Raw genomic sequence first — 115343 nt, 5'->3', positions numbered from 1 at the left:
CCTGCGCGTACACGGCGGCAAAACACGCGTTGGGTGGGTTAACTAAATCAATGGCAATGGAGCTGGTGCACCATAAAATCCTGGTCAATGCCGTGGCTCCTGGGGCTGTCGCCACGCCGATGAACGACATGAAAGAAGGCGACGGTGCGGGGAGCAAAATCCCGGAAATCCCACTAGGGAGAGCGGGGGATACCGAGGAAATAGCCAGCCTGGTTGCATGGCTTTGTTCAGAAAGTGCCAGCTACACCACCGGACAATCGTTTATCGTCGACGGTGGTTTTATGTTTGCCAACCCGCATTTCAAACCGAAAGGTTAGTCTTGCTGATTATTCTCGCGGTGTTTAAACCACAATCGCACCAGCCACACTAAGGCGACCACGCCGAGCAACCAAATCCAGTGCTTAACATGTTGGTCCAGGTTATGCAGCCATGGGCCAACGACTTCACCGCCCACATATCCGAGCGTGGTGAAAAGCGTTGCCCAAATTAATGCGCCAACGATGTTAAGAGGGAGGAATATTTTCGGGGGTAGGCGGCTGGCACCGATCAAAATCGGCCCAATCACCCGAAAACCGTACATAAAGCGTGAACCAATTACAAACCAGTAAGGGTGGCGGTTAATCAGCTTCTGCGCCTTAGTGATCTTCTTCTGATGCCTTTTAAAACGCTCTGAAATCGTGCCACCAAAACGCCTGCCAACCAGATACAGCAGTTGGTCGCCAATCATGCCGCCGAGCGCGACAGACAGCACCACAAGCGGGAATTTGAGCAACCCCTGGTGTGCTACAACGCCGCCTAGCAGTGTAATTGTTTCCCCTTCCGCCATGCTACCCACAACCAGTGCGGCATAGCCGTAATGCTCAATCAGATTATTAATATCCACAATGATGAATCTAACTCCTTGTTCTTTTACAACAATAGTATAGCGGTTGTTACGACACTTCTGTGTTTTGGCGTGGTGCAAGTCACAAAAGCACTACAAATAACAGGGGTTAAGTTGTTTATGTGAACTCATTCAAATTCTATTAATAACAATTGGTTTAATTTCAATTCGCAAAAATAAAACGATGGTTTAATTAATAAAGTACATTATTTCACAAGAAAGGATGCCTAATGTCTAAAAAATTGCTCCCTTTGGTTACGGGTTTATGTATCACCGGTGCCGCAATATTGTTTACTCCTTCTGTTTTAGCACAAGTTATTAAAGCAGCTGATGTTCACCCGGCAGGTTACCCGAATGTTGTTGCAGTAGAGAAAATGGGTGAAAAGCTTAAGCAACAAACGAACGGTAATCTGGAAATTAAAATGTTCCCTGGCGGTGTACTGGGTGATGAAAAACAGATGATTGAACAGGCACAAATGGGGGCAATTGACATGATTCGTGTATCAATGGCACCTGTGGCAGCCATTCTCCCGGAAATAGAGGTTTTTACCCTACCGTATATTTTTGAAAATGAAGATCACATGCATAAAGTGGTTGATGGAAATATAGGTAAAGAAATCGGTGATAAAATTACCAATAACCCTAAATCAAAATTAGTATTCCTCGGCTGGATGGATTCCGGTACGCGTAATTTAATAACTAAAAAACCTGTTGTAACGCCAGAAGACTTAAAAGGCATGAAAATTCGTGTCCAGGGTAGCCCGGTCGCATTGGCGACGTTAAAAGCGATGGGGGCAAACTCTGTTTCTATGGGCGTGAGTGAAGTGTTTAGTGGCATGCAGACCGGTGTAATAGACGGTGCTGAAAATAACCCACCAACATTTGTGGCGCACAACTATATGCCAGTATCGAAAAACTACACTCTGAGCGGCCACTTTATTACCCCTGAAGTATTCCTCTATTCCAAAATAAGATGGGACAAACTCAAGCCGGAAGATCAACAAAAAATCCTGACCCTCGCCCGTGAAGCGCAGTTTGAGCAGCGTAAGCTGTGGCAGGACTACACCCAGAAAGCAGTTGATAAAATGAAGGCAGGTGGGGTGACCTTCCATGAAATTGATCGCTCTTACTTCATTAAAGCCACGGAGCCTGTACGCCAACAATATGGTGAAAAACATCAGGCGTTAATACAGGCGATTGCCGATGCAAACAAGTCTTAGTTTTTAAACTTGACCTAATTAATTACTCTTAATTTATACACTCATCAGTACCCTGCCGGAAATATTCTGGCAGGTGCTGAGTTTTGTGAAGGTGGCGTATGGCTCGTTATTATTTACCATGGATGGATCGGCTTTATTTAACGGCAATGGCAGTTTCGGGTATTGCATTATTAACTATGACAATCATTATCCCCATCGGTATATTCTCGCGTTATGTCCTTAATCGTGGGGAGTCCTGGCCTGAGCCAGTCGCAATTATTTGCATGGTGACATTTACCTTTATTGGTGCCGCAGTTAGTTATCGTGCAGGTTCCCATATTGCGGTAACGATGATGACGGACAGGCTTCCAGACTTTATGAAAAAACTCTGCGCACGTCTGGTGGATATTTGCATGCTCTGTATGACCTTGACCATGCTTTATTACAGCTTTTTCCTATGTCTGGATTTATGGGACCAACCGGTCGCTGAATTCCCTATTGTTACCTCAGGGCAAACCTATTTACCTTTGCCTATTGGCGCATTTGTTTTATTGCTGTTTATTATCGAGCGGCTGGCATTTGGCTCTCAGGAGCAGCGCCCGGTGGTATTAATTGGTAACCACGGCTAATAACAAGGAGTCATTATGGACGCATTTATTTTATTAGCCTCTCTGGGAATATTACTGGCAATCGGTGTGCCAGTTGCCTTTGCCGTAGGTTTAAGTGCTATTGCCGGGGCATTATGGATTGATTTACCTTTAGAAGCGTTAATGATTCAAATAACCAGCGGGGTAAATAAATTTACTTTGTTGGCGATCCCTTTCTTTATTCTTGCCGGGGCGATTATGGCAGAAGGCGGTATTGCTCGTCGTCTGGTTAATTTTGCCTACGTATTCGTTGGCTTTATTCGTGGTGGGCTGTCGCTGGTTAACATCGTTGCTTCAACTTTCTTCGGTGCAATTTCAGGATCTTCTGTGGCAGATACCGCATCAATCGGTACGGTAATGATCCCTGAGATGGAGAAAAAAGGTTACCCGCGAGCTTATGCCGCTGCCGTGACAGCGAGTGGTTCGGTGCAGGCGATTTTGGTTCCGCCAAGCCATAACTCGGTGATTTATTCACTTGCTGCGGGCGGTACGGTGTCGATTGCCACACTTTTTATTGCAGGTATCGTACCCGGCTTGTTGCTCGGCCTTTCGTTGATGCTGATGTGCTTGTTCTTTGCTCATCGTCGCGGTTATCCGAAAGGTGAACGTATTCCGATGAAGCAGGCATTTAAAATTCTGCTGGATGCGTGTTGGGGCCTGATGACTGTGGTCATTATTCTGGGGGGCATTTTATCTGGTGTCTTCACTGCTACTGAATCTGCGGCTGTTGCCTGTCTTTGGGCATTCTTTGTGACCATGTTTATCTATCGTGACTACAAGTGGAGCGAGTTACCAAAACTTATGTTCCGCACGGTAAAAACGGTCACTATCGTAATGATACTTATCGGTTTTGCATCCGCTTTTGGCGCAGTAATGACCTACATGCAGTTGCCAGCGCGTATCACTGAATTCTTCACATCTATTTCTGATAACAAATACGTCATTCTTATTTATATCAATATCATGCTGTTGCTGATTGGCACGCTGATGGATATGGCACCAATTATCCTGATTTTAACACCTGTGCTTCTGCCAGTGACAAATGCGCTGGGTATCGACCCGGTACACTTTGGGATGATCATGATGGTTAACCTGGGGATCGGTTTAATTACGCCACCTGTCGGTTCAGTGCTGTTTGTCGCCAGTGCGGTGAGTAAGCAGAAGATAGAAGAAGTGGTGAAATCGATGCTGCCGTTCTATGCCATTCTGGTGCTGGTATTGCTGTTGGTAACTTATGTTCCGGCTATTTCACTGTGGTTGCCACGTTTCATGGGGATGATGTAATCACCTGAGAAAGCACACCGCCAGCATGGGCGGCGTGCTTTCTTGCTTATTGCTGCTCAGGTCGGAAATTTACCGACTTTTGTTTAAGCCAACGCTCACCTAAAGACAGTATCACTATCAATACAAACCCCGCTCCGCTGAATAAATGTAGTGAATACACCACTTTTGAGAACAGATGAGCCATAAAAATGAACGCCAGATATTTTCAGGTGATTAAAAAACAATCAAGCCGCTGTGCATTATACTTTGACTGTGCTCAATCGATTTTTTTGGCATGTCAGGAGGCGTTATGAGTCATGTCTGGGGGCTTTTTTCCCACCCTAATCGTGAAATGCAGGACATAAAACGCGAGAACGAAACGGTAACGCATCACTACACTCACCATGTATTAATCATGGCGGCCATTCCGGTTATCTGTGCGTTTATTGGCACAACCCAAATTGGCTGGAATTTTGGTGATGGTACCTTCGTTCAATTATCGATGTTTAACGGATTCTATTTAGGCGTACTGTTTTATGCCCTGATGCTGGCTGGTGTGGCCGTCATGGGGCGAGTCATCTGGTGGATGGCGCGTAACTACCCGCATCGCCCGTCGCTTGCTCGTTGCATGGTGTTTGCAGGTTACGTAGCAACTCCGCTGTTTATCAGCGGTTTAGTCGCATTGTATCCATTGGTGTGGTTATGCGTGCTGGTAGGGGCCGCAGCCCTTATTTACACCGGATACCTGTTGTATGTGGGTGTACCTGAGTTTCTTGGCATCAACAAAGAAGAGGGGATGAGTTTTTCCAGCTCAACACTCGCCATCGGCGTGCTGGTGCTTGAGGTACTGTTAGCCCTGAGTGTTATTCTTTGGGGTTATGGTTATCGTCTATTCTGATAATTGTTACGAATCAATAGTGGCAGGTTTCAGGGGCGTCAGCGTATTATGCTGGCGCCTCATCTATTCATACGCGCTGTGAAGAGATTCGAAGGGCACATTATTTTTTTGAATACTTACAGAAGTGTCACCATGCCGACAAAAATTCGTCTTTCGTTGCTCAGCCTTGCGCTGATGATTGCCGTACCATTCGCTTCCCAGGCTGCGAATAAAACCGCCGTACAACAGGTCAGTGCCGGGCAAGAGATCGCCTCTGGTAGTGCCATGATCGTCGATCTGCAAACCAATAAAGTTCTCTATTCCAGCCATCCTGATCTGGTACGCCCGATTGCCTCAATTACCAAATTGATGACAGCAATGGTGGTGCTTGATGCGAAGTTACCGATGGATGAAATGCTGAGTGTCGATATTAGCCAAACGCCGGAAATGAAAGGAATTTATTCCCGCGTACGCCTGAATAGTAAAATCGACCGTAAAGACATGATGCTGTTGGCATTAATGTCTTCAGAAAACCGTGCGGCAGCGAGCCTGGCACACCATTATCCTGGTGGCTATAACGCATTTATTCGCGCCATGAATGCGAAAGCAAAATCTCTTGGAATGACCCATACGCGTTATGTTGAGCCGACCGGGCTTTCGATTCACAACGTCTCTACAGCGCGCGACTTGTCTAAGCTGCTGATTGCCTCGAAGCAATATCCGATGCTCGGCCAGTTGAGCACCACTAAAGAAGATATGGCGACCTTTGCCAACCCGCCGTATACGCTGCCGTTCCGTAACACCAACCATTTGGTTTATAACAACAAGTGGAATATTCAACTGACTAAAACCGGCTTTACCAACAATGCCGGACATTGTTTAGTAATGCGCACCATGATTAACAATCGACCGGTGGCATTGGTGGTGTTGGATGCGTTCGGGAAATACACCCACTTTGCGGATGCAAACCGTCTGCGCAACTATCTGGAAACCGGCAAGGTGACGCCAGTTCCGGGCTCGGCCCTGGCTTATAAAAAGCAAAAAGCTGCGCAAATGGCGAGCAATAGTACGCAGAGTAATGCGCTTGACGATTAAGGCAAATCAAACGATACCCTAAATAATTCGAGTTACAGCAAGGCGGCAAGTGAATGAGTCCCGATGAGCTTAGTGAACTAAGTGATTCGGGCGAATGAGCGTAGCCAACAAAGCTGCAACTTGAAGTATGACGGGTATCATGGCAGCGTCCGATCTCCATCATTGAGCGGACGCTGCATAATCAACGTATCGCGCCATGCGCCGAGCTTGAACCCCACACTTCGCAACAACCCGGCCACTTCAAAACCCAACTGCTTATGCAGATGACACGAACCCGTGTTGTTTTCACCATCGCCAATAATCGCCACCATTTGCCGCCACGGGCCTTGCTCACAGCGCTCTATCAACATAGTCAATAACTCACGCCCTACACCTTGCCCTGTCATGCTGGCGTCGATATAAACAGAATCTTCAAGCGTGAAACGATAAGCAGGGCGCGGACGATAAACCGTCGCGTAGCAATAACCCACCACAATGCCGCTATGCAAAGCCACCAACCACGGCAACTCCTGAGCGCGAACGGCTTGCATCCGTTCAGCCATTTGAGCTTGTGTCGGGGGGATTTCCTCAAAAGAACCCCGGCCATGCAGTACATGCCATTCATAAATAGCAGTGATGGATGGGATATCATCGTTAGTGGCATCACGAACCTGTATCCGAGCGGACGGCATTGTTTCGAGGACAGACATTTCTCGCTCCTGTACGTAAAAAATCAAAGTGGCATGAGCTCACACCACTTTTCGCATTTTAATTTAGTACGAAAAACAAGCAAAAAACAGCCCGGGTTCTGGCAGTTGACAGTTTCACTTAATGGGGATCGTGGTGATGCGTATGGCTACAAGCCTGCTCTTCCCACCATTTTCGCTTTGTGGTCTTACCAATCCCAGGGTTCATGCTGTTGGTTGGGTCATTGGCCTTATAAAACTGTTTTAAGCTGTCCGGCGCTTCGTACAAATGCCCGACGTTATGCTCTGCCGGATATTGCGCACCGCGCGTGCGCAGCAACTCAAGCATCTGCTCCTTCAATGCATGTGCATCAACCCCTTTCTTAACAATGTAATCCTGATGGAAAACATGGCACATAAAGTGGCCGTAATAGAGGCTGTGGCTAATCTGGCTGCTGATTTCTGGCGGTAGTTGCTCAAACCATTCCTGGTCGTTACGACGCAGGGCAATATCGAGTGCCAGAATATCCTCCACTTCGTTGGCATGTACGGCGTGATAACGTACTGCTGCACCGGCCGCGGCAAAACGGTGTAAAAAGGCTTTCGCCCCTTCGGTTGGTGTGCAGACGAAAAAGCCACCTTCAGCCTGCTCGAAATAGCTCTCCAGCCATTTACGGGCCTCGCTAATACCTTCGCCAGACATCTTCAATAACAGGTGGTGTTCATATTTACCGCGCCACTCTTTCATCCGTGGTGGTAAGTGGCTTGGGCTCCAGCCGCTCAGGCGTTGCAATATGCGGTCAGTGAAGTGGGGTTTTATAAACGGGACTTTTTCAATCCACGCATCGGTGCGACCTTTCAAGGTGAAGAACAGCGGCATTTTATCGGTGCCGAGTTTATCGATCATCATGAAGGTGTCTTTGCCATACACTTCGGCAATATCGTAAATATCGCGGTGCATGTATTCGCCCGCCACCGGCAGGTTTTCAAAATTAGCCAGGATGTGGCGACGGATTTCAGTCAGCACTTCCGGTTTATTGGTACCGATGTAGAACACTTCGTTTTGTTTTTCTGCCACAAAAGTATCGAGGCGCACAGCAAATACTGCGAGCTTTCCAGCGCAGCCAGAGGCTTCAAACAGGCGGCTTGGGTCGGCGTTAAAACGTGATGGTGTGTCAGCATCCACATCACGCACGCGCTCGGCGTAATCTTTATCGGATGCCTGGCGCTGGTCATGGAGCACATTTTCAGACTTCACACGCTCGTCATCGAGCTTGCCAAGGATCTGTTCAGGCGTAACACCCAGATCGATACCCAGATGGTTCACCAGCGTTAATTTGCCTTGTTCATCAATACGGGCGTATAGCGCCATTTCGGTATATGCCGGGCCACGTTTAACCAAAGAGCCGCCGGAGTTATTACAAATCCCGCCAATCACCGACGCGCCAATGCACGATGAACCAATCACGGAATGCGGCTCACGGCCCAGCGGTTTAAGGGCTTTTTCCAGCTGATATAGCGTACTTCCAGGGAAGGCCAGCACCTGCTTTCCGCCATCTAACAGCTGCAATTTATCCAGACGCAGGGTGCTGATAATGACAATTTCGCGGTCGTAATCGTTGCCATTTGGCGTTGAGCCTTCCGTCAGACCGGTATTTGCGGCCTGCATCAGAATAATTTTGTCGGTGCTTACGCAAATGCTCAGAACACGCCATAACTCGAGCAATGTGCCAGGGAAAACGACCGCTAGCGCATCGCCCTGGCCGGAACGAAAACCTTTACGATAGCGCGCCGTTTTTGCCGCATCGGTTAACACATGTTGGCTGCCCACCAGACGGTTCAGCTCATTTATGAATGTTTGTTTTTGGGATGGTGTAGGGTTAGACATTTATCCGCTCCTTGGGAAAATATTGACGACTACAAGCATAGCTCGCAAATCGATAATGAATCGTCTTAAACGTCCGGAAAATCAGCAGATAACACCGAGGCGACACTTCTTACAGCAGTAACCTTGTGGCACACTGCACGTCTTATCACTTCGTGCGGCCCTCTGTGGCGGCTTGAGCAAGAGAGTAATGTCGATGAAATGGCTCTGTTCTGTAAGTATTGCAGTTAGCCTTGCGCTGCAACCCGCGCTGGCTAATGAAATGTTTGGTCCACACCCGTTAACCCCGGAAGCGCGTGACGCATTCGTCACTGATTTGCTGAAGAAAATGACCACCGACGAGAAAATCGGCCAGTTACGATTGATCAGTGTTGGGCCAGATAACCCGAAAGAAGCCATTCGCGAGATGATCAAAGATGGGCAAGTCGGGGCGATTTTCAATACCGTGACTCGTCATGATATCCGCACTATGCAAGATCAGGTGATGGATCTTAGCCGCCTGAAAATCCCATTATTCTTTGCTTACGATGTGGTTCACGGTCAACGTACAGTGTTCCCAATCAGCCTCGGTTTAGCCTCCTCCTTCAATCTGGATGCCGTGAAAACGGTAGGGCGTGTATCGGCTTATGAAGCCGCAGACGACGGCCTGAACATGACCTGGGCGCCGATGGTGGATGTGTCGCGCGACCCGCGCTGGGGCCGTGTCTCCGAAGGTTTTGGTGAAGATACTTACCTGACTTCCATCATGGGTCGTACCATGGTTGAAGCGATGCAGGGCAAAAGCCCGGCAGACCGTTACTCGGTCATGACCAGCGTGAAACACTTCGCGGCCTATGGCGCAGTTGAAGGTGGCAAAGAGTACAACACCGTTGATATGAGCCCGCAGCGGTTGTTCAACGACTATATGCCTCCGTACAAAGCCGCACTGGATGCAGGCAGCGGCGGTGTGATGGTGGCACTGAATTCCCTGAACGGCACTCCGGCATCTTCCGACTCGTGGCTGCTTAAAGATCTTCTGCGTGATGAGTGGAAATTTAAAGGCATTACCATTTCAGACCACGGTGCCATTAAAGAGCTGATTAAACACGGTGTGGCGAGTGACCCGAAAGATGCGGTACGTATTGCGTTGAACTCCGGCATCAACATGAGTATGAGCGATGAGTACTACAGCAAGTACTTACCGGAGTTGGTGAAAAGTGGTGCTGTGCCAATGGCTGAACTTGATGATGCCGCGCGCCATGTGCTCAACGTGAAATACGATATGGGCTTGTTTAATGACCCGTACAGCCACTTAGGGCCGAAAGAATCCGACCCGCAAGACACCAACGCTGAAAGCCGCCTGCACCGTAAAGATGCTCGCGAAGTTGCACGTGAAAGCATGGTGTTGCTGAAAAACCGCTTGCAAACTTTGCCGCTGAAAAAATCTGGCACCATTGCCGTGGTTGGCCCGTTGGCTGATAGCAAACGCGACATGATGGGTAGCTGGTCTGCCGCAGGCGTTGCTGACCAGACGGTCACCGTTTTGCAGGGCATTAAAACTGCGGTTGGCGGAAACGCTAAAATCGTGGTCGCTAAAGGTGCAAACGTCACTGACGACAAAGGTATTGTTGATTTCCTTAATCAGTATGAACCAGCTGTCTCGGTAGATAAACGTTCTGCCAAAGAGATGATCGACGAAGCGGTGAATACTGCGAAATCTGCCGATGTGGTGGTTGCTGTTGTTGGTGAAGCTCAGGGGATGGCGCACGAAGCCTCAAGTCGTACCGATCTGGTGCTGCCACAAAGCCAGCGTGATTTGATTGCCGCGCTCAAAGCCACCGGTAAACCGCTGGTGCTGGTGATGATGAACGGTCGCCCGTTGGCGTTGGTCAAAGAAGATCAACAAGCCGATGCGCTGCTGGAAGCCTGGTATAGCGGTACTGAAGGCGGTAACGCGGTGGCCGACATTCTGTTTGGCGATTACAACCCGTCAGGCAAATTGCCGATGTCCTTCCCACGTTCTGTTGGGCAGATCCCGACTTACTACAGCCACCTGAACACCGGTCGCCCGTACAATCCAGAAAAACCAAACAAATACACCTCACGCTACTTTGATGAAGCCAACGGCCCGTTGTATCCATTCGGTTACGGCCTGAGCTACACCACTTTCAGCGTATCTGATGTGAAAATGTCTGCACCATCAATGAAAGCGGATGGCAAAGTCGAAGCCTCTGTTGAAGTGAAAAACACCGGTGACCGCGCAGGCGAAACCGTGGTGCAGATGTATTTGCAGGATGTGACGGCGTCGATGAGTCGCCCGGTGAAAGAGCTGAAAGGCTTTAAGAAAGTCTCACTCAAACCTGGCGAAACCCAGACCGTAAGCTTCCCGATTGATGTCGAAGGGCTGAAGTTCTGGAATGCGCAGATGAAACACATTGCCGAGCCTGGCAAGTTTAATGTGTTCATCGGGCTGGATTCTGCCCGCGTTAAGCAGGGCGAGTTTGAACTGAAGTAATCCCTTCGTCCTTGAATCTAATCCCAAATAAAGAGCCGGTTTTCCGGCTCTTTTCTTATTCTGCCCGCCTCGTTGTACCAACCTCTCAAAATTCGTCTAAACTTTTGCGACTCCATGATTTTTAAGCAAAGAAAAACAGCGAGGAAGCACGATGAACTTAGCAGCGCGTTGGAGCATGGCAGGGTTAGCATTATTAGCCGCAGGGGCACAGGCCGCAGAGCCAGTCAAAGTCGGCTCGAAGATTGATACCGAAGGGTCGTTGCTCGGCAATATCATTTTGCAGGTACTGGACAGCCACGGCGTGAAAACCGTCAATAAAGTGCAGTTGGGCACAACTCCAGTGGTGCGTGGGGCGATTACCGCAGGCGAACTGGATATTTACCCGGAATACACCGGCAACGGCGCATTCTTCTTCAAAGATGAAAAAGACGCCGCGTGGAAAAATGCGCAGCAGGGCTATGAGAAAGTCAAAAAACTCGATGCCGAAAAGAATCACCTGGTGTGGTTAACACCTGCTCCGGCGAACAATACCTGGACCATCGCAGTACGCAAAGATTTGGCCGAAAAAAACAAACTCACCTCACTTGACGATCTCAGCGCTTATTTGAAAAAAGGCGGTGAATTCAAACTTGCGGCTTCCGCTGAATTTATCGAACGCTCCGATGCGCTTCCTGCCTTTGAAAAAGCCTATGGCTTTAAACTTGAACAGCCGCAACTGCTCTCGCTGGCTGGTGGCGACACGGCTGTGACCATAAAAGCTGCGGCGCAGCAAACCTCTGGGGTGAATGCGGCAATGGCCTACGGTACTGATGGCCCGGTGGCGGCTCTGGGTTTGCAGACGTTGAGCGATCCAAAAGGTGTGCAGCCAATTTACGCGCCAACGCCTGTTGTACGTGAAGCGGTGCTAAAGGCTTATCCGCAGATGGACGAGTGGCTAAAACCGGTGTTTGCATCACTTGATGAGAAAACACTGCAACAGCTTAACGCCAGCATTGCGGTGGAAGGGCTGGATGCCAAAAAAGTGGCTGCTGATTACCTGAAGCAAAAAGGCTTCGTGAAGTAGGTTGCTGATCTTCTGGTGGATGTTGCTTACGCTAATCCACCCTACAGGTTGAAGTAGGCCGGATAAGCGCAAGCGCCATCCGGCAAGACAATAATTACAGGATGTCTGTTTGCTCAAAATTCATAATCGCGTTCTGTTGCTGCTGGTGATTTTGCTGGTGGTAGCGGGCGCAGTTCTGCCATTTATCAACTTTGCGCCTAACCGCCTGGTTTCCGGGGAATCTATCGCGCTTAGTCGGCTTCCTGAACATGTTGGTCTGATTCTCTCTCTTCCAGTACTTATTCTGGCATGCCTGACTCTGGCACCTTCCCGGCGACTGTCATTAACACTGACGCTTATCACGGGCGAGCTGTTTTTTATCGCCATTTTGTGGGTGACGGGGCACACCGCCTCGCAATTTGCTGAACAAGGGAACGCGCTTGCGCGAACGTCTCCCGGTAGCGGGCTATGGCTGTCTTTAACTCTGTGCCTGCTGCTTTGTGCCGATACCATCAACCGTCTGACTCCCAATGCGCTATGGCGTTTACTGCTCAATTTGCAGGTCTGGATCGTACCGGTAGCGCTGCTGTGGAGCGGGTACTTTGCCGATCTTTCGCTACTTAAAGAGTATGCCAACCGCCAGGATGTGTTTGATGATGCGCTAACTCGCCATCTGGCTTTATTGGCAGGGACTTTGCTACCCGCCCTGATGGTTGGCGTGCCGCTGGGCGTGCTGTGCTACACCCGTCAGGGCTGGCAGTCTCCGGTGTTCTCCGTGCTTAATGTGATTCAGACGGTACCGTCTGTGGCACTGTTCGGGCTGTTAATTGCGCCTCTGGCAGGGCTTGTTAAGTTAGCTCCGTGGCTCGGCTCACTTGGCGTGAGCGGGATTGGTGTGGCTCCGGCACTCATTGCACTGGTGTTATACGCATTGCTGCCGTTGGTGCGTGGTGTTGTAGCAGGCTTGCAGCATGTTCCACGTAATATTATTGAAAGTGCTGAGGGCATGGGTATGTCGCGCTGGCAGATTTTCTGGCGGGCGGAAGTACCGCTGGCGTTGCCAGTTTTGCTGCGTAGCTTGCGTGTGGTTTGCGTGCAAACCATTGGTATGACGGTGATTGCAGCGCTAATTGGTGCCGGTGGGTTTGGGGCAATTATATTCCAGGGATTACTCAGTAGTGCGCTGGATTTGGTCTTGCTTGGTGTGATCCCGGTTATCGCGCTGGCTGTCATCCTCGACGCGCTTTTTAAACTGTTTATCTCATTACTGGAGGAAAAACAGCCATGATCGAATTTGAAAATGTCAGCAAGTTCTTCCAGGGCGAAGCCGCTGTGAGTGACTTGTCGCTTAACATCAAGGAAGGCGAGTTTACGGTACTGATTGGCACATCCGGTTCCGGCAAATCCACCACGCTTAAAATGATTAATCGCCTGGTTGAACACGATACCGGGCGCATTCGCTTTGCCGGAGAAGAGATCCGCAATTTTGACGCCAAAGTGCTACGCCGTCGTATGGGGTACGCGATTCAGTCTATTGGGCTTTTCCCTCACTGGAACGTTGCGCAGAACATTGCCACCGTTCCGCAGCTGCTTAAATGGCCGAAAGCACGTATCAGTGCGCGTATTGACGAATTACTCGCTTTACTCGGTCTGGAAGCTGAGCAATTTCGTGACCGTTACCCACATCAACTTTCCGGTGGGCAACAACAACGTGTGGGGGTAGCGCGAGCGCTGGCGGCCGACCCGGAAGTGTTACTGATGGATGAGCCGTTTGGTGCGTTGGACCCGGTAACACGCGGTGCGCTTCAGCAGGAGATTATTCGCATCCACCAACTGCTTGGACGCACCATCGTGCTGGTGACGCATGATATCGACGAAGCGTTGACGCTTGCTGACCGCATTGTGCTAATGGACGGGGGAAAGGTGGTTCAGCAAGGTACGCCGCTGGAGCTGTTAACTCACCCGGCGACAGATTTTGTGCGCGACTTCTTTGGTCGAAGCGAATCAGGCGTGCGGTTGCTATCGTTGCGCCATGTTGCGGATCGCGTACGAACGCAGGAACGTTTAGAGGGCGAACCGATCGGTGAAACCATCACATTGCGTGAGGCACTATCGTTGTTTGTTGACCGCCAGTGCCAACAGTTGCCGGTAGTTAATCAGCAAGGTGAACCCTGTGGCGTACTGCATTTTAGTGATTTAGTGGGTGTTGAAGAGCGGCGAGGTGAAAATGCGCCTGTTACGTGACCCGCTACTTTGGCTGATTGCACTCTTTATGGCACTGCTGGTGTTGATGCCATACAGCAGCGCATTGTTCAGTTGGCTGTTTCCAGAGCTGGAAAGGCCGCTTTATCAGCAAGATAGTTTTATTGCGCTGGCGTTAAAACACTTCATGCTGGTCGGAGTTTCAAGCGTAGTGGCGATTCTCGTAGGCGTCGGATTGGGTGTTGTTGTGACTCGCCCGGCAGGGCTTGAATTCCGTTCACTGGTTGAAACCATTACGGCTGCAGGACAAACATTTCCTCCGGTAGCGGTACTGGCTATTGCGGTTCCAGTGATGGGGTTTGGTCAGCAGCCTGCGATTATCGCCCTGGTGCTGTATGGCTTGCTGCCGATTTTACAAGGAACATTGGCTGGAATTGGCTCAGTGCCGGAAGCGACTAAAGAGATTGCATTGGGCGCCGGGATGAGCCGCTGGCAGATGTTGAGAAAAGTTGAGTTGCCACTGGCAGCACCGGTGATTCTGGCAGGGATCCGTACTTCGGTGATTATTAATATTGGGACTGCGGCGATTGCATCAACCGTTGGTGCCAGCACTCTGGGCTCGCCGATAATCATTGGTTTGAGCGGTTTTAACACCGCCTATGTGATTCAGGGGGCTCTGCTGGTTGCGATGGCGGCAATTGTTATTGACCGCCTGTTTGAGCGTCTTTTGCGCTATATCACGCGTTATGAAGGATGACGATATAACCCATCAGCACCACGCCGCCAATTCCGCCGATAGCCATTACCAGCATGCCGCCCACCAAGGCTATTTTACTTAGTTTCATCTTTATGTCCGCTCCATACGTTACGCGGGAGATTATAAGATGAAGCAGGCTTGTTAATGAACTATTAACTTTGCCTTATGCGCGTTCAGTCGACTGTCCGTTGCTCATTAGTGGGAAAATTTGCAGTCCTGCACAGCGCCAAAGCTCCAGTTGGTCGAGCTGATTGGGGGTCGGTGTATCACCACACCACACCAGCAGTGTTTGTTGAGCAAAAAGCTCAGGTCGCAATTGATGGAGTGGATGGGCCAGCACATCAATGCGCCAACCCTGCTGGATTGCCATCCACGCAGCCATCCACAAGCGCGTGGTATCGGGCGTGTCCCAACCTACAAGTAACGCATCTTTGCCGCTGCGTTTACGCGCCGAGGCAAGGCACAGTGCAATGTAGTTGATCAGTGCGCCATCCAGGAGGCTCAGTAGAGTATTCAATGTGACTTGATGGCATTGCAGTCGGCGACGAAGGGGAGTGTAAAGCTGATGGACGAGGGTTTCTGCGGGATAATCACGGCCAATGTCAGCCATCCAGGTACGCAATCGGTTCGGGCTGCCGCTTTGCAAATGGTGGAGCAGCAGTTCCTGGCGTTCACGCCAGCCGCTATCCAGATCCTGGAGTTCGCCGCCCAATAAGGCTTTCACCTTGCCGACCTGAACGCCGTTTTCAATCCAGCGTTTGATTTCACGGATACGTTCGATGTCGTCATCATCAAACAAGCGATGCCCGCCATCCGTGCGCTGAGGTTTTAATAGCCCGTAACGTCGTTGCCAGGCACGCAACGTCACGGGGTTAATATCGCAAAGCACAGCCACTTCACCGATGGTATAAAGCGCCATGTTAAATCCACTGTCTGCCCGGGAAGCCCCCGTATAACTGTAGTCAGTGACGATAACTTTGGAGAACTATTTAGTCGTCGAAATACCAGTAGCCCTGATTTACCAGCTCAGTCAGCACGTTAACAAATTCCGGGTTCTCTAACGCGTCGCCCAGTTCTGTTTGACCAAGTGTGGTGTAACGGCACAATGCGTCCGCTGCTGCCGGAACAGGTACTTCCATTGCTTCGCTATTCACGAAGAACTCACCGTCAACATTCAGCACTCGTAAACCGCTCAGACGAGTCAGGCTTTCACCGCCCAGTAACGCATCAAGGATTTCATCTTGCTGATATGGCGGCTCTGCCGGAGCAACATCCAGTTCGTGGCGCGGTGTGGTAACAAAGCGGCCGAACCACTGTTTGAAATCTTCTGGCTGGCTGATGACTTCCATCATCATGTCACGCAGGCGATTAAGTTCGTAACCTTCAACTTTGCCAGGATGTTCGCGGACGGTTAAGTCAGGATCGCTATAGTGCTCGCCACCCAGATCGTTTTCCAACGCGTAATCAGCAAAACTACTGATCAAATCGCGGCCATTTGGCCCACGGAAACCAACGGAATAGTTGAGTGCAGTTTCGTGAGTGAAGCCATCGTGTGGGAAGCCCGGTGGAATATACAGAATATCTCCACGTTCCAGGTCTTGATCAATGATTGGCTCGAACGGATCAACATGCAACAACGCAGGATGTGGGCAGAACTGGCGCATTGGCAGTTTGTCACCCACGCGCCAGCGACGGCTACCCATGCCCTGAATAATAAACACATCGTACTGATCGATATGTGGACCAACACCGCCACCAGGTACGGAGAAGGAGATCATCAGGTCGTCTAAACGCCAGTCTGGTAACACGCGGAATGGGCGCACCAGTTCAGCAGATGGCGCGTGCCAGTGGTTTACAGCCTGTGCCAGCAATGACCAACCGGTTTCGCCCAGGTTGTCAAAATGCTCGAAAGGACCGTTGGCTGCTTGCCACTGACCGTTGGTATGGCTAACCAGTCGGCTATCCACCTCAGCTTCCATAGCGAGACCGGCTAACTCATCCGGGGTTATCGGATCGACAAAATCAGGAAACGCATTTTTTAAGATGACCGGCTTTTTTTGCCAGTATTTCTCTAAGAACTCAGGCCAGTCTAAATTAAGTTGATAATCCATTTTTTTGATACCAGTGGTGGATAAACGGGCTCGATTATAGAGAAGAGCGGCTACTGGCCGCCTTGTCATGAGTCAAGGCAAGCGGTAAGAGGGCTTAGAAAAAACAATACAGCCTCACGGTAAAAAGTGGGACAATAGTGGCTGTTTATACAGTAAAAGTGGTTTTTATGGCCTTGTCCTCCGCTCAAAAAGAGCAAATCGCCGCCTGGTATAAGGCGCTACAACAGCAGATCCCGGACTTTATTCCGCGCCCACCGCAACGGCAAATGATTGCCGAAGTGGCGAAAACGCTCGCGGGTGAAGCGGGGCGTCATCTGGCGATTGAGGCTCCTACCGGCGTGGGGAAAACGCTTTCATACCTGATCCCCGGTATCGCTATTGCACGCGGCGAGCAAAAAACGCTGGTGGTCAGCACGGCAAACGTGGCTCTTCAGGATCAAATATTCAGCAAAGATTTGCCGCTGCTGCGCAAAATTATTCCCGATCTGAAATTTACCGCCGCGTTTGGCCGTGGGCGTTACGTTTGCCCGCGCAATCTTGCCGCTCTGGCAACAGACAACGCCTCACAGGGCGATTTGCTGGCTTTTCTCGAAGACGAGATGGCGCCGACCAGCAAAGATGAACAGCAGCGTTGCGTAAAACTGAAAACCGATCTTGATGCCTATAAATGGGACGGGTTGCGTGACCACACTTCGCAAAATATTGAAGACGATCTCTGGCGGCGTTTAAGTACTGATAAAGCCAGTTGCCTGGGGCGTAATTGCCACTGGTATCGTGAATGCCCGTTTTTTGTGGCTCGCCGTGAAATAGACGATGCCGAAGTGGTGGTCGCCAACCACGCACTGGTGATGGCCGCGATGGAAAGTGATGCGGTGCTGCCTGAAGCCAAAAACCTGCTGCTGATTTTAGATGAAGGCCACCATCTGCCGGATGTGGCGCGTGACGCGCTGGAAATGAGTGCCGAAGTCACGCCGGGTTATAGCCGTTTGCAGTTCGATCTCTTCACCAAACTGGTCGAAACCTGCATGGCGCAGTTTCGCCCAAAAAGTCCACCGCCGCTGACCAATCCAGAACGTTTGACCAATCATTGCGACGAAATTTTTGAGCTGCTCAGCTCATTTAACAGCATTGTTTCATTGTGGTTGCCGGGCGAAAAAGAGGCCGAGCATCGTTTTGAAATGGGCGTGCTGCCCGAAGAAATTATGGTGATTTGCAAGCGGCTGGCAAAGCTGATGGAAGGGCTGCGCAGCCTGTCGGAGGCCTTGCTTAACGATCTTGGCGAAAAAACCGGAACGCACGATATTGTGCGTTTGCACCGTTCACTGCTGCACATGAACCGGGCGTTAGGCTATTTCGAAACGCAGAGCAAACTGTGGCGGCTTTCGGCAATGGAAAAGGCATCGGGAGCACCGGTGTCGAAGTGGGTGACGCGAGAAATCCGTGAAGGGCAGCCACATCTGTATTTCCATTGTGTGGGCATTCGTGTTTGCGATCAGTTAGAAAAACTGGTCTGGCGCAACGTTCCACATGTGATTGTGACCTCTGCAACGTTGCGCTCGCTGAATAAATTTGACCGACTGCAAGAGATGAGCGGGCTGGATGAAGATGCGGGCGATCGTTTTATTGCGCTCGATTCGCCATTTAACCATGTTGAACAGGGCAAGCTGGTTATACCGCAGTTAACCGTTGAGCCAACCATGGAAAATGAAGCCCAGCATCTGGCTGAGATGGCTGCATTTTTCCGTGCCGAACTGGCGAAAGGCGAACACAAAGGCATGCTGGTGCTATTTGCCAGCAACCGTGCGATGCAGGTATTCCTGACGCATGTCACCGATTTGCGCCTGACATTACTGGTGCAGGGGGATATGCCCCGTTACAGACTGGTGGAGCTGCACCGTAAACGCGTTGAGCAGGGCGAAACCAGCGTGCTGGTTGGTTTACAATCCTTCGCTGAAGGGATTGATTTAAAAGGTGATTTACTCAGTCAGGTACACATCCATAAAATCGCTTTCCCGCCTATCGACAGCCCAGTGGTGCTCACTGAGGGTGAATGGTTAAAAACCCTGAAACGCTATCCTTTTGAAGTACAGAGTTTACCCAGTGCTTCATTTAATCTTATCCAACAAGTTGGACGTTTAATTCGTAGCCATGGCTGTTATGGTGAGGTAGTGATTTATGACCGCCGCCTGTTGACCAAAAATTATGGTCAACGTTTACTGGGTGCGTTACCGGTGTTTCCGATCAGTCAACCCGAGGCGCCAGCAGCTAAACTGATTGATACCACGCCGAAAAAGACGGTGCGGCGCAAACGTGTGAGCAAGAAATAGAAAGGAGAATCTGAGTGGATTACCGTAAGATCATTAAAGAAGTCGGGCGCGGTAAGAACCATGCTCGCGATCTGGATTTTGACACCGCTCGTGGCTTATATGCCCATATGCTCAGAGGTGAAGTTCCAGAACTGGAGCTGGGTGGAGTGCTGATTGCATTGCGCATCAAAGGGGAAGGCGAGGCGGAAATGCTCGGTTTCTATGACGCGATGAAGCACCACATGATTACACTTACGCCTCCAGCGAACAAACCAATGCCAATTGTTATTCCTTCTTACAATGGCGCGCGCAAACAAGCGAACCTCACGCCATTGCTGGCTATTTTGCTTAATCGCCTTGGATTTCCGGTGGTAGTACACGGCGTTAGCCATGACCCAACGCGTGTATTAACGGAAACCATTTTTACACTGATGGGCATTGAACCAACGTTACATGCGGGTCAGGCGCAAGCTAAACTGGATCTACATCACCCGGTTTATATTCCTGTCAGTGCGCTGTGCCCTCCGATGGAAGATCAGCTCGCGATGCGCTGGCGTATGGGTGTACGAAATAGCGCTCATACACTTGCCAAACTGGCGACTCCATTTGCAGAAGATGCCGCATTACGTCTTGCCAGTGTTTCCCATCCTGAATATGTCCCGAAAGTAGCAAAATTCTTTGCCGATATTGGCGGCCGTGGCTTGCTGATGCATGGAACAGAAGGGGAGGTGTATGCCAACCCGCAACGCTGCCCGCAGATTTCGCTTATCGACAGCCTCGGTTCGCGCGTAGTGAGTGAACGCCAGACGGAAGTCAGCGATGAAGAAGTGGTGCTGCCTGCTGGAAAAGACCCGGAAGTGACCGCCCGCTGGACTGAACGTTGCGTTGCAGGCGTTGAACCCGTACCGCAGTCATTAAAAATACAAATGGCATGTTGTCTTGTGGCAACGGGTGAAGCTACGACATATGAGGAAGGTTTAACCCGCGTTAATCAGGTCTTCTGATTCATGGGTGTTTGACAGAAAAACGACAAAAAAAGCCCGCGATAAATGGTCGCGGGCAACAAGGGTCATAACAGAGTCAAACAGGGTGGAGCAGAGCTCCAAAATGAGGGTGTATCAGGGCAATACAGCAGTCTTACTTGTAGATAACCGCAGTACCGCTCATTTTTCCGTTGGTGTTAGCAGAAGTGATTGAGTACGCTTTTGCGCCAGCTTGTTCTGCTTTAGAAGCCAGTTGCGCTTCCAGGCCATCCAGAGTGGTTGCGTTATCAGCGGAAACTACACCGATTTTGTACATGTTCTGAGCATCAGCAGCGCTGATAGATTGTGCAGCCATTGCACCGAAAGAAAGAGTGGTCAGGGCGATAGCGGCTACAGCATATTTGATGGTTTTCATAATTAATTCTCGCAGGTTATTCTGTTTAAAGTGACGTTGTTCCGTCGATGTGATTATGGTCACACTTTTGAGCAGAATAATAAATCGAATAGAATTGACCACCTTATTCAAAATTTTTGAAGCTAAGCTAACTCATTGAAATGAGTAATGATTAGCACGCGAATTATCATCTCTATTTATGTGACACAGATCCCGCTTCGCTTTTCGCATCTTTTGCTACTTTTTTTGCCATCACGCATCTGGTCTGTCCTGCAATCGCTTGCGCGCTATTTTAAGAGTGAAAAATAAAAAACGGCCCGAAAGCCGTTTTTTATCGATGGTTTACATCAATCCCAGAAGTTTAGGAATAAACAGGGAAATTTCCGGGATGTAGGTAATCATCATCAGTGAGACGAACAGGGCAGCGTAGAAGGGTAACAGCGGTTTAATGAGGTTCTGGATTTTAACTCCAGTGATGGAGCAACCGACAAACAACGCGCTACCTACCGGCGGGGTCAGCAAGCCAACGCACAGGTTCGCCACCATCATGATGCCGAAATGAACCGGGTCCATCCCCAAATCTTGCGCAATTGGCAGGAAGATTGGTGTGAAGATCAGCACCGCTGGCGTCATATCCATGAAGATGCCGACAATCAGCAGCACAATGTTGATCAGCAGCAGGATCACCAGCGGGTTATCGGAAATGCCCATCAGCGTGTCGCTGATCATGTACGGGATATCCGCGTTGGTCATCGCCCAGGACATGCCCACCGAGAAACCAATCAGCAGCAGAACAATGGATGTTGTGACCACTGAATCAAGGATCAGCTTTGGTAAATCACGCCATTTCACTTCGCGGTAGATCAGCACCGAGAGCACAAAGGTGTAAACCACCGCGATGGCTGAGGCTTCTGTCGCGGTAAAGACGCCGCCCAGAATCCCGCCCATAACGATGATAACTAACAACAAGCTCGGCAGCGCATCGAGAAACGCTTTGGCTGCTTGTGCGCAGGTTGGACGCGCTGATACCGGATAGCCACGACGTTTGGAGATAATCCAGCATACCAACATGACTGACAGGCCCATTAATATGCCCGGCAAATAACCGGCCATAAACAATGAGGCTACCGATACGCCACCCGCCGTCAGCGAGAAAACGATCAGCACGTTAGAAGGCGGGATCAGCAATCCGGTAATACAGGATGAGACGTTGACCGCCGTAGAAAACGCCGGGTCATAGCCTTCTTTGTTTTGAATCGGCGAAAGCGTGCCGCCAACAGCCGCCGCAGCAGCAACAGCCGAACCGGAAATGGAACCAAACATCATGTTCGCCAGCACGTTAACGTGGCCCAGTGAACCTGGAATGCGCCCAACCATTATTTGCGCGAGGTTGATTAAGCGGATGGCTATGCCGCCGCTGTTCATCAGCGTTCCGGCAAAGATAAAGAACGGAATTGCCAGCAGAGCAAAGTTATCCAGGCCGTTGGCGAGGCGTTGTGAAACGGTGATAATCGCCACATCCCACGGGAACATCAGCAGCATTGAAGAAACGGTGGCAATGCCAATCGCAAATGAAATCGGAACGCCGATAAAGACCAGCACGAAGAACGCACCAAATAAGGTGAGGGCGATATAAGTTTCCATTATTTCCCTTCCTTGCTGACCAGAGTGTGAGCGTCGGTCAGGATAAAATAGAGCGAGTAAAACATCATAATTGCCCCGCTTAATGGCAGCACAATGTAGACATATCCCATCGGGATTTGTAACGCTGCTGAGAGTTGCGAAGTGGCTAAGGTTTTTTCAATCAGTTTCAAGCCACCGTTGACGATAACCGCACCCGAGAACAGCAATACCAGCGTGTTGATGAGAATGCCGAGCAGCGGCTTTTTATGGTCTGGCAGCATCATTGCAAGAAAATCGATGGACAGATGGCGTTGTGCGCCAACGGTATAGGACGCACCTAAAAGACCGACCCAAATCATCAGAAAACGCGCCAGTTCATCGGTGAGGGTGCTGGGCTGGTTTAGTACATAGCGGCTGAAAACTTGCCATACTACGCAGAGAACCAGAGCGATCATCACCAACACCGAAAAAGTGGCAATAGTCCGGTCTACCGCAAGCTTTATGGGCTTAAGTATCATGTTTACATACCTGAAAATTAACCTGGACGAGCGGGCGATGACTTATCACCCGCTGAAACTTGCAGCTCTAAATTACTCAGCAGCGGATTCAAACTTAGCCAGCAAAGCCGCCTGTTTTGGATCTTTAGCGAAGTCGTCATAAAGCGGTTTTACTGCAGCACGGAATGGAGCTTTATCAACGCTCAAGATAGTTGCACCCATTGCTTTAGCCTGGGCACGCGAATCGGCATCGACTTTTTCCCACAGTTTTTGCTGGTAAGCTTCGGAATTTTTCGCGGCGTTAATCAAGATTTGTTGCTGCTCGGGCGAGAGTTTGGCCCAGGTTTTAGTCGAAATAACCAGGAAGTCTGGAATGGAGGTGTGTTCATCTTCGGAGAACACTTTGGCAATTTCGATATGACGTGTCTGAACCCATGACGGTACGTTATTTTCCGCGCCATCTACCACGCCTTGCTGCATGGCGGTATAAACTTCACCGAAAGAAATAGGAGTTGGCGAGCCGCCCATCAGTTCAACCATTTTTAGTGTGGTTGGACTTGCCTGAACACGAATTTTTAGCCCTTTTAAATCTTCAGGTTTGGTAATAGGTTTTTTAGCATAGAAACTACGGGTGCCTGCAACATAAGCTGAAATAGCAAAGAACCCTTTATCTTTTGTTGAGTCCATAATTTCTTTACCTACCTCACCAAATACCACACGATTAAAATGCGCCTGGTCTTTAAATAAGTAAGGTAAATTATAAATAGCGTAAGTGTTGTCGAAAGATTCTAAATCACTCGCAGAACCTTTGGTCATATCCAGTGCGCCATTTTGTAAAAGCTCCAGAGTTTCTCTGGCACTTCCCATCTGGCTGCTTGGATAAATACGAATACGCATATTGCCGTCAGAAAGTTGTTGTACCTCTTTGGCAAGTTCTTCAAAAGCCTGGTGTACAACGTGGCTGCGTTCCAGGTTGTGAGCGAGTTTTAAGGTTATCTTATCTGCAGCATTTGCACCTGTAGCACACAGTGTAATAAGTGAAGCGCAAAGTAATTGGCGAGGTAGAGTTAAAAGATTCATGGATTTTGCTCCCTGCAAAAATGTTAAGAAACGAGTAGAGTCAAACATTGCTGTATAACAGCTTATGATATTTGTCCGATAACCATACTGTTCCAACTTCACATTTTTTATTTAACCAGCGCGGTATTACTATTTTTTGTGTCCTCGCTCACTCTCTTTTTCTATTTTAGAAATGATTTTAATTTCACAAGCGAATTTACATGGTTATTAGAGGTGGAGTGTAAGGAATAATCGAGTAGATAGCTCGGGATTACTATATTTATAAGTTGTATGAATGATTGCAATTTATAAGAAATAATAAAATAACGGTCTCCAAAAAAGGAAACCGCTATTATTGATACCCACGGGATAACCCGTTGGGGCTATTTATAAATAGTTGCGCTACCAAACATCTTGTTCTGACCGCTAGCTGAGTTAACAACAAAGCCTTTTGCCCCTTCTTCTTTCGCTTTCTCTCCAAGCTTGGTTTGTAGATCGTCAAGGTTGCTTGCACCGGTGACGGTGACTGTTCCTGCGGGGCGAAGCTGACCGGTGTTTCCCGCAGACAATTCCTGGGCTGCCATGGTTGCAAACGGTAATGCCGCAAGGGTGACAACCGCAGAAAAATACAGAAATTTTTTCATAATCACATCCTCATTGCTTTTGGGGGATGATTAAAAAACCATCAACACTAAAAGTGTAGGTGCAATGTGGTAAACGATAGCCGCAAAAAACTGATGGACTTGTGCTTATTTTTTGAACAACAAAACTTGACGAAATACTTACAGATCAGTGAGATACAGGTTCATGATTTTGCTGATTTTATCGCGCGTCAGGGCGAATCATATCGAAGCGGTGAGTCTCATCTATCGTGTAATAAGCTGATGGCCCGCCCGCTCGTAGCACCGGTTTTGCCAGCGCGGTCTGGTAAATACCGTCTTTTAGCAGTGACTCGTCAATATGAACCGCGACCACTTCACCAAGCACCAGCCAGGTATCAATCGCCGTACCGTCGGCAGCTGTGAGCTGAATGCATTGCGACAGGCAGCATTCAAAGTTGACCGGGCTTTCGGCAACCAGGCTTGCTTTGACTTTACGTCCTGCAACGGCAGTTAGCCCTGCGCGGAGAAACTCATCCTCACCGTGGGGTATTGAGGCTGACGTTTCATTCATCTGTTCAGCCAGTTCACGGGTGGTGAGATTCCAGACGAACTCTTTAGTCTCAACGATATTGCGCACGCTGTCTTTCCAACCGCTGCTGGCGAAACCGATAATCGGTGGACGATAATTAAAACAGTTAAAGAAACTGTATGGTGCAAGATTGCGCGCGCCCTGCTGGTTATATGAAGCAATCCAGCCGATAGGACGTGGGCCGATAATGGCGTTAAGCGGGTCATGTGGCAAACCATGCCCATCGGCAGGTTCGTAGTAATAGCGTTTAGACATAGCGCACCTTATGTTGATTTATCTCAGGCGAAAATCACGCGGCGTATTTACCCCGCAGGGTTCACAGAGTATCTTACGCGCCCACACAAGGAGAAGCCGCAATGAAAACCCCTGACACCACTAAACCGGGTCTGCACCCACGCAACCGCCATCGTAACCGTTATGATTTCCCTGCTCTGACGCAAAGCAGCCCGGAATTGAGCGCATTTTTACGCCCTGGCCCGCATGGCGATACTACGGTTGATTTTGCCGATCCAATGGCGGTGAAAGCGCTGAATAGGGCGCTGCTTGCGCACTTCTACGGCGTGAAAGAGTGGAGTATTCCAGACGGTTTTCTTTGCCCACCTGTCCCTGGCCGTGCTGATTACATTCACCATCTGGCCGATTTATTGGCTGAAGGTAACGGCGGTGTGGTGCCATCTCAGGCTTCAGTGTTGGATGTGGGCGTTGGTGCGAACTGTATTTATCCACTGATTGGCCAGCATGAATATGGCTGGCGCTTTACAGGCACCGATGTGGACCCTGAAGCAATGCGCAGCGCCACGGCGATTATTGATGCTAATCCAGGGCTGTCACGTCTGATTCGTCTGCGTCGCCAGAAAACGCCGACTGCAATCCTTCCTGGTATTATTCATAAAAATGAGATGTTTGATGCCACACTTTGCAACCCTCCGTTCCACGACTCCGCACAGGCAGCGCGCAGCGGTAGCGAACGTAAACGCGTAAACCTCGGCCAGGATAAAAATGGTGCGTTGAACTTTGGTGGTCGTGAACAAGAGTTGTGGTGTGAAGGTGGCGAAGTAGCCTTTGTCACCCAGATGGTTAACGAAAGTAAAGAATTTGGCCGTCAAGTGCAGTGGTTTACCTCATTAGTTTCTCGTGGCGAGAATTTGCCTCTGATTTATCGCGCATTGCAGGAAGCGGGCGTTGAGAAAGTCGTGAAGAAAGAGATGGCCCAGGGTCAGAAGCAGAGCCGCTTCATCGCCTGGACGTTTATGAACGACGTACAACGTGCTCGTTGGGCCGCTACACGTTACAAATAGTCAGATAGTGGGATTGGCAGGTGGCAGTGCTCCCGCTGCTGCCTGTGACTCCTGAAGCGCCTGAGTGGCATCGCTGCCGGGTTGCATAACCTGCACGGTTTGTACCGGTGGGCGAATCCCTGCCGCATCAAAGTGTTTCTTCACCATCCCATCTAATGCAAATCGCACCGACCACTGCTTTAAAGGTTGTGTGGTGAATGATACGCGCACGGTAAAGGCCTGGTTGGTTAGACCAACAATCCCGGCAAACGACGGCTCACCAATCACCAGCTTGCGAATGTCATCCTGTTCCATCAGTTCATCTACGGCTTCTTTCAGAATTCGGTTTGCTTTTTCAACATCTTCCTGGCGATCCACGTCATAATTGGCGACAAACGAACCAATACCTCGCACAAAGTTGGCGAAGGTGGTAATCGATGACCACGGAATGATGTGGTAAGCCCCGGTATCCTGGCGCACGCCTACTGAGCGAATTGACATGCGTTCAACAGAACCTGTAATCGGCCCGATGGTGACTAAGTCACCGGTATTCATCCCATTTTCAAACTGAATAAAGACGCCAGTAATGATGTCCTTCACCAGGGTTTGCGCGCCGAAACTAATGGCTAAACCCAGTGCGCCAGCCCCAGCCAGTAATGGGGCGATATTCACTCCAATCTCTGAAAGCAAAATCATGATAGTGATGGTGCTGATAACCACCGCCAGAGCGTTACGGAACAGTGTCAGCAGTGTACGGGTGCGGGCACTGGGCATCGGTCGGCCATGAATATCTGACGCCAGGCGGTTTTCAATCAGGCTTGCCAGTAAAGTCCAGCCTATGGCGGAGAAAAGCAGAATTAACACGATGCGGATAATAATATCGATAGTTTTCTCACCGGCATCGTTGGAAATCCACGCCCACATATCAAACAGTCCCCAGGCGTTTAGTAGCAGCATGACCGCCACGCATACCGTCATAATTCGCGCCATTTTCAGGGCGGCGGAGATCCAGCCATTAAGGCGTTTTTGCAGTTCAGGATAGTTGCGCTGCACCTGTGGTGAAAGGTTGATGGTTTTCGCAAGCCAGCGCGACAACATGCCCGAGATAAACGCCGCGATACCGATAATCGCCAGACTATGCACAGACGCTGCCATCATCCATTTCAGACTGTTGCCCGGGTCGAACAGCGAAAAGAAAAACAACACAACGAAATAGGCGCTAGCCAGCCAGTGCCAGACCAGTGCAAAAGCACGAATAAACAGGCTAAAGAACGCCATTGAGCGGTCGGCTAGTTGAATCAGACTTTGCTGAATCTGGCGTTTGTTGTGGAAAATCAGATACAAAGCCCAAAGGGTGATGCAGAGCATAATCACCACATTGGCAATCGCTCCTACCTGTACGTTTACCTGATTAGAAATAATCGGTACCGCAACCAAAATACCGTAGCCTATCAAGCTGCTTAACCCCGCAAGGCGAAGATTCCAGTAATGTGCACTTTGATCTGGCACCGGAAATGGGCGTAGGTCAGGAAAGCGGGGGCAGAAAATTAAACGCAGGATGGCTTTGAAGAATTCAATCAGCGCAAAAGCATTCAGAAACAGCCCTTGTTGACGGGCGATAGTGCGATTTCCAGCGTTCATCATGTCGCTAAAGATCTGCCCGACGAAAATGGTCAACGCCAGCAATAACAGATCAATGATAAACGCACCGATGATCATCAGTGGCAGGTGAAACCAACTCGACCGGTCGCGATTCTTTTTGCGCCCCCATTTGCCCATGCGCGTCCAGACAGGCGTCATGCAGGCACGAATCAACAGATAAAAGGCAAAAACGCTTACGACGAGCATCGTAAAATGCGTCAGCGCATTATAAAAAGTTTGTTGATTGAAGGCCTTGTGTGGAGCACCGGTAATATTACGGTGTAGTTGGGCAAAGCGCTGGGCCAGCTCACCACCGTAGTGGCGGCTTACATCGGTCACATTTTCGAGAACCGTTTTGTCTTCACTCAGTTGTTCTGGTGGAACGATAGCGGGCACCGGATCAGGCGGCGGTGTGGCGGCTACTTTGCGCAATTGCCCAATCAGTTCATCACGCGACTGCGAGTTGTCCAGCACATCGGCCAGGGCTGAATAGGCTTTCTTTTTTTCTTCAAGGTTAGGTTCAGCGGGCGGGGTGGTCGCGTTCTGTTGAGCAGACGCGGCAACAGCCGCAGCCGGTAGAGTGACGGCCTGCGTTTGAAAGCTAAACATGCACAGCAGTAGCAAGAGTAGCGGCACGGCGTTCCTCCGAACTGAAAAGTCAGACAAAGGAATAAGTATAGAGCGCGGGGGTTGGTGGTCGGGAAAACAGGAATTATCTGGTGCGAACGTCGAACTGGTGTCGGATGACGCTGCGCTTATCCGACCTACGCCAAAGCTGACGCAGGGGGATAAGCGCAACAGGTTATCAGGAAACGTGCTGCAAGAATTCCTGCAAGCGCTGGCTTGGCGGGTTATCAATCAGCTCTTGCGGATTGCCATCCTCAGCGATGCGGCCTTTATCAATAAAGATCAGGCGTGAGGCAACTTTGGCGGCAAAACCCACTTCGTGAGTCACGATAACCATCGTCATACCTTCTTCAGCCAGATCCTGCATAACCTTCAGCACTTCGTGGCGAAGTTCAGGGTCAAGGGCTGAGGTTGGCTCATCAAACAGCATCATTTTTGGCTTAACTGCCAGCGCGCGAGCAATCGCTACACGTTGTTGCTGGCCACCTGAAAGCTCTGATGGATAGTGATGTGCACGCTCTGCGAGGCCCACTTTTGCCAGCAACTCTTTCGCCAGTTTATCGGCGGCATCTTTGCTTAAGCCACGCACACGAATCGGGCCAAAGGCGACGTTTTCAAGCGCAGTCAGGTGTGGGAACAGGTAGAACTGTTGGAACACCATTCCCGCTTCCTGGCGAATCAGGCGCTCATCAACTTTCGGGTCGTTGACCTTCAGGCCATCAACAAACAGGTCACCGCTGGTGATGTCTTCCAGTTTGTTGATGCAACGCAGCAGTGTAGATTTACCTGAGCCTGACGGTCCGATAATGACAACCACTTCGCCCTGTTTGATATCGAGGTCGATGTTATGTAGCACCTGGGTTTTACCAAAGTGCTTAGAGACGTTTTTAAATTCAATCATAGGATTTTCATCCTTCTTTCAAGGCGACGCAGCACGAAGCTCAGCACCAAAGTAATAATCAGATAGAAGACCGCAACGGCGCTCCAGATCTCCAGCGCACGGAAGTTCCCGGCAATGATTTCTTGCCCCTGACGGGTCAGCTCAGCCACACCGATAACAATGAACAGCGAGGTATCTTTAATGCTGATAATCCACTGGTTACCCAATGGCGGCAGCATACGACGCAGCGCCAGCGGCATAATCACGTGGCGAATGGTTTCACGCTTCGACAGGCCTAACGCAAGGCCTGCTTCCTGGAAACCTTTATGAATCGACAGCACCGCACCACGGGTAATTTCCGCAATGTAGGCGCCGGAGTTAATCATAATGGTGACGACGGCGGCGCTGAACGGGTCAATGCGCAGGTCGTTAAAGGCCATTGGTAGGGCGAAGTAAATAAACATCACCTGTACCACAATCGGCGTACCGCGAATCACTTCAATAAATACTAATGCGATGTGGTTGGCAATCCAGCCGCCGTAAGTACGGGCGAAACCGGCGACCAGACCAATTATCAGACCACCAAACAACCCGATGACCGAAATCAGCAAAGTCATTTTGGCGCCTTCAATCAAAAGCGGGATTGCAGGCCAAATGGCACTCCAGTCGAACTCCATGATGCATTCCTATTGTGTACCGTGGTTCAAAAATAGCAGGGGCGAAAATGGTCGCCCCTGAGTCACTCATAAAACTTTAGAATTATTATTTTGGCTCAGTGCCGAACCATTTTTTATAGATTTCGTTGTACTTGCCGTTCTCTTTCAACGTTTTCAGTGCGCCGTTCACTTTCACGCGCAGGTCATCGCTACCTTTAGGGAAGGCGATGCCGTATTGCTGTGCTTCCAGAGAGTCGCCAACAGCTTTGAACTTGCCCTGGCCTGCAGTTTTGATGAAGTACAGGATATTCGGGGTGTCGTGCAGTACTGCATCAGCACGGTTGGTGCCCAGTTCCATATATGCGTTGTCGATGTTCGGGAATTGACGCAGGTCTTTAGTTTTGATGTTGGCTTTCGCGTAATCAACAGAACCGGTGCCGCTCTTAACCGCAACCACTTTACCATCGAGATCTTTCACGCTTTTTACTGAGTCGTTGTCAGCTTTAACCATCACTAACAGGCCGCTTTTGTAGTAGCCATCAGAGAATTCGATCGCTTTTTTACGTTCTTCGGTAATGGTGATGCCAGCCAATGCCAGGTCAATGTTTTTGGTCTGCAGCGCAGGAATGATGCCGCTGAAATCCATTGGCTTAAGGGTGTAATCAAGTTTTAATTCTTTTGCTACCGCATCCCATAAATCGATATCAAAACCGACGTACTTGTCGCCTTGTTTAAATTCGAAAGGAACGAATGCGGTGTCGGTCGCTACGACCAGTTGCTTCTCAGCAGCGTGGGAAGAAACCGCAAAAGCCAGGGTGAGTGCAGCCAGTGAAACTTTCAAAATCGACTTCATAGCATTTCCTTGTTTATCCATGGGGCAATCCCCTGCATCAGTAAGCCGCAACATGGAAAAATCATGCCAGCTTTTCAAGCTACTGTTTTTGCAAGGATGTGAATATGTAACATTGCACAATAATGGTTGCAAGCGGGTTGCAGTGCACTGTATTGGTGCCCAATTATGGTGCGCGAAGTATTGCGAGAGGGCGAAGTGTAGTTTTACCGCATATTAAGGCGGCAAAACAATCGTCTGTTAACGATTGTGTGAGGTGATTATTACAATTGAGTAACTTATGCGGCAGGGGTAAACAATTTCATGCGCTAAAATAGTGCAACCATCCTCCCTAAAAAGGGAGGATGGAGTAACAAACTGCTAGCAATTATTCGATATTTGACTCGATAAACCACAGGAACTTATCCAAATCGCGCGATGCGGCGGTCAGAATATCAGCAGTATCTTCGTCTTTCGCTTCGCTAATTGCCTTACGCACATCGTTTGCCACAATCGCGTAACGGTCAGCCAACTCTTTCAGGTGATCCTGCACACTGTGAATATCCAGCGGATAGCTCTTCAGCGGAGTTTTGCTGTTAATGACCTGCGTGGTACCCAGAGCGACACCACCGAGCTGAACAGCGCGTTCTGCCATGGTATCAAGGTGGTCTGTGAGTGCTGTACGGAAGCCGTCGAGCATTTCATGGACGGCAATAAAGTTAGCGCCACGCATGTTCCAGTGCGCTTGCTTGGTAATTAACGACAAATCAATGAACTGAATGACCTGGCGATTTAGCAGCTCAACGGTAGCTTTCTTTTCGCTGTCTGCAACATCATTACGGGTATGCAGTAGGTTAGTAGATTTGGTTTTTACCAGTTTAGCGGTAGTCATAATCTTTCTTCCTCTTGATGTTATGTCTAATTGAATTACCGGAAATAAGTATAGCACCGGATTTTGATTTTAATGGAACAGGTTATACCTATCAGACAAATAGCAGGTTCAGGGTGGATTTTAGTAACTGATTGTTAGTAATGGATTTTAAATTTATTGCCGCGAGGCGTTACTGGAATAAAAAAAGCGTGATTATTAAATGGGAATAATTTTTGTTTGTATCTAAGAATAAGTCTAAATATAAAGACTTGATCGAGGGAGAATATTTACCGTGGTCACAATAACCACGGTAAATAATATGGGGAATTAATTTACGTCAACGCTGGTAATCTGAGCTTCACGTTTGATGGTCAGTGTTGAACCAATGGACGCTGCGATAATTGATAGTAGAGCAAGCCATTGTACAAGCGTCAGATGTTCACCAAGGAACAGCATGCCAGACAGCGCCGCAAGTCCAGGCTCCATGCTCATCAGAGTACCAAAAGTGCGTGTCGGTAAGCGCGTCAGAGCGATCATTTCCAGAGAGTAGGGCAGTGCCGTCGACAAAATTGCGACACCCAAACCGAGCGGTATTAGTGACCAGTGCCAAAGCGCTTCACCCGCCTGCCAGGCGCCAATTGGCACAAAGATAACAGCCGCGATTAACGACCCGAAAGCCACCGTTGCCGGGCCGTGATCGGCCCCCGCTTTTTGGCCGAACAGAATATAAATCGCCCAGCAGCCACCTGCACCCAAAGCAAAAGCGGCCCCCGCTAAGTCAACGCTCGAAATTGACTGCCCGAGCGGCAGCAGGAACCACAAGCCGAGTACCGCCAGAATTACCCAGACAAAATCAACGGCACGGCGCGATGCAAACAACGCTACCGCAAGTGGGCCGGTGAACTCCAGGGCGACGGCAATACCCAAGGGAACAGTCTGAATAGATAAATAGAAGAGGTAGTTCATTCCACCAAGAGCAAGGCCATACATCAGCAAGGGGAAACGTTGTTCTGCTTTAAAACGCAAACGCCATGGTTTGAAAATCACCACCAAAATTAGCGTACCCAACGCAAGACGCAGTGCTGTAACGCCCGGTGCACCAACCAATGGGAACAAAGATTTCGCAAGTGAAGCGCCACTTTGAATTGAGGTCATAGCAATTAAAAGAACGACGATGGGTAACCAAACTGGGGTTTTACGTGGCGATAGCGGCATCCTGCTTCCTGTCAGTCAGTGTCTAATTCGGTCAAGAAAATAAAAGTAACCCCAGTGTAAATGAATAAGTTATGGCTGGTTGAGAATTCATTGAAAAAAATAATTGTCTGATGCAGTACCATAACAGCCTGATTGCGTAAGTTTTGTTCAGAACAGTTTAAGAATTATCTGGATGACGATGTTGCGATTCATGCCAATAATTAGCGCGTTTTTGGTTAAAAGCGCTGCAAATTGAAGGGACTACGATGTAATGGAAATGTTCTGTTACAGGAAAGGAATCGTTAGACAACGTAAATGTCGCAGAGTTTCTTACACAATTTTGATATATTAAAAACTTAGAAGTTACTTGAAGCACATTTGAGGTGGATTATGAAAAAAATTGCATGTCTTTCAGCACTGGCTTGTGTTCTGGCCGTTTCCGTTGGTACCGCATCTGCAGCTAGCACCGTAACTGGTGGCTACGCACAAAGCGATATGCAGGGCAAAGCTAACAAAGCAGGCGGTTTCAACCTGAAATACCGTTATGAAAACGACACCCCGCTGGGTTACATCGGTTCTTTCACTTACACCGAGAAAAACCGCAGCGAAGCTGACGCTTACAATAAATCACAATACTACGGCATCACTGCTGGTCCTGCTTACCGCATCAACGATTGGGCAAGCATCTACGGTGTAGTCGGTGTTGGTTACGGTAAATTCCAGACTACTGGCGCAACTGATACAAACACCAGCGACTACGGTTTCTCTTACGGCGCAGGTATGCAGTTCAACCCAATTGAAAACGTTGCTCTGGACGTTTCCTACGAGCAGAGCCGCATCCGTAATGTTGATGTTGGCACCTGGATCGCAGGCGTGGGTTACCGCTTCTAATTTCACTTTAACTAGTGAAAATAAAAATCCGCCCATAGTGGCGGATTTTTTTATCTCTGCAATTTGAGTTAGCGTGTTTTAGTTTCAAACACATCCGTCTGCAAATGAGTATAGTCCACCTTCTTAAGCTTAAAGTTGGTGATGTAGACAGGCCCCGCATTCTGCTCAGAAATGAACTTGTACTTTGGCGTTAACTCTTTGGTTTTAATCCCCGTCCATGCCGAGAAGAAATTCAGGAAATCGTTCGCTGAACGCCGTGCTTTTATCTGGCGATGTTCTTTATCATCACTTGATAGCACCATAAACGGTACCTGGAAGTTTTGCTGGAACTCATCATCATGCGCCAGATATTGCACCTTGGTGCCGCGTTCTTTGATGGCAAGACCGTGATCGGAGAAGTAAGCCATCGAGAAACTTTCACCGCTATTTTGCAGCTGCTGATAGAGCTGTTTTAGCAGGTCGTCGGTTTGCGTCATGCTGTAGATATAACAAGAGGTCTCTTTCGACTGAACGAAATCTTTATATTTACCCTGTGTACGGTCGCAAGCCTGGGGATGTGAACCCATCAAATGCAACACAATCAGTTGCGGAGTGGTGCGAGGGCTAGCAAATACTTGAGCTGTCATTTTAAGCAGCGCTTCGTCACGGGTATTTTTATCCGCTTCAAAATCCCCACTTTTCAGGAACTGTACTTCATCAGCACGCTTGGCGATGCTGGCAATGGCTGTATCGTATTCACCAATTTGCCCCTGGTTTGAGAACCACCAGGTCTGGAAGCCAGCGCGGTTTGCCAGCGTAATAATGTTGTCCTGATATTGCGGTTTGCCATCAATGACGCGGTTAAGCGTCATGCCCAACGATTTCTGTGTGGAACCACTGGCTGATACATAATCCATGAAGATATTGCCATTCACCTGGCTTGCGAACGGGGTGTTATCCCAGTGACCGCCGAATGCACCTAACGCATCGCGACGCGCGCTTTCGCCAATCACCACTACATAAATTTGGTACTTCGGTTTAACCGCCAGCACATTCCAGGTGTCCTTCATTTGTGAGAAGGCCTGCATGCGGGTTTGCTCGTCGATTACTTCCTGGTTGTTAACCACCACATCTTTAACAAAGCGGAATACCGGATAACCAGAGTCTTTGATTTTAAACACGCCACCGTAAGCCAGGTTTTGTACTGGTGCGACAAAGAAGCAGACCACGCTCACCACCAGACATAAGCTGTCGAAATGGCACCATGCTCTTTTTTTCGGCGTGACTTTGCGACGCACGGCGATAACACCGAGCACCAGAATAAACACTGACACCAAATAGCTATACCACGGGAAAATAGTCATCAATTCCGTGGATTCTTCGAAGTTGGTCGAGTGCAAGGCAAGCAGGGTATTAAAGTTTGGCGAGCCGTAGGCCTGTCCAAAAGGGAAATACATTGCAGCAATCAGGCTACAAATCGCCAGCAAACCTTTTTGTAATTTGGGCGCGCTACGCCACAGCAGCATTAATACGCAACTAAATGCGACTGCATAGAGAATGCTAAATTCATAACCGAGTGCGAAGTTAATCAGTAACGACTGCAGGAAATAAAAGCCAGTCCACGGATTGAGCGCAATTGCGCGGGTCGTCAGGGTATCTTTAACCGTTAAATTCATGTTTATCGAGATCTACTAAACGCCATGCGAAAACCCTGGCGACGAGGGTAAGAACCTGCCTGACAGACGGAAAAGAAGGGAAACTGGACCGCATCTGCGAGCCGCTTCATGTGCAGGGCTGCAAGAAGATAGAGCGGGACGATAAGAAGATCAACTGATAACAGAAATGTGTTTTGCGAAGCGCGTTACAAAACCGACAAATGGTAAGGTTAAAGCGCGGCTAAACGATAAATTCAGAGTATCTACGGAAATGAAAAGTTACAAACACGCGGGGTGATATAAGCCAGACTGATGTGAAAGAAGGCAGGGCGACTGCCTATGACTTCGGTTTTTCGCCCTGCTGTGGTTTCCCGGAAACCCAATCACACAACATATTGAGCAGCATCAGCCGCACTTGAAACGGGGAATGTGTAAACACGCTCATACACCTCTTAAATTCGTTCATTTTTTCCTCCTCTTAACATCTGCTGCCCTTAGATCCTTTAAAGGCTGACTGCATTACATACAGATATAGCACAGGCTATATTGTATAGCTATTGCTAATTCGTTAAATTTTTGTGCTTGGGTGATGCTGGTTTACAATGGGGCCAAATGTCGTCATTGGACGATGCCGTACCACTGTTAGAGGAAGCATCATGAGCCGTACTGCGGGCCAAAAAAATAAACAGAAAGTGATGCCGTTGGTAAATGTTGAAGAGCATGTCGAAGGCTTTAGGCAGGTGCGGGAAGCGCATCGCCGTGAATTAATTGATGATTATGTTGAGCTGATCTCTGATTTGATTCGCGAGGTCGGCGAAGTCCGCCAGGTTGATATGGCCGCACGTCTGGGGGTCTCCCAACCAACAGTTGCAAAAATGTTAAAAAGACTCGCCTCGGTTGGGCTTATTGAACAAATTCCATGGCGCGGTGTGTTTCTGACTCCGGAAGGGGAGAAACTGGCGCAACTGAGTCGTGAACGTCATCAGATCGTCGAAAACTTTTTCCTCGCGCTGGGAATTAGTGCCGAAACTGCAAGAATTGACGCCGAAGGTGTTGAGCACCACGTTAGTGAAGAGACGCTGGAAGCATTTCGCCTGTTTAGTGAGAAGCGAGGATTCACGCAGTAATGTTGCTCAACCTTGTTCGGCCATTTGCTCGCGATCGCTTTCTTCATCTCTTGCTGCTTGTCGGTGTGGCGCTGAGTTTTGTTGCGCCCTTTCAGCCGAAGCGTTGGGTCCACGCTATCGACTGGCATACCATCATTACGCTCGCAGGTTTAATGATGTTGACCAAAGGCGTGGAGCTAAGCGGTTATTTCGATGTGCTGGGCCGCCGCATGGTGAAGCGTTTTGATAACGAACGAACCCTGGCGATGTTTTTGGTCAGCGCAGCGGCTCTGCTTTCTACGTTTCTGACCAACGATGTCGCGCTATTTATTATTGTTCCGTTGACCATTACGCTGAAAAAACTATGTGCGATACCGATTAGTCGACTCATCATATTTGAAGCCTTGGCGGTGAATGCCGGGTCGCTGCTCACGCCGATTGGAAATCCGCAGAATATTTTGCTGTGGGGGCGGTCGGGTTTATCGTTTGGCGAATTCACCTGGCAAATGGCCCCACTGGCGCTGGCGATAATGACCAGTTTGCTTCTGTTATGCTGGTTTTGCTTCCCTAATAAAAAGCTTATCTATCAGACTCACGATAAACGCCATGAGTGGCAGCCACGATTGGTGCTGAGCTGCGTGGCACTTTACGTTGTATTTATTGTTTCGCTGGAGTTAAAGCAGGAGAACTGGGGGCTAGCCGTGGTGGCGATAGGTTTTTTGCTATTGGCGCGCCGGGTGTTACTGAGTATCGACTGGAGTTTGCTGCTGGTGTTTATGGTGATGTTTATCGACGTTTACCTGATAACGCAACTGCCGGTATTACAACATGCACTGGCGGGGATTAATCAGCTTTCAAGTGGCGGTTTGTTTGCACTGGGCATAGGTTTATCGCAATTTATCAGCAATGTTCCATCAACCATTTTACTGCTCAATTACGTTCCAGTCTCAGTGCTGCTCGCTTTTGCGGTAAACATTGGCGGTTTTGGCCTGCTGCCGGGGTCGTTGGCAAATCTGATAGCTCTGCGCATGGCTAACGATCGCCGCATCTGGATACGCTTTCACTACTATTCATTGCCGATGCTGTTGTGGGCGGCTGCCATAGGTTACGGTCTGCTGGTGCTACTAAAGCAATTTTAGAACGGCAGAGGAGAGGGGCTTTGCCGCCCCTCGCTTCGTATTACGCGTTAAACGGCGCTTCTTTCTTCAGAACTTTTTCAATCACATCCAGCACACCTTGCTGGTTGCAATGCCCAGCCTGATAAGACGCGATCTGTTTGATTTTTTCAGGGGCATTTGCCATCGCAAAACCATATTTGGCCTGGCGCAGCATTTCTATATCGTTGCCGCCGTCGCCAAAAGTCACAACTTCGCTGTCATCAATACCCCATTTTTCCTGCAATATCCGCAAACCGTTGGCTTTATGGATACCAGGAATAATCAGGTCAATCGAGCCGTGACCACTGGTGACCGGCACCATCACACCGTCGAGAATTTCAGACAGGGAGCTCATGGTGTCATCTAACAGGCTATCAGGCAGATTCAGCGCGAACTTAAAGAACACGTCGTCCAGATTCGAGAAGTTTTCTACCAGCTCCAGGCGGTGATAGTAGCTACGCGCCATGGTGATAAAGGCGTCGTCATAACTTTTCAGGGTATAGCCGTTGCGCTTGCCGCAGGCGATGATATCCACATGCGGCAGTGTCAGCAGGTGGTCAATAACCGTGTTGAATTGTTGCTTTGTTAGCTCGCCATTGAAGGTGTCTTTTTCTTCACTCACTACCCAGCCGCCGTTATCGGCAACGAAAGAGATCTCGTGGGCAATCTCCGGGAAAAATGAAATCAACTGGAAATACTGGTTGCCGCTGGCGACCACAAAACGAATCCCTTGCTCTTTCATCTGTGCATAAAGTTCAGCAAAGCGTACGCGGTTGTACTCTTTGTTATCGTTCAGGAACGTACCATCCATGTCGACGGCAATTAATTTCACACTCATCGAACTCTCCCTTCAAGCGAATTAGTAACAAGATCTGTTGGTTTTGCGACGGCTTTCGCGACTAGTGCTGCGACGACCATCAAACTTAATACGACTAACATGGCAAGGCGCAGGCCGTAATGTTCACCGAGGAAGCCAAGCAGTGGTGGCCCCACCAGGAAGGCAATATAACCCGATGCAGCAACCACGCTTACGCGAGTCGCCGGATCTGGGCCGGTATCGCCTGCGGCCGAAATGGTTAATGGGAAACCGAGCGAGGTGCCCAATCCCCACAAAATGACAGAAATGCCCGCCACAAAGGCGTTATCGACAAAGATGATTAGGCCAATACCCAAAATACCCATCAACGCACAGGCTCGCACTACCGTCACGCGGCTATAACGGTCAATAAACCAGCCGCCTGTAAAACGCCCGACTGTCATGCCCAGAGTAAAGCCGACATAAATCATCGAGCCAGATGTTGGGTTAAAACCGTGGCCATCGACCATCAAAAGCGGCAGCCAGTCATTCGCTGAGCCTTCGGCGAATGCCATCGCCAGCACAATGGTGCCGATTAATATCAGCTGCAGATCTTTATAAAAGGGCGGGTGGGGCTCGTGTGGGTTTTCTGCATCTACGGCTGTGTTGCTCTTACCTACTCCATGCGGAATGGCAGTAATGGCAATAACAATTGGCGTAATGACGAGTAGGCCAATCACTAATAAGTGCCCATACGCGCTGAAATTGAGGGCGGTTAAACTCATACCGATACCCGCACCTACAAGGGTGCCCAGGCTATAGAAACCATGCATCATCGGTAGCACGGTCTTTTTCAGCAACCCTTCAACAATGGCACCTTCGACATTCATCGCGACTTCGGCTGATCCAAGTCCGGCTCCCAAAATGGCCAGGCCGAGTGCGAACAGCACAGGTGAGGAAAGGTATAGCGCAACGCCCATCACCAGCATGCCGGTTACCATTAATGTCATACCGCTGCGGATGATATTGCGAGTCCCAAAACGCTTAACCAGCCAGCCCGAGCATAAAATTCCGCTCATCGAGCCCACCGATAGGCCAAACAGCACAATCCCCATACCCGCAGTCGAAACACTTAACGTGTCGCGAATGGCTGGAGTTCGTGTGGCCCAGGAGGCCATAACCAGGCCTGGCAGAAAAAAGAAGGCGAACAGCGCCCAGGTGCGAAGTTGAGTGGATTTGCGGTTAGGAATGACGGCTGACATGGAAATACCGGTTGGCGGCGAATACAAATTACACTAGCAAGTTTGTGTACATTTGTACATATTGCCTGGTAAACTCTTTTAGTCAGTTATTAACGAGCGAAAAATATGAGCAAAGCCCCGAGGCGCAACGATCCAGACCGGCGAGAGCGTATTTTGCAAGCCACGCTGGATATGCTGGTAGAACACGGTATTAGTCATATTACCCACCGTAAAATTGCCGATGCGGCGGACGTTTCGTTAGGGTCAATGACCTATTATTTTGACGGCATCGAATCGCTACTGAGCGAAGCGTTCACGCAATTTGCATATCAGATGTCAGACGATTACCGCGCCCGTATGGAACAAGCTCGTGATCGTGACGAAGCCTGCGAAGCGATAGTTGATATGATTTGCGGGGAGAAAATTGCCACGTCGTACAATATGCAGGTGATGTATCAGCTATACGCTTACGCCAACCGTAACCCGGCACTAAAAATCATCATGCAGGACTGGATGTGCCGCAGCCAACAAGTGCTGGAAACCTTCTTTGACCCGATGACCGCACGCGCGTTGGATGCTTTTATCGAAGGTATGACGCTACATTATGTGACCGACAGGAATCCGCTGAGTCGTGAAGACCTCAGAAGAATGCTGGCGAAAATTGTAGGCTAGGGTTTGAATTTCAAACCCGTTATGTCGTTGTTGTGCCCGCCGTCATATTGACCACCGTTGCTGTCATTGCACCTGCATGATCTGACGCCAGAAATGCCATAAGTTCGGCTACTTGTGAAAGCGTTGGCAGGCGTTTCAACATGGTGCTTTGCGCCGCACCTCCCACCCACTGCTCCATGGATATCATCAGCAACCCGGTTCAACTTTTCCTGGCTGCGAGCGCCCAAATATACATGCGCCCCCTCTCGCGCCATCACATGCGCAACCGCGCTGCCGATGGCACCACTACCACCGAAGATCACAGCTACTTTGCCGTTAAGTAACATTTCGAGTTCCTCTTCACTAAATCGTACTATTCAAAATTATGGACGATGTACAGATATTGGCGCAGGTGATGGCGTGTCGGTTTCAGGAGGGTATCTAACTTTATGATTTAAAACAGAACTCAAATTTCAGGCAATAAAAAACCCATCAACCTTGAACCAAAGAGGCGGGGTTGATGGGCTCCACAAATTGGGGACATCAAAGAAAAGCAGTGGCACTAATTAAGACTTTGCCCCAGGCAAAAAGTTCGCACTGTCATAAAAAATCTTTTTTCTTTGTCTGCGGCACCGATCACAAACCGGGCCATATGATTACGATAAGCGTCCCCGCCAGCGTTAATAACACGTTAGCGATAGCGTAAGTCCCGGCGTATCCAAGGGCTGGAATGTTGCTGCGTGCAGTGTCGCTGATGATTTCCATCGCTGGTGCGCAGGTACGTGCACCCATCATTGCCCCAAATAGCAATGCGCGGTTCATACGTAAAACATATGCACCGAAAAGGAAGCAGATAACAACGGGCACCAGACTTACGATAAGCCCAGCAATCAACATTTGCCCACCAACGGCACCCAGGCCGTTGCCAATGCCACTACCGGCGCTTAGGCCGACGCCGGCCATAAATACCATCAGGCCGAATTCTTTCACCATATTCAGCGCCCCTTGCGGGATATAGCCGAAAGTAGGGTGGTTAGCTCGCAGGAAGCCGAGCATGATACCGGCGAATAGCAAGCCTGCAGCGTTGCCGACGCCAAAACTGAACGAGCTGAACTGGAAGGTGATCATGCCGATCATCAGGCCAATAATGAAGAAGGCGCAGAAGGCGAGCAGGTCAGTTATCTGGCTGTGAATCGAGATAAAGCCAATACGTTCAGCAACGGTTTTTACGCGGCGGGCATCACCGCTGACCTGTAAAACGTCACCTTTGTTGAGCACGATATTGTCGTCAATAGGCATTTCAATCTGGCTGCGGATAACGCGGTTGAGGAAGCAGCCGTGATCGGTCAGCTTTAATTGCCCAAGGCGGCGACCGACAGCATTGTGGTTCTTTACCACAATCTCTTCGGTAACGATGCGCATATCCAGCAGGTCGCGATCGAAAACCTCTTTACCGTTACGGAAACTTGGATCGAGGCGTGAATGCGCATCCGGGTAACCTACCAGCGCGATTTCATCACCCTTTTGCAGCACAGCGTCACCATCCGGGTTTGCCAGAATGCCGTTACGGCGGATACGTTCTATGTAGCAACCGGTCTGGCGATAAATGCCAAGTTCACGCAGGTTTTTACCATCAGCCCAGGCAACCAACTCAGAGCCTACGCGGTAAGCGCGAATAACAGGAAGGTAGACTTTACGTGCGGCATCGGTGTCCAGGCCACGTTCGCGGGCGATTTGTTGCGCGCTGGTCTGCAAATCCTGGTGTTGAAGTTTTGGCAGGTAACGTGCGCCAACAATCAGACTGACCAGACCGATAAGATAGGTTAGTGCGTAGCCGAGGCTGAGGTTATCGAGCGATGTCGCTAATTGGGTGCCAGCGGCACCCGAATGTCGCAAGGTATCACCTGCACCGACCAACACTGGCGTTGAGGTCATTGAGCCTGCGAGCATCCCCGCTGTGAGGCCAATATCCCAGCCAAAGAGTTTCCCCAACCCTAAGGCAAGCAACATGGCGGTTCCCACCATCACCAGTGCCAGCATCAAGTAATTCTTGCCATCGCGGAAGAAAATTGAAAAAAAGTTTGGCCCAGCTTCTACTCCGACACAAAAAATGAACAACATAAAACCCAGATTTAGGGCGTCTGTGTTAATGGAAAAATGTTGTTGGCCGAGTAATAAAGAGACTACTAAAACACCAATGGAATTACCTAGTTGGACTGGACCAAGGCGTAATTTACCCAGGCATAAACCTAAGGTCAGAACAACAAATAATAACAGGATGTAATTCCCGCTTAACAAATCTGCGACGTTTATATTCACGAAGGGTAACTTCTTGTTTACTAGTAACTTGTTGAAAGAAATGGTTTTTTGCGTTAGGGTTTCTACTAATTACGACGCAATTTAATGTATTTCTAGTGCATTAAAATATCCAGTGCGCAGACCTGATAATAGCCGTTAGTTTAATCTTTATGAAGTTTTACGGCTAGTAAGAATATTGTGCTAATTGCGCTACCTATTTTCTAGCAGGGATTGCTGAGACTTTATCTAACTGGGGCAAGGTTTCTGCGTGCAGAGCCGTAAATTTAAGTTCGATACAAGCGATCGTCAGGAGGATGTGTGTTCATGCGTGGACAACGTTGGTTCGGAGTCATTTGTTGCTTCGTGTTGTTTGTTGGTGTGTTTTTGTCTCAAAAGTTGAGTGCCGCCAGCAGCTACCCAGGTGATAAACATTCTGAGTGGGGATTGCTGTTTTTTATCCTTCCGGGTGTTATCGCTAGCGTGTTTTCACGCCATGGCCGAGTGATCAAACCGCTGATGGGCGCAGTACTGGCTTCACCGTTTTGTCTGTTAATCATTCACTTTTGGCTGTCGCCAACGCGAACGTTCTGGCAAGAAATGGCCTGGATGTTTAGTGCGGTGTTTTGGTGTGCTCTTGGGGCATTGTGCTACTTGTTTCTCCGTAGCGTGCTCCGCCGTCAGCGGCGATAAAAAAACCGGCTCAGTGAGCCGGTTTTTTTCTTTCTATCTGCTGCTTATTCTGCGTTCTGGAACAAGCTCAGGTGTTCTTTAGCGTAAGCTTCAAAATCAGTGCAACCGCCAATGTGTTTCTGGTCGAGGAAAATCTGCGGTACCGTTTCAACAGGTTTGCCTACGGTTTTTTCCAGATCGGCTTTGCTGATACCTTCCGCATGGATATCAACATAACGGAAGTTGAAGTCGTCACGCTCAGCGGTCAATTTCTCAGCCAACTCTTTAGCACGAACACAATATGGGCAGCCTGGGCGACCAAAGATTACTGCAAACATGGAATCTCCTTTATTTTTTGTGGCCGATACGTACCGGCGAATGGCAACTATAATGCCGCTAACTGTTGCGAATGGAAAGAAGGTGTTACCTGTTAATATAATACTCGCTACCTATACAGTCTGTGGAGACAAGCGGATGCGTTCACTCGGTGCGTTACCGAAACCTGTGTTAATCCTCGAAGTTATCGGTATCGCTTTTTTACTGCTGTCATATCTTTCCCTGAACGGTTACGTGACTTTATCCGCACCCTTTGGGAATGCCACAGCGGCTATCATCATGGTATTTTTAGGCATTGTGCTGATGCTCCCGGCGGCAGCATTTATGGTTTGGGCGATGGCTCAAAACGTTGCGCCGCTGCTGACCAAAGGCCAGGCCCCACTCGATAAATCTCATTCAGACAAGCCTAAGGATAAACACGATGACGCCGACCATTGATCTGCTGCGTTCACACCGTTCTGTGCGCCGTTTCACCGATGCGCCGATAACAGATGAACAGCGTGCAGCAATTATTGCCAGTGCCCAGGCGGCCTCCAGTTCCAGTTTTTTACAATGTACTTCGATTATTCGCATCACCGACAAATCCCTTCGTGAGCAACTTGTTCAGCTTACTGGCGGCCAAAAGCATGTCGCACAAGCCGCAGAGTTTTGGGTTTTTTGCGCCGACTTTAACCGCCATCTGCAAATCTGCCCGGAAGCTCAACTCGGGCTTGCGGAACAACTTTTACTCGGAGCGGTTGATACTGCGATTCTGGCTCAAAACGCCTTTACTGCGGCAGAGTCGCTGGGGTTGGGTGGTGTTTACATCGGTGGGCTGCGCAATAACATCGAAGTGGTAACGGAATTGCTGAACATCCCAAAACATGTTTTACCGCTGTTTGGTTTATGTCTGGGCTGGCCTGATGAAGATCACGGTATCAAACCGCGCATTCCAGCCGCCATGATCATGCATGAAAACAGCTATCAGCCGGTTGATGAAAACGTGCTGGCGGAATACGACGAAGAGATGGCGCAGTACTATCTTTCCCGTGATAGCAACGCGCGACGCGACACCTGGAGCGACCATATTCGCCGCACCATCATTAAAGAAAGCCGTCCGTTTATTCTGGAGTATCTGCACAAACAAGGCTGGGCGACTCGATAAACTGACTCGTCATACTTCAAGTTGCAGGGGTGTTGGCTGCACTCACAAACCCCAGTCACTTACTTGAGTAAGCTCCTGGGGATTTGCTCCCTTGCCGCCTACCTGCAACTCGAATTATTTAGAGTCTTCCTCAATATGGCACCGGCCACAGCCAATCAATACATTTTTACTATCAATCAGCCGCCCAAACGGTATTGGTTTTGCACCATTGTCAGTCGGTATAACTGAGTTAACGCTAACTCTGATTATTCGTCACATGACATGGAGCACCCGATGCCGACTCTTGATAACTCCCCGTACTACGCCGCAGATATTATCCGTTCCCGCATTAATGGCCTGGTGCCACGCGTGGCTTTCATCCTGGGTTCCGGCCTGGGTGAATTGGCTGAGAAAATCGAACAGGCCGTTGTTTTCCCTTATGACGAACTGCCTGGTTTCCCGGTAAGCACCGTTCATGGCCACGCGGGTGAACTGGTGGTCGGCACGCTTGCTGGTGTTCCCGTCGCCTGCATGAAGGGACGCGGTCACTTCTACGAAGGGCGCGGCATGTCGGTGATGACTAACGCGATTCGTACGTTCAAATTACTCGGTTGCGAAATTCTGTTCTCAACTAACGCCGCTGGCTCATTACGCCCGGAAGTCGGCCCTGGTAGCCTGGTTGCGTTGAACGACCATATTAATACCATGCCTGGCACGCCAACCGTCGGCCCGAACGATGACCGTTTTGGCGAGCGTTTCTTCTCCCTGGCGAACGCCTATGACGCGGATTACCGTGGCGTTTTACAGCAGGTCGCAAAAGAGCAGGGCTTCCCGCTAACTGAGGGCGTATTTGTTTCTTACCCTGGCCCGAATTTTGAAACCGCGGCTGAAATTCGCATGATGCAAATCATCGGTGGTGATGTGGTGGGGATGTCGGTGGTGCCTGAGGTGATCAGCGCGCGCCATTGTGGCCTGAAAGTTGTCGCAGTTTCGGCAATTACTAACCTCGCAGAAGGTCTTGGCAGTGTGCAACTCTCCCACGCGCAAACCCTGGCGGCGGCAGCACTTTCGCGCCAGAACTTTATTAATCTGATTTGCGGTTTCCTGGGCAAACTCGCCTGAGGCACTTCCAACACACTAGGTAAAACACATGGCGATTAACGGTATGGCGATTCAACCTCGCTTGAAAATCATGTTGTTTTTGCAGTATTTCATCTGGGGGGCCTGGCTGGTCACGCTGGGTTCGTACATGATTAATACCCTCGGATTCCGAGGGGCAGATGTCGGTATGGTGTATAGCACTAAGGGAATTGCTGCGCTGTTAATGCCGGGAATCGTTGGGATTATTGCCGATAAATGGCTGCCGGCGAATCGCGTCTACGCGCTCTGCCACCTGGTGTGTGCGGCAATGCTGGCCTGGGCTGCCAGCATTAATCAGCCGGGCCTGATGTTTTGGGTGATGCTGGGTAATGCGATGGCATTTATGCCCACAATTGCACTATCGAATACTATTTCTTATGCCAGCCTCGAAAAAGCAGGGCTGGATACTGTCAGCCATTTCCCACCGATCCGCGTCTTTGGCACTATTGGGTTTATTGCTGCAATGTGGACCGTGAGTCTGATGCGCTTTGAACTTAGCAATCTTCAGCTTTATATTGCAGCTGGAGCGTCATTAGCGCTGGCCCTCTACTCACTAACTTTGCCAACTATACCAGTGGTGAAAGGTGGGATCTCTCGTACTTGGGTAAGCCGCCTGGGGCTTGATGCTTTTGTATTGTTCAAGAACCCGCGCATGGCTGTTTTCTTCTTATTTGCCATGTTGTTAGGCGCGGTGTTGCAGATTACCAATACTTTTGGCAACCCATTCCTGCACGATTTTGCGCGTAATCCTGAATTTGCTGATAGCTTCGTGGTTCAGTATCCATCGATTTTGCTATCGGTTTCGCAAATGTCGGAAGTGGCCTTTATCCTCACCATCCCATTCTTCCTGCGCCGTTTTGGTATCAAGCAGGTGATGTTGATGAGTATGGTGGCCTGGGTGCTGCGCTTTGCGTTGTTTGCCTGGGGCGATCCGTCTGCATTTGGCTTCGTTTTACTGTTGCTTTCGATGGTGGTTTACGGCTGCGCATTTGATTTCTTCAATATCTCCGGTTCTGTGTTTGTTGAACAAGAAGTGGACTCGCGCATACGTGCCAGTGCTCAGGGGTTGTTTATGACGATGGTCAACGGAATTGGTGCCTATCTCGGTGCGATTCTCAGCGGATATGTCGTGGACTACTTCAGCGTTGATGGCGCCAAAGACTGGACCACAATCTGGTTGGTGTTTGCCGGATATGCGTTAGTACTGGCGGTTATCTTCCACTTTAGTTTCCAGTATCGCCACAACCCAACACTTAAGGCTTCGGCACCGGTCGCACATTAACAGTCGGCCGGATTACAGCGAGCAGCAGGAGTGCTAACGTATGGGGCTGCCAGAACATAGGGAGCCCCATGACTATTTCACAGCGAACATACCGTACAGACTTAAAACTTCTGCGCTATTTCCAGGCAGTGGCGGAAGAGTTGCACTTTGGCAAAGCGGCCTTGCGGCTAAACATGTCCCAGCCACCACTGAGTTTCCATATCAAAGAGCTTGAGTCTCAACTCGGTACCGTTTTGTTTATTCGCCATTCACGCAGCGTTGCATTGACACACGCGGGCGAAATCTTGCTTGAAGAGACCCGTCGATTGCTCGACAGCGCAAACCTTGCATTGGCCCGGGTAGAACAAATTGGTCGTGGTGAAGGCGGGCGCATTCATTTGGGAATTGTTGGTACGGCGATTTGGGGTGGATTACGTCTTGGGTTACAACAGTTTATCGCTGATTTTCCGGCCATTGATATTCTGTTTCGCGAGAAGTCGCCGGGAGATCAAATCTCCTTGATTGAGCGTCACGAAATTGACGCCGGTATCTGGCGCATGGAAACCAATCCTCCTCCGGGTCTACGAAGTGAAAAACTACATGACGCTACGTTCCTTGTTGCTTTGCCAGAAAAACATCCGCTGACGAAACAGGCTGCTATTGATATTGAGTCACTGCGCCATGAACCATTTGTCACTATGACTGCGGTGCATTCTGACTGGACGTTTTTGCAAGGTGTCTGTCGCGAAGCGGGTTTTTCGCCTCGTATTGTCAGAGAAGCAGTTGAGCCGCAGACCGTACTGGCGCTGGTCAGCATCGGTATAGGGTTGACTATTATGGCCGATAGTTACGCCCAGATGAGTTGGCCGGGTGTCACCTTCCGTCCGCTGACAAAAGCGATCCCAGCAGATCTTTATGTGGTGTACGATCCGCATCATTTGGCATCTACAACGCGTCATTTAATCGACGTGTTAAAGCAGTCGCCAGACACATTGCCCGTTCGTTGAAACCTGATGGCAGTGATATGATAGTTGCGCTGTCATTATTGGACTGGAAACGCTGAGGTGCAGGGTGAAAATCGCCATTTTATCCCGGGATGGAACGCTTTATTCTTGTAAACGTCTACGTGAAGCGGCGTCACGCCGTGGTCATGCAGTCGAAATTATCGATCCCCTTTCTTGTTACATGAACATCAATCCGTCTGCACCATCAGTGCACTATAAAGGCCGTCAGCTTCCTCATTATGATGCGGTAATTCCACGTATTGGCTCCGCGATCACTTTCTACGGCACGGCGGTGTTGCGTCAGTTTGAGATGTTAGGTAGTTACCCGCTCAACGAATCGGTTGCCATTACGCGCGCGCGGGACAAGTTGCGATCGTTGCAGTTGATGGCGCGTCAGGGGATTGACCTGCCGGTCACAGGCTTTGCTCATTCTCCAGATGACACCAGCGATTTAATTGACATGGTAGGCGGTGCGCCGCTGGTGGTGAAACTGGTGGAAGGCACCCAGGGAATTGGCGTGGTGTTAGCCGAAACGCGCCAGGCGGCGGAAAGTGTAATAGATGCGTTTCGCGGTCTGAATGCCCATATTCTGGTGCAAGAATATATAAAAGAAGCACAGGGCAGGGATATTCGTTGCCTGGTAGTGGGTAATAAAGTCGTTGCCGCAATTGAACGTCAGGCAAAACCGGGGGATTTCCGCTCCAATTTGCACCGCGGCGGGGTGGCGAATCAGGTCTCCATTACAGATCGTGAGCGAGAAATCGCCTTACATGCGGCGGCGACCCTGGGTCTGGATGTCGCAGGGGTGGATATCTTACGTGCTGAACGTGGCCCATTGGTGATGGAGGTTAACGCGTCACCTGGTCTTGAAGGTATTGAAAAGACAAGTGGAGTCGATATCGCGACATTAATGATCCAATGGATTGAGCAGCAGGCTCAGCCAGGTTTTTGCCTGAAAATTGGCGGCTAGACAGGGGTATCAATGCTATTGGTCGCATAATAATAGTATGGGGCGTCGTTTTTGCGTAAGCTATGGCGCGACTCAATCACTCCCTTTTAAAGAGGCTACGGCATTTATGGATTCACTCGTTGTCCCTACTCTGGACATCTTACGCCGCTGGCTGGACGAAATCGGTGTGACCATCTTCGAGTGCGATACATGCCAGGCGCTCCATCTGCCGCATATGCAGAATTTCGATGGTGTCTATGATGCGAAAATCGATCTAGTCGACGATATCGTCTTGTTTTCAGCGTTGGCTGAAGTAAAGCCATCTGCTCTGTTGCCACTGGCATCTGATTTGTCTTCTATTAATGCCAGTTCGTTAACCGTGAAAGCGTTCCTGGATATCCAGGACGACAATTTACCTAAGCTGGTCGTTTGCCAGTCGCTACAAGCGTCCGTCGGAATTACCCGCGAACAGTTTGCTGCCTTTGTAAAACAGAGCGAAGAGCAAATATCAATGGTGATTCTGGAAGCCTGCGCAAACCAACTGCTCTTTATCTCTGATGCAGATGAAGAACAAGAAGACGGCACAGTTATTCAAACTCACTTTCTACATTAATCGTTTCATTCTTAACCGCAGCGGCTACCATAACCGCTGCGTTCCGCGATTTTTTATTCTGCCTTAATAACATCCCTCCAGCATTATTCTCGCCAATACCGCCAGTTTTGGGCCACAGCATAGACGTTTTATTCATAAAAAATTGATAAAGGGCACTTTTTTACTTGGGCTATAGTCTCGAAGTCTGGCTACAGTTATTCTTGCGGGACGCTACAAGCGTGCAACATCTGCAGCAAGGCGTCTGTACTTTTTTACTGCAGTTTGCATAGAGATGCATGATTCTTGCATGTGCCAAAAGCGAGAAGAAAATGCGTAAAAGTATGATTGAGTAAATTATGCTCGCGAAAGCGGGAATTAGACTTTTTCAGAAGGAATCACATATGTTTACCCAACGTAAAAAATTGTTATCCGGTGTGGTGGCAGGTGCGCTGATGACAGCGCTAATGGCTGTTTCTGCTACCACATTTGCTGCGGAACAAAAGACGCTGCACGTTTATAACTGGTCTGATTATATTGCGCCGGATACGCTGGCAAACTTCACCAAAGAAACTGGCATTAAAGTGGTGTATGACGTTTTCGACTCCAACGAAGTGTTGGAAGGGAAGTTGATGGCGGGCAGCACTGGCTATGATCTTGTGGTGCCATCTTCTCAGTTCCTTGAGCGTCAGGCTCAGGCCGGTATTTTCCAGCCTCTTGATAAAAGCAAACTACCGAATTACAAAAACCTCGATCCGGAAATGCTTAAGCTGGTGGCCCATAACGACCACGACAATAAATACGGCATTCCGTACATGATGGTAACCACCGGTATCGGCTACAACGTCGAAAAAGTGAAAGCGGCATTGGGCAAAGACGCACCGGTTGATAGCTGGGATCTTATCCTGAAACCAGAAAATCTTGAGAAGCTGAAAAGCTGTGGTGTTTCCTTCCTTGATGCACCAAGCGAAGTTTACGCGTCGGTCCTGCATTACCTTGGCAAAGATCCAAACAGTACCGATCCGAAAGATTACACCGGAGCTGCGAACGATCTGCTGCTGAAACTGCGCCCGTCTATTCGTTATTTCCATTCATCTCAATATATCAATGACCTGGCTAACGGCGACATCTGTGTAGCGATCGGCTGGTCCGGCGATATTCTCCAGGCAGCAAACCGCGCCAAAGAAGCAAAAAATGGCGTGAATATTGCTTATACCATTCCTAAAGAAGGGGCGATGGTGTACTTCGATATGTTCGCAATGACCGCTGATGCGAAAAATAAAGACGAAGCGTATCAGTTCCTTAACTATTTGATGCGACCGGATGTGGTAGCGAATATCAGTAATCATGTTTATTACGCTAATGCGAACAAAGAGTCGACGCCGCTGTTAAACGCTGAAATTCGCGATAACCCGGGAATTTATCCACCGGCAGATGTGCGTGCCAAGCTGTTCACTCAGGGCGTGCAGTCTCCAAAAGTTGACCGTGTTATTACCAGAGCCTGGACTAAAGTTAAAACAGGCAAATAATACCCGTCATACTTCAAGCCGCAGATGCGTTGACTGCACCCGTGCGCCCCAGTCACATAGTTATCTATGCTCCTGGGGACTTACGGCCTGGTCGCCTTCCTGCAACTCGAATTATTTTGGGTATAAGTGTTATCTAATTAGATTTGCAACGCAGCGGTGCACCGAAACAGTGCATGTGCTCCAACACGGACAGAAGTGTTAAAACTTCTGTCCGTTATTAGTACGGCAACCGGGTCGTACCTCTATTTTGTTTTTGCCGGAGAGCAACATAATTGAACGACGCAACCCCTCGTCCGCACGCGAAAACTCGCAAAGCGCTCACCCCGCTGCTTGAAGTTCGCAACCTCACAAAGTCCTTCGACGGGCAACACGCCGTTGATGACGTGAATCTCACCATTTATAAAGGCGAAATTTTTGCGCTGCTCGGGCCATCTGGTTGTGGAAAATCAACCCTGCTACGCATGCTGGCGGGTTTTGAACAGCCAAGCGCTGGGCAAATCATGCTCGATGGCGTGGACTTGTCGCATGTGCCTCCGTATCAGCGACCGATCAATATGATGTTCCAGTCCTACGCACTTTTTCCGCACATGACGGTCGAGCAAAATATTGCGTTTGGTCTCAAGCAAGACAAGTTACCGAAGAATGAAATAGCTCAACGCGTGCAAGAAATGCTAACGCTTGTGCATATGCAGGAGTATGCCAAACGTAAACCGCATCAGCTTTCTGGAGGGCAGCGCCAGCGTGTCGCTCTGGCGCGTAGCCTGGCGAAACGGCCAAAATTATTGCTGCTTGATGAGCCAATGGGTGCGCTGGATAAAAAACTGCGTGACCGTATGCAACTTGAAGTGGTGGATATTCTTGAACGCGTGGGAGCAACCTGCGTCATGGTAACGCACGATCAGGAAGAAGCGATGACCATGGCGGGGCGTATTGCCATCATGAATCGTGGCAAGTTCGAGCAAATTGGTGAGCCGGAAGAAGTCTACGAATATCCGGCGACACGTTATAGCGCTGAATTCATCGGCTCTGTGAACGTCTTTGAAGGGCTGCTAAAAGAGCGCCAGGAAGATGGCCTGGTGATTGATAGCCCGGGGCTTGTGCATCCGTTAAAAGTTGACCCTGATATTTCCGTTGTCGACGGAGTTCCGGTGTATGTGGCCTTACGCCCAGAAAAAGTGATGCTTTGTGACGAGCCGCCAGCCGACGGTTTCAACTTCGCGGTCGGTGAAGTGGTACACATTGCTTATCTTGGCGATCTGTCGATTTATCATGTGCGCCTGAAAAGCGGCCAGATGATCAGTGCTCAGTTGCAAAATGAACATCGCAATCGCAAAGGGATGCCAACTTGGGGCGATGAAGTTCGTCTTTGTTGGGATGCTGAAAGTTGTGTGGTTCTTACGGTTTAAGGGGGCGAAATGAGCACGATGACTGAACGCCCGGCCGAGCCACCGGCAAGCGGTTTCAAATTGTGGCTTGGGAAAATGCAAATGCGTCATGGCCGCAAGCTGGTGATTGCATTGCCTTATTTGTGGCTGATTTTGCTGTTTATGCTGCCGTTCTTGATTGTCTTCAAGATCAGTTTTGCAGAAATTGCGCGATCCATTCCACCTTATACCGATCTGGTGACCTGGGCTGACGATCAGATTTCACTGGCGTTAAACCTGGCCAACTATCTCCAGTTAACCGACGATCCGCTTTATGCCGAAGCCTATTTGCAATCGCTGCAAGTGGCGGGTATTTCCACTATTTGCTGTTTGCTAATGGGTTATCCATTGGCATGGGCGGTAGCCCACAGTAAGCCATCAACCCGCAATATCCTGTTGCTGCTGGTTATTTTACCTTCATGGACGTCGTTCTTGATCCGCGTTTACGCGTGGATGGGGATTCTGAAAAATAACGGTGTACTGAACAATGTGCTGATGTGGTTGGGCGTTATCGATCAACCGTTAGTGATTCTGCATACCAATCTGGCGGTCTATATCGGTATCGTTTATGCCTACTTACCATTTATGGTGTTGCCGATTTATACCGCGCTGACACGACTCGATTATTCGTTAGTTGAAGCCTCCTTGGATCTGGGCGCACGTCCTTTGAAAACGTTCTTCAGCGTCATCGTGCCACTGACTAAAGGCGGCATTATTGCCGGTTCTATGCTGGTCTTTATCCCGGCGGTAGGTGAGTTTGTTATCCCGGAACTGCTCGGAGGGCCAGATAGCATCATGATTGGTCGCGTATTGTGGCAGGAGTTCTTTAATAACCGCGACTGGCCGGTGGCGTCAGCGGTGGCAATAACAATGCTTATCTTACTGATTGTGCCGATTATGTGGTTCCACAAATACCAGAATAGAACGGCGGGGGACCATGCATGAATAATTTACCGGTAGTGCGTTCACCGTGGCGCATTTTGATTTTGGTGATTGGTTTCACCTTCCTCTATGCACCTATGTTAATGCTGGTGATCTACTCGTTTAACAGCTCGAAACTGGTGACGGTATGGGCAGGATGGTCAACGCGCTGGTATGTTGAGTTGTTCCAGGACTCAGCAATGATGAGCGCCGTTGGGCTTAGTTTGACCATAGCGGCGGCTGCGGCCACGGCGGCGGTGATTCTCGGAACAATTGCGGCAGTGGTAATGGTACGTTTTGGTAAATTCCGTGGCTCGACGGGGTTCGCTTTCATGCTCACGGCACCGTTGGTAATGCCTGACGTCATCACCGGTCTTTCATTGCTACTTTTGTTTGTGGCATTGGGACACGCGATTGGTTGGCCAAGCGATCGTGGCATGCTAACCATCTGGCTTGCACATGTGACCTTCTGTACGGCGTATGTTTCGGTGGTGATAAGCTCACGTTTAAGGGAGCTGGACCACTCTATCGAAGAAGCTGCGATGGATTTAGGGGCGACACCGCTGAAGGTTTTCTTTGTGATAACCGTTCCGATGATCGCTCCAGCGATTATCTCTGGTTGGTTGTTGGCGTTCACTCTATCCCTAGATGACCTGGTTATTGCCAGTTTTGTTTCTGGGCCGGGGGCAACAACGTTGCCGATGCTGGTATTCTCAAGCGTAAGAATGGGGGTGAATCCTGAAATTAACGCATTGGCGTCTATAATTTTGGGAGTCGTCGGGGTTATCGGTTTAATAGCCTGGTGGTTTATGGCTCGAGCAGAAAAGCAACGTCTGCGCGATATCCAGCGTGCAAGGCGTACAGCTTAAATAATTCGGGTTGCAGGCAGCACCCTTGCAACTTAAAATCTGCAGCGATAATTCCCATAGTGCCGCGCAAGACGCGGCACTATGTCGTATGGAACACGAGGTTTGCGGAAATTTTCAGGAAACGAAGTCAAACACAAGCCAAATTGAACGCTCCCACTTTAGTGCTGGTGGCGGCAATTGCTATTCTTTCAACGCGAGTCCTCGATCTTATGTTGCTTTTCAACATGCTCGGGGTTCGTGGCGTTATTGATTTTGTTCACCGCAGTGTGCAAACGTGGAACTTGACGCTGATTTTTCTCGGCAGCCTGGTGATGCTGTGTATCGAATTACGTTGTGCCTTTGTCATTATGAAAGGGCGTAATTGGGGACGCTGGGTATTTCTTGCCACGCAGGTCATTGCAGTTGCATATCTGTGGTCGGCGTCGCTTGGTTGGGGTTACCCTGAGCTATTCAGTATCCCTGGTGAATCAAAGCGTGAAATATTCCGGTCGTTGATGACGCAAAAACTTCCCGACCTGTTAGTGCTATTTCTGCTGTTTATCCCCACGCGGAGCCGGCTTTTTTTTAAACTTCAATAACCGCGTAGTGCTACAATCTGTGCCCCCGGTTTTCAGGATTTAATTATGCATTGCGCGCTCTATCAGGCAAATCGCTGCCGCTCTTGTCAGTGGATTGAACAGCCGATTTCCGAACAGCTCACCGCCAAAATGAACGAACTTCAGCACCTGCTGGAGGGTATTGCGGTGCATGACTGGCGTGAGCCGATGAGTGGCCCTGAACAGGCATTTCGCAATAAAGCCAAAATGGTGGTCAGCGGCAGCGTAGAAAAACCATTATTGGGGATGCTGCATCGCGATGGAACACCGGAAGATTTAACCGAGTGCCCGCTTTATCCTGCCTCATTCCAGACTGTATTTGCCGTACTGAAGCCTTTTATCGCCCGTGCTGGCTTGACGCCTTATAACGTGTCGCGCAAACGTGGTGAGTTGAAATACCTGTTGCTGACTGAAAGCCAGAAAGATGGTGGCATGATGCTGCGCTTTGTTCTGCGCTCTGAAGCCAAACTGGAACAGCTGCGAGCGGCATTGCCGTGGTTACAACAACAGTTGCCACAGTTAAGAGTAATTTCTGCCAATATTCAGCCTGTACATATGGCGATTATGGAAGGCGAACTGGAAATTCCATTGACCGAACAACAGGCGCTGGAAGAACAGTTTAATGGTGTGCCGTTGTATATCCGCCCGCAAAGTTTCTTCCAGACTAACCCAACGGTTGCCACATCGCTGTATGCGACTGCGCGTGAATGGGTTCGCGAATTGCCAGTCAAACATATGTGGGACTTGTTCTGTGGAGTAGGCGGGTTTGGCCTGCATTGCGCGACACCCGATATGAAATTGACCGGGATTGAGATTGCCCCAGAAGCCATTGCCTGTGCACGTCAGTCGGCTGAAAAACTCGGTTTAACCGATATTCATTTTCAGGCGCTGGACTCCACGAAATTTGCGACTGAGCAACAGGATGTGCCTGACCTGGTATTAGTGAATCCGCCAAGACGTGGTATTGGACAGGCGTTGTGCTACTTCCTTAATAACATGGCCCCGAAATACATTATCTATTCAAGTTGTAATGCGCAGACCATGGCGCGAGATATTTCTTCACTGGCGGAATATCGGGTCGAGCGCGTGCAGTTATTCGATATGTTCCCGCATACGGCACATTACGAAGTATTGGTGCTGCTGGTGAGAGTGGCAAATTAACGTGGTGGATGTCGCTGTTAGCTAATCCACCCTTTAAAGCACCTGGCTTTGAGTCGTTCGGATTAGCCTAAGCGACATCCGATGTAAGTCATTACTCTTTACTGCGGGAACCACTGATCGCTAATCTTTTTGTAAGTCCCGTCAGCTTTAATCGCCACAAGCGCGGAATTCAGTTTGGTCAACAGAACCTGGTTGTCAGGACGCACTGCAATACCCAAACCTGTGCCAAAGTATTCTGCATCAGTAACATGCTCGCCAACTGTGCCTAATTGCGGGTTTGTTTTCAGCCATTCGTTTACCACTGCCGTGTCACCAAATACCCCATCAATACGGCCATTTTTCAGATCAATAATCGCATTCTGGTAGCTATCGTAAGAGACGGTTTTAATTTCCGGATGTTTGTCCTGGAGATATTTTTGGTGCGTGGTCCCATTTTCCATACCAATACGTTTGCCTTTCAGCTCTTCAAAGGATTTGAATGCACCTTTTTTGGCAATGACGACGGCTGAGTTAGCATAATACGGCGTGGTGAAAGAAACTTGTTTGCTACGCTCAGGCGTAATATCCATGCCGGAGATCACGGCATCGTATTTACGGAATTTCAGCGACGGAATCAAGCTGTCAAATGCATGGTTAGTGAAGGTGCATTCTGCCTGCATTTGTTTGCATAAAGCTTTAGCCAAATCGATATCGAAACCGACAATCTGATTGTTGGCATCAAGTGATTCAAATGGCGGATAAGTGGCCGAAGAACCAAAGTTGATTTTGTCTGCTGCAGCCACGTTGAATGCGGCTGTAGCGAACATTGCGGCCAAAATAAACTTCTTCATGTGTGTTGCTCCTGTCTGTCATGTTTTGTTGTATTCACCGTTTCCCGGCGTCAAAAAATCATGCCAGCATATGAATTTATATGCAAATAAAATGTATAATTATATTTCTACAGGCGTAAAAAAGGCGGGAAAGTTCCCGCCGTTTTAAGATGATGAATGGACGTTTAGTTACGTCGTTCAAATGCCAGTGCACGGCGTTCTATCACACGCATCAACAACGTTAATAGCCCGTTCACCACCAGATAAACCAGGCCCGCAGCCCCGAACACCATCACATCGTAAGTGCGACCATATAGCAGTTGCCCGTGGCCCATCACTTCCATCAGCGTAATGGTGTACGCCAGTGAGGTACTTTTAAACACCAGAACCACTTCATTCGAATAAGAAGAAAGTGCGCGTTTAAATGCATAAGGAAGCAAAATGGCGAGCGTATCTTTCTTACTCATCCCTAATGCACCGCATGACTGCCACTGGCCTTCAGGAATGGCACGGATTGCTCCGTAAAATAGCTGAGTAGTGTATGCCGCACTGTTTAACGACAGCGCAATCAACGCACACAGCCATGGCTCAGAAAGCAGGTGCCACAAAACCGGGTAGTTTTGAATTGACGGGAACTGACCCGGGCCGTAGTAAATCAGGAAGATTTGCACCAGCAAAGGCGTGCCGGTAAAGAGAGTGATATAGGCACGCACAACGTAAACCAGTACCGGTGTTTTCAGCGTCAGAACGATGGTGAAAAGCAGCGATAAAATCAGCGCGACCACAATGGATGCCGCGGTGAGTGTCAGGCTGGTATGCAGGCCTTTAAACAGCTCCGGTAAATACTCAAGCATCAGCCGGGTCTCCGTTCAAAACGCGTCGCTCTCAGGTCAATACGTTTGAGTACATACTGGCTGATGAGGGTGATCACGAGGTAGATCGCGGCGGCAACCACATACCAGGTAAACGGCTCCTGAGTACGAGTGGCGATACTCTTGGTCTGTAGCATCAAATCGTTAACGCTAATCAGCGATACCAACGCGGTATCTTTGAGCAATACCAACCACTGATTACCTAAACCCGGCAGCGCATGGCGCCACATTTGCGGCATCACCAGGCGGAAGAAAATGGCCGCCTTCGACATGCCTAATGCCTGGCCAGATTCCCATTGCCCAACTGGCACGGCTTTAAGTGCGCCACGCAAAGTTTGTGAGGCGTAAGCCGAGTAGAGCAGGGAAAGGGCAATGACGCCGCACAGGAACGGGCTGACATCGAAATTCTCAATCTGCAATTGGATAGGAATTTGCGCAAAACCGAGGTTGAGGACAAAACCATCTGAGAGAATCAGCAATAACTGGGAGGAGCCGAAATAAATAAACAGCACCACCAGGATTTCAGGCAGACCGCGTAGCACCGTAACCAAAGCTGAACCCAGCCAGGCTATCGGACGCCATTTCGCAGACTCCCATACGGCAAAAATCATCGCCAGAGCCAGGCCGATGATTAGCGCACAAACGGCAAGGCCGACGGTCATCCCGGCGGCGCTCGCTAAAGGAAACATTTCGTTCATTCAGATTACTTCTGGAACCATTTTTCGTAGATGGTCTGGTATGTACCATCTTTCTTCACTTTTTCCAGCGCGGTGTTGAACTTCGCCTGCAAATCAGTGTTGCCCTGACGAACAGCGATGCCCAGACCGGTACCGAAGTAGCCTTTGTCTGTTACTTTGTCGCCAATAGCGGCCAGTTTAGGTTCTGCTTTCAGCCACTCAGTCACCACAGCTGTATCACCAAATACCGCATCGATACGACCATTCTGTAGGTCCAGCTTAGCGTTCTGGTAGCTATCGTAAGGAACTACGGTGATTTCTGGATGTTTATCCATGATAAATTTCTGGTGCGTAGTACCGTTCTGCACGCCAACTTTCTTACCTTTAAGGGCAGCGATATCAGCAACTTTGCCTTTCTGACCGACAAACAGAGCTGAGTTGTCGTAGTAAGGGTTGCTGAACAGAACTTGTTTTTCACGCTCAGGCGTGATGTCCATACCCGCCATAATTGCGTCGATACGACGGAATTTCAGGCTTGGGATCAGGCTATCAAAAGACTGGTTGGAGAATGTGCAAGTTGCATCAATCTCTTTACACAGCGCATTAGCCAAATCGACATCAAAACCAACGATCTTGTTGCTGGCATCCATAGATTCAAACGGAGGGTAAGAAGCTTCCGTTGCGAAACGAATAGTTTGTGCAGCCGTCGCGGAAAGGCTCAGGCTGGCTAATAATGTGGCAAGCAGAACTTTTTTCATGGTTATTTTCCCGGATACATCAGTGTGACAGATAGAATTTAAACGCTTCGGTCTGTGGTTTTGCGAAGCAACTCGCATCACCTTGTTCGACGATGTGGCCATTTTCCATATACACCACGCGACTTGCGGTTTTACGCGCAACTTCCACTTCGTGGGTAACAATGACCTGAGTGATGTTGGTTTCAGCCAACTCACGAATAATGCTGACGATTTGTGCGGTGATTTCCGGGTCCAGTGCTGCGGTCGGTTCATCAAACAGCAGAATCTGTGGTTCCATCATCAATGCTCGTGCAATCGCGACACGCTGCTGCTGACCACCAGAAAGGTGGAGCGGGAAACGGTCCTGATAAGGTTTCAGGCGTAAACGCTCAAGCAGTTTGTCGGCACGAAGGCGTGCTTCATCTTTGCTGATACCCAGGACACGACAAGGCGCTTCCATCAGGTTTTGCAGCACAGTGAGATGAGGCCAAAGATTATATTGCTGGAACACCATGCCAACGTTGCGACGTAATTCACGAATGGCTTTATCGCCAGGCGCTTTTGCAAAGTCAAAATGGTTGTCTGCAATGGTGAGTTGCCCAGATCGCGGCATCTCAAGCAAATTGAGTACGCGCAGAAGCGAGCTTTTACCTGCGCCACTTGGACCAAGCAGCACCAGCGTTTCGCCCTGTGGGCAACTAAGGGTGATATCGAACAGCGCCTGATGAGCGCCATAAAAACAATTAATGCCGTTTAGTTGAATACTCATGCGCATAAGTTGAATAGCAATTGAAGCCGCAAAGGGTACCTTTAACAGAATAGTTATGCAATCTTTGTGCGTTAAAACCTAAAAATAACTACTGCCATGCATTAAAGGTAGCACAATATAGCGAGGCGGGAGGGAGGCAAGAATAAATGTCGGAGTTATGCAAAAATTCCAGACTATTTACAAGGGTTACCTTTCCCGCCTGATGGTGAATGTAAATATTAGTTTGTTTCTATCGCCTGACGCAGGCTACCTGAAGGTGCATGACTGTTCTCGCCTAAGTAACGCACGTCATCAACCGCCCAACATTGGCCCTCACGAATCATCAGCACTTCGTCTTGCCAGCTTTGACTGCCTTTCGTGAGTTTTACACGCAGCGGAATATTGCGTGCATCGGTATTAAGAATGGTTGATGCGGAGGCAACTTCGGCACTGTCTGCGCCGTCGGCATTGCTGGTGAACATATTGCTGCGCATAAACTCATTCTGCGCGTTCGGTGAAGTGCTGGCTTTTTGCATTTGTTGTGCCAGGGCGTCACTCATATAAGGACGTAAGCCGTTAATCGCGCTGCTGCCCTGCGTTTTATGGTTAATTTGGTAATCGTAAAACTGTTGCGCCACGCTATCCGGGCCACCATCAATACAAGGGCCGCTGCGGGTGCCAATGTCTTTAAAAGCGGGAGTGACGCTGGTGGTACAGGCCGTGAGTAACATCGCGCACGGAAGAAGAACCAAAACTGAGCTGCGCATTTTTATTTCCTTATCTTCTCAGGAGGACTAACTTAGCATAGCGTATCGCTGTCAAAATGCGTGGCGGCTTTATGCGCTAAGATGTTGATACAAAGAGAGGAGAAGCTTATGCAATTTACAACAACCCCTACGCTTGAAGGGCAGAGCATCACGGAATATTGTGGCGTGGTGACTGGGGAAGCGATTCTGGGTGCCAATATTTTCCGTGATTTTTTTGCTGGCGTGCGCGATATCGTCGGTGGCCGTTCCGGTGCTTACGAAAAAGAGCTACGCAAAGCGCGTGAGATAGCGTTTAGAGAATTGCAGGAGCAGGCAGAAAGCCTGGGAGCTAATGCCGTGGTGGGTATTGATATCGACTACGAAACGGTGGGCAAAGATGGCAGCATGTTGATGGTGAGCGTCACTGGCACCGCGGTGAAAACGCGTCGATGAAAGGTTGCTTAGCCGCATTTTTAATCGCGCTTTTGCTCGCGGGGTGTGCCAGCAAGCCTGAAGTTGCTGAAAAAACCGTTGTCGATAAAGGCGATTATATAGTCGACACCAGCCACAACGCGAGGAATGCCTATCCACGTGTGAAAGTGTTGGTTATTCACTACACCGCCGATGATTTTGCCGGTTCGCTAACCACTTTAACTGAACAAAATGTTAGTTCTCACTATTTGATTCCCGATACACCGCCGACATCTGGCGGCAAACCGGTCATCTGGCAATTAGTGCCTGAAAGTGAATTAGCGTGGCATGCAGGTGTGAGCTTCTGGCGCGGCGCTACGCGCATTAATGACACTTCGATTGGTATTGAGCTGGAGAATAAAGGTTTTACGCGCCAGGGCCGTGTAAAGCAGTTTTATCCGTTCAACCCAGCGCAGATCTCGGCGCTGGAGAGATTGGCGAAAGTGATTATCGCTCGTTATCAAATCCAACCGCAAAATGTGGTCGCACATGCGGATATTGCCCCGCAGCGTAAAGTTGATCCTGGCCCACTCTTCCCGTGGCAGCAACTGGCACAGCAGGGTGTTGGTGCCTGGCCGGATGCAAACAGAGTGGCCTTTTACCTGAATGGCCGTGGACCATACCAGCCTGTGGATAAGCGAGGTTTGCTCGATTTGCTATCGCGTTATGGTTATCAGGTGACGCCTGAAATGTCGTCGGAACAGCAAAAAAGAGTAATTCAGGCTTTCCAGATGCACTTCCGGCCAAAAGAATATTCCGGCCTGCCGGATGCGCAAACTGAATCCATTGCACAAGCGTTGCTCGAGAAATATGGCCAGGGTTAGACCCTGGCTTCGACTTGAAGGATAACGGGGTTAGCGGTGCAGCGTACCGTGGTCGCGCAGCCAAAGCGCGGTACGACGAATACCCTCATCAAGGGTGATAATCGGTTTATAGCCTAATTCGGTCTCAGCCCGAGTCGTATCCAGCGTTAAATCAAAATTCAGCTTCGACACACCATAGTGAGTCAGCACCGGTTCTTTTGCTGACTTGCTACCCAGACGCTCCATGCTGCGGGCAATCACATCCAGCATAGGGTAGGGCACGGAACGAATCCGGCATTTAATCTCTAACTCATCAATCAATTTCTGCACGATAACGCGTAGCGGGCGAGCTTCCATATTCGTGATGTTGTACGCCCGGCCTGACGGCTGCGTTTCACACTGCGTGGCAAGCCACATCGCATGCACCGCATTTTCGATATAAGTCATATCCACCATCGCCTCACCTCCGCGCGGCAACAGCACGCTGCCATAGTGGCGCATCATCTGCACCAGACGTGGGAAAAAGACTTTATCATGCGGGCCAAATAAGCTTTGCGGGCGCAGAATCGTGAAACGTGTATGTGGATTTGACTGCGCTAACAGTTGAATCACTTCTTCGCTGGCGGCTTTGCTGCGAGCAAATTCGTTAGCAAAACGCACCGGCCGAAACTCTTCGCTGATATTGCGATGGTGATGGTAATCAAAATAGAGCGACGGCGAGGAAATGTGCACGAAGTTGCGCACCCCCCAGGCAACGGCCCATTCACCTAAACGGCGAGTGGCGCGGACGTTGGCGAGATCGAATGCTTCCTGTGTTCCCCACGGAGAGGTAAAGCTTGAGCAATGCCAAAGCGTATCGACATCGGCCAGCATCAATTTGGCCTGTGAAGAAACCAGATCGGTCAGGTCTGCATGAACAAACTCTGCACCCATTTTTTCCAGCAGTTTGCCCATGGCCTCATTACGACCAGTTGCCCGAACGCTGATGCCTTTTGCGCGAAGAAATTCGACCGCGTTTCGGCCTAAACCGCTGGTGGCGCCCGTTACCAGTACCTTCATGTCGACCAACTCATGATAATTGAGATTTACGCTGCGCATTTTTCCGTGAAATGGCGGCGCTTGCAATGGGGAAAGCCAAAGATTAGGAGGAGTTAACGATGTTTCTCTGACAATTGTTCGCAAACCTGGCAAATCCGGCGGGCCATACCCCGAAAAATGAACAGATGAGCGGGGATCATTATCAACCAGTAGAACAAACCTGCGGTTCCATGGGGGTGCCACCAGGCACGAACATCCAGCGTTCGATACTTACCGTGGTCACGCAGCGTGAAGGAAAGCCGCCCAAGTCCCGGCGCTTTCATACCAAACAACAATGTAAGCTCTTTTTGTGGCTCAACAATAATCACTTTCCAACTATCTACATTGTCGCCTACTTCAAGCATTGGTCTGTCAGGGCGGCCTTTTGCCAGCCTGTGGCCCACCAGCAGGTCCATATAGCCGCGCGTTTTCCACAGAGCATTGCCAAAGAAGTAGCCCTCTTTTCCGCCTATCTGATTAACTACTTGCCACAAATCTGCCAACTCAGCGCTTGTTTTTAGCGTGCAGCCCGCTTGCTTGGGGAAGTAACCGTAATCTGGTCGCCAACGGGCAAATGCCTGGGCGTCATAACCCCAGTCCTGCGAATTAGCGAGTTTGTGTTCATCTTCAAGCGTTGCACGAACGGCATCATCAAAGGTAAGTAGCTTTTGCGGGATCAACGCGCGAAGTTCACGATCGTCAGCCAGCAGATCGTGCTTCAACCCCTGGATCAGCGCTTTAGCAATCGTTGGTGGCACCGAAGTGATCATGTTCAGGAACCAGACCGAGATCCAACTGGTCGGTAACGGAATGGGGATAAGAGGGCGACGTTTACCGCTAATTGCCATAAAGCGCTCGAACTGCTGCTGATAGCTCAGTACTTCCGGGCCGGCGGCTTCGAAAACACGGTTTTCCTGTGATGGATGATTGAGCAGTTCAGTTAAATAATGCAGCAAGTTTTCGAGTGCGATAGGTGTGGTGCGCGAGCGCACCCAACGTGGGGGCGTGAGTACCGGTAGGTTATAAACCATATCGCGCATGACTTCGAAGGCGGCAGAACCTGCGCCAACAATAATGCCAGCCCGAACTTCAGTTACCGGAACTCCAGCATCACGCAGGATATCGGCGGTGAGCTGGCGAGCGCGCAGGTGTGCGGAATCACCGTCACCTTCGGCAGCTTGCAGTGAACTCAGAAAGATAAGCTGTGTTACCGGATGTTCTCGTAGTGCATCACGCAAATTGAGCGCAGTCTGGCGTTCATGGGCAACAAAATCAGCGCCGTCGCCCATGCTATGTACCAGGTAGTAAAGGGTATCGATGTTTTCCAGCAGTGCGGGAAGCGTTCCCGGCCACTGTAAATCGACATGGCGACAAACGACCCCCGGCCAGGGTTGTTTCTCCAGCCACTCGACACGTCTTGCCGCAGCAGTAACATGATGCCCGGCAGCGGCAAGCTTTGGCACCAGATGCTGGCCTATATAGCCGCTAGCACCGAGCACCAGAATGTTTTGTGGCTGTGTCATCGTCCGTGACCTCTGTTTAGCGTTGTAAAAAAGTCTGCCAGTGAGAAACCACTTCGGCCAACTGCTCACGGTTCACATCAAGGTGAATCACCAGGCGAGTTACCGGGCCCGCACTCATCAAAACACCGCGTTCTTTCATGAATTTACCGAGGCTTTCAGCTTGTTCAACCGGCACGCGTACAAACACCATATTGGTATCCTGACGAGAGACATCAACACCGATTTCACGCAATTCGCCAGCCAGCCAATGAGCGTTGTCGTGATCCTCTTTCAGGCGTTGCACATTATTCTCCAGCGCGTATAAACCCGCCGCCGCCAGAATTCCTGCCTGACGCATGCCGCCACCAACCATTTTACGCCAGCGTGTCGCACGTTTGATGTACTCGTGGCTGCCGACTAACAGCGAACCGACCGGCGTTCCAAGTCCTTTAGAGAGGCAAATTGTGAAGGTATCGCAGTAGCGCACCACTTCTTCAAGCGTACAGCCATATTCCACCACGGCATTAAAGATACGCGCGCCGTCAACATGCAAAGCCAGGTTGTGATTGCGGCTAAATTCCCAGGCCTGCTTCAAATACTCACGCGGCAAAACTTTGCCGTTATGGGTATTTTCGAGGCTAAGCAATTTGGTGCGCGCAAAGTGGATATCGTCGGGTTTGATCTTCGCGGCAACTTTATCAAGCGGCAACGAACCGTCCGGGTTGGCATCAATAGGCTGCGGCTGAATACTGCCTAAAACCGCAGCACCACCGGCTTCGTAGAGATAATTGTGCGCAAGTTGACCGACAATATACTCTTCGCCACGTTCGCAATGGCTCAGCAGCGCTACCAGGTTTGCCTGGGTGCCGGTTGGCAAAAACAGCGCTGCTTCTTTACCGCTGAGTTTGGCGGCGTAATCTTGTAGTTCGTTGACCGTTGGGTCATCACCGTAAACGTCATCGCCAGTGGGGGCTGCCATCATACGTTTGAGCATTTCATCGCTCGGGCGGGTTACGGTGTCGCTGCGCAAGTCAATCACGGTGGGTCCTTATTATTGTTCAAAATTATCCTTACTTTTACCGGAACCAGTTGGTTTTCGCCAGTTCGATAACTTCATCACCGCGTCCGCTGATGATGGCGCGTAGCATATACAGACTGAACCCTTTGGCCTGTTCAAGTTTGATTTGCGGTGGAATCGCCAGCTCATCTTTGGCAACGACTACATCCACCAGCACCGGGCCGTCAATACTTAGGGCGCGTTGCAAGGCGTTATCCAGGTCGGCCGCTTTTTCAACCCGAATACCTGTGATTCCGCAGGCATCAGCGATTTTGGCAAAGTTTGTGTCGTGCAGTTCGGTGCCGTCTGTGAGGTAGCCGCCCGCTTTCATTTCCATCGCCACAAAACCCAGCACGCTATTGTTAAACACCACAATTTTGATCGGCAGTTTCATCTGCACGACCGAGAGAAAATCCCCCATCAGCATGCTGAAACCGCCATCGCCGCACATGGCGATAACTTGCCGGTCGGGTGCCGTCGCTTTTGCGCCCAGCGCTTGTGGCATGGCATTAGCCATCGAGCCGTGAGTGAATGAACCTATCAGGCGGCGTTTGCCGTTCATTTTCAAATATCGCGCGGCCCAAACGGTAGGTGTACCGACGTCACAGGTGAAGATGGCATCTTCATCAGCGTACCGGCTGATTTGCTGTGCGACATATTGCGGATGGATGACGCTGCCATCACCGGGTTGTGCCAGCTCATCGAGGCTTTCACGCGCTTCGCGATAATTATCCAGCGCTTTATCGAGGAAGCTGCGATCGGTTTTTTCTTCCAGAAGCGTAATGAGTGCCGCAAGTGTGGCTTTGATGTCACCGACCAGCGCCATATCAACTTTGCTATGCGCACCGATGCTGCCGGGGTTGATATCAATCTGAATGATTTTTGCATCGGTCGGGTAGAAGGCGCGATAGGGGAATTGCGTACCGAGCAGGATCAACGTGTCGGCGTTCATCATGGTATGGAACCCTGACGAAAAACCGATTAGCCCGGTCATGCCAACATCGTAAGGGTTATCGTATTCAACGTGTTCTTTGCCACGCAGCGCGTGAACAATCGGCGCTTTAAGCGTGGCCGCAAATTGCACCAGTTCTTCATGCGCACCTGCACAACCACTGCCACACATCAGCGCGATGTTGTCGTTATAGCGCAGCAATTGCGCCAGTTTTTTTAGCTCGTCATGGGGTGGCACAATGATCGTTTGTGGTGCAGGATACCAGTGCGTGCTGGCGGTTTCAGGTGCGGGCTTAAGGGCCACGTCACCGGGTAAAACCACGACCGAAACGCCACGGTTTAAGACCGCTTTGCGCATCGCAATCGCCAGTACCTGCGGAATTTGTTCCGGAGATGACACCAGCTCGCAATAATGGCTGCATTCGCGGAATAACTCTTCGGGGTGGGTTTCCTGGAAATAACCGCTGCCGATTTCGCTCGATGGAATGTGCGCCGCAATGGCCAGTACCGGGACGCGGTTACGATGGCAGTCGAACAGGCCATTGATTAAATGTAGGTTGCCGGGGCCACAGGAACCCGCACACACCGCCAGTTCACCTGATAGGTGGGCTTCTGCGCCTGCGGCAAAAGCGGCGACCTCTTCATGGCGGGTCGGCATCCATTGAATGGTGCCCATGCGATTCAGACTATCGCTCAGCCCATTGAGGGAATCCCCCGTGACACCCCAGATTCGTTTTACGCCTGCACTTTCAAGCGTTTTTGCAAGGTAAGCTGCTACGGTCTGTTTCATTGGTTCTCCTTGTCACGATTCAGTTAACGTAAACAAGCTTAGTCAAGGAAACAGAAGAGGCAGGGCAGAAAGTGCCACTCAGAATCTGAGCGGCACGAGTGGGATCAGGCGAGAACTAAATCACTTTGCGGATGGCAACAGCAAGCCAGTACGTAACCGTTGGCAATTTCTGCATCGGTCAACGTCATGGTGCTGCTTACGGTGTAATCACCAGACTCAACTTTGGTTTTACAGCTGCCGCACACACCAGCACGACAAGCCGCATTCACTTGCACTTTATTGCTTTCCATTGCCGCCAACAGCGAACTGCCTACCGGTGCGTAGAACTCGCGCAGCGGTTTTAACGTGGTGAACTTCAAACCACTTTCGACAGGTGCGGCGACCGGGGTAAAGAATTTTTCAGCATAAAAAGCGCTCACGCCCAATGCTTTGACTTCTTTCTCCACCAACTCCATATACGGAGCTGGGCCGCAGGTCATGACGGTGCGAGAGGCAATATCCGGCACGGTTGTCAGAATTTCGCGCGTTAAGCGCCCGGCGATAAAACCGTGCGTCGCGTTATTCTCGGCAACCAGTGTCATCGGATAATGACGCCATTCGTCGGCAAAAATCACATCTTCGGGCGTTCGAACGTTATAAATAACCTGTACGTCCGCCTGTGGGCGATGCTTTGCCAGCCAGCGGCGCATCGACATAATCGGTGTGACGCCACACCCTGCCGCCATCAGCAGATAGCGGTCGGTGGTGAGATTTTCACAGGTAAATTCCCCCTGGCCTTCAGATAGCCAGAGGTAATCACCGGGTTTCACATCCTTAGTTAGCCATGCGGAACCAACGCCATTTTCGATACGGCGGATGGTCAGCGTGACGAACGGGCTGAGTCCCGGCGTGGAAGAAATGGTGTAAGCCCGCAGTGTTTCATCACTATCACGAATACTTACCAGTGCGTACTGCCCGGCTTTGTATGGATAAAAATCGTGATTAATCAGCGAGAGCGTCCATACATCCGGTGTTTCCTGATGAATATGATGCACCTGCATACGGTACGGGCACAGCGGCGTTGGCATAGTCATGGCTTCTCCTTATGCGCCCATCAGCTGTTTAATATCTTCATCAACAGTCGTGATGGCGCGCAGGCCAAACTTCTCATTGAGCACAGCCAGCAGGTTTGGTGTCAGGAAGGCCGGTGTAGTAGGGCCGGCGACAATATTGGTCACGCCCAGCGACAGCAGCGTCAGCAGGATAACAATCGCTTTTTGCTCAAACCATGAAAGCACCAGGCTCAGCGGCAGGTCGTTAACGCCACAACCGAGTTTTTCGGCAAGCGTTACCGCAAGAATGATTGCTGAATATGCGTCGTTACACTGGCCGGCATCGATCAGGCGTGGCAGCCCTTCGATATCGCCGAAGTCCAGTTTGTTAAAGCGGTATTTACCGCAGGCAAGCGTCAGGATCAGGCAGTCCTTTGGCACGCTGGTGGCGAAATCGGTGAAGTAGCTACGCTCGCCGCGTTCACCGTCACAGCCGCCCACCAGGAAGATGTGGCGCAGTTTTTCACGGCTAACCAGGTCAATAAGGGTATCAGCGGCACCCAACAGAGTCTGGCGGCCAAAGCCGACGGTAATCAGGTGTTCGATTTCGCTATACGGGAAGCCCGCCATTTGCGTGGCCTGGGTAATGACGGATGTGAAATCGTCACCTTCGAGGTGACTAACGCCCGGCCAGCCGACAATGCTACGCGTCCAGATGCGGTCAGTGTAGGAGCCGACTTCCGGGTTGATGATGCAGTTTGAAGTCATCACGATTGGGCCAGGGAAGCGGGCGAATTCGCTTTGCTGGTTCTGCCAGCCGCTGCCGTAGTTGCCAACCAAATGTTTGAATTTGCGCAGTTCCGGGTAGCCATGCGCTGGCAGCATTTCGCCATGGGTATAGACGTTTACCCCAGTGCCTTCAGTTTGTTCCAGCAGGTTATAGAGATCTTTAAGATCGTGGCCGGAAATCAAAACACATTTGCCAGCGACCGGGCGCACATTCACTTGCGTAGGTGTTGGGTGACCGTATTTCTCGGTTTCGCCCTGGTCCAGAATGCTCATCACTTTGAAATTCATCTGGCCTATTTCCATGGAGCATTCAAGCAGTGCGCCCATGTCCGCAGGCCAGGTGCCGAGCCAAGCCATAATTTTGTGGTATTGCGCGTAGATGTCGTTGTCGTACTGGCCGAGAACGTGGGCGTGTTCCATGTAGGCCGCAGCACCTTTCAGGCCGTACAGGCACAGCAAGCGCAGGCCGAGAATATCGTCACCAATTTCTGCTTTGTCGCGGTTTGGCGCGAACTCAGCAGCCTGGCGCTGCAGGTCCCCCAAATCGTTGCTGACCAGTTGCAGTTCAGCCATTGGATTGGTGACGGTAATGTTTGGGTTAATCGCAAGGGTGCGAGTTTTCAGGCTTTCGCGCGCAACGATGGCTTCGCGGGCGTAGCCAACGATGCGTGGGGAATCGAAGTTGACGTTGGTCAGCGTTGAGAAAAAGGCACGCGGTGCAAAGTGATCAACTTCATGACTGATGATGCCGACTTCACGTGCGGCCAGTGCCCATGCAGATAAACCCTGCAGTGTTGCGATCAACAAATCTTGTAGGTCTGATGTTTCAGCCGTTTTCCCGCACATGCCCTGAGCATAAGAGCAGCCGTTGCCCGCAGGGGTGCGGATTGTTTGTTCACATTGCACACAAAACATGATCGTACCTTTTAAAGTTATATTTGATATACATGTTTAAGGTTATGCTCAGTGCCGCACAGGGAAAAGGTATTTCTGATACAACTTAAAAGGAGATTGATTTAGCGCAAATTTGGCGGCAGAAACCTACCGCCAATGAGGTATCAGGAAGCGAAAAATGCCATGAGAAGCGGGGTGAGTAAGCTGAGGATGAACCCGTGAACAATCGCCGCTGGAACAATTTCCAGCCCTCCGCTGCGTTGTAAAACAGGCAGGGTGAAGTCCATCGACGTTGCGCCAGACAACCCGAGTGCGGTTGAGCGGCTACGGCGTACCAGTCCGGGAATCAACATGATGGCAATTAGTTCTCGCGCAAGGTCGTTAAAGAATGCCGCACTACCAATTACTGGCCCGTAGGATTCCGTCATCAAAATGCCCGACAGTGAATACCAGCCGAATCCCGATGCCATCGCTAAACCTGTCTTAATTGGCAGGTCAAGAATAAAGGCGTTGATAACACCACCGGCAAGTGAGCTCAGTGCCACGACGACTGCCACGATCATACCGCGCCGATTAAGCACAATCTGTTTTAACGTCATACCGCTATTACGCAGTTGGATACCTACCAGCAGCAACAGGAATATAAGTGTGTATTCGCTGGCGTCGGTGGCGTGATGCAGAATTGGCCAGCCAGTCAGACCAAGCAGAAAACCCGCTATCACCACAAAGCATAATTTTAGTGATTCCAGCGCCATCGCAATTCGTGAAGGGAGTTTTTCTTGCTCGTGATTGTGGCGCCATGGCATGGAACGCTCAAGCCAAAGCAGTGCAGCAGCATTGCAGAGCAATAACACCACAACGGTGACCGCAGCGTAATGAAGGATTGCAAGCAGGTTACTTGCCAGGTTATCGAGAAATGCGAGGCTGATGCCCATGAAAAATAAAATCACATACACAATCCAGCTCAATAGGCGATTAATGAGCTTTAACAGACTGGTTTTTTTCAGAGGAATCAGATAACCGATAATCAGCGGCACTAAGATAATTAACAATCCCGAAAACATGGTGCGGACAATCCTTGCGATAGAAGTAACGACGTATGTCACACTACCCAAAGAAAGAGAATGAGTAAAGCTACGAAAAAAAAGGATTTTTATGCAGGTTGAGGATTTAGTGCAGGGCAAGTAAATACAGCGCCACCAGCCAAATTGAAGCCGGTGACGCTTGAATCAAATTAGTTACGTTTTTCCAGCAATGTCCGGTAGATAACGCCACCCAGGATACCGCCAATAATTGGCATTACCCAGAACAGCCACAATTGCTGTAATGCCCAACCGCCCTGGAAGATAGCAACGGCAGTACTACGTGCTGGGTTCACAGAGGTATTGGTGACTGGGATGCTAATCAGGTGAATCAAGGTTAACGCAAGGCCGATAGCAATGGGTGCAAAGCCCGCTGGTGCAAACTTATCGGTTGCCCCATGGATCACAATCAAGAAGCCACAGGTCAAGACGATTTCAATAATGATTGCTGACAACATGGAGTAATGGTCTGGCGAATGTTCACCATAACCATTAGACGCAAAACCGCTTGCTGCTGCATCAAAGCCACTTTTACCGCTGGCAACTAAATAAAGAATACCGGCTGCAACAATACCGCCAATCACTTGCGCCACAATATAACCAATAACATCTTTAGCTGGGAAACGACCGCCAGCCCACAAGCCCAGCGTGACTGCTGGGTTAAAGTGGCCACCGGAAATATGACCAACTGCATAAGCCATAGTTAATACGGTTAAACCAAATGCTAATGCCACACCAGCAAAACCAATCCCTAACTCAGGATATGCCGCTGCCAGCACAGCACTCCCACACCCACCGAATACTAACCAGAATGTGCCAAAGAATTCTGCCGCTAATTTCCTAAACATAACCACCTCTGCATTTCAAAAACAGTGAATCTCGGGTGATGTAAATAAAGGCATCTACCCGATTATTGTTTGTTACAACCGTTTAAGACGTAACGTAAATAATAAAAGAGCAGCAATGTTAATGAGTTCACTTGGTTAGAGCCACACTATAAAATCCTAAAAAATTGATTTAGGGCAATGAGATGGCATTCCTTTCAAGAATAAACACGTTGGAAGTATAGAAGAGTTTTTAATAAAGTAAGAATTGTCTTGTATTAAGCGCGCTTTTTATCAGTTGGTAGAATTACAAGTGATAACAATAAAATTATTTGTTTATTTTTGGAACGAATAAAAATGGAAAAATTAATAGTATCCTGCTACGCCACAAATAACTCGACGGGCTAACCTGCCGCCAGAGGGGGAAAGGTATATACTCGAGCTATGCAGGCTGTGGCGTGTAGCTAAAGGAAAGCATTAACCAATCTGGAGGGATTATGTTTCTCGAGCGTGTAGAAATTGTCGGATTCAGGGGTATTAACCGTCTATCGTTAATGCTTGAGCAAAATAACGTTTTGATTGGCGAAAACGCATGGGGTAAATCCAGCTTGCTGGATGCGCTCACTTTGTTGCTGTCACCGCACGAAACTCTCTATCACTTCGGTCGTGACGATTTCTACTTCCCTCCGGGCGATCTACAAGGCCGGGAGCACCATCTACACATTGTGCTGACCTTTCGGGAAACAGCACCTGGCCATCATCTCGGGCGGCGTTACCGCTCACTGTCGCCTGTATGGGTGGAAGGGAATGATGGCTTCCATCGCATCATGTATCGTCTGGTCGGTGAGCTTGCGGAAGATGGCACAATTCTGACGCTACGCAGCTTCCTTGATAACAACGGTCACTCCGTTGAGCTTGATGATATTGATACGCTTGCCAGGCAAATTATCCGTCTCAACCCCGTGTTACGCTTGCGTGATGCGCGATTTATGCGCCGCCTGCGCAACGATAGCATCCCGGTAATGCCAGAAACTGAGATGACGGCCCGTCAGCTTGATTTCCTCGCGCGTGAACTGGTTTCTCGCCCGCAAAATCTCACAGATTCACAGTTGCGCCAGGGGCTGTCGGCCATGGTGCAATTGCTTGAACACTATTTTTCTGAGCAGGGCGCTGTTGCGCATCAGCGGCTGTTACGACGTCGCTCGCACGATGAGCAACGAAGCTGGCGTTATCTGGATGTCATCAACCGCATGATAGACAAACCCAATAGTCGCGCTCATCGCATGATTTTATTGGGAATGTTTTCAACACTTCTGCAAGCAAAAGGAACCGTAGCGCTGGATAAAGACGCGCGCCCCCTGTTGCTGGTGGAAGACCCGGAAACGCGGCTACACCCTATTATGTTGTCAGTGGCCTGGCATTTATTAAATTTGCTACCACTACAAAAAATCACCACCACCAATTCCGGTGAATTGTTATCACTCACCCCGGTTGAGAATGTCTGTCGTCTGGTGCGTGAATCTTCGAAAGTTGCTGCATGGCGGCTCGGTCCTGGCGGGATGAATGCTGAAGATAGCCGTCGCATTGCGTTTCACATCCGTTTTAATCGGGCCTCATCACTGTTTGCTCGTTGCTGGTTGTTAGTTGAAGGGGAAACAGAAGTGTGGGTGATGAACGAACTGGCGCGCCAGTGTGGGCATCATTTTGATGCTGAAGGGGTGAAAGTCATCGAATTTGCACAGTCTGGCCTGCGCCCACTGATTAAATTTGCAAGGCGCATGGGTATTGAATGGCATGTGCTGGTTGATGGCGATGAAGCGGGCAAAAAATATGCGTCTGTGGTGCGCGGCATTCTGGAAAATGACCGCGATCAGGAACGCGACCATCTGACGACATTGCCTGCGATGGATATGGAGCATTTCATGTACCGCCAGGGATTTGCAGATGTTTTCCACCGCGTGGCACAACTTCCCGAAAATGTGCCGATGAATATGCGGCGCATTATTGTAAAAGCCATCCACCGTTCTTCTAAGCCTGATTTAGCCATTGAAGTGGCGATGGAGGCTGGCAGGCGTGGTATTGATGCTGTGCCTTCGCTGTTGCGAAAAATGTTCTCACGCGTACTTTGGCTTGCACGTGGACGTGCTGATTAGCCCGGTAGTTGCTTAAAACTGCTGCTCAATATGCGTTGTCATCTCATCTAACAAGCTGTAGCGGCGGCGATACTCCGCGCGTTTTTTGCTGGCGATATCCTCAAGGGGTTTGCGAGCCACGCTCAAAGGCATGCTAAAGAGACCTTCTGGCAATAACTCACCGCTCATTGATTGCCAGAAGCTGTCGTAATCGGCATGGATTTTATCTTTCTTCTTTTTCGCATAACGCCATGAGCGATAGATATGCGAGCTGTTGCTCACCGCGAGGATTTTTTTCGCGCCCAAATGGCGTGCCAGTTGGCAGGCAGCTTCAAGAACCAGGCGTTTTGGGAACAATCCGTGACAGGCTTTTGTGGCGACCTGGATATATTCATGGGGTACGTCGCTTTGAGCTCCCTGCAATCCGCCGATAAACAGTGTCTTTTGGCCCTGATACTGGCACAAAGTGAAGGTTAATCCGGCAAGCGAAATCCCATCCTGACGGGTGAAAGTCAACGTCGCTTCACCTTCTTTGTCGAGATTGGCGATGGCACAAAAATTCAGGTAGTAGAAGCATTCATCTTTACCCGTTATGGTTGCCAGATGCGCACCTTTTTCTGAGAAGTGCTGCTGTAGTAGGGCTACAGGCAGGGCATTGGTCAGTTCGTTGTAGTGGAAAGACAATGCATTCGCCACAGCCTTGCGGTTAAAATTCGTTGTTAAATAAGGGCGATGGGTTCGGCAGGGTAAACCAGGTTGCACGTTAAGCAGTTTTTCAAGCCAGGGCTGATGAGATAAATCGCTCAGTAAACGTGCCGTAGCCCATGGATTTGCCAGTGACCGCAGGACAAACTTGCGGCGGTAAGCCGGATTCTTCCATGCGCTACCAGGCGTCCACTGTCCCTTTGCCAGACAAAGAAATAGCTGCCAGCCATTAAGTTGCGGTGTTGAAATAAGTTCGTCTACGGTAATTGGCGACATGATTGAAACCTGGTTGATAAAGAATGGTGTAATTTCACCACTCTTAAGTTCAATGAATGTTCAATCAGTAGCCAGAGAGCCGTAGACTCGCGGTTTTTGTTGAGACTTTATTTAATTAGCCAGTCTGTTTGCAGGATACCTATGAGATTCAAGGGAAAAATAAAAAAACGTTATTGGCTTCTGGGCCTGTTGGTATTGCTGTTCGTCATTTGGCTCTGGAAGTTTCTGAATGCGCCAGCGCCGGTTTATCAGACCATGATCGTGCGTAAAGGTGAGCTGCAACAAAGTGTGCTGGCGACGGGTAAGCTCGATGCTTTGCGTAAAGTTGATGTGGGTGCGCAGGTCAGCGGGCAGCTAAAAACGCTGTCGGTAAACATCGGCGATAAAGTGAAGAAAGATCAGTTGTTGGGAGTTATTGACCCAGAACAAGCGCAAAACCAGATTAAAGAAGTGGAAGCGACATTAATGGAGTTGCGTGCTCAGCGGCGCCAGGCTGTGGCGCAGGCCAAACTTGCGCAAGTAACGTTAAACCGCCAGCGGGCGCTGGCCAAAACGCAGGCAATATCACAGCAAGATCTGGATACCGCAGTGACCGATCTTGAAGTCAGGCAGGCGCAAATCGGCACTATTGATGCGCAAATTAAACGTAATCAGGCGTCGTTAGATACGGCAAAAACCAACCTTGATTACACGCAGATTGTGGCACCGATGGCAGGTGAGGTGACTGAAATTACCACCAAACAAGGCCAGACGGTGATTGCGGCTCAGCAAGCACCGAATATTCTGACACTTGCCGATCTCGGCACGATGCTGGTGAAAGCTCAGGTTTCTGAAGCTGACGTGATTCACCTGAAGCCCGGCCAAAAAGCGTGGTTTACCGTGCTTGGCGATCCGCTAACACGCTATGAAGGGCTGCTAATCGATATTTTGCCGACGCCGGTTAAGGTCAACGACGCGATCTTCTATAACGCCCGTTTCGAAGTCCCGAACCCGAAAGGTGTGCTGCGTCTGGAAATGACGGCGCAGGTACATATTCAGCTTGGTGGCGTGAAAGACGTATTAACCATTCCGCTTGCCGCTCTGGGCGAGCCGGTCGGTGATAACCGCTATAAAGTTTCGGTTTTACGCAACGGTGAAACCCGTGACCGCGAAATTACTATCGGTATGCGTAATGACACCCAGGCGCAAGTTGCCACTGGCCTCACCGAAGGTGAAGAAGTGGTGACTGGCAAAAGCACCACCGGGAGTGCGCCATGACAGCACTGCTTGAGCTACGGGATATTCGCCGTAGCTATCCGTCGGGAGACGAACAAGTTGAAGTGCTTAAAGGCATCAATATCACGATTGAAGCCGGTGAGATGGTGGCGATTGTCGGGGCGTCAGGCTCTGGTAAATCCACGCTGATGAACATTCTTGGCTGTCTGGATAAACCCAGCAGCGGTAGTTACAAAGTGGCCGGGCAGGACACGGCACTCCTGGACAGCGATGCACTTGCGACGTTACGCCGTGAGCACTTTGGTTTTATCTTCCAGCGCTACCATTTGCTCTCGCATCTGAACGCGACCCAAAACGTGGAAGTACCCGCGGTGTATGCCGGTACGGCGCGGGTTTATCGTCAGCAACGTGCGCGAGCTTTATTAATGCGTCTGGGGCTTGCTGAACGTGTTGATTATCTCCCTTCACAGCTTTCAGGCGGGCAGCAGCAGCGCGTCAGTATCGCTCGCGCTCTGATGAATGGTGGGCAGGTTATTCTTGCTGATGAACCAACCGGTGCGCTCGATAGCCACTCTGGAGAAGAGGTGATGGCAACACTCAAGCAACTGCGTGAACTGGGTCATACCGTCATCATTGTGACCCACGATCCGAGTATTGCAGCACAGGCACAGCGTGTTATCGAGATTCACGATGGTGAGATTATCAGTAATCCTCCTTCTGTTATTCAACAGACTGGTGCACCGAAAGAGGTGAAACCACAGCCCGCAAACTCGGCATTTCAGCAAACACTTAGCAGTTTTCGCGAAGCATTTACCATGGCCTGGCTGGCGCTGGCGGCGAATAAAATGCGCACGCTGTTAACCATGCTTGGGATCATTATCGGTATTGCTTCGGTGGTATCGATAGTCATTGTCGGTGATGCGGCAAAACAGATGGTGTTGCAGGATATTCGCTCGATAGGTACCAATACGATTGATATCTATCCAGGTAAAGATTTTGGCGATGATGATCCACAGTATCAGCAAGCGCTGAAATACGACGACCTGGCGGCCATCAGCCAACAACCATGGGTCAGTTCAGCCACGCCTGCGCTTTCGAGTAATTTACGTTTGCGCTATGGCAACGTTGATGCTGCTGCCAGCGTGAATGGTGTCAGCAGCCAGTATTTTAACGTCTATGGTATGACCTTTAGCGAAGGTAACACCTTTAACGAAGAGCAGCTGGCAGGGCGCGCACAGGTGGTGGTGCTCGACAGCAACACCAAACGTCAGTTGTTCCCCGATAAAGCCAAAGTAGTGGGTGAAATCGTGCTGGTGGGGAATATGCCCGCGACGGTAATTGGTGTAGCGCAAGAGAAGCAGTCGATGTTTGGCAGCAGTAAAATTCTGCGTGTCTGGCTGCCGTATAACACCATGGCTGGGCGGGTGATGGGGCAAAGCTGGCTTAACTCTATTACGGTACGCGTTAACGAGGGTTACAACAGCCACGAAGCGGAGCAGCAGCTCAACCGGCTGTTGCAGTTACGTCACGGTAAGAAAGATTTCTTCACCTACAATATGGACGGCCTGTTGAAAACGGCGGAAAAGACCACACGTACTCTACAGATGTTCCTGACTTTGGTGGCGGTGATTTCGTTGTTGGTAGGTGGTATTGGCGTGATGAACATCATGCTGGTGTCGGTAACGGAGCGTACCAAAGAGATTGGTATTCGCATGGCGGTCGGCGCACGAGCCAGTGATGTCCTGCAGCAGTTTTTGATTGAGGCTGTGCTGGTGTGTCTGGTGGGAGGCGCGTTGGGGATTTCTTTATCTCTTCTTATTGCCTTCACTTTGCAACTGGTTTTGCCGGGCTGGGAAATTGGTTTCTCGCCGATGGCATTGTTAACCGCATTTGCCTGTTCGACTGCGACGGGAATTATTTTTGGCTGGCTGCCAGCGAGAAATGCCGCAAGATTGAACCCGATTGATGCGCTGGCGCGTGAATAATTTTAATCTGAGATATGACGATTGGTTATAGACCCGAAATAAAAATGCCAGCTTGCGGGCTGGCATTTTGACTGGGGGATGTACACAATGAAACAAAAGGTCAGGCGACCGCTGCTTCTAGCTCCAGAGGTACAATCAAGCTAGCGTGATTGCCTTTTGGCCCCTGATGTACATCAAACCTGACTGTTTGCCCGGCTTTAAGCGTTCTGTAACCATCCATCTTAATGGTGGAGTAATGAGCGAAGATATCTTCGCCACCGCCTTCAGGGCAGATAAAACCAAACCCTTTGGCGTTATTGAACCATTTAACTGTACCCGTCTCCATGCTTCTACATCCTTCGAAAATCTTATAAGTGAGATGGAATGAACCGGTGGGTGAGGGCGGGCTGTTCAAAACCTCGCCAACTCACGCTTGTACAATGTAGATAATTTAACCATGTCGTCAAGCGTTGCACGGGGGTGATCGATTGAAAATGAATCAAAAATTTGAAGCAGTTAACGCTATTGTGATTAATGTGACAGAGCTCTCTATAGCTAAAAGTTGTCACGTTTGAACTCAATGAGTCACGTTAACTGAAAGCGTATTACACTCAACCTATGGGCTTCGCCTTAATGATAACGGGCGATTTAACATGATGACGATTTGCAATGGGTAAGACGAACGATTGGTTGGATTTCGACCAACTGGTGGGTGACAAATTGCGCGAAGCGCTAAAACCACCGTCGATGTATAAAGTAATGTTAATGAACGATGACTACACGCCGATGGAATTTGTTATTGACGTGCTGCAAAAGTTCTTTTCTTATGATGTAGAACGTGCGACGCAATTGATGCTCACTGTGCACTATCAGGGTAAAGCTATCTGTGGCATTTTTACTGCAGAAGTAGCGGAAACCAAAGTCGCGTTAGTGAACCAGTATGCAAGGGAGCATGAGCATCCGCTGCTGTGTACGCTAGAAAAAGCCTGAAGAAGGCAAAATTTGGGGGAGGTGCCTATGCTCAATCAAGAACTGGAACTCAGTTTAAACATGGCTTTCGCCAGAGCGCGCGAGCACCGACATGAGTTTATGACTGTCGAGCATCTGTTACTGGCTTTGCTCAGTAACCCATCGGCTCGTGAAGCGCTGGAAGCGTGTAGCGTAGATCTGGTGGCGCTGCGACAGGAACTCGAGGCCTTCATCGAACAAACCACACCGGTTCTGCCAGCCAGTGAAGAAGAGCGTGACACTCAACCTACGCTCAGCTTCCAGCGCGTGCTGCAACGTGCGGTGTTCCACGTCCAGTCTTCTGGTCGCAGTGAAGTCACAGGCGCAAACGTGCTGGTGGCTATCTTTAGCGAGCAGGAATCCCAGGCAGCGTACCTGCTGCGTAAACATGAAGTCAGCCGACTTGATGTGGTGAACTTCATCTCTCACGGTACACGTAAAGACGAACCTAATCAGGCACCGGGTGCAGAAAATCCGGTCAATGAAGAGCAAGCAGGCGGGGAGGAACGTATGGAAAACTTCACCACCAATCTCAACCAGCTTGCACGTGTGGGAGGGATCGATCCGCTGATTGGCCGCGAGAAAGAGCTTGAGCGTGCCATTCAGGTTCTGTGCCGTCGCCGTAAAAATAACCCGCTGTTAGTGGGTGAATCGGGTGTCGGTAAAACCGCCATTGCCGAAGGGCTTGCCTGGCGTATTGTGCAGGGCGATGTTCCGGAAGTGATTGCTGATTGCACTATTTACTCGCTGGATATCGGTTCGCTGCTGGCGGGTACCAAATACCGTGGTGACTTTGAAAAACGTTTCAAAGCGCTGCTTAAACAGCTTGAGCAGGATCAGAACAGCATCCTGTTTATTGATGAAATTCATACCATCATCGGTGCGGGCGCTGCATCTGGTGGGCAAGTTGATGCCGCAAACCTGATTAAGCCGCTGCTCTCAAGTGGCAAGATTCGTGTTATCGGTTCAACCACTTACCAGGAATTCAGCAATATCTTTGAGAAAGACCGTGCTCTGGCGCGTCGCTTCCAGAAAATTGATATTACTGAACCAAGCGTTGAAGAAACCGTTCAGATTATTAACGGCCTGAAACCGAAGTACGAAGCGCACCATGACGTGCGTTACACCGCGAAAGCGATTCGTGCAGCGGTGGAGTTGGCGGTGAAATATATCAACGATCGCCACTTGCCAGATAAAGCCATTGACGTTATCGACGAAGCGGGTGCTCGTAGCCGCCTGATGCCGGTGAGCAAGCGTAAGAAAACGGTCAATGTCTCTGACATCGAAACCGTGGTTGCGCGTATTGCGCGTATCCCGGAGAAAAGTGTTTCAGCAAGCGACCGCGATACGCTTCGCAGCCTTGATGATCGCCTGAAAATGCTGGTGTTTGGCCAGGATAAAGCCATTGAGGCGTTAACCGAAGCCATCAAAATGAGCCGTGCCGGTTTAGGGCATGATCATAAGCCAGTGGGTTCATTCCTGTTTGCCGGCCCTACGGGTGTTGGTAAAACAGAAGTCACCGTTCAATTGGCGAAATCACTGGGCATTGAGCTGTTGCGCTTCGATATGTCGGAATACATGGAACGCCACACGGTGAGCCGTTTGATTGGCGCACCTCCAGGATACGTTGGTTTCGACCAGGGCGGCCTGTTGACGGATGCGGTCATTAAACATCCTCACTCCGTGCTGCTGCTTGATGAAATCGAAAAGGCGCACCCGGATGTCTTTAACCTGTTATTGCAGGTGATGGACAACGGTACGCTGACCGATAATAACGGGCGCAAAGCTGATTTCCGTAACGTAATTCTGGTGATGACCACCAACGCCGGTGTGCGTGAAACCGAGCGTAAGTCTATTGGCCTGATTCGTCAGGACAACAGCACCGACGCAATGGAAGAGATCAAGAAGATCTTTACCCCAGAATTCCGCAACCGTCTGGATAACATTATTTGGTTCAACCATCTGTCTACAGATGTGATTCATCAGGTTGTCGACAAGTTTATCGTCGAACTCCAGGTGCAGCTGGATCAAAAAGGTGTGTCTCTGGAAGTGAGCCAGGAAGCCCGCGATTGGCTGGCAGAAAAAGGCTATGACCGTGCAATGGGCGCTCGTCCAATGACACGTGTTATTCAGGACAACCTGAAAAAACCACTCGCTAACGAACTGTTATTTGGTTCACTGGTGGATGGGGGACAGGTGACGGTAGCGCTGGATAAAGATAATCAGAAACTGATTTATAATTTCCATAGCGCGCAGAAGCATAAACCGGAAACGGCGCACTAATTAATAATTAGTGCCGTAATAAAAAAAGGCCAGGTCAATGACCTGGCCTTTCTATTATTAAATTGTTCACGCCGCCTGTTTACCACGCAGCGCTAAATAAAACTATCAGCGACTACGGAAGACAATGCGGCCTTTGCTCAGGTCGTACGGGGTCAGCTCTACAGTGACTTTGTCACCCGTCAGGATGCGGATATAGTTTTTACGCATTTTACCGGAGATATGAGCGGTTACCACGTGCCCGTTTTCCAGCTCAACGCGGAACATGGTGTTAGGTAACGTATCAAGTACGGTACCCTGCATTTCAATATTGTCTTCTTTGGCCATCTAATCCTCGAGGGTATCACTACCATAGTTTTGAACCGGCAAGATAATGCCCAAGTTCACGTATCATGTAAAGAATTGTTGGTGAAATCACCAGCGAAAGTGCAATTTGCGCATTACCCAAAACCCAACCAAAAGCTGCACTATTGGCGCTTATGATGAGGGCTGCGAAGAGATAAACGATGGGCTGTCCCTGTTAAAGCTAATCCCAAACGGCGGCGGGGTAATGAGCAGAGCTCACTCTGCGGGGCTAATTATAACACTCTTAACAGTAATGTGCCGTAAACATTATCGCTACGACAGGATTTGTGGCACCCAACAATAAGATGCCAGATGTTGTGGACGAAATATGGACAGATGTTCCAGATACTCACGGCGAGGAATTTCAATTGCTCCTAGCGATGCGGTATGGGCATTAAGTACCTGGCAATCTATTAGCTTGCCGCCATAACTGAGAAAGTGTTGGCAGAACACCAGTAGCGCTGTTTTGGAGGCGTTTTCTCGGCGACTGAACATTGACTCTCCACAAAATAGAGAGCCTTGCGCCACACCATATACTCCACCCACTAATTCTTTATCTTCCCAGACTTCTATCGAATGAGCATGACCGAGTTCATGGAGTCGTTTATAGGCGTCGATGATTTCAGGTGTAATCCAGGTTCCTTCGTCACGATCGTCTGCGCACTCGGCGATAACACGCTCGAATGCGTGGTTCAGCGTCACGCGGTACGGGGAGTTGCGGTGGAAACGCTTCATGCTGCGGCTCAGGTGAAACTGATCCGGGAAAAGCACCGCGCGCGGGTCTGGCGACCACCACAAAATAGGATCGCCAGGTGAAAACCAGGGAAAGATGCCACGCTGGTAAGCCATCAACAAACGAGCCGGGCTTAAATCGCCCCCGAGCGCCAGTAACCCATTAGGTTCACGCAACGCGCCTTCCGGTGAAGGAAAGGCGATTGAGTCACGGGAAAGCTGAATAAGGCGCATGACGTCACGGCTCCGGGGCTAACTATAATTATTGATAATAGACTAAGTGCTCATCCCACTAGGGCTATTTAATTTGCCATTTTGAACCTGGGCAGTGCTCAGAATCCTCACGTACTTCGTTTACGTTCCGGTTCCTGCGCGCTGTCCGTGTTCAAACTGACTGCAACAATAACGCCTACTGGGATGGTACTCATTACACAGTCTACAAACGCTGATGGAAATGATAATAACGGCCAGCGCTGGCCATCAAATCTGCGTGAGTACCTTGCTCAATAATTTCCCCGTTGTCCATCACAATAATGCTGTCGAAATGAGCCAGCCCACGCAGGCGATGCGTCACCATCAGCACGGTTTTTTCTTTGGTCACTTCGGCCAGTAAATCAAGTATCTGGCGTTCAGTTTCCGCATCTAAACCTTCGGTCGGCTCGTCGAGCAAAAACAGCGGCGCGTCATGCAATAAGGCTCGTGCAATCGCCAGACGGCGCAATTCTCCGCCTGATAACTGCCTGCCACCTTCCCCAAGCCAACTATTCAGGCCTGAGTCGTCTAACAACTTCTCAAGACCTACGCGCGTCAGTACACGACTCAGTTGTTGATCGCTTGCCTGGGGGGCTGCGAGCAAAAGGTTGTCGCGCAGCGTGGCACTAAATAAATGGACGCGCTGAGAGACGACGCTGGTGGCTGCGCGTAAAGCCGTTTCATCAAACTGGCTCAACGGTTCTCCATTAAGGCGAATCTCGCCCTGCTGCGGTTCCCATGCACGGGTCAGCAATTGAAGCAGCGTTGATTTACCACAGCCTGTGCGCCCGAGAATCGCGACATGTTGCCCAGCCTCGATTCTGAGAGAGATGTCCCGTAACGCCATTTGAGACTGCTCAGGATAGGCAAAGCTAAGGTTGTTAATATCCAAAGCTACGCTTTCAGGGATGGAGTGAGGCTGTTCGGTGAAAACGACCTCCGGTTTTTGACTGGTGATTTCAGTTACGCGTAATGCTGATGCGATAACCTGACCTAAATGTTGAAACGCTCCGGTGACCGGAGCCAGTGCCTCAAAGGCGGCCAGGGCACAGAACACAAACAACGCAATAAGCGCACCAGGTGTTGTATTTCCACCTACACCAGCCGCAGCCATCCACAGCATCAATATGACGGCAACACCGCTGATAAGCAGCATAACGGCTTGTGAAAGAGCCGTAAGCTCCGCCTGGCGGCGCTGTGCTTCTTGCCAGCGATCTTCGGTGGCTTCGAGTTGCTGGCGATAACGCTGGGTAGCACCAAAAATGGTTAATTCTGCGTGGCCCTGTAGCCATGCTGTGAGTTGCTGACGGTATTGTCCACGCTGGACGGTAATCGCCTCACCGGTTGATTTTCCCGCGTAATAAAATAAGGGTGGCAATATGACTAATGTCGCCAGCAAAACACCGCCGAGCGTTAGAGCTAACTGCACATCGAGGAAGCTCAAACCGAACGTGACAACGGCAATGACGACAAATGCACCGACCATCGGCGAAATCACGCGCAGGTAAAGATGATCAAGGGTGTCGACATCCGCAACCAGGCGATTAAGCAATTCACCCTGACGAAAACGAGCAAGCCCAGCAGGGGAGAGCGGAAGCAGTTTGCTAAAAGTGGAGACGCGCAGATGCTGAAGCACGCGGAAAGTCGCATCATGGCTGACTAAGCGTTCAAAATAGCGCCCTGCGGTACGCGTAATTGCGCCACCACGCACACCCGCGGCAGGCAACATATAGTTAAAACTATAAATACCTGCAACGCCGACCACAGCCGATGCGGAGAGAAACCAGCCAGAAAGCGTGAGCAGCCCAATGCTTGCCAGCAGTGTGATAATCGCCAGCACCACGCCAAGTGTCAGTAGCCATTTATGACGGCAATAAAGCGCCAGATAGGGCAGTAAAGCGCGCATTAAATCTCCTCCTGGCGATGAGCCAGTAATGTAGCAAACGGACCTTCCTGAGAGGCAAGCGTTGCGTAATTCCCTTGTTGCACAATACGACCATCACGCATCACCCACACTTCATCCCAGTCGCTGATGTAGTCCAATTGGTGCGTTACCATTAACGTCGTTTGTTGGCGGGAAGCGTCACTCAAAGCGTCCATCACTCGCTGCTCGCTGTGAGCGTCCAGGCTTGCGGCTGGTTCATCCAGCAGTAACAATCCACATGGCATCAGCAAGGCTCGTGCTACGGCAACACGTTGTGCCTGGCCGACCGATAAGCGCGCTGCGGCTTCGCCAAGCGGTGTATCAATACCTTGCGGTAACAACGGCAGGAATTCGCTGACAGAGGCTTTTTCCAGTGCGGTAGCTAATTGTTCAGAGCTGGCATCTGGATCACTTAACAGCACGTTTTCGCGGATGGTTGGAGCCGGAAGTTGTGGGTTTTGCCCAACCCAACTGAGTTGTTCACGCCACCATTTAGGGTCAAGCTCTGAAAGCTCAATACCGTTGATTAGCAAGTGCCCTTGATAAGGTAAAAAACCAGATAACACGTTGAGTAGTGAGCTTTTACCAGCACCACTTTGCCCAACCAAAACGACGCGTTGATTAGCTGAAAGAGTGAAGTTCAGAGGACCTGCGAGAGCTTTTTCTTCGGTTGACAGGATAACTAAATCTCGCGCTTCAATGCAGATTGGCTCGTTGCAATTAAATTGTGCACTGCCTTTTTTACGTTCCTGCAATGGCGCATCGAGGAATGTCATCAGGCTATCAGCTGCACCCACGGCTTGTGCTTTAGCGTGATAGAAAGTGCCTAAGTCGCGTAGCGGTTGGAAAAATTCAGGAGCAAGAATCAGGGCCAGGAAACCCGCAAACAGCGTCACGCCGGTGCTGTAATGGCCAAAGTTCAGCTCGCCCAGATAGGAGAAACCGAAGTAAACCGCAACCAGCGCGATTGAAAGTGAGGCGAAGAACTCCAGCACGCCAGAGGAGAGGAACGCAAGGCGTAGTACTTCCATTGTCCGCTGGCGGAAATCCTGCGAAGCGACGCGGATATTCTCTGTTTCAGCGCTACCACGGTTAAACAAGCGAAGTGTTTCCATACCACGCAGGCGGTCAAGGAAATGGCCGCTAAGGCGAGCCAGCGCCTGGAAGTTACGGCGGTTCGCATCTGCAGCCCCCATACCGACCATTGCCATAAACAGCGGGATAAGCGGTGCGGTGCAGAGCAAAATCAATGCAGCGACCCAGTTAGATGGGAAAATTACGATTAAAATCAGTACCGGAACCATCACCGCAAGCGACATTTGCGGTAGGTAACGGGCGTAATAATCATGCATATCTTCTATCTGTTCGAGAACCAGCGTTGCCCAACTGCCTACAGGTTTGCCCTGAATCCAGGCCGGACCAGCTTCGTGGATGCGATCGAGCACTTTACGGCGTATTTCCTGCCGAATGTGCAGCCCGGCATAAAAACCGACCTTTTCACGCAGCCATACGACCCAGGCTCGTAATACAAAAATCAGAATCAGGATAACGAACAGCAGAAGCAAAGCTTCACGCGGTATGTTTTCCATAATCATATGCTGCAACATCCTGGCTAAAATCCAGGCCTGAGCAACGATCAGCAGCCCACTGACCAAACCCAAAAAACGGGAAAGCCCCAGCCAGCGGCGCGAGATAATGCTTTGTGTTTTTAGCCAGCGGCTAAGTTCTTGTTGACGGGTTTTATTCATGGTTGCCAGTGCAGGTAAATGATGAATTATCAGGCAAAATTTGCGGGCAATGTTACAACGCAGGCAAAAGAAAGGCGACTTATTCAGTCGCCTTTACGTATCTTCAAACTGTCGCTAGGGGTTACGAGAGTTACTTATTCTGTTCGGCGAGTCCGTCCAGGTAACGCTCAGCATCTAATGCAGCCATACATCCTGTGCCTGCAGAGGTAATTGCCTGGCGGTAGATATGGTCCATAACATCACCAGCGGCAAATACACCAGGGATGCTGGTTTGCGTGGCATTACCGTGGATACCGGACTGGACTTTGATGTAACCATTCTCCAACTCTAGCTGACCGTCAAAAATCCCCGTGTTCGGGCTGTGGCCGATAGCAACAAACAGACCCGCAACTTCTAGCTCTTCAGTCTGGTCAGTATTATGCGCATCGCGCAGACGCAAGCCACTAACACCCATTTGATCGCCAGTTACTTCATCCAGCGTGCGGTTAGTGTGAAGTACGATATTGCCGTTCTTCACCTTATCCATCAGGCGATTAATCAGGATTTTCTCAGCGCGGAAGCTGTCACGGCGGTGAATCAAATGCACTTCAGAGGCAATGTTTGCCAGATAAAGGGCTTCTTCAACTGCGGTGTTACCACCGCCGATGACCGCAACTTTTTGATTGCGATAGAAGAAACCATCACAGGTAGCACAGGCAGAAACACCACGACCTTTAAATGCCTCTTCTGAAGGCAGACCCAGGTAACGTGCTGAGGCGCCGGTTGCGATGATCAATGCATCACAGGTGTATTCACCGCTATCACCCGTCAGTCGGAATGGACGATTCTGAAGATCAACTTTAGAAATATGATCGAACAGGATTTCTGTTTCGAATTTGGTCGCATGTTCGTGCATGCGCTCCATCAGAGCCGGGCCAGTCAGGTCGTTTGGATCACCCGGCCAGTTCTCGACTTCGGTCGTAGTGGTCAACTGGCCACCTTTTTCCATTCCGGTAATCAGAACGGGTTTGAGGTTGGCGCGTGCCGCGTAGACTGCTGCGGTGTAGCCCGCAGGGCCGGAGCCAAGAATTAGCAATTTACTGTGTTTAGCGGTGCCCATGAGATCCTCATTGTTCGTTGGCAGACAATCGAGGGATTGTAGGGAATTTGGCGGGTTAAAAAAAGGGTGCAGCGATTTTGTTAACTATATGTGCAATAGCTGTGCTCAATCAGCCGTAGAACAATTCACTGAAAGCGCATAAAAATCCACCTGATCAGGGTAATTAGTCACGTAGGTAAAGTGATGAATAATCGTCAAGTGCCCCGGATATATGGCACGTTCCACTAAATTTCGATGTTTTGCTTTGACAATCCGCTAAGCATTTGCGAAAACATTCGAGGAAGAAAAACATTTGGTATGAGAGCTGTAAAATAATCACGCATACCTGATGCAATTTTACCGGGTTATTGAAATCTACTCATGGCGTGGACAGACGCCATGAGTGATGTCGATGGCGGCCATTGGGCACCGGTCTTCTCACGTACACTCGGAACATTGACGTTGCCCGGGTTATGGCAGGTGAAGGAAGGAACACAGAGAGACAATAATAATGGTAGATAGTAAGAAGCGCCCTGGCAAAGATCTCGACCGCATCGATCGTAACATTCTAAACGAGCTGCAGAAGGATGGACGTATTTCCAACGTCGAGCTTTCGAAGCGAGTAGGGCTTTCACCGACTCCGTGCCTTGAGCGCGTGCGTCGCCTGGAACGACAGGGTTTCATTCAGGGCTACACAGCTCTGCTGAACCCGCATTATCTGGATGCATCACTTCTGGTTTTTGTTGAGATTACTCTGAATCGTGGCGCACCAGATGTGTTTGAGCAATTTAACGCCGCTGTTCAAAAACTTGAAGAAATTCAAGAATGTCATTTGGTATCCGGCGATTTCGACTACCTGTTGAAAACCCGCGTGCCTGATATGTCAGCGTACCGCAAATTACTAGGCGAAACCTTGTTGCGACTGCCGGGTGTGAACGATACCCGTACCTATGTGGTCATGGAAGAGGTCAAACAGAGCAATCGTCTGGTTATTAAGACCCGTTAACACGGGCCAGGTGCAAAATCTGCGTATTTTGGTTACACTCCTGGTAATTCATACAGCAACAGTGCCGGGAATGCCCGGCACTGTTGCTCTCCATAGTTATTAAGGACCTGGAGAGTCTTACTTGAGCCAGGAATACACCGAAGAAAAAGAAGTTACATTGAGGAAACTCAGCAGCGGGCGTCGGGCATTAGAAGCCTTACTGCTCCTTGTTGCCATTTTTGCCGTCTATTTGATGGTAGCGCTGCTTAGTTTTAATCCTTCCGATCCCAGTTGGTCACAAACCGCATGGCATGAACCTATCCATAATTTAGGTGGGATGCCTGGCGCGTGGTTGGCCGATACACTGTTGTTTATTTTTGGCGTAATGGCCTACACCATCCCGGTTATCATTATCGGTGCGTGTTGGTTTACTTTCCGCAATCGGGATAACGAAGAGTTTATTGATTATTTTGCCGTTTCCTTACGCCTGATAGGCGTGTTGGCTATGGTTCTTACCGCCTGTGGCCTTGCTGCGATTAACGCCGATGATATTTGGTATTTTGCCTCTGGCGGGGTAATTGGTAGCTTGCTGAGCACTGCCATGATGCCATTGCTCAACAGCAGTGGCGGCACTATTGCGCTTTTGTGCGTGTGGGCGGCAGGGTTAACGTTGTTTACTGGTTGGTCTTGGGTCGGGATCGCTGAGAAAATTGGTAGCGCGACTTTAAGCGTGCTGACGTTTGCCAGCAACCGCACTCGCCGGGATAACACCTGGCAGGATGATGATTACGACGAAGAAGAACATGATGAAGAACACGCACCAGCAGTAGAAAAGCGTGAGTCTCGTCGTGCGCGTATTTTGCGTGGCGCATTGGCTCGCAAGCAGCGCATTTCAGAAAAATTCGCCAATCCAAATGCACGCAAAACAGATTCAGCGCTGTTTTCTGGCAAGCGTATGGATGATGCCGAAGATGATGTTTTGTTCTCGCCAAATAAAGCTACGCAGTCTGAGGATGACGTACTTTTCTCTGGTAATAAAGCAACACTGTCGGAAAACGATGAGTACGATCCGTTATTACATGGGCAATCTATCGTTGCGCCGGTCGCTGCTGCTGCCGCTATGGCGAACCCAGCATACGCCGCCCCGGTGATGCCAACAGCAACCGTGCCTCCTGTCGCTACACCTGCGCCGGAAGTAGTAGAGACTCCTGCAATTGCCTGGGAACCAGCACCGACTACTGTGACGCCTGAGCCAGTGCTTGCGCCGACACCTGAAAGTTATCACGCGCCTCGTGCCGCTGAACAATACAACCCTCAACAGGTGACCAGCCATTGGGCAGAGCCAGAAATAGTTCAGCCTGTTGTTGAACAAGCTGTTGTTGCACAAGCTCCAGTTCAGCCAATTTATTACGACCCCACCCCAGCGCAATCAATTGTTGAGCCTGAGCCTGTAGAAGAGGTAAAGCCAGCCGTTCGTCCGCCTATCTATCATTTTGAAGAAGTAGAAGCCAAACGTGCTCGTGAGCGTGAACAACTCGCGGCCTGGTATCAACCGGTTAGTGAGCCGAAACCCGATCCTTATGGGTATGACAGCTCCCCGGCATTTGCATCAACATCTGTACCGGATTCTTCACGCTTTGAGGCACCAGCTATTCCTCAGGGCTTCTCTGGCGTTGTACCTGAGGTTCCTGTCGTAGCGGCTCCCCCTGTTCCTCAAGGTGTCAAAGATGCGGCAAAAGCTGCCAGTGCTGTGGCTGCCTTTAGCCCGGTATTCAGCATTGCCAGTGATGCGCCACGTCCGCAGACAAAAGAGGGGATTGGCCCGCAGTTGCCACGCCCAAATCGTGTGCGTGTACCGACTCGCCGTGAACTCGCCTCTTATGGAATTAAGTTACCGTCTCAGCGTATGGCTGAAGAAGAAGCGCGTCGCCAGAATGGTATGGATATTGAAAACGACTATGCTGACGATGCCGAAGAAATGGAACAGCATGAACTTGCTCGTCAGTTCGCAGCTCAACAGCAGCAGCGTTATGGCGAAGAGTATGAAGACAACTCTTTGCAGCAGGATGCGGATGAGGCCGAGCAGGCAGAATTGGCGCGTCAGTTTGCTGCCCAGCAGCAACAGCGTTATTCAGCACCCCAGCAGCAACCTAACCAACAACAGTCAAATAATGTTCCGTTCTCATTGGATGATTTTGATTTCTCGCCAATGAAAACGTTAGTGAACGATGGTCCTGGTGAGCCAATGTTTACGCCGAGTCACATTGAAGAAGCTGCGCCTGTTCAGCAGCCGCAAAGCTGGCAGCCTGCACCTCCGCCGCAACATAATGTGCAACAGCCGCCAGCACCTTCTGCACCCGTAGCGGCACCACAGGCGCAGATTCATGAAAGTTTGATCCATCCATTCCTGATGCGTAATGGTGACGATCGCCCATTGCAGCGCCCAACCACGCCGTTGCCATCTCTGGACTTGCTGACCTCGCCACCTGCGGAAGTTGAGCCAGTAGATACCTTTGCTCTTGAGCAAATGGCGCGCCTGGTTGAAGCTCGTCTTGCGGATTATCGTATTAAAGCCGATGTGGTGGATTACTCTCCAGGTCCGGTAATCACGCGCTTTGAACTTGATTTAGCGCCGGGTGTTAAAGCTGCGCGGATTTCTAACTTGTCGCGTGACCTTGCGCGTTCGTTGTCGACTGTCGCGGTGCGTGTTGTAGAGGTTATTCCGGGTAAACCGTATGTGGGCCTGGAATTACCGAACAAAAAACGCCAGACCGTATACCTACGCGAAGTGCTCGATTGTGCCAAATTCCGCGAAAGCACGTCACCGTTAACCGTGGTGTTGGGCAAAGATATTGGTGGCGAGCCTGTCATTGCCGATCTGGCGAAAATGCCGCACTTGCTGGTAGCCGGTACCACCGGTTCCGGTAAGTCCGTTGGCGTAAACGCCATGATCCTCAGCATGTTGTATAAAGCCACACCTGACGAAGTGCGCTTTATCATGATCGACCCGAAAATGCTTGAGCTGTCGGTGTATGAAGGCATTCCACATCTGTTAACTGAAGTCGTTACAGATATGAAGGATGCTGCCAATGCATTGCGCTGGAGCGTTAACGAAATGGAGCGTCGCTACAAGCTGATGTCGGCTTTAGGCGTGCGAAATCTGGCGGGTTACAACGAGCGTGTGCTGGAAGCTGAACGCATGGGCCGTCCGATTCCAGACCCGTTCTGGAAGCCGGGCGACAGCATGGAAATTGCTCATCCAATGCTTGAAAAACTGCCGTATATCGTGGTGCTGGTGGACGAATTTGCTGACCTGATGATGACGGTAGGCAAGAAAGTTGAAGAGTTGATCGCTCGCCTGGCGCAGAAAGCGCGTGCCGCGGGTATTCACTTAGTGCTGGCAACCCAGCGTCCATCGGTAGACGTGATTACCGGCTTGATTAAAGCCAACATTCCTACGCGTGTAGCGTTTACCGTGTCGAGCAAAATTGACTCCCGCACCATTCTTGACCAGGCCGGTGCTGAGTCACTGCTGGGAATGGGGGATATGCTCTATTCCGGGCCAAACTCAACACTGCCAGTGCGTGTACATGGCGCGTTTGTCCGCGATCAGGAAGTGCATGCTGTCGTTCAGGACTGGAAAGCGCGTGGTCGCCCACAATATATCACTGGTATTACTTCAGATACCGAAAGTGAAGGCGGTGCAGGTGGCGGTCTTGACGGTGATGAAGAACTCGACCCGTTATTTGATCAGGCTGTCGCGTTTGTGGTTGAAAAACGTAAAGCGTCTATTTCCGGCGTTCAGCGCCAGTTCCGCATTGGCTACAACCGTGCGGCGCGAATCGTTGAGCAGATGGAAGCGCAGGGTATCGTGAGCTCCCAAGGGCATAATGGTAACCGCGAAGTGCTTGCACCACCGCCATTTGAGTAACCCTGTGCAAAAGAGTCGTGATTGCGGCTCTTTTGCAAAGAAGGGTAAATTACCGGAAAATCAGCTTATTCTTCTGTTGCTTCAGAATAGCTCTCAACTAGAGTGGGCAGCAGAAACGCCACTGTGTATTCATTTTGTGGTGCGTGAATTTAAAGGGATCATAATGAAAAAAATCGTTATTACTTGTGCTTTGTTGACCGCTCTTACCGCAACCGCTGTCTGGGCTGATGCCGCAGGCGACCTGAAAACGCGTCTGGATAAGGTCAGCAGCTTCCACGCCAGTTTCACGCAGAAAGTGACTGATGGTAGTGGCGCGGCTGTTCAGGAAGGTCAGGGGGACTTGTGGGTTAAACGCCCAAACCTTTTCAACTGGCACATGACTCAACCGGATGAAAGTATTCTTGTCTCTGATGGTAAAACATTGTGGTTCTACAACCCGTTTGTCGAGCAAGTCAGCGCAACCTGGCTGAAGGATGCAACCGGTAATACACCGTTCATGTTGATTGCGCGTAACCAGAGCAGTGACTGGCAGCAATACAACATTAAACAAAGCGGTGATGATTTTGTACTGACGCCAAAAACCAGTGCAGGTAATCTCAAGCAATTCACTATTAATGTCGGAAGCGACGGTACTATCCATCAGTTCAGTGCGATTGAGCAAGACGATCAACGCAGCAGCTATGCGCTGAAAACTCAGCAAAATGGTGCGGTGGATATGAGCAAGTTTACGTTTACCCCGCCTAAAGGCGTGACGGTGGACGATCAACGTAAGTAGGGGTATCAGTGAGCAACCTGTCGCTCGATTTTTCTGAGAATACCTTCAAACCTCTGGCTGCGCGTATGCGGCCAGAGAACCTCGCGCAATACATCGGCCAACAACATCTGCTAGCCCCTGGTAAACCGCTTCCTAAAGCAATCGAAGCGGGGCATCTTCATTCGATGATTTTATGGGGACCACCAGGTACGGGCAAAACCACACTTGCTGAAGTGATTGCTCACTATGCTGACGCCGATGTAGAACGCATTTCGGCTGTCACTTCAGGCGTCAAAGAAATCCGCGAAGCCATAGAACGTGCGCGCCAGAATCGCAACGCCGGGCGGCGAACGATTCTGTTTGTCGACGAAGTCCATCGCTTCAACAAAAGCCAGCAAGATGCTTTTTTGCCACACATTGAAGACGGCACGATTACGTTTATCGGCGCAACCACTGAAAACCCCTCATTCGAGCTCAATTCTGCACTATTGTCGCGTGCTCGCGTTTACTTGCTTAAATCGCTGACCACGGAAGACATTGAAAAAGTTTTGAGCCAGGCGATGAGCGATGCCGCTCGTGGCTATGGTGGGCAAAACATTGTTCTGCCCGATGACACGCGTCTTGCTATTGCAGAACTTGTCAACGGCGATGCCCGGCGTGCATTAAACACGCTGGAAATGATGGCCGACATGGCCGAAGTCGATTCTAGTGGCAATCGCGTTTTGCAGATTGCTCTATTGACTGAAATCGCGGGCGAACGCAGCGCGCGCTTTGATAACAAAGGCGATCGTTTTTACGATCTGATTTCTGCATTGCACAAATCGGTTCGCGGTTCATCCCCTGACGCGGCTTTGTACTGGTACGCGCGCATTATCACGGCAGGCGGTGATCCTTTGTATGTGGCTCGTCGTTTGCTGGCGATTGCCTCAGAAGATGTAGGTAATGCTGACCCTCGTGGCATGCAGGTTGCTATCTCTGCGTGGGACTGCTTTACCCGTGTCGGCCCAGCGGAAGGGGAGCGCGCCATCGCTCAGGCCATTGTTTACTTAGCCTGTGCACCTAAAAGTAATGCGGTTTACACAGCATTCAAAGCAGCAATGGCGGATGCTCGGGAACGCCCGGATTATGACGTTCCGGTTCACTTACGTAATGCCCCAACCAAGCTGATGAAAGAAATGGGTTATGGCCAGGAGTATCGTTATGCTCACGACGAGCCTAACGCCTATGCTTCCGGCGAAGTCTACTTTCCACAGGAAATGGCACAAACACGCTATTATCAGCCGACAAACAGAGGTCTTGAAGGCAAGATTGGTGAAAAGCTCGCCTGGCTTGCTGAACAGGATCAAAATAGCCCGACAAAACGCTACCGCTAAAGCAGACGTTGCGGTAAGGTTAGGAAAACTATCACTGTGGTTGCAGTCTGTGGCCGCATCCCCTTCATTTAATTCGATAAGCACAGGATAAGCATGCTCGATCCCAATCTACTGCGTACAGAGCCAGACGCAGTCGCTGAAAAACTGGCACGCCGAGGCTTCAAGCTGGATGTAGAAACGCTGCGCTCTTTAGAAGAGCGTCGTAAAGTGTTGCAGGTAAAAACTGAAAATCTGCAGGCTGAACGTAACTCGCGATCGAAATCCATTGGCCAGGCGAAAGCGCGTGGAGAAGACATCGAGCCGTTGCGTTTGCAAGTCAACCAGTTGGGTGAAGAGCTGGATGCAGCGAAAAGTGAGCTTGATGTCCTGCTTGCAGAGATCCGCGACATTGCACTGACGTTGCCTAACATCCCGGACGATTGCGTGCCGATGGGTAAAGATGACAGCGAAAACGTTGAAATCTGCCGCTGGGGTGAGCCGCGTAAATTCGATTTTGAAGTACGTGACCACGTGACGCTGGGCGAAATGGCTAAAGGCCTGGATTTCGCATCTGCGGTTAAACTGACCGGTGCTCGTTTTGTTGTGATGCAAGGGCAAATTGCTCGTCTGCACCGCGCTCTGAGCCAGTTCATGCTTGACCTGCATACTGAGCAGCATGGTTATATTGAGAACTATGTTCCGTATCTGGTAAACCACGACACGCTTTATGGTACAGGCCAATTGCCGAAATTTGCCGGTGACTTGTTCCATACTCGTCCGCTGGAAGAAGAGGCTGATGCAAGCAACTACGCGTTGATCCCAACCGCAGAAGTGCCGTTGACCAACCTGGTGCGTGATGAAATTCTCGATGAAGATACTCTACCGCTGAAAATGACCGCACATACCCCATGCTTCCGTTCCGAAGCGGGAACGTATGGTCGTGATACCCGTGGCCTTATCCGTCAGCACCAGTTCGATAAAGTTGAGATGGTGCAGATTGTGCGTCCGGAAGACTCTATGGAAGCTCTGGAAGAGTTGACCAGCCACGCTGAGAAAGTCCTGGAGTTATTGAACCTGCCATACCGCAAAGTGTTGTTGTGTTCTGGAGATATGGGCTTTGGCGCGGTCAAAACTTACGATCTGGAAGTGTGGCTGCCTGGGCAGGATACTTACCGTGAAATCTCCTCTTGCTCCAACTGTGGGGATTTCCAGGCGCGTCGTTTGCAGGCTCGCTGCCGCAGCAAAGCAGACAAGAAAACCCGTCTGGTGCATACACTGAACGGTTCTGGTCTGGCTGTAGGTCGTACACTGGTTGCTGTGCTGGAAAACTACCAGCAGGCTGATGGCCGTATCGAAATTCCTGAAGTGCTGCGTCCTTACATGAAAGGGCTTGAGTTCATCGGCTAATGTATTAGTGCTATTTTATTCTTGAAAAGCGCCTGCGGGCGCTTTTTTTATGCCGTAAATATTCTCATTCCCATAGATAATCTGCCTTTATTGACACCAGACAATAACAAATACCCCTATATGGGTATTATCTCTCCCAGAAAGAGAGTGGTGATTATTAATACAATTCATTCGGCGTCCTTATCATTTGATAGTTTCAGATTACATGATGTAACTGGACTACCAATAGCGGCCCTGACATAGCCTAAAACACTCCTTTCTCTTTTGGGCTGAGCAATGGACACGCGTGCCGCAATTTAGTCAGCAACCGTTGCCAGCTTGTTTAAATGTGAGCACTAAACAAGTGGGTCATTATGAAAGAGAAAACTTCTAATGCGGTCCTTACCGCACAAGTGAGTCGTCGTAAGCTGGTGCAAACCACAGCTATCGGTGGTCTTGCTGCTGCGAGTGGAGCATTAACACTTCCCTTTAGCCGCCTGGCTTTTGCACAGTCCGCCGCTGATACACAAACAGATGCTGAAAAGGTTATCTGGAGCGCCTGTACAGTAAACTGTGGTAGCCGTTGCCCACTTCGTATGCATGTGGCGGATGGTGAAATCAAATATGTTGAGACAGACAACACCGGTGATGACAACTATGAAGGGTTGCATCAGGTTCGTGCCTGCTTGCGTGGCCGCTCAATGCGTCGCCGTGTCTATAATGCCGATCGCCTGAAATATCCGATGAAGCGCGTTGGTGCTCGAGGGGAAGGCAAATTTGAGAAAATCAGTTGGGATGAAGCTTTCGACACCATCGCCAACAGCATGAAGGGCATTATCAAAGAGTACGGTAACGAAGCTATCTATCTGAACTACGGTACGGGGACGTTGGGTGGAACGATGACTCGCTCCTGGCCGCCAGGCTCAACATTGATTGCCCGCCTGATGAACTGCTGCGGCGGTTATCTGAACCATTATGGCGACTATTCTACCGCGCAAATTGCCGCTGGCCTGAATTACACCTATGGCGGTTGGGCCGATGGCAACAGCCCGTCGGACATTGAAAACAGTAAACTTGTCGTGTTGTTTGGGAATAACCCGGGTGAAACGCGTATGAGTGGCGGCGGGGTGACGTATTACCTCGAGCAAGCGCGCGAAAAATCCAATGCGCGCATGATTATCATTGACCCGCGTTATACCGATACTGGTGCAGGCCGTGAAGATGAATGGATTCCGATTCGCCCCGGTACTGATACCGCACTTATCTCCGCGCTTGCATGGGTAATGATCACTGAAAATCTGGTCGATCAGCAGTTCCTCGATAAATACTGCGTCGGTTACGACGAAAAAACTCTTCCAAAAACAGCTCCTGCTAACGGACATTACAAAGCCTATATTCTTGGTGAAGGAGCTGATGGCCAGGCGAAAACGCCACAATGGGCTGCCAAAATCACCGGTATTCCTGCTGAACGCATTGTGCAACTGGCGCGTGAAATCGCCACAGCCAAACCTGCTTTTATTAGCCAGGGTTGGGGGCCGCAGCGCCACTCAAACGGTGAGCTGGTTTCCCGTGCCATCGCGATGTTGTCGATTCTGACCGGAAACGTGGGCATCAACGGTGGCAACAGCGGCGCACGCGAAGGTTCTTACAGCCTGCCATTTGTGCGCATGCCGACGCTGGAAAACCCGGTACAAACCAGTATTTCTATGTTCCTGTGGACGGATGCTATTGAACGTGGCCCGGAAATGACGGCAACTCGTGATGGCGTGCGCGGCAAAGATAAGCTCGATGTTCCAATCAAGATGGTCTGGAACTACGCCAGTAACTGCCTGATTAACCAGCACTCAGAAATTAACCGTACTCACGATATCCTACAAGACGACAAGAAATGCGAAATGATTGTGGTGATCGATAACCACATGACTTCATCAGCTAAATACGCAGATATATTGCTGCCTGACTGCACCGCATCTGAGCAGATGGACTTCTGCCTTGATGCGTCATGCGGAAATATGGCTTATGTAATTTTTGCCGATCAGGTGATCAAACCGCGTTTTGAGTGCAAAACCATTTATGAGATGACGACTGAACTGGCAAAACGCATGGGTGTTGAGCAACAGTTCACTGAAGGGCGCACGCAAGAAGGCTGGATGCGTCATCTCTATCAACAGTCTCAGGAAGCGATTCCTGGCCTCCCGAGCTTTGATGAATTCCGGAAAGTTGGCATCTTCAAGCAGCGTGACCCTGAAGGTCACCACGTGGCGTATAAAGCCTTCCGCGAAGACCCTGCGGCGAATCCACTGACGACACCATCAGGGAAAATTGAAATCTATTCTGAGCAGTTAGCCGAAATTGCAGCCACCTGGCAACTTGATGAAGGAGATGTCATCGATCCGCTGCCGGTTTACAGCGCGGGCTTTGAAAACTTTGGCGATCCGCTGGCCGAGAAATGGCCATTGCAGATGACGGGCTTCCATTACAAAGCGCGTACCCACTCAACCTACGGCAATGTGGATGTATTGAAAGCAGCCTGTCGTCAGGAAATGTGGATCAACCCAATTGATGCACAGCAACGTGGGATTAAGAACGGCGACATAGTGCGCATCTTCAATGGACGTGGGGAAGTTCAAATCAATGCGAAAGTGACACCACGCATAATACCTGGCGTTGTCGCGATGGGGGAAGGGGCCTGGTATAGCCCTGATGCCAATAAAGTTGACCACTCGGGTAGCATTAACGTGTTAACCACGCAGCGACCGTCGCCACTGGCAAAAGGCAATCCATCCCATAGTAACCTCGTCCAGGTCGAGAAGGCGTAAGGAATAGCTGATGACAACCCAATACGGATTTTATATAGACTCCAGCCGCTGCACTGGTTGTAAGACCTGCGAGCTGGCTTGTAAAGATTACAAAAATTTAGGCCCGGACGTCAGCTTCCGTCGCATTTATGAATATGCTGGCGGTGACTGGCAACAAGACAACGGGGTTTGGCAGCAAAACGTCTTCGCCTACTATCTGTCGATTGCTTGTAACCACTGTGAGGATCCGGCTTGCACCAAGGTCTGCCCAAGCGGTGCGATGCATAAGCGTGATGACGGTTTTGTGGTCGTTAATGAAGATGTTTGTATTGGCTGCCGCTATTGCCACATGGCTTGCCCGTACGGCGCACCACAGTACAACGCTGAAAAAGGTCATATGACTAAGTGTGATGGCTGTCATGAGCGTATTGCTGAAGGCAAGAAACCCATCTGTGTTGAGTCCTGCCCATTACGCGCGCTAGATATGGCACCAATTGCCGAACTGCGCGCGAAGTATGGAGAACAGGCCGCCATCGCTCCGCTGCCATCAGCACATTTCACCAAGCCAAATATTGTCATTAAACCTAACGCCAACAGCCGCCCATGTGGGGATAAAACCGGTTATCTGGCAAACCCGAAGGAGGTGTGAGATGGGCAGCGGATGGCATGAATGGCCACTAATGGTCTTTACGGTTTTAGGACAGTGCGTCGCAGGTGGTTTTATTGTTATGGCATTAGCATTGCTGACTGGTGTTTCTGACCGGGTACAGCAAAAGCGTGTGTATTGGGCGATGATCGTGCTGTGGGTGTTGATGGGCATTGGTTTTATGGCCTCAGTACTGCATCTCGGCTCACCACTACGCGCCTTCAACTCGCTTAATCGCATCGGGGAATCAGCGCTTAGTAATGAAATTGCCAGCGGCTCGGTCTTCTTTGCAGTGGGTGGTTTCTGGTGGCTGGTTACCGTGCTGGGCAAAATGCCGCAGGCACTGGGTAAAATCTGGATGACGCTGACGATGGTTCTGGGCGTATTTTTTGTCTGGATGATGTGTAAGGTCTACCTGATTGATACCGTACCGACCTGGTATAGTGTTTATACGCCGCTCAGTTTCTTCCTGACGATGTTTATAGGTGGGCCGCTACTCGGTTACTTACTGCTGCGTGTTGCAGGTGTAACGGGTTGGGGAATGCGTCTTCTTCCTGCAATTTCATTGCTGGCTGTTGTAGTAAGTTCCATGGTTGTGATGTTGCAGGGTATGGATTTAGCGACAATCCACAGCTCAATCATGCAGGCATCTGCACTGGTTCCTGAATACGGTGCATTGATGTCATGGCGCTTGTTGGTGCTGGCGCTTGCATTAGCTTGTTGGATTATCCCGCAACTCAAAGGTGGTCAGGCGAACCCTGCAGTTCTGACATTCGCCTTCGTGTTGGTTATTGTTGGTGAGCTAATCGGCCGCGGTGTGTTCTACGGTCTGCATATGACGGTTGGTATGGCTATCGCAAGTTAATGCCATCTCGATTAAATGCGCTTTCGGGCGCATTTAATCTTTTCGGATAAAAAAATATCATCCGATTTACCATGAAAATTTTCATCCAACCCGCTTCGATTCCCAATACCTGATCCCATCAAAAACAGAGAGATAGCATTTCGTCTATATGCTTTGCTCACAAGTAAGATAAGTTTTTCAAATCGACAGTTTTCAAATCGTGCCAGGCCCCGTCAGCACTGGATTGACAATCATTTTTCCAGTGGCATGATGCGCACAAATTATTCTCTTCCTCGCGGTTTCTACATGTCCACCTATACCCGGCCAGTGATGCTTTTGCTCTGTGGTCTGATGCTTTTGACCCTGGCGATAGCGGTTTTAAATACGCTGGTTCCACTTTGGTTAGCCCATGAACATCTTCCAACCTGGCAAGTCGGGATGGTGGGTTCGTCGTACTTTACCGGAAACTTGGTGGGTACTTTGCTGACCGGATGGCTAATTAAACGTCAGGGATTCAACCGTAGCTACTATCTTGCCTCGCTGATTTTTGCGGCGGGTTGTGCAGGATTGGGGCTGATGACCGGTTTCTGGAGCTGGATGATGTGGCGCTTCATCGCGGGTATCGGCTGTGCGATGATTTGGGTGGTGGTTGAAAGCGCCTTGATGTGCAGCGGCACTTCTCACAACCGTGGGCGCTTGCTGGCAGCCTACATGATGGTTTATTACGTTGGCACGGTGTTAGGCCAATTGATGATCAGCAAAATGCCGACCGATTTAGCCAGCGTACTCCCATGGGTGACGGCGCTTATTTTAACCGCGATTCTTCCGCTATTGTTTACTCGCATTGTGAATGACCGCAGTGAAAACCAGCAAGCGACGCCTGTCTGGCCAATGCTGCGCCTGCGACATGCTCGTCTTGGCGTGAACGGCTGCATTATTTCCGGGATTGTTCTCGGCTCCCTTTATGGGTTGATGCCGCTGTATTTAAACCACAAAGGCTTCAGCGATGCCGGTATTGGTTTCTGGATGGCGGTGATGGTTAGCGCGGGGATAGTTGGGCAGTGGCCGGTAGGTCGCCTCGCTGACCGTTTTGGTCGCTTGTTAGTGCTGCGCGTTCAGGTGTTTATTGTGATTATGGGTTGCATGGCGATGCTGACTAATGCCGCGATGGGGCCGACATTGTTTGTGCTTGGCGCGGCTGGTTTTACGCTTTATCCAGTGGCAATGGCCTGGGCCTGCGAGAAAGTCGAACACCATCAGCTGGTGGCAATGAATCAGGCGCTGTTGCTCAGTTATACGGTAGGCAGCTTGCTTGGCCCAACGTTTACCTCAATGCTGATGCAAAGTTTCTCAGACAATTTGCTGTTCGTTATGATAGCCGGCGTCGCGTTTGTCTACTTACTAATGCTGTTACGCAAAGCAGGGCCGCAAACTACTCCGATTGCCCATGCCTGATACAAAAATGGCCCTCATCGAGGGCCATTTTGCTAGTGCTGCAAGATTAGTACATCACTTTGTGACCGTACTGTTCCAGAATACCTTTAACGCGTTCCATAGTTTCTTTCTTCGGTGGATGCACGCCATCAAGCTTGTATTCTTCGCCCATCGCCACCCATTTATGTTTGCCCAGTTCGTGATATGGCAGCAGCTCAATCTTCTCGACGTTGCCCATATCGCGCGTGAACTCGCCAAGGCGATGTGCAGAGTCATCATCATCAGACCAGCCCGGTACAACAACGTAACGAATCCAGACATTAACGTTTTTATCGGACAAGTAACGCGCAAATTCCAGCGTACGATGGTTTGAGACGCCAACCAGATTCTGGTGAATTTCGTCGTTCATCTGTTTCAAATCCAGCATCACCAGATCGGTCACTTCGAGTAATTCATCAATCACCGGGTCGTAGCGACGGACAAAACCGTTGGTATCGAGACAGGTATGAATGCCTTCTTTACGACAGGCGCGGAACCAGTCACGTACAAATTCGGCCTGCAGAATGGCTTCGCCACCAGACGCTGTGACGCCGCCACCAGAAGCGTTCATAAAGTGGCGATAGGTCACCACTTCTTTCATCAGTTCTTCAACGGTAATCTCTTTGCCGCCGTGCGTATCCCAGGTATCACGGTTGTGGCAATACAGGCAGCGCATCAGGCAGCCCTGGAAGAAGGTGATAAAACGAATACCGGGACCATCCACGGTACCGCAGGATTCAAAGGAATGAATTCGGCCAATTACTGACATTGCGGTGTTCTCTCCAGTATTGGTCCATGCCCTAAAGCAAGAACCAGGTTGAGCGCGGTCTAAGTCTTGATTGCCGCGTCGAATCGATTTTGCGAGATAACTTAAACGTAGCAGTTATCTTGCAAAACCGGTTCTGACATAAGAAAAGGCCCCACCGAGGTGGAGCCTTGTATTGTACGCCTTTTCAGACAAACCGTGAATTACATGGTTTGAGTGAAGGTACGAGTAATAACGTCCTGCTGCTGTTCTTTAGTCAGGGAGTTAAAACGTACAGCGTAACCAGATACACGAATGGTCAGCTGAGGATATTTCTCAGGGTGTTCCATCGCATCCAGCAGCATTTCACGGTTCATTACGTTCACGTTCAGGTGTTGACCACCTTCGATGGACGCTTCGTGGTGGAAGTAACCATCCATCAGACCCGCGAGGTTAGTTTTACGAACTTCGTCGTCTTTACCCAGTGCGTTAGGAACGATAGAGAAGGTGTAAGAGATACCATCTTTAGCGTATGCAAACGGCAGTTTAGCAACGGAAGTCAGAGAGGCAACAGCACCTTTCTGGTCACGACCGTGCATTGGGTTAGCACCTGGACCGAATGGAGCGCCAGCGCGACGACCGTCTGGGGTGTTACCGGTTTTCTTACCATAAACCACGTTAGAGGTGATGGTCAGAACAGACTGAGTCGGGATAGCGTTACGGTAAGTAGTCAGTTTCTGAATTTTCTTCATGAAACGTTCTACCAGGTCAACAGCGATATCATCTACGCGAGAATCGTTGTTACCGAACATTGGGTATTCGCCTTCGATTTCGAAGTCTACAGCCAGGCCGTCTTCGTCACGAACAGGTTTAACTTTCGCGTATTTGATTGCAGACAGGGAGTCAGCTGCAACAGACAGACCCGCGATACCACAAGCCATGGTGCGAACAACGTCACGGTCATGCAGAGCCATCAGAGACGCTTCGTAGCTGTACTTATCATGCATATAGTGAATGATGTTCAGCGCGGTGACGTACTGTTTAGCCAACCAGTCCATGAAGTGATCAAGACGGTCAAGAACGTTATCGTAGTCCAGAACGTCAGCCATGATTGGCGCTTCTTTAGGACCGATCTGAATTTTCAGTTTTTCATCAACGCCGCCGTTGATTGCATACAGCATGGTTTTCGCCAGGTTAGCACGAGCACCGAAGAACTGCATTTGCTTACCAACAATCATTGGGCTTACGCAGCATGCGATTGCGTAGTCATCGTTGTTGAAGTCAGGACGCATCAGATCGTCATTCTCGTATTGCAGAGAAGAGGTATCGATGGAAACCTTAGCTGCGAACTTCTTGAAGTTCAGTGGCAGTTTTTCAGACCACAGAATAGTGATGTTCGGCTCCGGAGACGGCCCCATGGTGTACAGGGTGTTCAGGAAACGGAAGCTAGATTTGGTAACCAGAGTACGGCCATCTACACCCATACCGGCGATAGATTCGGTCGCCCAGATTGGGTCACCAGAGAACAGCTCATCATACTCAGGGGTACGCAGGAAGCGAACCATACGCAGTTTCATGACCAGGTGGTCAATCATTTCCTGTGCTTCAAGCTCAGTAATTTTGCCTGCTTTCAGGTCACGTTCGATGAATGCATCCAGGAAGGTGGATACACGACCGAAGGACATTGCAGCGCCGTTCTGAGATTTAACCGCAGCCAGGTAGCCGAAGTAAGTCCACTGAATAGCTTCTTGAGCATTTTTAGCAGGACCAGAGATATCGCAGCCATATTTAGCAGCCATTTCTTTGATCTGACCCAGAGCACGGTGCTGCTCGGAGATTTCTTCACGCAGACGGATAGTTGCTTCCAGATCTTCGCCGTTTTCCAGTTTGGTCTGCAGAGAGTTGAACTGAGCAAATTTGTCTTTCATCAGGAAGTCGATACCGTACAGCGCTACGCGACGGTAGTCACCAATGATACGACCACGACCGTAAGCATCCGGCAGACCGGTGATTACGCCTGATTTACGGCAGTTCAGGATGTCTTTGGTATAAACGTCAAACACACCCTGGTTGTGGGTTTTGCGGTATTCGGTGAAGATCTTTTTCAGCATTGGGTCAAGTTCACGACCGTATACTTTGCAAGAACCTTCAACCATTTTGATGCCACCAAACGGAATAATTGCACGTTTCAGTGGAGCATCAGTCTGCAAGCCAACGATAGTTTCGAGGGACTTGTTGATGTAACCAGCATCATGAGAGGTGATGGTGGAAGCGAGATCAGTGTCGAAGTCAACAGGCGCGTGAGTGCGGTTTTCCTGTTTAACGCCTTCCATAACGTTGTCCCACAGAGCGGTAGTTGCGTCTGTAGCACCTGCCAGGAAGGACTCGTCACCCTCGTAAGGGGTGTAGTTTTTCTGAATAAAGTCACGCACGTTGACTTCATTCTGCCAGTCGCCTTTAGCAAAACCTTCCCAAGCGGTGGCTAACTTTTCATTAAGTTCGGACATTTAACACCTACCTTCTAATGTGGATTTCTTATTCCCTGAACAATGGTTAGCACTTAGTGCTTATCGCCACCGCGCAGATAAATTACCCAGTACGTCAACCCAACCAGTACACCGCCACCAATGATGTTCCCGATGGTTACTGGGATCAGGTTATCAGTGATGAAATTCAGTACGGTCAAGTGTGTGAAATTGTCCGGAGACGACCCAACTGCGGTCCAGAATTCCGGGCTTGCAAAGTTGCGTACTACGATACCCAAAGGGATCATGAACATGTTTGCGATACTGTGCTCAAAACCGCAAGCAACAAACATGGCGACCGGAAGGATCATAGCAAACATCTTGTCCATCAAACTGCGACCCGAGTAGCTCATCCAGACAGCCAGACAGACCATCAAGTTAGCTAAAATACCGAGGCAAACAGCTTCAATAAAGGTGTGATGCATTTTGTGGTCTGCGGTTTGAAGCACATTCAGACCCCACGCACCGTTAGCCGTCATATACATGCCTGACAACCAAATCAACACCACGAATAGCAATGCACCAACCAAGTTTCCGACGTAGACGTTAATCCAGTTCTTGGCTAGCTGACCCCAGGTGATTCGCCCGCTGGCTTTCGCAACAACGATTAACACCGTAGAGGTGAAAAGGTCGGCACCGCAGATGACACAAAGGATAAGCCCTAAGGAGAAGCAAGTTCCACCAATCAGTTTTGCAATCCCAAATGGAATGGTTGCAGTACCTGTAGTGGCAGTGATGTAAAAGACAAAGGCAATCGAGATGAACATGCCCGCAGTGATCGCTAAATAAAACGTAGTCAGCGGGTGTTTTGTTGCTTTATAGACGCCAGCATCTTCGGCGACTTTCGCCATAGCGGCTGGGAGCAATAGATCAAAAGGGTTGTCAGCTTTCACACTAACTCTCTCTTATTTAATTCGGCGACGAGATACTAACAAAGCATTATAGAGTAAAAATTGATATGGATCATATCTCGCCAAGCTTATAGGCCTGATAAAAGCAGGTGTTTACCTGTTTTTCAGTGTAAGTTATTGATATTAATTATAAAAATAAAGTTTAAATTTTATAACGTAATTTGATATTTGCCCTCTAAGCTTTGTTGAGTGGTTAATTAGAATGGAGTATTTTAATAATTTGACAACAATATTTGCAGCATAATTTAATAATATTTCACCAATATTTAACCGTTGAGTTACATGTGAAATTATTATGCTGACAATAAAAACACGGGGCAATAAAAATCGCCCCGTAATATAGCGTAAACATTAAGGTTTACGTAGCTTGAGTTTTAGTTTTTGACTTTATTTCCAAAATGCCGCTTTTGCGCGTTGCAATTTTTCATACGCGCTTAACAACGCTTGGTGCGCAGGGAAGGCTTTTAAATCGCTATCTACAGCTTGCAGGCCATAGAATGCAGCTTCGCCACTCAGGGCGGCGCTTGCAGCTTCAACCGTTTCGGCGCCGTACATGCGTATGAAGGCATTCAGGTATTGCAGCGGTTGGCGATCTTCTTCCATTGCTAAAAGCAGTAACGTTTGCAGGCAACGGTAGTAGTTCGCACGCTCAGCGCTGAAAATAGAGGCGTTGAACTCCATCGTCCATTCAGTCCAGATAAGCGCCTGCTCGGTATCGCCACCCGCCAGTGCCAGCATGGCCTTCAGCTCACCAATACGCAGCGTGTACCAGCCGTTGTCTTTACCGGTCGCCAGGCCCAGCAATTCACGCACACGAGTGAAATCATCATGGCCTTCTTCATCTAACTGCGAGATGAGATTGAGATAATCCTGTTTTTCCCACTCACTGCCCGGCAGTGCCAGAATAGTGTCGCGCAGGTGATAGCCCATATTGTTGTTTGCGAGTAACAGGTCTTCAGCCGGGTAAATATCAGACATGCCTGGCACGATGATGCGGCAAGCGTAAACATCCAGATGCTGGTAGTCAGCGATGTAGACTTCCTGGTCTTCTGCATCAAAAATTGCCATCAACGTGGCAAACTCTTCTTCTGTTGTGCCGGAGAAGCTCCAGTCAACAAATGGATAGTCAGCATCTTGCTTGAACATATCCCAGGAGATCAGACCGCTGGAATCAATGAAGTGAGTTTCCAGATTTGCATGTTCGGCCACCTCTTCGTCGTCAAAGGTTGGTGGGGTGAATACATCGAGGTCTTTCAGACCACGGCCCTGCAGCAGTTCTGTTACGGTACGTTCCAGCGCAACGCCAAAATCTGGGTGAGCACCAAACGAGGCAAAGCAGGTGCCATTTGCCGGGTTGAATAACACAACACAGATAACTGGGTATTTGCCGCCTAATGAACCGTCATACGCGAAGATTGGGAAACCTTCAGCTTCAAGTGTTGCAATAGACTCAACCACGCCCGGATAACGTGCCAGCACTTCCTGCGGGATTTCTGGCAAGCTGATGCTTTCGGCAATAATGCGGTTTTTAATATGGCGTTCGAAGACTTCAGATAATGCTTGTACGCGAGCTTCGTTTGCGGTGTTCCCTGCGGACATCCCATTTGAAACATACAGGTTGCCGATGATGTTCATCGGAATATACACAGTTTCTTGATCGGACTGGCGGGTGAATGGCAGTGCACAGATACCGCGCTCTTCATTACCAGATTGCAGGTCAATAAGCATACCTGCGGTGACTTCGTTTTCAGGGTCGTAAAACGCGCGCAGACGAGAGTCCAGGATGCCTTCCGGCAATTGCTCATCTTCTGGGATTGGGAACCACTTCTCGTTTGGATAATGCACAAACGGGCCATTGGCGATGGTTTTGCCCAACCAGAAATCAGCAAAGAAATAGTTAGTCGACAGACGTTCGAAATATTCACCCAGCGCTGAAGCTAAAGCAGCTTTTTTAGTTGCGCCTTTACCATTGGTAAAGCAAAGCGCGCTGTCTTTATCACGGATGTGCACTGACCAGACGTTCGGTACTGGGTTTAACCAGGAGGCTTCTTCTATATTAAAGCCAAGATCGGCGAGTTTGGTCTGAAAGCGAGCGATGGAGTCTTCCAGAGCGGCATCTTTGCCAGGAATAAAGGTTTGAGTCATGAGGTTTCACTTTTGTCGTACGCAAAGCGCGCAATGATACGGGTTTTAGCAGACTGACGCCATCGTCAGCAGCACGCAGGCGGCCTTAGCATAACAGGCTATGCTTACTGTCAGTAACCTACTGTTATGGCGGTATAAATGAAGACTTTTGATCTCCAACGGATGGCTCTTGACGAAGTCCCTCTCGATTTTCTGTGGGAAGTGGCTTTTCGTAGTCTCTACACCTTTATATTAGTGTTCCTGTTTTTGAAGATAACCGGACGGCGTGGCGTACGGCAGATGTCGCTTTTTGAAGTGCTAATTATACTGACGCTTGGCTCGGCGGCAGGGGATGTGGCGTTTTATCATGATGTCCCAATGCTACCTGTGTTTGTCGTATTCATTACTCTGGCCTGTTTGTATCGTCTGGTCATGTGGTTGATGAGCCACAGTGAAAAACTGGAAAACCTTCTGGAAGGGAAACCGGCTGTCATTATCGAAGATGGTGAGTTTGCGTGGGAGAAAATGAACGCCCAGAACATGACCGAGTTTGAGTTTTTTATGGAGCTACGACTGCATGGTGTGGAGCATTTGGGGCAGGTGCGCCTGGCGATTCTCGAAACTAACGGCCAGATTAGCGTTTATTACTTCCCCGACGATCTTGTCCGGCCTGGTTTATCTATTTTGCCGGAGTATTGCAGCAAACGTTTCGAAGTGATTCCTGAAGATGGCGATTACGCCTGCATACATTGCAGCGAAGTGCTTACCTTTAATGCGGGCGTTAAAGCAGCATGCCCACGTTGTAAACATCTGAAATGGGTCAAAGCCAGCACCGCCACGCGAGTGACGTGACGGGCAGTTATCGGGCGTTTACTTCAGCGACTAGTTGATTATGTTGTGTGATTTTGCGCACATTACCTGGCCATGCCTGATTAACCGTTGCAGCCTCTGCATCTGAGTGATAAAACCGATAGCGTGATAAAACTTATTGCTCTAAGCGTGGTGAGGGGAAATGGCTCAGGTATACAATTTTAGTTCCGGCCCGGCAATGCTGCCGGCTGAAGTGCTTCGTCGTGCGCAACTTGAACTCTGCGACTGGCAAGGTTTAGGCACCTCCGTAATGGAGATTAGCCACCGTGGTAAAGAGTTTATTGAGGTCGCTGAAGAAGCTGAAAAAGATTTTCGTGATCTGCTGCAAATCCCCTCAAACTACAAAGTTTTGTTCTGTCACGGCGGCGGTCGCGGCCAATTTGCTGGTGTACCGTTAAACCTGCTGGGCGACAAAACTACCGCAGATTATGTTGATGGAGGTTACTGGGCGAGTAGCGCAGTAAAAGAAGCGCATAAATACTGCACTCCGAATGTTATTGATGCCAAAGTCACCATTGACGGCCTGCGTGCCATCAAACCTATGAGTGAGTGGCAGGTTTCTGAAAACAGTGCCTACCTGCACTATTGCCCGAATGAAACTATTGACGGTATCGCGACTCATGAAACGCCTGATTTCGGCGATACAGTCGTGGTTGCTGACTACTCATCTTCTATTCTGTCGCACCCGATGGATATCAGTCGTTTTGGTGTTGTTTACGCAGGTGCGCAGAAAAACATCGGCCCTGCGGGTTTGACGTTGGTTATTGTGCGTGAAGATTTGCTCGGCAAGGCGCATAAAGCTTGCCCGTCAATTCTTGACTATACCGTACTTAACGAAAATGACTCCATGTTTAACACCCCGCCAACTTTCGCCTGGTACCTTTCCGGTCTGGTCTTCAAATGGCTGAAAGAGCAGGGCGGCGTTGAAGCAATGGACAAAACCAACAAAGCAAAAGCTGAGTTGTTATATGGTGTTATAGATAAAAGTGACTTCTACCGTAACGATGTGGCTTCGGCTAACCGTTCACGTATGAACGTGCCGTTCCAGTTAGCTGACAGTGCACTTGATAAAGTGTTCCTGGAAGAGTCGTTTGCCGCGGGTCTGCATGCACTGAAGGGCCACCGCGTAGTGGGTGGTATGCGCGCATCAATCTACAATGCAATGCCGCTTGAGGGCGTACAAGCGCTAACCAACTTTATGGTCGACTTCGAACGTCGCCACGGTTAATCGTTGCTCGTTGTTATTCTCCCCGCGACTCGCTTCGCGGGGTTTTTATTCTGTTTGAGTTGAGAGTATTTTCCCCATGCTGGAATCCCTGACGTTACAACCCATCGCCCTTGTCGACGGCACAATTAATCTCCCTGGTTCAAAAAGTGTCTCTAATAGAGCTTTGTTGCTGGCAGCACTGGCTAATGGCACCACCGAACTGACTAATTTGCTGGATAGCGACGATGTGCGTCACATGCTCAACGCGCTGAAAGCATTAGGGGTGAGCTACACACTTTCCGCCGATCGTACGCGTTGTGAAGTCACAGGAATGGGTGGTCCGTTACAAGCGTCAGGCGAGCTGGAACTTTTCTTAGGAAACGCAGGTACGGCGATGCGTCCACTGGCGGCGGCACTGTGCCTGGGCAGCAATAACATCGTGCTGACGGGTGAACCGCGCATGAAAGAACGCCCAATTGGCCATCTGGTTGATGCATTACGCCAGGGCGGCGCTCAGATTGATTATCTGGAGCAGGAGAATTACCCGCCGTTGCGTTTGCGTGGCGGTTTTAGCGGCGGCGAGGTTTCGGTTGATGGCAGTGTTTCCAGCCAGTTCCTCACGGCGCTTTTAATGACCGCTCCACTGGCGGCAAACGACACCGAAATCACCATTAAAGGTGAGCTGGTATCGAAACCGTATATCGATATCACCCTGCACCTGATGAAAACTTTTGGTGTTGAAGTCGAAAACCGTGATTACCGGAGCTTTGTTATTCGTGGCGGCCAGCAGTACACCTCACCAGGCGCGTATCTGGTGGAAGGCGATGCCTCTTCTGCTTCTTACTTCCTTGCGGCTGGCGCAATCAAAGGCGGCACGGTAAAAGTCACGGGTATTGGCCGTAACAGCGTACAAGGCGATATCCGCTTTGCTGATGTGTTGGAAAAAATGGGTGCAAAAATTACCTGGGGCGATGATTTCATCTCCTGCGAGCGCGGGGAACTTAACGCCATTGATATGGATATGAACCATATCCCAGATGCGGCAATGACCATTGCTACCGCTGCGTTGTTTGCTAAAGGCACCACTACACTGCGTAATATTTATAACTGGCGTGTGAAAGAGACTGACCGCCTGAGCGCGATGGCAACAGAGTTGCGTAAAGTCGGAGCGGTGGTAGAAGAGGGCGAAGATTACATTACTGTGACGCCGCCAGCTCAGCTACAGGTTGCTGAAATCGGCACCTATAACGACCACCGTATGGCGATGTGTTTCTCGCTGGTGGCATTGTCCGACACACCAGTAACTATCCTTGATCCGAAATGTACCGCGAAAACTTTCCCGGACTATTTTGAGCAGTTAGCGCGTATTAGCACCCCGGTTTAATACCTGAAGATAAGCTCCGACCTCACAATGTGGCGGAGCTGATTTCAACAAGTTTTCCCTTCTGATATCACATCCTCTGTATCCATTCCTGCTGTTTTTCCAGGCTTTTTAACGTAACTTGCGCAATTCTTCTACACTCAGCCTCATTAACTACGATAATTGGCAGGAAAGATAACGGTCAGTAATCTGGCGGCGTATAATATGCGGCGTTGATATTTTAGGTCCGCAATTCCAGCGAGAGGAGAGTACGATGACGGCACCCGCCCCGGTAATAACGATTGATGGCCCAAGCGGCGCAGGTAAAGGTACGCTGTGTAAGGCCATGGCGGAAGCATTGCAATGGCATCTACTTGATTCTGGTGCAATTTATCGAGTTCTTGCATTAGCAGCCCTGCATCACCAGGTTGATGTGACTTCTGAAGATGCGCTGGTTCCGTTGGCCGCACATTTGGATGTTCGCTTTGTAGCGAGTAATGGCAATCTGGAAGTTATCCTTGAAGGTGAGGATGTCAGCGCGGAGATTCGTACTCAGGAGGTTGCTAATGCAGCGTCTCAAGTCGCCGCTTTTCCTCGTGTACGTGAAGCGTTATTACGCCGTCAGCGTGCGTTCAGAGAGGCCCCTGGCCTGATTGCTGATGGCCGTGATATGGGAACAGTCGTTTTCCCTGATGCACCGGTAAAAATCTTCCTTGATGCCTCATCTGAAGAGCGTGCTCACAGGCGTATGCTGCAGTTGCAGGAGAAGGGCTTTAGTGTTAACTTTGAGCGCCTTTTGGCAGAAATTAAAGAACGTGATGATCGTGACCGTAACCGTGCAGTAGCACCGTTAATGCCAGCCGCAGATGCGTTGGTGCTGGACTCAACCAGCATGTCCATTGACGAAGTCATCAAACAAGCGTTGACGTACGCGCAGAAAATTTTAACACCAGCTCAATAATCAATATTGCGCTGGTGTCTGTTTTGTCATATTTGTCATGATATTGCCATAGTGGTATCCTGACATATCGGGTAGATTTTTACCCCTGTAACCTAAACCCTGTCGGCATGGAGCCAATGGCGGGGTATGTGAAACAACCCCATTCGGCGGGATGCTAAATGGACGTTAAACTAAAGAACCTTGAAGATTAACAACATGACTGAATCTTTCGCTCAACTCTTTGAAGAATCCCTTAAAACAATCGAAACCCGTCCGGGTTCCATCGTTCGTGGTGTTGTAGTTTCTATCGATAAAGACGTAGTACTGGTTGACGCCGGTCTGAAATCTGAATCTGCAATTCCGATTGAGCAGTTCAAAAATGCTGCTGGCGAACTGGAAATCCAGGTTGGTGACGAAGTTGATGTTGCTCTGGACGCTGTTGAAGATGGCTTTGGCGAAACTCTGCTGTCCCGTGAAAAAGCTAAGCGTCACGAAGCTTGGATCACGCTGGAAAAAGCTTACGAAGAAGCTGAAACTGTGGTCGGTATCATCAACGGCAAAGTTAAGGGTGGCTTCACTGTAGAGCTGAACGGTATTCGTGCGTTCCTGCCAGGTTCACTGGTAGATGTTCGTCCGGTACGTGACACTCTGCACCTGGAAGGCAAAGAGCTTGAGTTCAAAGTCATCAAGCTGGACCAGAAGCGTAACAACGTTGTTGTTTCTCGTCGTGCAGTTATCGAATCCGAAAACAGCGCAGAACGTGATCAACTGCTGGAAAACCTGCAAGAAGGCATGGAAGTTAAAGGTATCGTTAAGAACCTTACTGACTACGGTGCATTCGTTGATCTGGGCGGCGTTGACGGCCTGCTGCACATCACTGATATGGCATGGAAACGCGTTAAGCATCCAAGCGAAATCGTGAATGTTGGCGATGAAATTACCGTTAAAGTACTGAAGTTCGACCGTGAGCGTACTCGTGTGTCTCTGGGTCTGAAACAACTGGGCGAAGATCCATGGGTCGCAATCGCTAAGCGTTATCCAGAAGGTACCAAACTGACCGGTCGCGTGACTAACCTGACTGATTACGGCTGCTTCGTAGAAATCGAAGAAGGCGTTGAAGGCCTGGTTCACGTTTCCGAAATGGATTGGACCAACAAAAACATCCACCCATCCAAAGTTGTTAACGTTGGTGATGTTGTGGAAGTTATGGTTCTGGATATCGACGAAGAACGTCGTCGTATCTCCCTGGGTCTGAAGCAGTGCAAATCTAACCCATGGCAGCTGTTCGCTGAAACCCACAACAAGGGCGACCGCGTTGAAGGTAAAATCAAGTCTATCACTGACTTCGGTATCTTCATCGGCCTGGACGGTGGCATCGACGGCCTGGTTCACCTGTCTGATATCTCCTGGAACGTTGCAGGCGAAGAAGCAGTTCGTGAATACAAGAAAGGCGACGAAATCGCGGCTGTGGTTCTGCAAGTTGACGCAGAACGTGAGCGTATCTCCCTGGGTGTTAAACAACTCGCAGAAGATCCGTTCAACAACTACGTTGCACTGAACAAGAAAGGTACTATCGTTACTGGTAAAGTAACAGCAGTAGACGCGAAAGGTGCTACAGTTGAATTAGCAGATGGCGTAGAAGGCTACCTGCGTGCTTCTGAAGCTTCCCGTGACCGCGTTGAAGATGCAACTCTGGTTCTGAGCGTAGGCGACGACGTTGAAGCTAAATTCACCGGCGTTGACCGTAAAAACCGTGTTGTGAGCCTGTCTGTTCGTGCTAAAGACGAAGCTGACGAGAAAGATGCAATCGCTACTGTTAACAACAAACAGGAAGATGCACCGAACTTCTCTAACGCTATGGCTGAAGCATTTAAAGCAGCTAAAGGCGAGTAATCGTCTGAGCACTAAATCAGGGCGGCTACGGCCGCCCTTGTTCGATTGATAGCTGTAAGTTAATTTTCCTGAAAGGAAACCGGAGGAATCATGACCAAGTCAGAATTGATAGAAAGACTGGCAACTTCGCAATCTCACATCCCAGCGAAAGCTGTAGAAGATGCAGTGAAAGAGATGCTGGAGCATATGGCCTCTACTCTCGCCCAAGGTGAGCGTATTGAAATCCGGGGTTTCGGCAGTTTTTCCTTACACTATCGCGCACCTCGCACCGGACGTAACCCTAAAACTGGCGACAAAGTGGATCTGGAAGGCAAATACGTTCCGCACTTTAAACCAGGTAAAGAATTACGTGACCGCGCCAATATTTACGGCAATTAAATCTTCGGATTTGATTCTTAAGAACGGCACCTTCGGGTTAATGCTGATCGTTTAAGGATCAGTTGACCGATCCGGTGGCTCGTGTAAAAAGGGTTCATGCACAACATGGACCCTTTTTAAATGGAACTTTCACAAGCTCTCGGTATTATCAATCTCACTGCCCCCGATGAAGTTCAAAGCCTCGCTGACCTCCTGTCTCCTGACCTCAT

The 115343-nt window shown here is 49.8% G+C and carries 104 protein-coding genes and 1 pseudogene (1 of these 105 running past the window's edge); 54 read left to right on the top strand and 51 right to left on the bottom strand.

The window, feature by feature from the left end; all coding sequences use genetic code 11:
- On the top strand, window positions 1–317 hold the end of the coding sequence (locus LVQ76_RS00525; RefSeq protein ID WP_232865072.1) for an SDR family oxidoreductase. 457 nt of this gene lie to the left of the window's left edge; only the last 317 of its 774 coding nucleotides appear in the window; the start codon falls outside the window, past its left edge; the stop codon is at window positions 315–317.
- On the opposite strand, the gene LVQ76_RS00520 is transcribed toward LVQ76_RS00525, so the two are convergent.
- Window positions 314–883 (bottom strand): DedA family protein, encoded by a 570-nt coding sequence (locus LVQ76_RS00520; RefSeq protein WP_232865071.1) that lies wholly within the window; start codon window positions 881–883, stop codon window positions 314–316. The two genes, LVQ76_RS00525 and LVQ76_RS00520, sit on opposite strands and share 4 nt — an antisense overlap.
- Window positions 884–1113: 230 nt before the next feature.
- On the opposite strand from LVQ76_RS00520, the gene LVQ76_RS00515 reads away from it, so the two are divergent.
- The 5 genes from LVQ76_RS00515 to pbpG all read left to right on the top strand — a co-directional run bounded on the left by LVQ76_RS00515 (window position 1114) and on the right by pbpG (window position 5964).
- Window positions 1114–2103: a TRAP transporter substrate-binding protein gene (locus LVQ76_RS00515; RefSeq protein WP_232865070.1), complete on the top strand. Its 990-nt coding sequence runs from the start codon at window positions 1114–1116 to the stop codon at window positions 2101–2103.
- 98 nt (window positions 2104–2201) lie between these two features.
- Entirely contained in the window at window positions 2202–2711 is a 510-nt protein-coding gene (locus LVQ76_RS00510) for a TRAP transporter small permease (protein ID WP_232865069.1), read from the top strand.
- A 15-nt stretch (window positions 2712–2726) separates the two neighbouring features.
- Window positions 2727–4013: a TRAP transporter large permease gene (locus LVQ76_RS00505; protein ID WP_232865068.1), complete on the top strand. Its 1287-nt coding sequence runs from the start codon at window positions 2727–2729 to the stop codon at window positions 4011–4013.
- A gap of 289 nt (window positions 4014–4302) precedes the next feature.
- Window positions 4303–4890, top strand: coding sequence for a Yip1 family protein (locus LVQ76_RS00500; RefSeq protein WP_064517294.1), 588 nt, complete (start codon window positions 4303–4305; stop codon window positions 4888–4890).
- A 132-nt stretch (window positions 4891–5022) separates the two neighbouring features.
- Window positions 5023–5964 carry a D-alanyl-D-alanine endopeptidase gene (pbpG, locus tag LVQ76_RS00495; protein WP_232865067.1) on the top strand — a complete coding sequence of 314 codons (942 nt, stop codon included), beginning with the start codon at window positions 5023–5025 and terminating at the stop codon, window positions 5962–5964.
- Window positions 5965–6101: 137 nt separating this feature from the next.
- On the opposite strand, the gene LVQ76_RS00490 is transcribed toward pbpG, so the two are convergent.
- The gene (locus LVQ76_RS00490) at window positions 6102–6653 is read right to left on the bottom strand and encodes a GNAT family N-acetyltransferase (RefSeq protein ID WP_232865066.1); all 552 of its coding nucleotides are present in this window, start codon (window positions 6651–6653) and stop codon (window positions 6102–6104) included.
- Window positions 6654–6771: 118 nt separating this feature from the next.
- A complete protein-coding gene (dld, locus tag LVQ76_RS00485; protein WP_232920725.1) occupies window positions 6772–8517 on the bottom strand; it encodes a D-lactate dehydrogenase in 1746 nt (581 codons plus the stop codon).
- 193 nt (window positions 8518–8710) lie between these two features.
- On the opposite strand from dld, the gene bglX reads away from it, so the two are divergent.
- The 5 genes from bglX to LVQ76_RS00460 all read left to right on the top strand — a co-directional run bounded on the left by bglX (window position 8711) and on the right by LVQ76_RS00460 (window position 15009).
- The gene (gene bglX / locus LVQ76_RS00480) at window positions 8711–11008 is read left to right on the top strand and encodes a beta-glucosidase BglX (protein ID WP_232865151.1); all 2298 of its coding nucleotides are present in this window, start codon (window positions 8711–8713) and stop codon (window positions 11006–11008) included.
- Window positions 11009–11159: 151 nt separating this feature from the next.
- Window positions 11160–12071, top strand: a complete 912-nt coding sequence (osmF, locus tag LVQ76_RS00475) for a glycine betaine ABC transporter substrate-binding protein OsmF (RefSeq protein WP_232865064.1) — start codon at window positions 11160–11162, stop codon at window positions 12069–12071.
- Between the two features lie 109 nt (window positions 12072–12180).
- Window positions 12181–13338, top strand: coding sequence for an ABC transporter permease (locus LVQ76_RS00470; RefSeq protein ID WP_232903990.1), 1158 nt, complete (start codon window positions 12181–12183; stop codon window positions 13336–13338).
- Complete coding sequence (locus LVQ76_RS00465) at window positions 13335–14294, top strand: ABC transporter ATP-binding protein (protein ID WP_232903989.1); 960 nt, start codon at window positions 13335–13337, stop codon at window positions 14292–14294. The genes LVQ76_RS00470 and LVQ76_RS00465 overlap by 4 nt, the downstream gene beginning before the upstream one ends.
- Complete coding sequence (locus LVQ76_RS00460; RefSeq protein ID WP_232865061.1) at window positions 14278–15009, top strand: ABC transporter permease; 732 nt, start codon at window positions 14278–14280, stop codon at window positions 15007–15009. The genes LVQ76_RS00465 and LVQ76_RS00460 overlap by 17 nt, the downstream gene beginning before the upstream one ends.
- On the opposite strand, the gene LVQ76_RS00455 is transcribed toward LVQ76_RS00460, so the two are convergent.
- The 3 genes from LVQ76_RS00455 to LVQ76_RS00445 form a co-directional block, all read right to left on the bottom strand.
- Entirely contained in the window at window positions 14990–15097 is a 108-nt protein-coding gene (locus LVQ76_RS00455) for a YohO family small membrane protein (protein ID WP_232865060.1), read from the bottom strand. The two genes, LVQ76_RS00460 and LVQ76_RS00455, sit on opposite strands and share 20 nt — an antisense overlap.
- A gap of 75 nt (window positions 15098–15172) precedes the next feature.
- Window positions 15173–15928 (bottom strand): MerR family transcriptional regulator, encoded by a 756-nt coding sequence (locus LVQ76_RS00450; protein WP_232865059.1) that lies wholly within the window; start codon window positions 15926–15928, stop codon window positions 15173–15175.
- 70 nt (window positions 15929–15998) lie between these two features.
- On the bottom strand, window positions 15999–17120 hold the full coding sequence (locus LVQ76_RS00445) for a ribosomal protein uL16 3-hydroxylase (RefSeq protein ID WP_232903988.1): 1122 nt from the start codon (window positions 17118–17120) through the stop codon (window positions 15999–16001).
- A gap of 167 nt (window positions 17121–17287) precedes the next feature.
- Here LVQ76_RS00445 and dinG point away from each other — a divergent pair, with 167 nt between their 5' ends.
- Both dinG and ybiB read left to right on the top strand, forming a co-directional pair.
- A complete protein-coding gene (dinG, locus tag LVQ76_RS00440; protein WP_232920724.1) occupies window positions 17288–19447 on the top strand; it encodes an ATP-dependent DNA helicase DinG in 2160 nt (719 codons plus the stop codon).
- 14 nt (window positions 19448–19461) lie between these two features.
- Window positions 19462–20430, top strand: a complete 969-nt coding sequence (gene ybiB / locus LVQ76_RS00435; RefSeq protein ID WP_232920723.1) for a DNA-binding protein YbiB — start codon at window positions 19462–19464, stop codon at window positions 20428–20430.
- A gap of 133 nt (window positions 20431–20563) precedes the next feature.
- On the opposite strand, the gene ybiJ is transcribed toward ybiB, so the two are convergent.
- The 6 genes from ybiJ to LVQ76_RS00405 all read right to left on the bottom strand — a co-directional run bounded on the left by ybiJ (window position 20564) and on the right by LVQ76_RS00405 (window position 25428).
- The gene (gene ybiJ / locus LVQ76_RS00430; RefSeq protein ID WP_232920722.1) at window positions 20564–20824 is read right to left on the bottom strand and encodes a DUF1471 family protein YbiJ; all 261 of its coding nucleotides are present in this window, start codon (window positions 20822–20824) and stop codon (window positions 20564–20566) included.
- Between the two features lie 321 nt (window positions 20825–21145).
- On the bottom strand, window positions 21146–22447 hold the full coding sequence (locus tag LVQ76_RS00425; RefSeq protein ID WP_232865056.1) for a TRAP transporter large permease: 1302 nt from the start codon (window positions 22445–22447) through the stop codon (window positions 21146–21148).
- The gene (locus LVQ76_RS00420; protein ID WP_232865055.1) at window positions 22447–22944 is read right to left on the bottom strand and encodes a TRAP transporter small permease; all 498 of its coding nucleotides are present in this window, start codon (window positions 22942–22944) and stop codon (window positions 22447–22449) included. The genes LVQ76_RS00425 and LVQ76_RS00420 overlap by 1 nt, the downstream gene beginning before the upstream one ends.
- A gap of 72 nt (window positions 22945–23016) precedes the next feature.
- On the bottom strand, window positions 23017–24003 hold the full coding sequence (locus LVQ76_RS00415; RefSeq protein ID WP_232865054.1) for a TRAP transporter substrate-binding protein: 987 nt from the start codon (window positions 24001–24003) through the stop codon (window positions 23017–23019).
- Window positions 24004–24365: 362 nt separating this feature from the next.
- Entirely contained in the window at window positions 24366–24626 is a 261-nt protein-coding gene (gene mcbA, locus LVQ76_RS00410; protein ID WP_034456479.1) for a DUF1471 family periplasmic protein McbA, read from the bottom strand.
- 178 nt (window positions 24627–24804) lie between these two features.
- Window positions 24805–25428 carry a flavin reductase family protein gene (locus tag LVQ76_RS00405; protein ID WP_232920721.1) on the bottom strand — a complete coding sequence of 208 codons (624 nt, stop codon included), beginning with the start codon at window positions 25426–25428 and terminating at the stop codon, window positions 24805–24807.
- A gap of 101 nt (window positions 25429–25529) precedes the next feature.
- On the opposite strand from LVQ76_RS00405, the gene rlmF reads away from it, so the two are divergent.
- Window positions 25530–26471, top strand: a complete 942-nt coding sequence (gene rlmF, locus LVQ76_RS00400) for a 23S rRNA (adenine(1618)-N(6))-methyltransferase RlmF (protein ID WP_232920720.1) — start codon at window positions 25530–25532, stop codon at window positions 26469–26471.
- Here the strand turns inward: rlmF and ybiO are convergent, their stop codons facing one another.
- From ybiO to rhtA, 6 genes are all read right to left on the bottom strand, one after another.
- Window positions 26472–28727, bottom strand: a complete 2256-nt coding sequence (ybiO, locus tag LVQ76_RS00395) for a mechanosensitive channel protein (RefSeq protein ID WP_232865051.1) — start codon at window positions 28725–28727, stop codon at window positions 26472–26474. It lies immediately after the preceding gene.
- A gap of 169 nt (window positions 28728–28896) precedes the next feature.
- A complete protein-coding gene (gene glnQ / locus LVQ76_RS00390) occupies window positions 28897–29619 on the bottom strand; it encodes a glutamine ABC transporter ATP-binding protein GlnQ (protein WP_064517349.1) in 723 nt (240 codons plus the stop codon).
- Window positions 29616–30275: a glutamine ABC transporter permease GlnP gene (gene glnP / locus LVQ76_RS00385; protein WP_151992767.1), complete on the bottom strand. Its 660-nt coding sequence runs from the start codon at window positions 30273–30275 to the stop codon at window positions 29616–29618. Before glnP ends, glnQ begins: the two co-directional genes overlap by 4 nt.
- Window positions 30276–30360: 85 nt before the next feature.
- A complete protein-coding gene (gene glnH, locus LVQ76_RS00380; protein ID WP_151992766.1) occupies window positions 30361–31107 on the bottom strand; it encodes a glutamine ABC transporter substrate-binding protein GlnH in 747 nt (248 codons plus the stop codon).
- 364 nt (window positions 31108–31471) lie between these two features.
- Window positions 31472–31975 (bottom strand): DNA starvation/stationary phase protection protein Dps, encoded by a 504-nt coding sequence (gene dps, locus LVQ76_RS00375; protein WP_064517352.1) that lies wholly within the window; start codon window positions 31973–31975, stop codon window positions 31472–31474.
- A gap of 306 nt (window positions 31976–32281) precedes the next feature.
- Window positions 32282–33169: a threonine/homoserine exporter RhtA gene (gene rhtA, locus LVQ76_RS00370; RefSeq protein WP_034456472.1), complete on the bottom strand. Its 888-nt coding sequence runs from the start codon at window positions 33167–33169 to the stop codon at window positions 32282–32284.
- A 369-nt stretch (window positions 33170–33538) separates the two neighbouring features.
- Here rhtA and ompX point away from each other — a divergent pair, with 369 nt between their 5' ends.
- Window positions 33539–34039 carry an outer membrane protein OmpX gene (gene ompX, locus LVQ76_RS00365; protein WP_151992765.1) on the top strand — a complete coding sequence of 167 codons (501 nt, stop codon included), beginning with the start codon at window positions 33539–33541 and terminating at the stop codon, window positions 34037–34039.
- A 68-nt stretch (window positions 34040–34107) separates the two neighbouring features.
- Here the strand turns inward: ompX and LVQ76_RS00360 are convergent, their stop codons facing one another.
- Complete coding sequence (locus tag LVQ76_RS00360; RefSeq protein ID WP_232865050.1) at window positions 34108–35694, bottom strand: phosphoethanolamine transferase family protein; 1587 nt, start codon at window positions 35692–35694, stop codon at window positions 34108–34110.
- Between the two features lie 316 nt (window positions 35695–36010).
- On the bottom strand, window positions 36011–36139 hold the full coding sequence (mntS, locus tag LVQ76_RS00355; protein ID WP_034456469.1) for a manganase accumulation protein MntS: 129 nt from the start codon (window positions 36137–36139) through the stop codon (window positions 36011–36013).
- 190 nt (window positions 36140–36329) lie between these two features.
- Between mntS and mntR the strand changes: the two genes are divergently transcribed.
- Both mntR and LVQ76_RS00345 read left to right on the top strand, forming a co-directional pair.
- The gene (gene mntR / locus LVQ76_RS00350; protein WP_232920719.1) at window positions 36330–36800 is read left to right on the top strand and encodes a manganese-binding transcriptional regulator MntR; all 471 of its coding nucleotides are present in this window, start codon (window positions 36330–36332) and stop codon (window positions 36798–36800) included.
- Entirely contained in the window at window positions 36800–37918 is a 1119-nt protein-coding gene (locus tag LVQ76_RS00345; RefSeq protein ID WP_232920718.1) for an SLC13 family permease, read from the top strand. Before mntR ends, LVQ76_RS00345 begins: the two co-directional genes overlap by 1 nt.
- 40 nt (window positions 37919–37958) lie before the next feature.
- On the opposite strand, the gene LVQ76_RS00340 is transcribed toward LVQ76_RS00345, so the two are convergent.
- Together LVQ76_RS00340 and LVQ76_RS00335 are read right to left on the bottom strand one after the other, a co-directional pair.
- Window positions 37959–38774, bottom strand: a complete 816-nt coding sequence (locus tag LVQ76_RS00340) for a Cof-type HAD-IIB family hydrolase (RefSeq protein ID WP_232920717.1) — start codon at window positions 38772–38774, stop codon at window positions 37959–37961.
- Window positions 38771–39994: an MFS transporter gene (locus tag LVQ76_RS00335; protein ID WP_232920716.1), complete on the bottom strand. Its 1224-nt coding sequence runs from the start codon at window positions 39992–39994 to the stop codon at window positions 38771–38773. Before LVQ76_RS00335 ends, LVQ76_RS00340 begins: the two co-directional genes overlap by 4 nt.
- Window positions 39995–40099: 105 nt before the next feature.
- Between LVQ76_RS00335 and LVQ76_RS00330 the strand changes: the two genes are divergently transcribed.
- Complete coding sequence (locus LVQ76_RS00330) at window positions 40100–40645, top strand: TetR/AcrR family transcriptional regulator (RefSeq protein ID WP_232865047.1); 546 nt, start codon at window positions 40100–40102, stop codon at window positions 40643–40645.
- Window positions 40646–40664: 19 nt separating this feature from the next.
- Here the strand turns inward: LVQ76_RS00330 and LVQ76_RS00325 are convergent, their stop codons facing one another.
- The 3 genes and pseudogenes from LVQ76_RS00325 to LVQ76_RS00315 form a co-directional block, all read right to left on the bottom strand.
- The gene (locus tag LVQ76_RS00325) at window positions 40665–40823 is read right to left on the bottom strand and encodes a Rossmann-fold NAD(P)-binding domain-containing protein (RefSeq protein WP_232920922.1); all 159 of its coding nucleotides are present in this window, start codon (window positions 40821–40823) and stop codon (window positions 40665–40667) included.
- Window positions 40810–40971: pseudogene (locus LVQ76_RS22340) on the bottom strand (SDR family NAD(P)-dependent oxidoreductase); the annotation flags it as partial. The gene LVQ76_RS00325 and the pseudogene LVQ76_RS22340, both read right to left, overlap by 14 nt.
- Window positions 40972–41260: 289 nt before the next feature.
- Window positions 41261–42943 (bottom strand): aspartate:alanine antiporter, encoded by a 1683-nt coding sequence (locus LVQ76_RS00315; RefSeq protein ID WP_151992758.1) that lies wholly within the window; start codon window positions 42941–42943, stop codon window positions 41261–41263.
- A gap of 303 nt (window positions 42944–43246) precedes the next feature.
- On the opposite strand from LVQ76_RS00315, the gene LVQ76_RS00310 reads away from it, so the two are divergent.
- Entirely contained in the window at window positions 43247–43612 is a 366-nt protein-coding gene (locus tag LVQ76_RS00310) for an inner membrane protein YbjM (RefSeq protein ID WP_232865045.1), read from the top strand.
- Between the two features lie 44 nt (window positions 43613–43656).
- On the opposite strand, the gene LVQ76_RS00305 is transcribed toward LVQ76_RS00310, so the two are convergent.
- Window positions 43657–43929: a GrxA family glutaredoxin gene (locus LVQ76_RS00305; RefSeq protein ID WP_034456459.1), complete on the bottom strand. Its 273-nt coding sequence runs from the start codon at window positions 43927–43929 to the stop codon at window positions 43657–43659.
- A 136-nt stretch (window positions 43930–44065) separates the two neighbouring features.
- Here LVQ76_RS00305 and LVQ76_RS00300 point away from each other — a divergent pair, with 136 nt between their 5' ends.
- From LVQ76_RS00300 to rlmC, 13 genes are all read left to right on the top strand, one after another.
- On the top strand, window positions 44066–44365 hold the full coding sequence (locus tag LVQ76_RS00300) for a YbjC family protein (RefSeq protein WP_232920715.1): 300 nt from the start codon (window positions 44066–44068) through the stop codon (window positions 44363–44365).
- A complete protein-coding gene (gene nfsA, locus LVQ76_RS00295; protein WP_232920714.1) occupies window positions 44349–45071 on the top strand; it encodes an oxygen-insensitive NADPH nitroreductase in 723 nt (240 codons plus the stop codon). The genes LVQ76_RS00300 and nfsA overlap by 17 nt, the downstream gene beginning before the upstream one ends.
- 273 nt (window positions 45072–45344) lie before the next feature.
- Window positions 45345–46172 carry a xanthosine phosphorylase gene (gene xapA, locus LVQ76_RS00290; protein WP_232865043.1) on the top strand — a complete coding sequence of 276 codons (828 nt, stop codon included), beginning with the start codon at window positions 45345–45347 and terminating at the stop codon, window positions 46170–46172.
- A 43-nt stretch (window positions 46173–46215) separates the two neighbouring features.
- Window positions 46216–47472, top strand: coding sequence for a nucleoside permease (locus LVQ76_RS00285; RefSeq protein WP_232865149.1), 1257 nt, complete (start codon window positions 46216–46218; stop codon window positions 47470–47472).
- A 68-nt stretch (window positions 47473–47540) separates the two neighbouring features.
- The gene (locus LVQ76_RS00280; protein ID WP_232920713.1) at window positions 47541–48458 is read left to right on the top strand and encodes a LysR family transcriptional regulator; all 918 of its coding nucleotides are present in this window, start codon (window positions 47541–47543) and stop codon (window positions 48456–48458) included.
- A 64-nt stretch (window positions 48459–48522) separates the two neighbouring features.
- Window positions 48523–49425, top strand: coding sequence for a 30S ribosomal protein S6--L-glutamate ligase (rimK, locus tag LVQ76_RS00275; RefSeq protein ID WP_232903974.1), 903 nt, complete (start codon window positions 48523–48525; stop codon window positions 49423–49425).
- Window positions 49426–49531: 106 nt separating this feature from the next.
- A complete protein-coding gene (locus LVQ76_RS00270; RefSeq protein WP_232865040.1) occupies window positions 49532–50017 on the top strand; it encodes a YbjN domain-containing protein in 486 nt (161 codons plus the stop codon).
- Window positions 50018–50397: 380 nt separating this feature from the next.
- Complete coding sequence (gene potF, locus LVQ76_RS00265) at window positions 50398–51522, top strand: spermidine/putrescine ABC transporter substrate-binding protein PotF (RefSeq protein WP_232865039.1); 1125 nt, start codon at window positions 50398–50400, stop codon at window positions 51520–51522.
- A 272-nt stretch (window positions 51523–51794) separates the two neighbouring features.
- Window positions 51795–52928: a putrescine ABC transporter ATP-binding subunit PotG gene (potG, locus tag LVQ76_RS00260; RefSeq protein WP_232865038.1), complete on the top strand. Its 1134-nt coding sequence runs from the start codon at window positions 51795–51797 to the stop codon at window positions 52926–52928.
- A 9-nt stretch (window positions 52929–52937) separates the two neighbouring features.
- Window positions 52938–53891 carry a putrescine ABC transporter permease PotH gene (gene potH / locus LVQ76_RS00255; protein ID WP_232865037.1) on the top strand — a complete coding sequence of 318 codons (954 nt, stop codon included), beginning with the start codon at window positions 52938–52940 and terminating at the stop codon, window positions 53889–53891.
- Window positions 53888–54736, top strand: a complete 849-nt coding sequence (potI, locus tag LVQ76_RS00250; protein WP_151992749.1) for a putrescine ABC transporter permease PotI — start codon at window positions 53888–53890, stop codon at window positions 54734–54736. The genes potH and potI overlap by 4 nt, the downstream gene beginning before the upstream one ends.
- 59 nt (window positions 54737–54795) lie before the next feature.
- Window positions 54796–55314 carry a YbjO family protein gene (locus LVQ76_RS00245; protein ID WP_370639846.1) on the top strand — a complete coding sequence of 173 codons (519 nt, stop codon included), beginning with the start codon at window positions 54796–54798 and terminating at the stop codon, window positions 55312–55314.
- Between the two features lie 45 nt (window positions 55315–55359).
- Window positions 55360–56493 carry a 23S rRNA (uracil(747)-C(5))-methyltransferase RlmC gene (gene rlmC, locus LVQ76_RS00240; RefSeq protein WP_232920712.1) on the top strand — a complete coding sequence of 378 codons (1134 nt, stop codon included), beginning with the start codon at window positions 55360–55362 and terminating at the stop codon, window positions 56491–56493.
- Window positions 56494–56591: 98 nt separating this feature from the next.
- On the opposite strand, the gene artJ is transcribed toward rlmC, so the two are convergent.
- From artJ to LVQ76_RS00210, 6 genes are all read right to left on the bottom strand, one after another.
- A complete protein-coding gene (gene artJ / locus LVQ76_RS00235) occupies window positions 56592–57323 on the bottom strand; it encodes an arginine ABC transporter substrate-binding protein ArtJ (protein ID WP_232920711.1) in 732 nt (243 codons plus the stop codon).
- A gap of 164 nt (window positions 57324–57487) precedes the next feature.
- Window positions 57488–58156 carry an arginine ABC transporter permease ArtM gene (gene artM, locus LVQ76_RS00230; protein ID WP_232903972.1) on the bottom strand — a complete coding sequence of 223 codons (669 nt, stop codon included), beginning with the start codon at window positions 58154–58156 and terminating at the stop codon, window positions 57488–57490.
- Window positions 58156–58872 carry an arginine ABC transporter permease ArtQ gene (gene artQ / locus LVQ76_RS00225; RefSeq protein ID WP_064517418.1) on the bottom strand — a complete coding sequence of 239 codons (717 nt, stop codon included), beginning with the start codon at window positions 58870–58872 and terminating at the stop codon, window positions 58156–58158. The genes artM and artQ overlap by 1 nt, the downstream gene beginning before the upstream one ends.
- Window positions 58873–58877: 5 nt before the next feature.
- Window positions 58878–59609: an arginine ABC transporter substrate-binding protein ArtI gene (artI, locus tag LVQ76_RS00220; RefSeq protein WP_064517421.1), complete on the bottom strand. Its 732-nt coding sequence runs from the start codon at window positions 59607–59609 to the stop codon at window positions 58878–58880.
- A 19-nt stretch (window positions 59610–59628) separates the two neighbouring features.
- Window positions 59629–60357, bottom strand: a complete 729-nt coding sequence (gene artP / locus LVQ76_RS00215; protein ID WP_064517680.1) for an arginine ABC transporter ATP-binding protein ArtP — start codon at window positions 60355–60357, stop codon at window positions 59629–59631.
- Between the two features lie 218 nt (window positions 60358–60575).
- Complete coding sequence (locus LVQ76_RS00210; RefSeq protein ID WP_232920710.1) at window positions 60576–61103, bottom strand: lipoprotein; 528 nt, start codon at window positions 61101–61103, stop codon at window positions 60576–60578.
- Window positions 61104–61211: 108 nt separating this feature from the next.
- On the opposite strand from LVQ76_RS00210, the gene LVQ76_RS00205 reads away from it, so the two are divergent.
- Complete coding sequence (locus tag LVQ76_RS00205) at window positions 61212–61535, top strand: heavy metal-binding domain-containing protein (RefSeq protein WP_034456425.1); 324 nt, start codon at window positions 61212–61214, stop codon at window positions 61533–61535.
- Window positions 61532–62377, top strand: a complete 846-nt coding sequence (locus LVQ76_RS00200) for an N-acetylmuramoyl-L-alanine amidase (RefSeq protein ID WP_232865033.1) — start codon at window positions 61532–61534, stop codon at window positions 62375–62377. The genes LVQ76_RS00205 and LVQ76_RS00200 overlap by 4 nt, the downstream gene beginning before the upstream one ends.
- 30 nt (window positions 62378–62407) lie before the next feature.
- On the opposite strand, the gene LVQ76_RS00195 is transcribed toward LVQ76_RS00200, so the two are convergent.
- The 8 genes from LVQ76_RS00195 to aqpZ form a co-directional block, all read right to left on the bottom strand.
- Window positions 62408–63415, bottom strand: a complete 1008-nt coding sequence (locus LVQ76_RS00195) for a 3-beta-hydroxysteroid dehydrogenase (protein ID WP_232865147.1) — start codon at window positions 63413–63415, stop codon at window positions 62408–62410.
- A 92-nt stretch (window positions 63416–63507) separates the two neighbouring features.
- Window positions 63508–64956 carry an SDR family oxidoreductase gene (locus tag LVQ76_RS00190; protein WP_232920709.1) on the bottom strand — a complete coding sequence of 483 codons (1449 nt, stop codon included), beginning with the start codon at window positions 64954–64956 and terminating at the stop codon, window positions 63508–63510.
- Between the two features lie 16 nt (window positions 64957–64972).
- Complete coding sequence (gene ltaE / locus LVQ76_RS00185) at window positions 64973–65974, bottom strand: low-specificity L-threonine aldolase (protein ID WP_232865031.1); 1002 nt, start codon at window positions 65972–65974, stop codon at window positions 64973–64975.
- Between the two features lie 37 nt (window positions 65975–66011).
- Window positions 66012–67733, bottom strand: a complete 1722-nt coding sequence (gene poxB, locus LVQ76_RS00180; RefSeq protein WP_232920708.1) for a ubiquinone-dependent pyruvate dehydrogenase — start codon at window positions 67731–67733, stop codon at window positions 66012–66014.
- A 104-nt stretch (window positions 67734–67837) separates the two neighbouring features.
- Complete coding sequence (gene hcr, locus LVQ76_RS00175; protein ID WP_232920707.1) at window positions 67838–68806, bottom strand: NADH oxidoreductase; 969 nt, start codon at window positions 68804–68806, stop codon at window positions 67838–67840.
- Between the two features lie 9 nt (window positions 68807–68815).
- The gene (gene hcp, locus LVQ76_RS00170) at window positions 68816–70468 is read right to left on the bottom strand and encodes a hydroxylamine reductase (RefSeq protein ID WP_232920706.1); all 1653 of its coding nucleotides are present in this window, start codon (window positions 70466–70468) and stop codon (window positions 68816–68818) included.
- Window positions 70469–70611: 143 nt separating this feature from the next.
- The gene (locus LVQ76_RS00165; protein ID WP_232920705.1) at window positions 70612–71511 is read right to left on the bottom strand and encodes a LysO family transporter; all 900 of its coding nucleotides are present in this window, start codon (window positions 71509–71511) and stop codon (window positions 70612–70614) included.
- 170 nt (window positions 71512–71681) lie between these two features.
- Complete coding sequence (gene aqpZ / locus LVQ76_RS00160) at window positions 71682–72377, bottom strand: aquaporin Z (RefSeq protein WP_154149594.1); 696 nt, start codon at window positions 72375–72377, stop codon at window positions 71682–71684.
- A 473-nt stretch (window positions 72378–72850) separates the two neighbouring features.
- Between aqpZ and LVQ76_RS00155 the strand changes: the two genes are divergently transcribed.
- Window positions 72851–74506, top strand: a complete 1656-nt coding sequence (locus LVQ76_RS00155) for an ATP-dependent endonuclease (protein WP_232865026.1) — start codon at window positions 72851–72853, stop codon at window positions 74504–74506.
- A gap of 12 nt (window positions 74507–74518) precedes the next feature.
- Here LVQ76_RS00155 and LVQ76_RS00150 read toward each other — a convergent pair whose 3' ends face one another.
- Window positions 74519–75466, bottom strand: coding sequence for a VirK/YbjX family protein (locus LVQ76_RS00150; protein WP_232865025.1), 948 nt, complete (start codon window positions 75464–75466; stop codon window positions 74519–74521).
- Between the two features lie 141 nt (window positions 75467–75607).
- Between LVQ76_RS00150 and macA the strand changes: the two genes are divergently transcribed.
- Together macA and macB are read left to right on the top strand one after the other, a co-directional pair.
- Complete coding sequence (gene macA, locus LVQ76_RS00145) at window positions 75608–76723, top strand: macrolide transporter subunit MacA (protein ID WP_232903965.1); 1116 nt, start codon at window positions 75608–75610, stop codon at window positions 76721–76723.
- Complete coding sequence (gene macB / locus LVQ76_RS00140; RefSeq protein WP_232920704.1) at window positions 76720–78666, top strand: macrolide ABC transporter ATP-binding protein/permease MacB; 1947 nt, start codon at window positions 76720–76722, stop codon at window positions 78664–78666. Before macA ends, macB begins: the two co-directional genes overlap by 4 nt.
- A 100-nt stretch (window positions 78667–78766) precedes the next feature.
- Here macB and cspD read toward each other — a convergent pair whose 3' ends face one another.
- On the bottom strand, window positions 78767–78991 hold the full coding sequence (gene cspD, locus LVQ76_RS00135) for a cold shock-like protein CspD (protein ID WP_151992731.1): 225 nt from the start codon (window positions 78989–78991) through the stop codon (window positions 78767–78769).
- A 323-nt stretch (window positions 78992–79314) separates the two neighbouring features.
- Between cspD and clpS the strand changes: the two genes are divergently transcribed.
- Entirely contained in the window at window positions 79315–79635 is a 321-nt protein-coding gene (gene clpS, locus LVQ76_RS00130; protein WP_034456405.1) for an ATP-dependent Clp protease adapter ClpS, read from the top strand.
- 27 nt (window positions 79636–79662) lie between these two features.
- Window positions 79663–81936, top strand: coding sequence for an ATP-dependent Clp protease ATP-binding subunit ClpA (gene clpA / locus LVQ76_RS00125; RefSeq protein ID WP_151992730.1), 2274 nt, complete (start codon window positions 79663–79665; stop codon window positions 81934–81936).
- A 105-nt stretch (window positions 81937–82041) separates the two neighbouring features.
- Here the strand turns inward: clpA and infA are convergent, their stop codons facing one another.
- The 5 genes from infA to trxB all read right to left on the bottom strand — a co-directional run bounded on the left by infA (window position 82042) and on the right by trxB (window position 88033).
- Window positions 82042–82260 carry a translation initiation factor IF-1 gene (infA, locus tag LVQ76_RS00120; RefSeq protein ID WP_002211347.1) on the bottom strand — a complete coding sequence of 73 codons (219 nt, stop codon included), beginning with the start codon at window positions 82258–82260 and terminating at the stop codon, window positions 82042–82044.
- Window positions 82261–82551: 291 nt separating this feature from the next.
- The gene (aat, locus tag LVQ76_RS00115) at window positions 82552–83244 is read right to left on the bottom strand and encodes a leucyl/phenylalanyl-tRNA--protein transferase (protein ID WP_232865022.1); all 693 of its coding nucleotides are present in this window, start codon (window positions 83242–83244) and stop codon (window positions 82552–82554) included.
- 202 nt (window positions 83245–83446) lie between these two features.
- Window positions 83447–85168, bottom strand: a complete 1722-nt coding sequence (gene cydC / locus LVQ76_RS00110) for a heme ABC transporter ATP-binding protein/permease CydC (RefSeq protein WP_232865021.1) — start codon at window positions 85166–85168, stop codon at window positions 83447–83449.
- Complete coding sequence (cydD, locus tag LVQ76_RS00105; RefSeq protein WP_232865020.1) at window positions 85168–86934, bottom strand: heme ABC transporter permease/ATP-binding protein CydD; 1767 nt, start codon at window positions 86932–86934, stop codon at window positions 85168–85170. The genes cydC and cydD overlap by 1 nt, the downstream gene beginning before the upstream one ends.
- Before the next feature lie 130 nt (window positions 86935–87064).
- The gene (gene trxB, locus LVQ76_RS00100) at window positions 87065–88033 is read right to left on the bottom strand and encodes a thioredoxin-disulfide reductase (RefSeq protein WP_064517474.1); all 969 of its coding nucleotides are present in this window, start codon (window positions 88031–88033) and stop codon (window positions 87065–87067) included.
- A 490-nt stretch (window positions 88034–88523) separates the two neighbouring features.
- Here trxB and lrp point away from each other — a divergent pair, with 490 nt between their 5' ends.
- The 9 genes from lrp (at window position 88524) to LVQ76_RS00055 (ending at window position 102163) form a co-directional block, all read left to right on the top strand.
- Window positions 88524–89018 (top strand): leucine-responsive transcriptional regulator Lrp, encoded by a 495-nt coding sequence (gene lrp / locus LVQ76_RS00095; protein WP_000228469.1) that lies wholly within the window; start codon window positions 88524–88526, stop codon window positions 89016–89018.
- 121 nt (window positions 89019–89139) lie between these two features.
- Window positions 89140–92928: a DNA translocase FtsK 4TM domain-containing protein gene (locus tag LVQ76_RS00090; RefSeq protein ID WP_232920703.1), complete on the top strand. Its 3789-nt coding sequence runs from the start codon at window positions 89140–89142 to the stop codon at window positions 92926–92928.
- A 163-nt stretch (window positions 92929–93091) separates the two neighbouring features.
- Complete coding sequence (gene lolA / locus LVQ76_RS00085) at window positions 93092–93703, top strand: outer membrane lipoprotein periplasmic chaperone LolA (protein ID WP_232920702.1); 612 nt, start codon at window positions 93092–93094, stop codon at window positions 93701–93703.
- 8 nt (window positions 93704–93711) lie between these two features.
- A complete protein-coding gene (locus LVQ76_RS00080) occupies window positions 93712–95055 on the top strand; it encodes a replication-associated recombination protein A (RefSeq protein WP_232865018.1) in 1344 nt (447 codons plus the stop codon).
- Window positions 95056–95148: 93 nt separating this feature from the next.
- Window positions 95149–96441: a serine--tRNA ligase gene (gene serS, locus LVQ76_RS00075; protein ID WP_232920701.1), complete on the top strand. Its 1293-nt coding sequence runs from the start codon at window positions 95149–95151 to the stop codon at window positions 96439–96441.
- Between the two features lie 353 nt (window positions 96442–96794).
- Window positions 96795–99239: a dimethylsulfoxide reductase subunit A gene (gene dmsA, locus LVQ76_RS00070; RefSeq protein WP_232920700.1), complete on the top strand. Its 2445-nt coding sequence runs from the start codon at window positions 96795–96797 to the stop codon at window positions 99237–99239.
- A gap of 10 nt (window positions 99240–99249) precedes the next feature.
- Window positions 99250–99867 carry a DMSO/selenate family reductase complex B subunit gene (locus LVQ76_RS00065; protein WP_151992721.1) on the top strand — a complete coding sequence of 206 codons (618 nt, stop codon included), beginning with the start codon at window positions 99250–99252 and terminating at the stop codon, window positions 99865–99867.
- 1 nt (window position 99868) lies between these two features.
- Window positions 99869–100729 (top strand): dimethyl sulfoxide reductase anchor subunit family protein, encoded by an 861-nt coding sequence (locus tag LVQ76_RS00060; protein WP_232903959.1) that lies wholly within the window; start codon window positions 99869–99871, stop codon window positions 100727–100729.
- 285 nt (window positions 100730–101014) lie between these two features.
- Window positions 101015–102163, top strand: a complete 1149-nt coding sequence (locus LVQ76_RS00055) for an MFS transporter (protein ID WP_232920699.1) — start codon at window positions 101015–101017, stop codon at window positions 102161–102163.
- 46 nt (window positions 102164–102209) lie between these two features.
- Here the strand turns inward: LVQ76_RS00055 and pflA are convergent, their stop codons facing one another.
- The 4 genes from pflA to ycaO form a co-directional block, all read right to left on the bottom strand.
- Window positions 102210–102950 (bottom strand): pyruvate formate lyase 1-activating protein, encoded by a 741-nt coding sequence (pflA, locus tag LVQ76_RS00050; RefSeq protein ID WP_034494315.1) that lies wholly within the window; start codon window positions 102948–102950, stop codon window positions 102210–102212.
- 200 nt (window positions 102951–103150) lie between these two features.
- The gene (gene pflB / locus LVQ76_RS00045; protein ID WP_151992718.1) at window positions 103151–105433 is read right to left on the bottom strand and encodes a formate C-acetyltransferase; all 2283 of its coding nucleotides are present in this window, start codon (window positions 105431–105433) and stop codon (window positions 103151–103153) included.
- A gap of 53 nt (window positions 105434–105486) precedes the next feature.
- On the bottom strand, window positions 105487–106344 hold the full coding sequence (focA, locus tag LVQ76_RS00040) for a formate transporter FocA (protein ID WP_034494317.1): 858 nt from the start codon (window positions 106342–106344) through the stop codon (window positions 105487–105489).
- A gap of 405 nt (window positions 106345–106749) precedes the next feature.
- Entirely contained in the window at window positions 106750–108507 is a 1758-nt protein-coding gene (gene ycaO, locus LVQ76_RS00035) for a 30S ribosomal protein S12 methylthiotransferase accessory factor YcaO (protein ID WP_232920698.1), read from the bottom strand.
- A gap of 138 nt (window positions 108508–108645) precedes the next feature.
- Here ycaO and LVQ76_RS00030 point away from each other — a divergent pair, with 138 nt between their 5' ends.
- The 6 genes from LVQ76_RS00030 (at window position 108646) to ihfB (ending at window position 115134) form a co-directional block, all read left to right on the top strand.
- On the top strand, window positions 108646–109338 hold the full coding sequence (locus LVQ76_RS00030; protein ID WP_232865012.1) for a DUF421 domain-containing protein: 693 nt from the start codon (window positions 108646–108648) through the stop codon (window positions 109336–109338).
- A 160-nt stretch (window positions 109339–109498) separates the two neighbouring features.
- Window positions 109499–110584, top strand: coding sequence for a 3-phosphoserine/phosphohydroxythreonine transaminase (gene serC, locus LVQ76_RS00025; protein ID WP_232920697.1), 1086 nt, complete (start codon window positions 109499–109501; stop codon window positions 110582–110584).
- 79 nt (window positions 110585–110663) lie between these two features.
- Window positions 110664–111947: a 3-phosphoshikimate 1-carboxyvinyltransferase gene (gene aroA / locus LVQ76_RS00020; RefSeq protein WP_232920908.1), complete on the top strand. Its 1284-nt coding sequence runs from the start codon at window positions 110664–110666 to the stop codon at window positions 111945–111947.
- A 250-nt stretch (window positions 111948–112197) separates the two neighbouring features.
- Complete coding sequence (gene cmk, locus LVQ76_RS00015) at window positions 112198–112884, top strand: (d)CMP kinase (RefSeq protein WP_232903956.1); 687 nt, start codon at window positions 112198–112200, stop codon at window positions 112882–112884.
- Window positions 112885–113079: 195 nt separating this feature from the next.
- A complete protein-coding gene (gene rpsA / locus LVQ76_RS00010) occupies window positions 113080–114756 on the top strand; it encodes a 30S ribosomal protein S1 (protein WP_064517522.1) in 1677 nt (558 codons plus the stop codon).
- Between the two features lie 90 nt (window positions 114757–114846).
- On the top strand, window positions 114847–115134 hold the full coding sequence (gene ihfB / locus LVQ76_RS00005; RefSeq protein ID WP_034494322.1) for an integration host factor subunit beta: 288 nt from the start codon (window positions 114847–114849) through the stop codon (window positions 115132–115134).
- The last annotated feature ends 209 nt before the right edge of the window (window positions 115135–115343 follow it).

Origin of the sequence: Buttiauxella cochleicola, assembly GCF_021283185.1 — a bacterium.
Classification (GTDB): domain Bacteria; phylum Pseudomonadota; class Gammaproteobacteria; order Enterobacterales; family Enterobacteriaceae; genus Buttiauxella; species Buttiauxella massiliensis.
The sequence above is the reverse complement of the archived record's forward strand: the minus strand, read 5'-3'. Positions and strand labels throughout refer to the sequence as shown.

Bases quoted from the DNA above. Each gene is read 5' to 3' on its own strand.
- LVQ76_RS00515 (WP_232865070.1), top strand. From the start codon at position 1,114: ATGTCTAAAAAATTGCTCCCTTTGGTTACGGGTTTATGTATCACCGGT.
- LVQ76_RS00510 (WP_232865069.1), top strand. From the start codon at position 2,202: ATGGCTCGTTATTATTTACCATGGATGGATCGGCTTTATTTAACGGCA.
- LVQ76_RS00505 (WP_232865068.1), top strand. From the start codon at position 2,727: ATGGACGCATTTATTTTATTAGCCTCTCTGGGAATATTACTGGCAATC.
- LVQ76_RS00500 (WP_064517294.1), top strand. From the start codon at position 4,303: ATGAGTCATGTCTGGGGGCTTTTTTCCCACCCTAATCGTGAAATGCAG.
- pbpG (WP_232865067.1), top strand. From the start codon at position 5,023: ATGCCGACAAAAATTCGTCTTTCGTTGCTCAGCCTTGCGCTGATGATT.
- LVQ76_RS00490 (WP_232865066.1), bottom strand. From the start codon at position 6,653: ATGTCTGTCCTCGAAACAATGCCGTCCGCTCGGATACAGGTTCGTGAT.
- dld (WP_232920725.1), bottom strand. From the start codon at position 8,517: ATGTCTAACCCTACACCATCCCAAAAACAAACATTCATAAATGAGCTG.
- bglX (WP_232865151.1), top strand. From the start codon at position 8,711: ATGAAATGGCTCTGTTCTGTAAGTATTGCAGTTAGCCTTGCGCTGCAA.
- osmF (WP_232865064.1), top strand. From the start codon at position 11,160: ATGAACTTAGCAGCGCGTTGGAGCATGGCAGGGTTAGCATTATTAGCC.
- LVQ76_RS00465 (WP_232903989.1), top strand. From the start codon at position 13,335: ATGATCGAATTTGAAAATGTCAGCAAGTTCTTCCAGGGCGAAGCCGCT.
- LVQ76_RS00460 (WP_232865061.1), top strand. From the start codon at position 14,278: ATGCGCCTGTTACGTGACCCGCTACTTTGGCTGATTGCACTCTTTATG.
- LVQ76_RS00455 (WP_232865060.1), bottom strand. From the start codon at position 15,097: ATGAAACTAAGTAAAATAGCCTTGGTGGGCGGCATGCTGGTAATGGCT.
- LVQ76_RS00450 (WP_232865059.1), bottom strand. From the start codon at position 15,928: ATGGCGCTTTATACCATCGGTGAAGTGGCTGTGCTTTGCGATATTAAC.
- LVQ76_RS00445 (WP_232903988.1), bottom strand. From the start codon at position 17,120: ATGGATTATCAACTTAATTTAGACTGGCCTGAGTTCTTAGAGAAATAC.
- dinG (WP_232920724.1), top strand. From the start codon at position 17,288: ATGGCCTTGTCCTCCGCTCAAAAAGAGCAAATCGCCGCCTGGTATAAG.
- ybiJ (WP_232920722.1), bottom strand. From the start codon at position 20,824: ATGAAAACCATCAAATATGCTGTAGCCGCTATCGCCCTGACCACTCTT.
- LVQ76_RS00425 (WP_232865056.1), bottom strand. From the start codon at position 22,447: ATGGAAACTTATATCGCCCTCACCTTATTTGGTGCGTTCTTCGTGCTG.
- LVQ76_RS00420 (WP_232865055.1), bottom strand. From the start codon at position 22,944: ATGATACTTAAGCCCATAAAGCTTGCGGTAGACCGGACTATTGCCACT.
- LVQ76_RS00415 (WP_232865054.1), bottom strand. From the start codon at position 24,003: ATGAATCTTTTAACTCTACCTCGCCAATTACTTTGCGCTTCACTTATT.
- mcbA (WP_034456479.1), bottom strand. From the start codon at position 24,626: ATGAAAAAATTTCTGTATTTTTCTGCGGTTGTCACCCTTGCGGCATTA.
- LVQ76_RS00405 (WP_232920721.1), bottom strand. From the start codon at position 25,428: ATGTCTAAACGCTATTACTACGAACCTGCCGATGGGCATGGTTTGCCA.
- rlmF (WP_232920720.1), top strand. From the start codon at position 25,530: ATGAAAACCCCTGACACCACTAAACCGGGTCTGCACCCACGCAACCGC.
- glnQ (WP_064517349.1), bottom strand. From the start codon at position 29,619: ATGATTGAATTTAAAAACGTCTCTAAGCACTTTGGTAAAACCCAGGTG.
- glnP (WP_151992767.1), bottom strand. From the start codon at position 30,275: ATGGAGTTCGACTGGAGTGCCATTTGGCCTGCAATCCCGCTTTTGATT.
- glnH (WP_151992766.1), bottom strand. From the start codon at position 31,107: ATGAAGTCGATTTTGAAAGTTTCACTGGCTGCACTCACCCTGGCTTTT.
- dps (WP_064517352.1), bottom strand. From the start codon at position 31,975: ATGACTACCGCTAAACTGGTAAAAACCAAATCTACTAACCTACTGCAT.
- rhtA (WP_034456472.1), bottom strand. From the start codon at position 33,169: ATGCCGCTATCGCCACGTAAAACCCCAGTTTGGTTACCCATCGTCGTT.
- ompX (WP_151992765.1), top strand. From the start codon at position 33,539: ATGAAAAAAATTGCATGTCTTTCAGCACTGGCTTGTGTTCTGGCCGTT.
- LVQ76_RS00360 (WP_232865050.1), bottom strand. From the start codon at position 35,694: ATGAATTTAACGGTTAAAGATACCCTGACGACCCGCGCAATTGCGCTC.
- mntS (WP_034456469.1), bottom strand. From the start codon at position 36,139: ATGAACGAATTTAAGAGGTGTATGAGCGTGTTTACACATTCCCCGTTT.
- mntR (WP_232920719.1), top strand. From the start codon at position 36,330: ATGAGCCGTACTGCGGGCCAAAAAAATAAACAGAAAGTGATGCCGTTG.
- LVQ76_RS00345 (WP_232920718.1), top strand. From the start codon at position 36,800: ATGTTGCTCAACCTTGTTCGGCCATTTGCTCGCGATCGCTTTCTTCAT.
- LVQ76_RS00340 (WP_232920717.1), bottom strand. From the start codon at position 38,774: ATGAGTGTGAAATTAATTGCCGTCGACATGGATGGTACGTTCCTGAAC.
- LVQ76_RS00335 (WP_232920716.1), bottom strand. From the start codon at position 39,994: ATGTCAGCCGTCATTCCTAACCGCAAATCCACTCAACTTCGCACCTGG.
- LVQ76_RS00330 (WP_232865047.1), top strand. From the start codon at position 40,100: ATGAGCAAAGCCCCGAGGCGCAACGATCCAGACCGGCGAGAGCGTATT.
- LVQ76_RS00325 (WP_232920922.1), bottom strand. From the start codon at position 40,823: ATGGAGCAGTGGGTGGGAGGTGCGGCGCAAAGCACCATGTTGAAACGC.
- LVQ76_RS00310 (WP_232865045.1), top strand. From the start codon at position 43,247: ATGCGTGGACAACGTTGGTTCGGAGTCATTTGTTGCTTCGTGTTGTTT.
- LVQ76_RS00305 (WP_034456459.1), bottom strand. From the start codon at position 43,929: ATGTTTGCAGTAATCTTTGGTCGCCCAGGCTGCCCATATTGTGTTCGT.
- LVQ76_RS00300 (WP_232920715.1), top strand. From the start codon at position 44,066: ATGCGTTCACTCGGTGCGTTACCGAAACCTGTGTTAATCCTCGAAGTT.
- nfsA (WP_232920714.1), top strand. From the start codon at position 44,349: ATGACGCCGACCATTGATCTGCTGCGTTCACACCGTTCTGTGCGCCGT.
- xapA (WP_232865043.1), top strand. From the start codon at position 45,345: ATGCCGACTCTTGATAACTCCCCGTACTACGCCGCAGATATTATCCGT.
- LVQ76_RS00285 (WP_232865149.1), top strand. From the start codon at position 46,216: ATGGCGATTCAACCTCGCTTGAAAATCATGTTGTTTTTGCAGTATTTC.
- LVQ76_RS00280 (WP_232920713.1), top strand. From the start codon at position 47,541: ATGACTATTTCACAGCGAACATACCGTACAGACTTAAAACTTCTGCGC.
- LVQ76_RS00270 (WP_232865040.1), top strand. From the start codon at position 49,532: ATGGATTCACTCGTTGTCCCTACTCTGGACATCTTACGCCGCTGGCTG.
- potF (WP_232865039.1), top strand. From the start codon at position 50,398: ATGTTTACCCAACGTAAAAAATTGTTATCCGGTGTGGTGGCAGGTGCG.
- potH (WP_232865037.1), top strand. From the start codon at position 52,938: ATGAGCACGATGACTGAACGCCCGGCCGAGCCACCGGCAAGCGGTTTC.
- potI (WP_151992749.1), top strand. From the start codon at position 53,888: ATGAATAATTTACCGGTAGTGCGTTCACCGTGGCGCATTTTGATTTTG.
- rlmC (WP_232920712.1), top strand. From the start codon at position 55,360: ATGCATTGCGCGCTCTATCAGGCAAATCGCTGCCGCTCTTGTCAGTGG.
- artJ (WP_232920711.1), bottom strand. From the start codon at position 57,323: ATGAAGAAGTTTATTTTGGCCGCAATGTTCGCTACAGCCGCATTCAAC.
- artM (WP_232903972.1), bottom strand. From the start codon at position 58,156: ATGCTTGAGTATTTACCGGAGCTGTTTAAAGGCCTGCATACCAGCCTG.
- artQ (WP_064517418.1), bottom strand. From the start codon at position 58,872: ATGAACGAAATGTTTCCTTTAGCGAGCGCCGCCGGGATGACCGTCGGC.
- artI (WP_064517421.1), bottom strand. From the start codon at position 59,609: ATGAAAAAAGTTCTGCTTGCCACATTATTAGCCAGCCTGAGCCTTTCC.
- artP (WP_064517680.1), bottom strand. From the start codon at position 60,357: ATGAGTATTCAACTAAACGGCATTAATTGTTTTTATGGCGCTCATCAG.
- LVQ76_RS00210 (WP_232920710.1), bottom strand. From the start codon at position 61,103: ATGCGCAGCTCAGTTTTGGTTCTTCTTCCGTGCGCGATGTTACTCACG.
- LVQ76_RS00205 (WP_034456425.1), top strand. From the start codon at position 61,212: ATGCAATTTACAACAACCCCTACGCTTGAAGGGCAGAGCATCACGGAA.
- LVQ76_RS00200 (WP_232865033.1), top strand. From the start codon at position 61,532: ATGAAAGGTTGCTTAGCCGCATTTTTAATCGCGCTTTTGCTCGCGGGG.
- LVQ76_RS00195 (WP_232865147.1), bottom strand. From the start codon at position 63,415: ATGAAGGTACTGGTAACGGGCGCCACCAGCGGTTTAGGCCGAAACGCG.
- LVQ76_RS00190 (WP_232920709.1), bottom strand. From the start codon at position 64,956: ATGACACAGCCACAAAACATTCTGGTGCTCGGTGCTAGCGGCTATATA.
- poxB (WP_232920708.1), bottom strand. From the start codon at position 67,733: ATGAAACAGACCGTAGCAGCTTACCTTGCAAAAACGCTTGAAAGTGCA.
- hcr (WP_232920707.1), bottom strand. From the start codon at position 68,806: ATGACTATGCCAACGCCGCTGTGCCCGTACCGTATGCAGGTGCATCAT.
- hcp (WP_232920706.1), bottom strand. From the start codon at position 70,468: ATGTTTTGTGTGCAATGTGAACAAACAATCCGCACCCCTGCGGGCAAC.
- LVQ76_RS00165 (WP_232920705.1), bottom strand. From the start codon at position 71,511: ATGTTTTCGGGATTGTTAATTATCTTAGTGCCGCTGATTATCGGTTAT.
- aqpZ (WP_154149594.1), bottom strand. From the start codon at position 72,377: ATGTTTAGGAAATTAGCGGCAGAATTCTTTGGCACATTCTGGTTAGTA.
- LVQ76_RS00155 (WP_232865026.1), top strand. From the start codon at position 72,851: ATGTTTCTCGAGCGTGTAGAAATTGTCGGATTCAGGGGTATTAACCGT.
- LVQ76_RS00150 (WP_232865025.1), bottom strand. From the start codon at position 75,466: ATGTCGCCAATTACCGTAGACGAACTTATTTCAACACCGCAACTTAAT.
- macA (WP_232903965.1), top strand. From the start codon at position 75,608: ATGAGATTCAAGGGAAAAATAAAAAAACGTTATTGGCTTCTGGGCCTG.
- macB (WP_232920704.1), top strand. From the start codon at position 76,720: ATGACAGCACTGCTTGAGCTACGGGATATTCGCCGTAGCTATCCGTCG.
- cspD (WP_151992731.1), bottom strand. From the start codon at position 78,991: ATGGAGACGGGTACAGTTAAATGGTTCAATAACGCCAAAGGGTTTGGT.
- clpS (WP_034456405.1), top strand. From the start codon at position 79,315: ATGGGTAAGACGAACGATTGGTTGGATTTCGACCAACTGGTGGGTGAC.
- clpA (WP_151992730.1), top strand. From the start codon at position 79,663: ATGCTCAATCAAGAACTGGAACTCAGTTTAAACATGGCTTTCGCCAGA.
- infA (WP_002211347.1), bottom strand. From the start codon at position 82,260: ATGGCCAAAGAAGACAATATTGAAATGCAGGGTACCGTACTTGATACG.
- aat (WP_232865022.1), bottom strand. From the start codon at position 83,244: ATGCGCCTTATTCAGCTTTCCCGTGACTCAATCGCCTTTCCTTCACCG.
- cydC (WP_232865021.1), bottom strand. From the start codon at position 85,168: ATGCGCGCTTTACTGCCCTATCTGGCGCTTTATTGCCGTCATAAATGG.
- cydD (WP_232865020.1), bottom strand. From the start codon at position 86,934: ATGAATAAAACCCGTCAACAAGAACTTAGCCGCTGGCTAAAAACACAA.
- trxB (WP_064517474.1), bottom strand. From the start codon at position 88,033: ATGGGCACCGCTAAACACAGTAAATTGCTAATTCTTGGCTCCGGCCCT.
- lrp (WP_000228469.1), top strand. From the start codon at position 88,524: ATGGTAGATAGTAAGAAGCGCCCTGGCAAAGATCTCGACCGCATCGAT.
- lolA (WP_232920702.1), top strand. From the start codon at position 93,092: ATGAAAAAAATCGTTATTACTTGTGCTTTGTTGACCGCTCTTACCGCA.
- serS (WP_232920701.1), top strand. From the start codon at position 95,149: ATGCTCGATCCCAATCTACTGCGTACAGAGCCAGACGCAGTCGCTGAA.
- dmsA (WP_232920700.1), top strand. From the start codon at position 96,795: ATGAAAGAGAAAACTTCTAATGCGGTCCTTACCGCACAAGTGAGTCGT.
- LVQ76_RS00065 (WP_151992721.1), top strand. From the start codon at position 99,250: ATGACAACCCAATACGGATTTTATATAGACTCCAGCCGCTGCACTGGT.
- LVQ76_RS00060 (WP_232903959.1), top strand. From the start codon at position 99,869: ATGGGCAGCGGATGGCATGAATGGCCACTAATGGTCTTTACGGTTTTA.
- LVQ76_RS00055 (WP_232920699.1), top strand. From the start codon at position 101,015: ATGTCCACCTATACCCGGCCAGTGATGCTTTTGCTCTGTGGTCTGATG.
- pflA (WP_034494315.1), bottom strand. From the start codon at position 102,950: ATGTCAGTAATTGGCCGAATTCATTCCTTTGAATCCTGCGGTACCGTG.
- pflB (WP_151992718.1), bottom strand. From the start codon at position 105,433: ATGTCCGAACTTAATGAAAAGTTAGCCACCGCTTGGGAAGGTTTTGCT.
- ycaO (WP_232920698.1), bottom strand. From the start codon at position 108,507: ATGACTCAAACCTTTATTCCTGGCAAAGATGCCGCTCTGGAAGACTCC.
- LVQ76_RS00030 (WP_232865012.1), top strand. From the start codon at position 108,646: ATGAAGACTTTTGATCTCCAACGGATGGCTCTTGACGAAGTCCCTCTC.
- serC (WP_232920697.1), top strand. From the start codon at position 109,499: ATGGCTCAGGTATACAATTTTAGTTCCGGCCCGGCAATGCTGCCGGCT.
- cmk (WP_232903956.1), top strand. From the start codon at position 112,198: ATGACGGCACCCGCCCCGGTAATAACGATTGATGGCCCAAGCGGCGCA.
- rpsA (WP_064517522.1), top strand. From the start codon at position 113,080: ATGACTGAATCTTTCGCTCAACTCTTTGAAGAATCCCTTAAAACAATC.
- ihfB (WP_034494322.1), top strand. From the start codon at position 114,847: ATGACCAAGTCAGAATTGATAGAAAGACTGGCAACTTCGCAATCTCAC.